Genomic DNA, 111,598 nt, shown 5'->3' with positions numbered 1-111,598 from the left:
GATGCGGTCCGCGAGGCTCTTCACCGCCGCGAGATCCTGCGTCGACATGGGGCGCCAGGGCATCAGCTCGCTTCGTCCTCCTCGTCGACCGTGCAGGAGACCGATTTGGCGGTTTCCTCCGCGCGCGGACGCAGGCTCGGCGTGGGGGCGGCCACGCGCACGACGACGAAGCCCTGCTCCTGCGGGGCGACGATGCGCACATCGCGGGACGGCTCGTTCTCGTCCTCGGCGGCGCTGGCCTCGTCCAGCTGGCGGGGCGTCATCACCACGAGTTCCAGCTCGCCGCGAATGGCAGCCCGGTCCGTCACGGCGAAGAAGACGCCGCGCGTCTTGGTATGGAAGGAGATGGACAGGAACTCCTGTCCGGTCTTGGCGGTGACGCGCACCGGCCCGTCGGCCAGATCGAAGGCGCAGGCCGCCACTGCCGTCGCCGGATCGGGCAGGGGCAGCCAGGTCTTCACGTCGCCCGGCAGGCTGATGAGCTGGGCCTGATCCTCCGTCAGCGTGTCCTGAAGGCGGCCGAAAGCGTCGTTCTCCGCAAAGTAGGGAGCGGCGAAAATGATAGCGACATGCACGCCCGCCGCGAGGACGAGGCCGCACAAGGTGGCGAGCATGAAGCGCGCGAAGCCCCTCATGCGCCGCATCCCAGGCGTTCGATGGTGGGGACATCCTCGGAACCGAGATTCATTCCGGCCGCTCCGGGTAGGTCATAGAGGCGCAGCACCACGCTGAAGGCGCCCGAAGCGGGCAGTTGCAGCCAATTGCCTGCGCTGAGGCTCCGCGACAGGTCGACGGAAAAACCGTTATCCGCATTACGGATGATTTCCGAGGAGGTGAAGCCGCTTCGTCCAAGCTCGGATGGCGGAAGCTGTCCGGCCTCGTCGTAAAGGGTCAGGGTCCACCAGCGTGCGGCCGGGGTGGCGGAGCCGATGCGATAGGAGCAGGCTGAATCGAGCTTGCGGCCCTCGCTGTCGGCCGTCGCCGTCAAGGCAAGCCCTTCGCCGATTCCCAGCGGGATCTCTCCGCGTCTGGCGGCAATGGCGCGCATATAGGGGTCGGCATCCGCAGATCCCAATTTCGGCCAAGTCACCCAGGGACCGAGATGGCGGCCACCGAATGGAGGCTTGCCCTTCAGCACCGCATAGGCCGAGCCGATGCCGAGCCCCAGCGCGAGCAGGAAGGCATAAAGGATCAGGACGAATGTCGGGATGGGTCTGGCGGTCACTGGCAGCAGCGGCGTTGAGGGGCGGGCATGGAAGCGGTCGTCATGATGGGCGTCAAGTCCGGCTCACCCTCCATCTAGAGCATCGTGGGAAGAAGTGGATCCCGATTCTCCGCAAAAAACGATGCGTCGGCAAGGGCAGGGCGCGATCGGTGGGAATGGAGTCCGGTTCTCCATCCGATACCGCTCGACTCATCGAAGTACCGGTTGATCTTCGGAACCGCGATCGCTTCTGCGGATCATGCGCTTAAGGCATTGCGATCCGCCGGCCAGCCGAGGGACTGCTTTCCCGCGAATCCGATGTGCGCAGTGGACCGACCTGCTTTTCCGCCGAGGCCGGACGTTCCGCGGATTGGAAGAGCGCGCCGATGCTGCCCAGGACATCGTAGGAACGGCGCGACAAGGTGCCGGCCAGATAGGCCTGCGAGGCGGCAAGTATCTCGTCCGTCGCATTGCGGCCGTTGGAGGCGACCTTTGCGCCGTTTTCCGGCTCGAGGCCCTGGAGCGGACGGATCTCCAGGTTCTGGTGAGCGAGGGTCATCACCTGCTGCCACGTCATGGCGGGCAGGGTGCCGCCGGTCATGTTGTTCATGGCGCTGTGGTCATCGTTGCCGTACCAGACGCCGGCTACGAGATTTCCCGTGTAACCGACGAACCAGGCGTCGCGATAGGCATTGGTGGTGCCGGTCTTGCCGGCGGCGCGGATGCCTTCGAGGGCGGCGCGCTTGCCGGTGCCCTGCTCGACGACCTTGTTCAGCATGAAATTCATGGCGCCGACGACGCGCTGCTCCAGAACCGGCTGCGGCGGCGTGTCGGTGGCGCGGCGATAGATGACGTCGCCCTGGGAGTTGTGCACTTCCCAGGCCGAATAGGGAGGCGCCTTGCGCCCGCCATTGGCGAAGACCGCATAGGACGAAGCCATGTCGATGACGGTGACTTCCGCCGCGCCGATGGGCAGCGAGCTCGAATCCGTCAGGGGATGGGTCAGGCCCATCTTGCCGGCCATCTCGATGATCTTCGCACGGCCCGCCTTGGCGTTGCCCTTGCCAATCTGCAAGGACATCCAGACCGGGATCGAGTTGATGGACCGCGCCAGCGCGGAGACCATGGGCATGCTGCCGGAGAACGACCGGCCGTAATTCTGCGGGCACCAATTGCCCAGGCAGATCGGCTTGTCGACCACCTGCGAGGAGGGGGTGAGTTTCGGGTCCTCCGTCAGCGCCGTGGCATAGACGAAGGGCTTGAAGGAAGAGCCCGGCTGGCGCAGGGCATCGGTGGCGCGGTTGAACTGGCTCTGGCCGTAATCCCGTCCGCCGACCATCGCGCGCACCGCTCCGTCCACGTCCATGACGACGATGGCGCCCTGGTTGGCCTTGTACTCGCGGCCATGCTGGCGAAGCATGTTTTCCAGCGTCGCCTCGGCATGCGCTTGAAGGGAGGTATCGAGCGGGGTCTTCACCGTCAGAACCCGGTCGTCGCCGAACTTCCTGGCGGCGGCCAGTTGCTTCACCTGCTCGAAGGCCCAGTCGAGATAGAAATCGGGCGTCGTTTCGCGGCTGCGGGTGACCGGCGTCGCAGGGTTGCGCAGGGCCGTTTGAATCTGCCCCTCCGTCAGGAAGCCGGACTCGACCATGTTGTGCAGCACGTCGTTGGCGCGGGCACGCGCCGCCGGCAGGTTGATGTGAGGCGCATATTTCGTCGGCGCCTTGAACAGACCTGCGAGCATGGCGGCCTCGGCGAGCGTCACGTCCTTGGCCGACTTGCCGAAATAGTAATCCGCCGCGGCCACGACGCCGTGAGCGCCGCCGCCCATATAGGCGCGATCGAGATAAAGCTTGAGGATCTGATCCTTCGTCAGGTGGAATTCCAGCCAGACGGCCAGAAAGGCTTCCTTGATCTTACGCTCGAGCGAGCGCTCGTTGGTGAGGAAGAGGTTCTTCGCAAGCTGCTGCGTGATGGAGGAGCCGCCCTGCACCACGCCGCCGCCTTTAGCGTTAACGACAAGGGCGCGGGTCGTGCCGATGGGATCGATGCCCCAATGCTCGTAAAAGCGGCGGTCCTCCGTCGAGAGCGCCGCCTTGATGAGATAGTCGGGGAAATCCTCAAGCTTGTAGGAATCGTCGAGCCGGAGGCCGCGCCGCCCTACCTCGTGCCCGTAACGGTCGAGGAAGGTGACGGCGAGGTCCTGGGTCTTGAGCCAGTCCTCCTCCGTTTCCCGGAAAGCTGGCAGCGCCAAGGCAAGCATCGCTACCCCGCCGACGAGGCCCAAGGTTGTCGCTTCGCTGGTCAGGTCGAGAAGAACCCGGGGTGCGCCACGAAACCGCAGGCACTTCACCTTGTCCGAATAGATTTCCCAGCCTCGCGCCAATCCGCGGCCCGTCTGGTAAAGGGTGGTGTTGAGCCAGGCATCGAAGGCGAGGGCCGCGCGCTTGATCCTTGTCGTCAGGGGGGTAGGGTTTTGCGGGCGCACGGGGAGTCCTTCGGGGCAGGTCAGGTGGACCTGTTGTGGCGTTTTGTTCCTCGAGATACCGGGGAGAGCTTTCGCCGTCCGGGCTCTTTCACTAACAACTCACGAAGAGGCTTGACGGTTCATCCGGTTTCGTCGCTTCACGGAGTAAAATCGTAGGCCGACATATCCCATCTCCTTCAAAGCGCCGTAAAGAAAGGATTGAGACCTTCCGTATGGATACCACAGCTCTCGTCACACCAAAGCCTGAAGATTTACCCTTTTGGCGAGTAAAATCTCTGGATGTCATGACCTCCGAGGAATGGGAGAGCCTGTGCGACGGGTGCGGGCGCTGTTGCCTCGTCAAGCTCGAGGACGAGGATACGGGCGAGGTTCTCTATACAGATGTGGGCTGTACCCTCCTCGACGATCAGACCTGCCGCTGCCGCGACTACCCGAACCGGCAGGCCAAGGTGCCCGATTGCGTGCGCCTGACCCCGAGTGCCGTGCGCACCCTGTCCTGGCTGCCGGAGACCTGCGCCTACCGGCTGATTGCCGAGGGTAAGGATCTCTACTGGTGGCATCACCTCGTTTCGGGAGATCCCGAGACCGTCCATGCCGCCGGGATCTCGGTGCGCGACCGGGTGGCAGGGCCGGAGGAGGATTTTACCCTTCGCGAACTTCTGGAGCGCATCACTGATTGGCCCTACGGCGAAGGGTCGGATCAGGAATAATTATCTATGAATTCTATCTTCGCACCTGCGTGAAAAGGTGTGTCTTCCGGCTTTTGTTCAAACAAATTGTCAAAGATGACAATGGTTTGTTCAAGTTGTTGCGCTGCACGATTGACTTCTGGAAGGGGATGGGCAAGGTTATGGGTCTGACCAAGGTAGTGGAGGCTACGACAATGACTCCGCCGAAGAAGTGTTAGTAAAGATCTACCTGAGCGCGATAGTGTATCTGCTATCGTTGGGTGGTAAAAAGTAAAACACAACTTGCATTATATTGCCGGATGATTCCGGAAACTTGTTGGCGCATGAGGATGCTGCCACTCAAGGGGTTTACTCGTGAGGGTAAACCCCTTTTGTCGTGCGCGGGTCGTTCTCTCCTGCCTAGAGGCTGCCGATTTGGAAATGTCTCCTCGGCGCTTCAGAACGTCTTCCGCGAGAGAGGGGCCGGCCCTTTCTAAAAATGCCGAAAAACAAGACTTTGAAAGAGTTCTATGCCCCGGTCGGCCGGCAATGCCTGAAGTATCGGCCCAAAGTGGACGCACTTTTCCGCATGATGCGCTAAGCCCTCACGTCTTTGGGCTTGGTTTCTCCCGGGATCGGCGTGCTCTCGCCCAAGGTTTCGCGCACGTAGAGTTTCTTGACCAGGACATAGGCCACGACCACCAGAGGGAAGCCCAGCATCAGGCCGATGGTGCCGAAAAGAATGCCGCCCACGACGATGCCGAACAGGGCGAGGGCAGGCGGAATGCTGACCATTCTCCTTTCCACCAGCGGGAAAATGACGTTGCCTTCGAGTTGCTGGATGATGAAGGCAGCAATTATTGTCCAGATCACCGTTTCGCCCCCTAAGGTGAAGGAAATCAGCACGGCTGGCAGAGCCCCGAGGATAGGGCCCAGGAACGGGATGAATTCCAGCAGGCTGGCGATCAGGCCGAGCGCATAGGGTGAAGGCAGGCCGATCAGCCAGAATGCGAAGGTCGAAAGAATACCGACGCAGATCATGGCGATGAGTTGCGAGATCAGCCACAGCTTCAGGGCCTCGCCCGATGCTACAAGGGTACTTTCGACACGCCGGTGTTGGCGGATGGGAAAGAGTTTGACGAAGCCGTCGAAATAGATGCGGGGCGACGCCGCGATATAAAGCCCGGCGATGATGACGAGAACGAAGTCGGTCAGTCCGCTCAGGATCGTTCCGCCGATGCCGGCAATGCGCAGCGCAAGGCCGCTGCTCGGCACCTCGCTCAGCATTTTGGACAGATCGTCGGAAATCGCTCCGATACCAAGCTTCTGGCCGAAGGCATCGATGGCCACGGGGAGCTGCTCGGCCACGTTGTTCAATTGCGTCCTGATATTGGCGCCGAAGAACACCGCCAATCCAATGAACAGCACGAGAATGGTCAGGCTGGCCGTGACGAGGCTCCATCGCGACGGAATGTTGAGATAGCGGACGAGAACGTCGGCGAAAGCATGCAGGATGATCGCGACGAGGATCGAGCCGAAGGCCAGGAGCAGCACGTCAGAAAGCTGCCACAGGAAGAGGATGAGAACGACCAGCCCGATCAGGATCAGGCTCTTGCGGAGAAATTCCGTGTCGCTGATCCGTTCCATGTCCGGAGATTGCTGGTCGCTCATCGCTTTTACCCTGTCACTCGCTCTGACAATCGAAACGGCGAAGCTCGGTTCCGTCCGGCACCTGTAAGGCGATTATGTCGCAAGGCCGCGGAAAGTTCTCTCGCCATTCGGTCTGGCAGGGGATGCCCATCGGCAAGTCATCTGGTGCAATGCAGCAGGAACTGAAATTTTTCTAAGGAGTTGTTAAGCACAGGAGGGATTTGAAATGACGTCCGGTATCGTCTGTTTCTTGCTCGGAACTGTCTTTCCACTTGCCCTGGTGGGGTGGCTTATTATTCAAAATTGAGTTTTTATGATCGATGTGCGGTTACTTTAAGTAATTCGCTGAAAATTTTTTGTGCCGGATCGACCCCTGAATGGATCGGAAGGGCCCGGGCGCCAATCCCAGGTCTAGCGCATCGTGCGGAAAAGTGGACCGGTTTTCCGGCCCGAACGATGCGCTAGCCTGCCGATTGCGGCATGCGCCGGAGCAATTCTTCGCGTAGTGCGCGGGGCAGTTCGATTCCGGTGAGGCGCCAGGTGGTGCCGCTCAGGCGCCAGGTCAGCCTGAACTGCTTGTCCTTCGATAGATCCGGCGGCAACGGCATGGAAATGCTTCTGAACCCCTGCGATTCTGAGAGGATGAAGAGTCTCCAGGCTTTGCGGAGCGTGTCGAGATCGAGCGACCCGAAGCCGTATGACAGGGGATTTGATGTCGCAGCATTGGCCGCTCCAGCCGCGGCCTGGGTCCAGCCGTCCTCCAGGAGATCGATCATCGCCTGCGGCGTGACGAGTTGTTCCACAAAGGGATCAAGGGCCACGGCTCCCGCATTGGCCGCCACATTGCTGTCGAGGCCGCCGAAGCTCTGCTCCCCAGACGAGGTCTTCAGGAAATCGCCGACGATCTGGCGCGAGAAAGAGGTGCGCAATGCGCGGAAATTCACGCGGCTCTCGATCCGCGCCATGTCTCGGGTCTGCACCGCCTTGGCAAGTTCGTAGAGGGCCACGAAGGGCGACACGAGGAAGATCAGCAAGGCCACGAAGAGCAGGAAGCTCACGCGAAGGGTCCAAACCATGATGTCGGAGTTTCCTTGATCGTGTCCTGATACCTGATACCTGACGAAATCCTGTGCAAGCTGAAGCGAAGGGCTGTTCGCGCTGATGATAGGGCTGCGTCGCCAATAAAAAAGGGCGGTCCGGAGACCGCCCTTTCTTCAGGGTTTCGCGAGACCTCAGCCGCGGGCGCGGGCGCGGATCATGAAAGTGTCGTAGGCGTATTCGGCCACTTGGAACCAGAGATATTCCTCGTTGCGGAAGCCGCGGACGCTCTCGTAGATCTTCTTGAAGTCCGGGTTCTTCGCCGACACTTCGTCATAGACCTCGTTGGAGGCCTTGTAGGCGGCTTCGAGGATTTCCTGCGAGAAGGGGCGCAGCTGCGTGCCGGCGCCGAGCAGGCGGCGCAGGGCGGCCGGGTTGCGGGCGTCGTACTTCGCCAGCATGTCCGAATTGGCGTAGCCGGCGGCGGCCGTCAGGATGGCCTGATAAGCCTTCGGCAGTTCCTTCCACTTCGCCTGATTGATGAAGAGATGGATGGAGGGGCCGCCTTCCCAGAAGCCGGGATAATAGTAATAGGGCGCGACCTTCGCGAAGCCGAGCTTCTCGTCGTCGTAGGGGCCGACCCACTCGGCGGCGTCGATGGTGCCGCGCTCGAGGGCCGGGTAGATGTCGCCGCCGGGGATCTGCTGCGGCACGGCGCCGAGTTTCGCCATGACCATGCCGGCCAGACCCGCAATGCGCATCTTGAGGCCCTTCAGGTCGTCGACGGTCTTGATCTCCTTGCGGAACCAGCCGCCCATCTGCACGCCGGTATTGCCGGCAGGCATGCCATACATGTTGTGCTTGGCGTAGAACTCGTTGAGCAGATCGTTGCCCGTGCCGTGATAGAGCCACGCATTCATCTGGCGGGCATTGAGGCCGAAGGGCAGGGCCGTGCCGATGGCGAAGGTCGGGTCCTTGCCGAAATAGTAGTAGGAGCAGGTATGGCCCATCTCGATGGTGCCGTTGCCGACCGCATCCGCCACCTGAGGCGTACCGACGATTTCGCCCGCCGCGAAAGGCTGGATCTGGAATTTGCCATCCGTCGCCTCATTCACGAACTTGGCGATGACTTCCGCCCCGCCATAGATCGTGTCGAGCGACTTCGGAAAGCCGGATTGCAGACGCCACTTCAATTCCGGCATCGACTGCGCAATGGCCGGTGCGGCAACCGCCGTCGAGGCGGCGCCGATCGTTGCGGCTTGCAAAAACTGACGACGTTTCATCGTTCTCATTCCTCCCTGGAATCGTGACTCTGTCACTTGGATGGTATTGACAACGAAACCCCACTTCGTCGCAAGTCGGATTCCGGGCCCTATCGACGAATGGCTGAGACGGGGCTTTATCCTTTTCCGGCATTAGGGCCATGGCTTTGTTCCCATGGCCCTATTCATGAGCATTCTGCCCGGAGCATTTTCAGCAAAAGTGGACACCGGTTTTGCGGCTGAAAATGCGCCTTTTCAAAAAAATAGAGCCTCTTTCAGGAACCGGAGTTCATGAAATAGGCTCTAGGAAAGCGGCACATCGATGGTGCAGACGACGCCAGCCGGCTCGTAGGCCAGCCGTACGGATCCGTTCAGCTCGCGGGACAACCCACCTTCGATGAGCCGGGAGCCGAAGCCTTTGCGCGTGGGCGGCTTGACGGGCGGGCCGCCGCGCTCCTCCCAGCGCATGGTAAGACGGTTCCCGGCACAGTCCTCTGCAACCGACCAGGCAATGCAGATGCATCCGCCGGCGACACTCAGGGCGCCGTACTTGAGCGCATTGGTGCAAAGCTCGTGCAAGGCCATCGACAGGCTCAGCGCCATGGAGGGCGCGATACGCAAATCAGGACCTTCGGTTTCGAGAATGTTGCCGTTGTCTTGTTCCCTGCGATAGGGCGCGAAGGCCTGGTCGACGATTTCGGCAAGGCGGGCGCCTTCCCAGTTTTCGCGCGTGAGCGCGTCATGGCCGCGCGCCAGGGCGAAGAGGCGGGCCTCGAAGGCATGGCGGGCTTTGGCCAGCGCGCCGTCCGCATCCGTGCCGGTTTTGGAAAAGCTTTGCGCCGCAAGGGACTGGACCGTGGCGAGCGTGTTCTTGACCCGGTGATTCAGCTCGTTGACGAGCAGGTGCAGATGCTCTTCCGCCCGCTTGTGGTCGGTAATGTCGATCTGGGTCCCGTCCCATACGCGGGTGCCGTTGGCCAGCCGGCGCGGCGTAACGACGATGCGATGCCAGCGGATTTCTCCGGTCCTGGCATGACGCATCTCGATTTCGAGATCGAAGGGCTTTTCCTCCCGATGGGCCTCGATTTCCTTCTCGAACATTTGCGCGCGATATTTTGGAAGCACAAGCTCGTAAAGCAGGCCCGGATTGACGCGCACATCCTCGGCTGGGACTCCGGTCAAGTGCTCGCAGGTTTGGGACATGTAGATGAGGCGCCGGATCTCATGATCTGCGTCGTCCGTCATCTGGTAGACCATGCCGAGTGGCATGTTGTCCGCAAGGGCCCTGAGGCGGGCCTGGCTCTCGCGCATCTCCTCCTCGGCGCGGCGGCGCTCCGTCCAGTCGCGAAAGCTCACGCCGAGACCGCCATTGTAGGGGAAGATATGAAACTCGAGGTAGTGGCCGGGCGCACTGACCGCTTCCGCCTCGAACGAGGCCGGTTCGCCGGACGCGAAGACTTGCTCATAACGCTGGCGCAGCTCGGTTCCGGCTGACCAGGGAAAGACGTCCCAGATCACCCGCCCAAGCATGTCCTGATGCGGAATGCCGTAATAAGCCTCGGCTGTCCGGTTGATATAGGTGAAGCGCCATTCCCTATCGAGCGCGTAAAAGGAATCGCCGATCCCTTCGAGAAGGACGGAAAGCCGCTCTTCGACTCCTGCATCGATGGCGCGTGCGACTTCGTTCTGCAAAGCAGCCCGTGCGGCTTCTCCCGCATTTTTGTCTGAAGCCGAATCCGTCAGACCGTTGATTAGCTGCTGTAGCTCAGAGGTTGGGACGCGGTCGAGCTGATGTACGTTCATGCATCATAATTTAATTACGTTGCATTTGGAACGCAATGCGGCCATACTGATTCAAGACGAGAGCGGTTTAGGCCGCGATCTCCCGAACGCAGGGCTGCTGTCGATGCCGAACGTGCGTAAGGAATGGGATCAGTTGAAGGCTTCGGCCGCGCAAACGAGCGCGAAGAGAGCGATCACGCCTCCGAGCTCCGCTACGCTGCGGAGTACAGCTGTAGGATCGCCTGAAAAATAGGCGAGAGCACCTACACCAAGCGCAACAACACTAGCCCAGGTAAGCATGGGCTGTCTCCCCAACGGTATCCTTGATCCGGCCGATAAACGACCAATACCAAAACAAGTTCCTAACGTCGAAAGTTTTTTTTGATGAAAAGGGTACATTCGTGCGGAGAAACGCCACTTTATCTGGGTGTGGCAAGCGCCCTTGCCGTTCTCCCCCGCAGGATACCATGCGCCCTTTGATCTCCATGCTGGTGCAGGATCTGCCAGCACCCGACAGCGCTACCCTCGCGGAGGCGCGACAGCCTCCTGCGACCCGAGAGCGGCATGACCGTTTTCTGCAGGACATCGGTGCATTTCACGGGATCGAATACCGGCCGCCATCGCATCCGCTCGCGTGGCCCGGCCGCCTGAGGCTTGCGGCGTTCAACGCGGAGCGGCTGAAATATCGCGAGGCCGCGCGGGCCTTGCTCGATCGGGCAGGCGCACATGTCGCCTTGTTCAGCGAGGTCGATCTGGGCATGGCGCGCTCCGGCAACGGACATCCCTTGCGCGAGCTGATCGGCGCTGCCGGAGAGGGCTATGTTTATGGCGTCGAATTCGTGGAACTCGATCTCGGAGATGCCCGCGAGATGCGCGAACATGCGGGCGAGCACAATGCACGCGGCTTCCACGGCAACGCCATCGTCACGAAACTCGCCCTGGCGGAGCCGCGCCTGATCCCGCTGGAGGAAAGCGGCTTCTGGTTTCCCGGCCGCGATGGCGCGCAGCGCCGGGTTGGCGGGCGCATGGCGCTGGCTGCGCGGGTCGCCGATGCACCGCGCCCTCTGTGGCTCGTAAGCGCCCATTTGGAAAGCAAGACCGACGCGGCCGACCGGCAGGCTCAGATCCAGACGCTCCTCCGCGCGCTCGACAAGCTGGCGCCGGATGCGGCCTGCATCATCGGCGGCGATTTCAACACCAAGGATCTGCCGCATGGCGGGGAGGAGCAGCAGGTCTGGCTCGAGGCGCCGGAGCGATACGAGCCGCTCTTCGACGATCTGCGCGGGGCCGGTTTCGAATGGGTGGCCGCAAATGTAGCGGCGCCCACCCAGCGCACGGGACCCTCGCACAAGCCGGAGCCACCCTTCGGCAAGCTCGACTGGATCGTGGTGCGCGGCATGAAGGCCGAGAGGCCTCAGGTCCTGGCTGCTCTGGACGGGCAGGGAAGACCGATTTCCGACCACGACATGATTACAGTCGATCTCAGTTTCTAAGGGCTGTTCTGCGGCGAGCGGAGCGTGGAAAAAGATCTGGAATGTAATTTTATTTGACACTACTTATTTATGTAGCTATATATTTATATAGTATCCTTTGAGGGATTATCCCTCTGAGGTATTTGTTCGTTTAATATTTGCGCTTCGTTCCCGATATGATCGCAATTACATGAAACTTTATCCAGAAGAGGAATGTTTTATGGAACATAAAGTGAACGTAAATCCATTCTTCCTTCGGCCGCTTTAACCTGTCCGGTTTGTCTTCCGACATCTGCAGGATTTTCCTGCCTTGGCGTCTCTAGAGCATCGTGCGCAAACGTGGCCCCGGTTTTGCGGCCACGCGATGCTCTCACCAAAAGAGAAAGCATCGGATGATTCTAAAAGTGGAAGCCACTTTCAGGTCCGAGGCTTTAACCGGGAAGGGGGCGCTGTCTGCTCCGTCCCACGATCCTGAGATGAAAGCCTCAGCCTATTCTGCCATGGCCTGTGCCTGCTCCGGGACAGGACGGTGGACTTGCCGCGCATACGCCCGATAGTCTCCCTCGCGAAGAGAGGAGATCTTCATGGGCCTGCTCGTCTGGCGATTCTTGGCGCTCGTCATCAGCGCGCTCAGCCTCGGACCGTCTTTCGCCCATGCGCTTGAGGCTCTGCCGCGCCTGACCGTGTGGTCGCCTGAGCTCTGGCGCGAGGCGACGGTCTTCAACGGACAATTCCAGCTTTTCGGTATCCTCGGCGGGCCACTCGATGGCGGAGCGATTCTCGTCGCGGGCATCCTGGCCTATTGGGTGCGCAAGGACCGTCCAGACTTTGGTTCGCGCTGATGGGCGCGCTTCTCTTTGCTACGAGCCTTTTCATCTGGCTGGGCGTGGTGGCCACTTGGCAGCCGGGGCCGATTCCGGAAGATTTCTTCGAACTCCGCAATCGCTGGGAATTCGGCCATATCATCATCGCGACTATCAAGCTGGCAGGCTATATGGCGATCGTTCTCTCCATCCTGCTGTCGCGTCTGCGTGCTCTGCGAAACCCGTAGCGACTCGCCGGTTTCCGGGTTCGAGCGAGTCATGCATTCGTGACGAAAGTGAAGCGCCGCAAGGCTTCGATGTGCTGCGGATGCACGCCTTATACATCCGGCTTGACAGCGGCGCGCTCTTAGGGTACAAAACAAGAACACTGACGAAGTGTGAGTGACGATGACCTCCCGTCGTCCCTGTCAGATGATCACCGCTCCGGCTTGCGCCTGGGCGGTTTTTTTTATTGGTTCTCGCATGACTCTGATGATTGAAATCCCCGCTGAAATGAAAGAGCGGGCCTATGATTACTACGTGCATCATCGGTCGATTTCGTTGAGCGCCATCGCCACCTTTCTTGGCGTGAGCCGCACCACGTTCGTTCGGCTGCGGCAGGCGTGGAACTGGCCGCCCCGAAAGGAGACCATTGCGAGCGCTGGGCCGGACGCGCAGGCGAAGGAGAAAAAATCGGCGGACGAATTCTCCGCTGCCTCCACGCGCTCCGTCCCAGGCCGCTCCAACCTGCGCGAGGCGGCGATGTCCCTGGTGCAGGTGACGCGCTCGCGCATCGATGCCCTCGTGAAGGAGCAGAATTCGAAGCGCCCGATGGATCACGACAAAGCGGCCCGCACGCTCGCGTCTTTCGCCAAGACGCTGACGACCGCGCAGGCGCTTTTGGAACAGGAAAGTACAAGGCTCGATGCAACCGAGCACGACGAAACCCCGCCTCGCTCCATCCATGAACTCCGCGACGAGCTTGCTCGTCACCTTGAGCGGATTGTGGCGGAGGAAGAGGCTCAAGGAAGCGACTGCCTCCTGGTCTGAGGCCGAATTCGAAAGGGCCCTGCGCCATTGGCCATTGCTCTGCCGCACCGAGCAGCGGCCGCCTGGCGTCGCCCGCAGCCGCGATCCCTGGACCACCTGGCTCATGTTGGGCGGACGCGGCGCGGGCAAGACCCGCTCGGGCGCTGAATGGGTGCGCGGCATCGCGCTCGGCGATCCCGACTTTTCCGATAAGCCCCTCGGCCGCATCGCGCTGATCGGCGAGACCTTTGCCGATGTGCGCAACGTGATGGTGGAAGGGCCTGCCGGAATTCTCGCCGTTCACGCGCGTTCCGAGCGCCCCACATGGTCGCCGTCCTTGCGCAAGCTCGAATGGCCGAATGGCGCGGTGGCGCAGGTCTTCTCGGCGGAAGATCCGGATTCCTTACGCGGCCCGCAATTCGAGGCCGCCTGGGCGGACGAACTCGCCAAGTGGCGGCACGTGGAGGAGACCTGGGACATGCTGCAATTCGGCCTGCGCCTCGGCGCGCATCCGCGCCAGATGGTAACGACGACGCCGCGCCCGATCCCGCTTCTGAAGCGCTTCCTCGCCGATCCGCTGGTGGCGGTGTCGCGGGCGAAGACCGCCGACAACGCGGCCAACCTCGCGCCTGTCTTTCTCGACACGGTGGTGGGGCGCTATGCCGGCACGCGGCTCGGGCGGCAGGAACTCGATGGTGAAATCATCGAGGACCGTCCCGACGCGCTGTGGACCCGCGACGTGATCGAGGCAAGCCGGATCGATGCGGCGCCGCCACTTGCTCGCATCGTCGTCGCCGTCGATCCGCCCGCCTCCTCGTCGAAACGCGCGGATGCCTGCGGGATCGTTGCCGCCGGGATCGACGATGGCGGCACGGCTTATGTGCTTGCGGACGAGACCGCCTCCGGCCTGAAGCCGCCCGCCTGGGCCGCAAAAGCCGTCGCGCTCTATCGCCGCCTGCAGGCGGATGCGCTCGTCGTCGAGACGAACCAGGGCGGCGAGATGGCGATGCAGGTCATCCGCGAGGTCGACGCTTCCGTGCCCGTCACGAGCGTGCGGGCGACGCGCGGAAAATACCTGCGCGCCGAGCCGGTCTCCGTGCTCTACACGCAGGGACGTGTGCGCCATGTGGGCGCGCTGCCCGAACTCGAGGACGAGCTCTGCGATTTCGGACCCGGCGGCCTGACCTCCGGCCGTTCCCCGGACCGCATGGATGCGCTGGTCTGGGCGCTCACGGAGCTGATGCTCCGCGAAAAGAAGGAGCCGCGGGTGCGGATGTTGTGATGCCCGCGGCCCGGATGCTCATCCCTGATCGAGCGACAATCGCCCCGGTCCGACGGCGGCGAGGATCAGGAAACCGCCGATCATGGACAGGTTCTTCATCGCCTGGATCTGGTTCAGGGCGCGTTCCTGATCGACCATGTTCCAGAAATCGTGGGCGAAGGGGATGGTGATGAGGGCGAAGAGCGCCAGAGCGAGGGCCGCCCAGCGCGTCCTGAAGCCGACGGCGACGACGAGGCCGAGCCCCAGCTCCACCACCGCGACGATCGGGGCGAGAAGCCATGACAAGGGCAGGCCCTTCGACGCGATATAGGCGGAGGTATCCCCGAGGGCGTAGAACTTGGTGGCACCGGAGATGATGAAAATCACGACCAGAAGAATGCGGCCGATCAACAGAAGTATGTCGCGCATGACATTCGATCTTTCTTTCGCGGGGCCCCACAGGAAGTTGTGATTTTATTTCCATGCTGAAATTGCAGCATCAATCGACGCTGCGCAAATCTTTCTTTGCCCGTCTGCCGACGGGCCGGAGCTTTCCATGTTGAATATGCTGACCCGATGGTTTCAGGCTCCGCCTGAGGCCAAGGCTTCGCGCGCGCATTCCTCCGTCGCGCTCTATGTCGCCGGACATGCCGTATGGACCCCGCGCGACTACGCGGCCTTGGCGCGCGAGGGTTTTCAGAAGAACGCCGTCGTGCACCGGGCCGTGCGGCTGGTGGCGGAGGCCTCCGCCTCTCTTCCCCTCGTGCTCAAGCAGAGGGGAGGGGAACTCGTCGAGCATCCCCTTCTCGCGCTCCTCGCCCGTCCCAATGCGCGGGAGGGCGGGCAGCGTTTCCTGGAGAGCGTCTATGGCCACCTCCTCGTCTCCGGCAACGCCTATGTGGAGGCGGTGAGCGTCGATGGCGCACCGCGCGAACTTTACGCCCTGCGTCCCGACCGGATGCGCGTGGTGCCGGGCGCGGATGGCTGGCCGATGGCTTACGATTACACAATCGGAACGCAAACCATCCGCTTCGCGCAAGGGGCGGAAGCGATGCCGCCCGTGCTGCACCTGACGCTGTTTCATCCGGCGGACGATTATTATGGTCTCTCGCCCATGGAAGCTGCGGCGACGGCCCTCGACATCCACAACGCGGCGGGCGCCTGGAACAAGTCGCTGCTCGACAATGCGGCGCGCCCCTCCGGCGCGCTGGTCGTCGGCGGCTCGGTGCTCACCGATGCGCAATTCGACCGCCTCAAGGGCGAACTGGAGACGAACTATCAGGGCGCGGGCAATGCCGGGAGGCCGCTCCTGCTCGAAGGCGGCCTCGACTGGAAGCCATTATCCCTTTCTCCGAAGGACATGGATTTCGTCGAGGCGAAGGCGGGAGCCGCGCGAGAGATCGCGCTCGCCTTCGGCGTGCCGCCGCTGCTGCTCGGCCTGCCAGGCGACAACACCCACGCCAACTACGCCGAAGCCAACCGCGCCTTCTACCGCCAGACGATCATCCCGCTGGTGAAGCGCACGGCGGAAGCCCTGGCGCAATGGCTCTCGCCCGCTTTCGGCGAATTGCTCCACCTCGAACCCGACCTCGACGCCATCGAGGCGCTGGCAACGGAACGCGAAAGCCTCTGGCGCCGCGTTTCGGCTGCGACGTTCCTGAGCGAAGAGGAGAAGCGGGAAGCGGTGGGGTATGGGCGCGCGCCGCGTTCGGCGGCAAACAGCAGGGGCCGGTCAGCCGCGTAAAGCTTTCGGCGCAAGCGGCGCCGAAGACGCGACCATCCTCTTCGCTTCATCATTCGAGAGGGGGGCGCATTCACCTCGAACCGACGTAGCGCCCGGTTGCGAAGCGTTCATCTCCTGGCGCATCGGACCCAAATGTGGATTCCACTTTCGGGATCATCCGATGCTCTCTCCCTTCACGAGCGCATCGTGCCGACCTCGCCATCGCATCCCGCTTTCAAGGGAGCACACTAGAAATCTAAACCCGAGGCAACGCCCCATCTCACCCATCCGCCGGGAATGTTGCTGGAACAAATCATGAACATATTCGACCGGATCGCCGAGGCTGTCATCAGCCGCGGCGATCTTGCTCATCTCGCCCTGTTCGTCTGGGCGAGCGGAGCCTCCGCGCTGCTTGCCATGACTCTTCGCGATCTTTTCGCGGCCAACCGCCGCTTCGACGAGTTCGTGCGCGAGCTGTCCCTCTTCAACCGCCGCCAATCGGGAGATCTTCCATGACTCGCTCTACCGCGCACACGGCGCGCAAGCCCAAAGCCGTGCGCGAGGCGCAGGGGCGTGCGACGCTCGTGTTCCGCGACTTCGTGCGCCAGCTCGAAAAACTCGACACCAGGCCCGCCAAACCTTCGCGCGGAGGAGCCCGATGATGTCCTGCGGCACGTCCATCGCCCGCGAGGTGAAGCTTCTCGCGGAGCCCGTCACCAGGATCGATGCCGACGGCATTTTCGAAGGCTATGCCAGCCTGTTCGGCATCGCCGATCTCGGCAAGGACGTGGTCATGTCCGGCGCCTTCGCCGATAGCCTCAGGAAACGCGGCGTGGGCGATATCCGTCTTCTCTGGCAGCACGATCCCGCCACACCCATCGGCCGCTGGCTCTCCATCGCGGAGGATCGTCGCGGCCTGAAAGTTCGCGGCAAGCTCAACCTTGCCGTGGAGCGCGCCCGGGACATCCACGCCCTCATGCGCGACGGCGCGGTCGACGGCCTCTCCATCGGCTTTCGCGTCGAGCGCGCGCGGGCCGAGCGACCTACCGGCCTGCGGCGGCTGGAAAAGCTCGACCTGTGGGAAATCTCCATCGTGACCTTCCCGATGCTGCCGGGCGCGCGGGTGGAGCGGGTGAAGCGGGTGAAGCATGCAAGGGAGGATCTGGCGGATAGGATCCGCGCGAGCGCCTCTCGACTATTTTCCTGAACTCCGTTCGCCGTAAGGCGTTAGCCAGAGGCCCGCATAGGAGCGGAGGCTGCGGGCGGCCGGCTTGCCGGTGAGGCCTCTCCGCTCTTTCGGGAGGTTTTCCATGAAGAAACTCGCTTTCACCGCTCTTCTTGTCCTCGCGGCCGCAGGCTGCACCACCACGCAGGAACGCGTCGGCGGTGCCGCCGTCGGTGCAGGTGTCGGCGCCGTCGCCGGGCCGGTCGGTGCCGTCGCGGGCGGTGCTGTCGGCGCTGTAAGCGGGCCGACGGTGACGCGGACCGTCAGGCGCGCAACGCGCTGACATTCTCGACCTTCTGGTCGAATCCCGAGCCCGCCTTCCGGCGGGCTTTTTCATTTCTTCCAACCAAACGATTCACATGATCCCTGTTGTTGAAACCAAATCCACTTCCGACGACGTCGCCTCGGCCTTCGAGGATTTCGCGCGTGCCTTCGAGGCGTTCAAGGACACCAACGATACGCGCCTCGGCGAAATCGAGACGCGGCTGACGAGCGATGTCGTGACCGACGAGAAGCTCGTCCGCATCGATACCGCCCTCGACGATGCCAAGCGCCGGCTCGACCGCCTGACGCTCGAGCGCTCGCGCCCGCCGCTTGGCGCAGGCGCGGAAGCCTTGCGCGATCCGGCGCAGGCCGAGCACAAGCAGGCCTTTAACGCCTATATGCGCAGCGGCGAGGCCTCCGGCCTCAAGCGCCTGGAGGAGAAGGCGCTTTCCTCAGGCTCCGGCCCGGATGGCGGCTATCTCGTGCCCGACAATGTCGAGCGCGAGGTGCTGCGCCGCCTGTCGGGCGTGTCGCCGATCCGCGCCATCTCGTCTGTGCGGGTCATTTCCGGCGGCCAGTACAAGCGCGCCTTCTCGACCTCGGGTCCCGCTTCCGGCTGGGTCGGCGAGACGGCGGCGCGGCCGCAGACGGCGGGTCCGACCCTCTCCGAGATGAGCTTTCCGGCCATGGAACTCTATGCCATGCCGGCGGCAACCCAGACCCTTCTCGACGATTCCGTGGTCGATATCGACCGCTGGATCGCGGAGGAGGTCGAGGCCGCCTTCGCCGAGCAGGAAAGCGCTGCCTTCGTCAACGGCGACGGCGTCAACAAGCCCAAGGGCTTTCTCGCTTCCGACATGGTCGAGGACGAGATCTGGGAATGGGGCCGCCTCGGCACCATCCAGTCCGGCGGCGCGGGCTTTCCGGCGGATGGTCCGTCCGATGTACTGATCGAGCTGATCTATGCCCTCAAGGCAGGCTATCGCCAGAATGCCTCCTTCGTCATGAACCGCAAGACGCAGAGCGCGATCCGCAAGTTCAAGGACGATAGCGGCCAGTATCTCTGGGCGCCGCCCGCAAGCCTCGGCCAGTCGGCGACGCTGATGGGCTTCCCCGTCGTAGAGGCCGAGGACATGCCCGACATCGCGGCCAATGCCTGCGCCATCGCCTTCGGCGATTTCAAGCGCGGTTATCTCGTGGTCGACCGAGCGGGCGTGCGCGTGCTGCGCGATCCTTATTCGGCCAAGCCCTACGTGCTGTTCTACACCACGAAGCGCGTCGGCGGCGGCGTTCAGGATTATGCGGCGATCAAGCTTTTGAGGTTTGCTGCGTAAGTCCCCGGCACATGGACGAGGTCAGCGCTTCGTCCATGTGCCTTCGATGCCATCGAGCTTGCTGGCGGCGTCCAGGATCCAGCTCAAATGTTCGGCAACAGGAGTCACAGCGGTCAACCCACCGCAGGCGCTCGGCGAGTTCGTGCGCAACGCGCCGCTCGACCAGCTGACGATGCCGAACAGCCGGTAGCCGCCCTGCGCCTCCGTCAGGACCGGCCCGCCGGAATCGCCCCGGCACGCCCCGGCCCCGGCGGTTTCTGCCAAGCGCTTATGATCGGCAACGATCATGACGCGGTTCGACACCTGCACCGTTCCGACCGCCAGAAGACGCACCTGGCGCAGGGTCCGCGCCGTCCGTTTGAGGTTCTCCGACAGGACGCCGAAGCCGGCGACGGTTACCGTCGCTCCTTCGTCGACCGTGCCCGCAAGGCGCAGGTCGAGCGGGTGGAAATCGGAACCGAGCGACCGCTCGAGCTTGAGCATGGCCAGATCCACGCCCGGCTGCGTACGGGGCGTCGTGCCCGCCACGAAAGCGGGATGAACCACGACCGCAACCACGTTCAGGCCCTGCGGCCGAAAGGCCCTGTTCACGGCCATGACGCGATAGGACGCCTTATCCATCAGGCAATGGGCGGCGGTGAGGACGAGATCCTGGGTGACGAGAACGCCTGAGCACAATTCGCCGTTGCTGTTCTCGATCGCGACGACGGACCGCCGGAGACCGTTCGGATCCCGGGTAACCGCGCCCTGCACGATGGCTTGAGCAGGAACGCTGAGAAGGGTGAGAGTCACAAGGCTGATGATTTGCAAAAAGCGCATGGGGTGATTTTGAGAGTTGGTCGATTCTTACGCAAGGGAAGTTTTGCGTTGCGGCAAAGGTTCTTCGTGGATGACCCCGATCGGCGCTATTCGTTCCATTGCGCTGCGCGATTCCAGCCTTCGAGCGTGCGGTCGATCCACGGGCGCTGGGGGCCGAGAAGGATGCCCTGGGTCATCCCCCCGCAGCCCCGGCCTTTCGCGGCCGAGGACCAGCTCGTGATGGCGACGACCGCGCCATCCGATGCCATTGGACCGCCTGAATCGCCCTGGCACGCGCCCATGGCCCCCGTGCCTTGGGACCACAGGAGAATCTGGCTCGGCCCGTATGGTTCGACGACTTTGAGATTGGCGATGCGGAAGGTGCCGGTCGTCTTCGCCTCGCCCTCGCGGGCAAGCCCGTACCCGCCGACCGTCACGGTTTCGTCCTTGCGCGGATGCGCCGTGCCGAGCAAGGCGCGCTCGAAACGGGCGGGCAACGCCTCGGGAATGCGCACAAGGGCTAAGTCGATCGAGCGCCTGCGGGTCTCGATGGCTTTGGCGTCGTAACCCGGATGCACCGCCTTCGCCGCCGGCGCGATCAGCATCGGCGAGCCTGCCTCGTCCCGGAAATGCACCCGGTGCTCGGCCGCCCCCGTCACGCAATGGGCGGCGGTGAGCACCACATCGCGCCCCACCACGACGGCGCTGCACACGCCGCCATTCGAACTCAAAACCATCACGGTCGTGCGGGAGAGGGGACCCCGGTCCTCCGCCCCGCCGACGATGGCGCATGCGCCCGTCGCTGACAGGACGGTGGCGAGGATGGTGGCGACGAGACGTTTCATAACCTGAAGGATTCCTGTTTCGATGTTTCCGATACTCGTCGACGGCCCCGCCGTCGAGCCGATAACCCTTGCCGAGATGAAAGCTCATCTCCGGGTCGATGACGATGCGGATGACGAACTCATCGGCGGTCTCGTCAAGGCGGCGCGGCTGATGGTGGAGGCCGTCTCACGGCGCATCCTCATCGAGCAACGCTGGCGCCTGATGCTGCATCGCTGGCCGCAGGGAGGCACGGTGCTGCTGCCGGTTTCGCCTCTCATCGCCATCGAGTCCATCCATGTCTTCGATGCTTCCGGCGCAGCGACCGAGGTCACGGCGGAAGCGTTCGAGAGCGACGCCTTGAGCGATCCGCCCCGCATCATGCTGCATGGCGCGCCGGAGCCGGGCAAGATCCGTAACGGCATCGCCATCGATCTGCGCGCCGGCTTTGGCGCGGCTCCGGATGCGGTGCCTGCAAGCCTGAGGCTCGCCGTCAAGATCCTCGTCGCGCACTGGTACGAGAACCGGGGCGATGTGGCAGGCGAGCAGGTTCTGCCGCCGGACGCTTTTGCCCTCCTCGCACCGTTTCAGCGGGCGCGGCTTTAGGGTCTCACCACACCGTCCGAGAAGAGTCTGGCGCCCCGCAGCCTCATCCCCTCCATAGCCTCATCCTGAGAAGGTCGCGCAGCGACCGTCGCGAAGGAGAGGCGTCTCCAGAGAGCACTGAATCCTCCTTCGAGACGCAGCCTGCGGCTGCTCCTCAGGATGAGGATGGAGGGTGAGAAAGTCGCTCCTCGGAATGAGGCTGTGGCTGGCAAGGCCATCTCAACTCAACGATTTACAAATCGCGAAGTCATTCATGAAAACCAAAGCCTTATCCATCGGCGCTCGCTCGCGCCGTTTCGTGCTCGAATTGCCTCTGGAGCGGCCGGATGGCTTCGGCGGGGTCATCCGCTCCTATGCGCCGGGGCCTCAGGTCTGGGGCGCGATGGAGATGCTCTCCGGCACTGAGCGCGTCCGCGCCGGCAGGCCCGAGCAGTCGCTCACCCATAGGATCACACTGCGCTACCGCGAGGGCGTGACTGGCGCCATGCGGCTCACCTCGGGCCTGCGCCGCTTTGCCATCCGCGCCGCCTCCGATCCGGACGGATCCCGGCAGGATCTCGTCTGCCTGGTCGAGGAGATCAGGGCATGACGAGTCCTGTCCTCGCCCTTCGCCGCGCCATTCTCGACATTGCCGAAACGGATGGAGAGCTGAAGGCGCTGATGGGGGGCGCGTTACGCCTTCATGATGAACCACCCCGCGCGGCCGCGCCGGTCTATGCTCTGTTCGGCGACGTGACGGCGGAGGATTGGTCGACCGATTTCGACCGCGGGCACGAGCAGAGTTTGAACCTCGTGGTCTGGGCCGAGCGCGGCAGCGCACGCACCGCGCTCGCCGTGGCCGAGCACTTCGCCGCGATCCTCGACGACGCGCCGCTCATGCTGGACGGCCATCGCCTCATCAATCTACGCGTGACGGAACTCGCATCCGCGCGCGACAAGGATACGCAACTCACCCGCGTGACCTTGCGGCTGCGCGCCGTCACGGAAGTGGAGTGAGAAAGCAGTCCATAGCCTTATTCTGAGGGCAAGGCTCCCCATGGCCTCATCCTGAGGAGGTCACGCAGTGACCGTCTCGAAGGAGAGGCGTCTTCAGCGCACCCTGGATCCTCCTTCGAGACGCAGCCTTCTGCTCCTCAGGATGAGGATCAGAGGACCAGGGCCAGGTTGGCTTGCACTCATCTCTCCCAACAAAAGGAACTTTTCATGCCTGCTCAAAAGGGCAAGGACCTGCTCATCAAGATCGGCGACGGCGGCTCCGGCTTCGTCACGGTGGCCGGGCTGCGCACGCGACAGGTCGCGTTCAACGCGGAAACCGTCGATGTGACGCATGCGGAATCCACCGGGCGCTGGCGCGAATTGCTCGCGGGCGTCGGCGTGCGCCGCGCCGGCATTACCGGCGCCGGCGTGTTCAAGGATGAGGCTTCCGATGCGCGGATGCGTCAGGTCTTCTTCGACGGCGACATCCTCACCTATCAGATCGTCATTCCGGATTTCGGCCGCATCGAAGGCCCATTCCAGATTACCAGTCTCGAATACCGCGGCGATCATGCGGGCGAAGTGACCTTCGAAATGGCCTTCGAGTCGGCCGGCGCGCTCACCTTCGTGGCGTTATAGACGGAGGCGCTCCATGCCCAACAGACGAAGAGGAGAGGTAGCGCTGCGGCTCGGCGACAGGTGCTACACGCTCTGCCTTACACTCGGCGCGCTTGCGGAACTCGAAGATGCCTTCGGCGTCGAGGATCTGATGGCGCTCGGAGAACGCTTCGGCACGGGTCGCCTGTCGAGCCGCGATCTCGTGACGATCCTTGCCGTCTCCCTGCGCGGCGGCGGTCATGACCTGAGCGATGCGGAAGTGGCGAACCTGTCGTTGAGCGACGGCATCGAACCTGTCGCGACGGCCATCGCCGACCTGCTGCTTGCTACCTTCGGCAGCGAGGCATCCCCATCAAACCCTCCGATGCCGCAGGACGCGCAGGCGAGGCGCAGCCCTTCCCCTGGGATGAGGTCATGACGCTGGGCCTGAGCATTCTGCGGTGGAGTCCGTCAGAGTTCTGGCGCGCGACGCCGCGCGAAGTGATGGCGGCGTTCGAGGGATTGAAGGGCGGACGAAAAGCGGAGCCCGCGAGGAAAAGCGATCTCAGACGATTGATGGAAGCTTTCCCGGATGGGTAAATATTGTACCGTATAGAATGAGTCTTGGCCGCTATCTTATTCAACAGGGAGCGGCCAATGATTCTCAGTCACAGGGCTAATACGATTGCTGGAATACTGCTCCGTTTCGTTTGAGGCATTCGGTTTCGAGATCTTCTTTCAATAAGTCTCGGCTGCGTGAGGCAGGCCGACCAGCGATAGCGGTCATTGCCTCTTCCTTGCAAAGCGCCGAGATTCGCTGCCATTGCTCCTCAGGCATTGTGACTCTGCCAACGAATGTTGCGCCCTTCAATTCGGCGCACATGACGAAAAGCCGCCGCCAAGTATAGGAAACAGCAGTTCTGGGGTCGGCCGCCGCCGTGGCCTTTTCGGCCTCGTACGAGCATTCGTCGTTAATCCGATTCCATTGAACAGCACTTATTCCAGGCGTTTTGAAGACGCTCCTAGTCGGGGGAATGCTCACGCAGCCTACCAACAGGCCTAGCGTAGAGGCGACGAGAACCAACCTGGTTTCTGGAGAAAGAAGATTGACCCAAGATTTAAAATCAAACGGAAATACAGGCGACAAAGTCAATGAGGATCGGCAGCGCCAGCTCAACACACTCATCGGCCTCTCCGACAAATTCGGTGACTCTCTTTCCAATGCCTTCGCCAAGAATATTGCCGGAGGCAAGAAGTTCGACGATGTTTTGAAGTCGGTGCGCCAGTCTCTTGTGGAAACAGGGTTACGTCTGGCCCTTGCGCCCCTGCAGATGGCGCTGAGCCAGAGTATGAAATCGATCACGACCGGGGGAATGGAGGGCGCTTCGCCTCTCGACCTCGGGGGCATGCTCGGTGGTCTGATGAAAGGGCTCGGTTCGCTTTTCGGCTCCGGTGCCACACCCGCCTTTGCCAAGGGCGGCGTGTTCTCGCGCGGTATGGTGATGCCGTTCGCGCAAGGGGGAGTGATCGGCGCGCCGTCGTATTTCCCGCTTGGTCGCGGGTTGGGCGTCATGGGCGAGAAGGGCGCGGAGGCGGTTATGCCGCTCGCGCGCGGGCCCGACGGACGGCTTGGCGTGCGTGCAGGCGGCGGAGGCGGGCAGCCCCTGTCGGTGACGGTGAACGTCTCGACGCCGGATGCGGACAGTTTCCGCCGCTCCGAGGCGCAGGTATCCGCCGCGCTCGCCCGCGCCGTCGCGCGCGGCCAGCGCGGGATGTGAGGCCATCTGGTTTCTTAAGTTAAGAATTCTGATCGCTCAGCATCGCCGCGATCTCGTCCTTGATCTGCAGGCGGCGGCGCTTCAGCTCTTCTTCCACATCCTCCGTTGTCGGCTCTACGCGGCTCTCCACCCGCTGAATGGTGCGGGAGAGTTCGTTGTACTCGTCATAGAGCCGCGCGAAATGGTTGTTGCTCGTCTTGAGCTGATGAATCCGGTCGGCTTTGCCGGGAAAATCTTCGGCGAGGTTCGCTGAATTGTTCATCGGGTATCGTCTCCTCGATCGGCAAAGCTTCGTGACGACAACGCCACCCGTCGTTTTCCGTTTCATTGCATTCAAGGATGGACCATGGCGTCCGATTTTCACGAGGTTCTCTTTCCTCTCGATGTCAGTCTCGGCAGCCGGGGAGGGCCGGTGCGGCGCACCGATATCGTCTCCCTCGCCTCGGGCCGCGAGCACCGCAACAGCCGCTGGGCGCAGTCCCGCCGCCGCTACGATGCGGGGCTCGGCGTGCGCAGCATCGATGCGCTGCATGCCGTCATCGCCTTTTTCGAGGAACGGCGCGGACGCCTCGTCGGCTTCCGCTTCCGCGACCGCACCGATTGGCGCTCGGGCCTGCCCTCCAAGGAGCCGACGCCCCTCGACCAGCGCATCGGGACCGGCGATGGCGTGACGCGCCAGTTCCCACTGATCAAGTCCTATGGCTCGTCCTATGCACCCTACCAGCGGAGCATCGCAAAGCCTGTCGGCACCAGCGTGCGCGTTGCGCTCAACGGCGTCGAGAAGGCGGTGGGCCCGGACTTCTCCTGCGATCCGACGACCGGGCTCGTGGCCTTCACCGCAGCGCCTCCGGCAGGGGCTGTCGTCACCGCAGGCTACGCCTTCGACGTGCCCGTGCGTTTCGATACGGATGAGCTGGATATCGACCTGTCCGCTTTCGAGGCGGGCGCCATTCCACAGATCCCTCTGATCGAGATCGTGCCGTAGCAACTCCTGTCATCCTCAGGCCGAACCGAAGGCGAGGGAAGGGGATCCATCTTCCAGCTTGGCACTGATGGATTCACTCCTCCTCCGCTTCGCTCCGGCCGGGAATGACCCTGCAAACTTTGAGCTTGAGACATGCGCACCATACCCTCCGGCCTCGCCGCTCATCTCGCGGACGGGGCGACGAACCTTTGTCACTGCTGGAAACTCGTCCGGCGCGACGGCACGCCTTTCGGCTTCACCGATCACGACCGCGATCTGTCCTTCGGCGGCATTGTCTATGCGGCCCGTTCCGGCCTGGAGGCGGCGGAGGCGACGTCTGAACTCGGCTTCGCCGTCGGCGGCGGGGAGGTGTCTGGCGCGCTCGTCTCCGCTGGCCTCACCGAGGACGAGATCTCCTCCGGCCTCTACGACGATGCGAGCGTCGAAACCTGGCTCGTCAACTGGAGCAATGTGAGCGACCGGCTGCTGCTCGATATCGGGACCATCGGCGAGATTCGCCGCGCCGATGGCGGCTTCGTCGCGGAGGTGAGGGGGCTCATGCACCGGTTCGACGAAGAGCGCGGACGGCTGTTCCGCGCCACCTGCTCGGCCGATCTGGGCGATGCGAAATGTGGGGTGAGCCTGGCATCATCGGCCTATTCCGATACAGGCACCGTTACCCGCACGGACGGCGCGCTCGGCATCGCCGCATCCGGCATCGGCTTCGCCGACGGCTGGTGCACGGGCGGCCAGCTGAGCTGGACGAACGGAGCCAACAAGGGTGTCTCGGTGGAGGTTAAGGTTCATCGTGCCATCGGCGGCACCGATGAATTCGACCTCTGGCAGCGCGCGCCGCAACCCATCGCTGTCGGCGACACGTTTCTGGTCAAGGCGGGTTGCGACAAGAACCACGCCACCTGCCGGGACAAGTTCAAGAACGTCCTGAACTTCCGCGGCTTCCCGCACATGCCCGGCAACGATTTCATCATCCGCATCCCGCGCCAAGGCGAACCGGGCCTCGATGGCGGCAGCTTTTTTAAATGAGATTCCTTCACTCGCCACTATCAACCATGCCTCAACCCTCTATCATCATCGCCGAGGCGCGCTCCTGGATCGGCACGCCCTATCGCCATCAGGCATCGCTCAAAGGCATCGGCTGCGACTGCCTCGGCTTGCTGCGCGGCGTGTGGCGCGAGGTCATGGGAGCGGAGCCGGAATTGCCACCGCCTTACTCGCCCGATTGGGCGGAGGCAGGAGGCGAGACCCTGCTAGCGGCGGCACGAAGGCATCTCGTCGAGATCGAATCCCTGGCCGTCGCGCCGGGGGATGTGCTGCTCTTCCGCTGGCGAGCCAATTGTCCCGCCAAGCACTGCGCCATCGCCACATCGGCGGACACGATGGTCCACGCACATGACGGCGCATCCGTCGCCGAAGTGGCGTTCCGCCCCTGGTGGCGTCGGCATCTCGCTCACGTGTTTCGTTTTTCCGAATAATCATCTCCTGAGAGTCGATCATGGCCACAATCGTTCTTCAAACCGTCGGCTCCGTCGTCGGCGGCATGGTCGCGGGTCCGTTGGGTGCCATGGCGGGACGGGTCCTCGGCGGCCTGGCGGGCGCGGCCATCGACAATGCCCTGCTCGGCTCGTCCGAAAGCGGGAAGGTGGTGGAGGGGCCGCGTCTCAAGGAGATCGACGGCCTCACCTCAATGGAAGGCGCGCCGATCCCGCGCATCTATGGCCGCGCACGGATCGGCGGACAGCTCATCTGGGCGACGCGACTGGAGGAGGTCGCGAATACCAAGGCCGAACGCTCTGGCAGCCAGGGCGGCAAAGGCATTGGCGGCAAGGGCTCCGAGACCAAGACCGTCACCTATTCCTATTTCGCCAATCTGGCGATCGGCCTGTGCGAAGGCCCCATCGCCTATATCCGCAGGGTCTGGGCGGATGGACGCGAGATCGATCTCAATACCGTCGTCATGCGCCTTCATCGTGGCAGCGACAGCCAGGCCGCCGATCCGCTGATCGTCGCGAAGGAGGGCGCGGCCAATGCGCCGGCCTATCGCGGGCTCGCCTATGTGGTGTTCGAACGGTTGCCGCTCGCCGAATACGGCAACCGCGTGCCGCAATTCTCCTTCGAGATCGTGCGTCCCGCCGATGGATTGAACCGCATGGTGCGCGCGGTCTGCCTGATCCCGGGCGCCTCCGAGTTCGGCTATGACGATAACCCCGTGTCGCAGGTGCTCGGCCTCGGCGCGACGAGGCCCGAGAACCGCCATCAGTTGCAGCGCCTCACCGACGTGGATTCCTCCCTCGATGCGCTGCAATCCTTGTGCCCCAATCTCAAGCGCGTATCCCTGGTGGTGAGCTGGTTCGGCAATGATCTGCGCGCGGGCTCCTGCGCCATCGAGCCGTGCGTGGACGTGACCGAGAAAGAAACCGACGGCGCCACGTGGTCGGTGGCGGGCGTCACGCGGGAGAAGGCCAAACCCGTATCGCTGGTGAACGGCACCCCCGCCTATGGCGGCACGCCCTCGGACGACTCCGTCATACGGTTGATCAAGGCGCTCAAGAAGCGCGGGATGCAGGTGGTGCTCTATCCTTTCGTGATGATGGATGTCGCCACCGATAATGCCCTGCCGAATCCTTACGGCGGCACGGGACAGCCACCCTATCCCTGGCGCGGGCGCATCACTTGCCACCCCGCTCCCGGAATATCGGGATCGCCGGACGGAACGAACACGGCCGCGACCCAGGTGACGCAGTGGTTCAATCGCGAATGGGGTTTTCGCCGCATGGTGTTGCACTATGCGAACCTCGCCGAGGAGGCCGGCGGCGTCGATGGATTCATTCTTGGAAGCGAACTCGTCGGCCTTACCCGCGTGCGCTCGGCTTCCGGCGTTTACCCGGCCGTGAATGCGTTGCAGGTGCTTGCCGCCGATGTCCGGACCGTCGTCGGCGAGAAGACGAAGATCGTCTATGCGGCGGACTGGACGGAGTATGGCGCGCATGTGCTCGATGGCGGCGATGAAGTGCGCTTTCCCCTCGATCCGCTCTTCGCCGATTCCGCCATCGATGCGGTCGGCATCGATTATTATCCGCCCATTTCCGATTGGCGCGACGGGCCCGACCATGCCGATCTGAGCGCGGGTCGCAGCGTCTACGACGTGGATTATCTGCGCCGGAGACTCGGCGGCGGCGAAGCGTTCGATTGGTATTATGCCAGTACGGGCGACCGGAACGCGCAGAAACGCACGCCCATCACAGACGGCGCTTATGACAAGCCGTGGGTCTACCGCGCGAAGGATCTCGTGTCCTGGTGGTCGAACCCGCATGTGGAGCGCGTCGGAGGCGTGGAGGTTCGCACCACCGCGTGGAGGGCGAAGTCGAAGCCGATCTGGCTGACGGAGGTCGGCATTCCCGCCGTGGACAAGGGGCCGAACGGACCCAATGTCTTTCCTGACCCGAAATCCTCGGAATCGGCCTATCCGCCCTTCTCGCGCGCCGTGCGGGACGATCTCGTCCAGGCGCGCGGGCTGGAGGCTATTCTCTCCCGCTTCGATCCCACGCTCGATGGATTTTCATCCGAGTTCAATCCGGTTTCGCCGACCTATGGCGGGCGCATGGTCGATCCGGCCAATGTGTTCATCTGGGCCTGGGACGCGCGGCCCTTTCCCGCCTTTCCGGATTTCACCTCCGTCTGGGCCGATGGCGGCAATTGGGAGACCGGACATTGGATCACCGGCCGGATCGAAGGCGCGACGCTCGACCGGCTGATCCTCGCCATCCTCAAGGATTTCGGCCTCGACACGCCCGGCCCCCTTCCGGTGGATGGTTTCGTCGACGGCTATGTGATCGACCGCCCCATGTCGGTGCGCGGCGCGCTCGAACCGCTGATGCGGCTGTTCGGAGTCGATACGGTGGCGAGCGGCGGCAGGACCATCTGGCGCGGGCGCGGCGGGCGGGCCGTCATCGCACTGGAAAAGGGCGATCTCGTCATGGGCGAGCGCGAGCCCTCCCTCAAGCTCACCCGCGCCCAGGAAACCGATCTGCCGCAGCAGGTGGAGATCGGGTACACGGACGGAGAGAGCGATTACCGCCGCGCGACGGTGGCCTCGCGCCGCCTGTCCGGAGCGAGCAAGCGGGAGGCGAGAGCGGATTCCGCCCTCGTCACCCGTCGCGGCGAGGCGCAGCGCCTGGCCGATGCCTGGCTGCAGGATCTCTGGGCTGGACGTGAGAGTGCGGAATTTGAAATTTCCCCGCGTCGTATCGATCTGGAGCCCGGCGATGTGATCGCGCTTCCCACCGATGCGGGGTCGAAACTGCATCGGATCGTGCGCATCGCCGACGGGCCGACGCGCAAGGTCATGGCGCGCGCGGTGGAGCCCGCCGTCTTCGAGGGGCCTGGCTCTTCCATCGCAAGGCCCGTGCGGCGTCCGCCACCAATGCCGGGCAAGCCGCAGGTGGTGATCCTCGATCTGCCGGCGAGCCTCTCCGATCCGACGCCGCTGCAATATATCGCCGTCGCCGCCGATCCCTGGCCGAGCGCGGTCACGATCTGGCGCTCCGGCAATGGGGCGAGCTTCACGCCGTATCGGTTCATCGATCTGCCCGCGATCATCGGCACCACGACATCCGAGCTCGTTCCCGGTCCCCTCTGGCGCTGGGATCCGCGCGCCTCGCTCGATATTACCATTTCCGCCGGTGCGCTGAGCGCCGTCGATGATGAGGAGGCTCTTGCAGGCGGCAATCTCTTCGCCGTGCGCGGAACGGACGGGCGCTGGGAAATCCTCTCGGCCGCCCGTATCGAGATGACCGGCGAGCGCCGCTATCGTCTCTCACGCTTCCTTCGCGGCCTTGGCGGCAGCGAGGCCGAGGCGGGCCGCACGGTTCCGCCCGGCGCCCTCATCGTGCGCCTCGACGAGGCCGTCGTCCCGCTGACCACCGACCTGCCCGATCTCGGGCGGGACTGGCGCTATAGGATAGGCCCTTCCGGCCGCGATCATGCGGATCCGGCCGTCGTGGAGATCGCTGCGACGGCCGGGCGGGATGCGCTCAAGCCCTTCAGTCCGGTTCACGTGACGGCGCGGCGGGAGGCGGCGGGCATCCGCCTGTCCTGGCAGCGCCGTACCCGTCGGGACGGGGATTCGTGGGAGACGGCCGATGTGCCGCTCAGCGAGGATTTCGAGCGATATGAAATCGATATCCTCGGCGGCTCGACCGTGCTGCGCACGCTGGCAAGCGCGGAGCCTTCCATTCTTTACAGCGCTGCGCAGGAGACCTCCGATTTCGGCGCGCCGCAGACGAGCCTCAGCCTTCGCGTGGCGCAGGTGAGTGCCGTCGCCGGACGCGGCTTCGAGCGGATCGTGACAATTCCCATCCTGTAAGGCGGACGCATTCCCCGCTCGCCTCCTCTAGACTTTCAACAACAGGCCATTTCATGTCGACAACGCCCCATCTGGCGCTGCCGCTGCTCGCTGCAGCGCAGGCGCAGAAACATGTCACCCATAATGAAGCCATCGCCTCCCTCGATGCCCTCGTCCACCTGTCGGTGAAGGAGCGAGGCCGCATGAGTCCGCCTGCATCGCCTACGGAAGGAGACCGCTATCTCGTCGGCGAAGGCGGCTCCGGTTCCTTCGTTGGCCACGCGGGCGACATCGCGCTCTTCGATCTCGGCGTCTGGCGCTTCTTCACGCCGCGCGCAGGCTGGTGCGCCCATATCGAAGCGGAGGATTGCATCGTCGTGTTCGATGGCGCCGCATGGCACGACATCGGTCATTACATGCGCAGCCTCGACCGACTTGACCGCTTCGGCATCGGCACGGCAGCCGACGATCTCAACCGTCTCGCGGCAAAGCTCAATGCGGCACTGTTCACGGCAAGCACGGTGGAGGAGGGCGGGACGGGAGACTTGCGCTTCGTCCTCAACAAGAGCGAGGCAGACGACGTTCTCTCCCAGCTCTATCAGCGCGGCTACAGCGGGCGGGCGGAAACAGGACTGATCGGGAGCGACGATTTCAGCATCCGCGTCTCGCCGGATGGAAGCCAATGGCGCGATGCCATGGTCGTCGATAGCAAGACGGGGATCGCATCCTTTCCAGGCGGGGTCGCCAACGCGCCTGGCATGAACTTGCTCATGAATTCCGCCTTTCTCGTCAATCAGCGTGCTTTCGAAGGAGGAATCCTTCTCGGGGGCAATTACGGGTTCGACCGCTGGAGAGCGGGGCCGGACGGATGCAGTGTAAAGCGCGCGCTGGACGGAACGATCACGCTGCTCGGATCCCTCGAGCAGGTCGTCGATGTGGCCCAAGCCAATGCACTGCTTGGCGCGGCGAGCTTTGCCGGCTGCACGCTCACCCTGTCCGTCGAGGATCCTTCGTTCCCACTTGCCGTGACCATCGGCGCAAAAGCGGCGACGCTTCCTGTCGGAACCGGACGACGCTCCGTCACCGTCACGCTGGGCCCGACGGAGACCGGCCACATCACCGTGCGGATGACGAATTGGAATGACTGTACATTCAAGCGTATCAAGCTCGAACTCGGGCCGAACGGGACGCCCTGGGTCGGCGAAACGCTGGCGCACGAGGAACTTCGCTGCCGCCGTTATTATCAGAGGCTCCCGGCAAGTGGTGGTCCCCCTGCCATTGTGCCGGCATTCGGTCAGCGCAGGGCCGGCAATATCATCGACATTCCCTGCATGCTGCCGGTGCCCATGCGGGCCAATCCCACGCTCGTGACCAGCGGATTCACCTGGGTTAGCGGCTCTCCCACAAACAACCAGGTTGGATTCCTCGACAATATGTCCGGTGCGTGGATCATCCAGTCCGGCGGCATCACCGTTACTACGGCGACGTCAGGTCCGTCCTCCGTGATTCTGCGCTTCCAGGCCGCAAGCTCATTCACCAGCGCGGCCGGGGCGATGGGCTATCTCCATCTCGGCGCCAGCGCCTTCATCGGCCTGCAGGCGGAGATCTGAATGTCTTCCCCGATCTCTCGCACGGCACCTTTCGAGACAGCGCTGGTGCAGGTTCTAGCCCATGAAGGCGGTTTCGTAAGGCATCCCCTCGATCCGGGCGGCGCGACGAATTTCGGCATCACGCGACAGACCCTGTCCCAGGCCCGCGGGCGACCGGTTTCCGTGGACGATGTCCGCCTTCTCTCGAAAGCGGAGGCGGCTACGATCTATCGCCGTTGCTACTGGGACAAGATCCGCGCCGCGGAACTCCCTCCGGGACTCGATCTCGCTATCTTCGACATCGCTGTGAATTCCGGCCCCGCGCGGGCCGCCCGCATGCTGCAGGAGGCGCTGGGAATCGAGGCGGACGGCCTCATCGGCCCTCGCACGCTCGAGGCGGCCCGGAATGCGGAGGCGGCGGATGTGATCCGCCGCCTGACTCGCGTCCGCCTCGGCTTTCTCTCCCGCCTCGCCACATGGCCCGTCTTCGGGCGTGGATGGCGCAGGCGGGTCCTTTCCGTCGAGCAGGAAGCGCTTCGGCTCGCCGGTTCCCTGTCCCTTAACTCAAACGGATGATTGATATGATCGATAGTAAGACAATCCTTGCCAGCCGGACGATCTGGGCCAATCTGATCGGATTGGCGGCGCTTCTCCTCGGCATCCTCGGCTTCGACGCTTCGGCTCTGAGCACGGATTCTTTCGCGGAGGCCATCGTCCAATTAATCGCCGCCGCCAGCTTTATCGCTTCGACGGTGTTCCGTATCTTGGCTACGAAACAAATCCTGAATTAATGTTACATTCAGGCTTCGTTCAGAGCAGCTGGGGCATAGTCTTTCCATGCGTCTGGTTTGGTCGATCATAGTCCTGTGGGTATTGATGGGTGCGTCGCACGCGCAAAGCGCGGCGTCCGCGCTCCAGAACTGCCTGCCACCCCGCGAAATGCAGGAGGCGGTCGCCTCCAAAACCATCGTCGCGCCGGCCTCCGCCGTGATCACCGCCCGCCGCCAGGTGCCGAATGCCGATGTGGTTCGAGCGAATCTTTGCCGCAGTAACGACGCTCTTGTTTATATCATCATGGCCTTGCAGAAGGACGGGCGTATCGTGCAAGTGACGATCGACGGCTCGTCCGGCCGTGTAAAATCGGTCCACTAAAGGAAACTTGAAGCGTGCGCCTTCTCGTTGTCGAGGATGACAAAACCCTTAACCAGCAGATCGTGACGGCCCTTGAACACGCCGGCTACGCGGTCGATGCCGCCTTCGATGGTGAGGAGGGGCAATTCCTGGGCGAGACGGAACCCTACGACGCCGCGATCCTCGATCTCGGCCTGCCCAAGGTGGATGGGGTCTCCGTTCTGAACGCCTGGCGGCGCGAGGGGCGCAAGATGCCCGTCATCATCCTCACCGCCCGGGACCGCTGGAGCGACAAGGTCCAGGGCTTCGATGCGGGCGCGGACGATTACGTAACCAAACCCTTCCATATCGAGGAGCTTCTGGCGCGCGTCCGTGCATTGCTGCGTCGCGCCACCGGCCATGCCACAAGCGAGATCAGCTGCGGACCGGTCAAGCTCGATACGCGTTCCGGCCGTGTGGCCGTGGACGGTAATCCGATCAGGCTCACCTCGCATGAATATCGGCTGCTCTCCTACCTGATGCACCATACCGGCCGCATCGTGTCGCGCGGGGAGCTGACCGAGCACCTCTACGATCAGGATTTCGACCGCGATTCCAATACGATCGAAGTGTTCATCGGCCGGCTGCGCAAGAAGCTCGGCGTCGATATCATCCAGACGGTGCGCGGGCTCGGCTATCTTCTCGACACGGGCCAGACCAAGACGTGAGCGGCCCGCGTCGGATCCTCAAGCGGCTTGCGAGCCGCTCGATCGCCGTCCGTCTCGCGGTATCCGCCGTCTTCTGGAGCTTCGTGATCCTGCTGATCTCGGGACTGATCCTCTCGACGCTCTATCGTGACAACGCGGAACGGTCCTTCGACCAGCGCCTTCTCGTCTACGCCAACACGCTGGCATCCAACCTCGTGGCGCCGGGCGATCCCGACAGGGATCTCGGTCCCGTGGGCGATCCGCGTTTCGAGTTGCCCCTGTCCGGCTGGTACTGGCAGGTCGGGCGGCCCGATGCTCCGCCGCGCGACATGAAGTCCTCGAAATCACTCTTCGGCGGCCAGCTGCCGGCCCTCGCACCTGTCGGCGACGACAGCTTCGGCCAGATCCGGCGCGGTTACGGCAAGGCTCCCGACGAGAGGGAGTTGCGCCTGATCGAGCGGGATATCGATCTCGGCGAGGACGGCCGCTTCATCATCCGTGTCGCGGGCCCCGCGGACGAGATCGTCTCGGGCGTGCGTCGCTTTCTGTTCGCGCTCACGGTCACGTTCACGCTTCTCGGTCTGGCGCTCGGATTCACGACGCTCTTACAGATCCGCTTCGGTCTGCGGCCCCTGGCCAATCTCCGCAACGCGCTCGGCGCGATCCGGCAAGGGGAGGCGGAGAGGGTGGCAGGCGAATATCCCCGGGATATCGCGCCGCTGGCGAGCGACCTGAACCTGCTGCTCGATACCAACCGCGAAATTCTCGAACGGGCGCGGACCCAGGTCGGCAACCTCGCCCATGCCCTCAAGACGCCCTTGAGCATCATCGTCAACGAGGCGGAGAACGCCCCCGGAGACGTGGCCGCGAAAATTCGCGAGCAGGCTGCTTTGATGCGCGATCAGGTGAACTATTACCTCGATCGGGCCCGCGCCGCGGCGCTTGCCGGAACGCTCGGCACGCTGACCGATGTCGAGCCGGTGATCGCCGGTCTCGTCAGGACCTTCGCGAAGATCTACGGGGACAAGGAACTCGCCATCGAGGTGACGATCCCGCAGGGCCTGCGTTTCCGGGGCGAGCGGCAGGACATCGAGGAGATGGCCGGAAACCTGATCGACAATGCGGCCAAATGGGCCGCGAGCCGGGTGACGGTGACAGCCGAGATCCTGCGCGACGACGACGAGAGATCGCGCCTCCGTCTTCTCATCGACGATGACGGCCCCGGCCTGCCAGAGGCCGCGCGGGCCGAGATGCTCAAGCGCGGTCGTCGTCTCGACGAGACCAAGCCGGGCTCGGGTCTCGGGCTCTCCATCGTGAGCGATCTTGCCGCTCTTTACCGCGGCTTCCTCAAGCTTGACGCTTCGCCTCTCGGTGGGTTGCGGGCCATTCTCGAGCTGCCTGGGGACAGAAATTGACGGTGGATATCATTTCCGCGTGACACCGTGCCACCGTCGTGCTTGACGAAAGCCCGCGTTAAGTAGGCATCTATGGTGATCTGGGTAATCCTCATGGCAATGACGGCTCTGGCCGTGATGGCGGTCCTGTGGCCGCTATCGCGCCATTATGCCGTAAGCGGCCAGACCGACCCCAATACCCAGTTCTATCGCGAGCAGATTGCCGAAATCGAACGCGACCGGGAGCGCGGCGCGCTTCTGCCGAACGAGGCCGAGGCCGCCAAGGCGGAAGCCGGGCGCCGGTTGCTGCGCGCCAACAGCATGAAGGATGTGGAAACATTTGCCGTCGGGGAACCGGCGCTGCGCCGCCGTCGCGCTGTCTCGACGCTCGCTCTTTCCGTTCTGCCGATCGTGGCCCTTGCGGTCTACGGCGCTTACGGGTCCCCGCATCTGTTGAGCGAGCCCCCGGGAGCACAGTTGCAACGGCAGGCGGACAAGACCGACTTCGGATCTGCCATCACGCAGATCGAGACCCATCTGGCGAAGAATCCGCAGGACGGGCGCGGCTGGGATGTGCTCGCTCCCGTTTATCTGCGGATGGGGCGCACGGACGACGCCATCAAGGCCTACGAATCGGCCCTGCGCTATCTCGGCCGCGATGCCGTCCGGCTGGCGAATTATGGGGAAGCCCTCGTGATCGCCAGGGACGGGATGGTCTCGGCGGAAGCGCAGGCCGCCTTCCAGGAGGCGCTGGACCTCGACAAATCCTCCGCCAAGGCGCGCCTGTATCTCGCCCGCGCCGCCGAGCAGGACGGGCAGATCGAGAAAGCGAAATCGGAATATCAGGCAATTCTGTCGGCCTCGCCGCCCGATGCGCCATGGGTCTCTCTCGTGAGAGAGCAGATCGCCCGGCTCGATGGAAAACAACCTGCTACAGCTGAAGCGGCGGAGCCGCAGCCGAGCACCGATGCCATCGCCCGCATGGTTTCCGGTCTGGCCGCGCGGCTGGAGACGCAGGGCGGCAGCGCCGAGGAATGGGCGCGTCTGATGCGCTCCTATACCGTGCTCGGGCAGCGTGATAAGGCTGTGGCTGCGGCGAAACGCGCCCGTGCGGCGCTGACGCAGGATGAAGCCGGGTTGAGGACCATCGATGCGATGGCGCAGGAACTGAGACTGACCGACGCCACACCATGACACGAAAGACCCGCCGCCTGACCCTGATCGCCGTTGCCGGTGGTGTTCTCGCCGTCGCGCTCGGGCTCGTGCTCTATGCGATGAACGACACCATCGTGTTCTTCAATTCGCCTGCCGACGTGCAGGCGAAGAACGTGCAGCCGGGCACGCGCTTCCGGCTCGGCGGCCTCGTCAAGGAGGGTTCGTTGCAGCGCGGCGACAAGCAGCAGGTGGCATTCGAGGTCATGGACGCGAAAGGTTCGATCCTCGTCCATTACCAGGGATTGCTGCCCGATCTCTTCCGCGAGGGGCAGGGTATCGTGGCCGAAGGTCACCTCGAATCTCCGGGCGTTTTCCGGGCCGATACGGTGCTTGCCAAGCACGACGAGAACTATATGCCCCGTGAGGTGGCGGACGCCCTGCGGCGTCAAGGCCACTGGCAGGGTGAAGGAAAAGCCTCACAACAGGCAGAGTAGAACTAGGGAGTTGCCTTCGTGTTGGTCGAGGCCGGACATTTCGCGCTTGCGCTTGCACTGGGCTTATCCCTGATCCAGTTCGTGGTTCCGCTCTGGGGGACGCGGGCGAATGATCCCGTGCTGATGTCGGTGGCGCCGTCCTCGGCGCTGGCCGTGCTGGGCTGCATCGCCTTCGCCTTCCTGGCCCTGACCTTCGCCTATGTCACGTCCGATTTCTCGGTCCTCAACGTGGTCGAGAACTCCCATTCGACGAAGCCCCTGATCTACAAGATCTCGGGCGTGTGGGGGAACCACGAGGGGTCGATGCTCCTCTGGGTCCTGATCCTCTGCCTGTTCGGGGCCGTGGTCGCGCTTGCCAAGGACAGCATTCCCATGCGGCTGCAGGCTAATACCCTGGCCGTGCAGGCCGCCATCACCGTGGCCTTCCTCCTCTTCATCTTGATGACCTCGAACCCCTTCCGGCGGCTTGCTCCCGCGCCAGCCGAGGGACAGGATCTCAATCCTTTGCTGCAGGATCCCGGCCTTGCGATCCATCCGCCGCTTCTCTACGTCGGCTATGTCGGTTTCTCGATCTCCTTCGCCTTCGCCTGCGCCGCCCTGATCGACGGACGCATCGATGCGGTCTGGGCGCGGATCGTCCGCCCCTGGACCCTGGCCGCCTGGTGCTTCCTGACCCTCGGCATCGCCATGGGGTCCTACTGGGCCTATTACGAGCTCGGGTGGGGCGGCTGGTGGTTCTGGGATCCGGTGGAGAACGCCTCCCTCATGCCGTGGCTCGCGGGCACGGCTCTGGTCCATTCCACCGTCGTCATGGAGAAGCGCGATGCGCTGAAGGTCTGGACGATCCTGCTCGCCATCCTGACCTTCTCCCTGTCGCTGCTCGGCACCTTCCTCGTCCGCTCCGGCGTTCTTACCTCGGTCCATTCCTTCGCGGTGGATCCCGAACGCGGCACCTTCATTCTCGGCATCCTCGTCATCTTCATCGGCGGGTCGCTCGCCCTCTTCGCCTGGCGCGCACCGCTGCTGCAGCAGGGCGGCCTGTTCGCGCCTGTCTCGCGCGAGGGGGCGCTCGTCCTCAACAACCTTTTCTTGGCGAGCGCCTGCGCCACCGTCTTTATCGGCACGCTCTATCCGCTTGCCCTTGAGGTTCTGACGGACGACAAGATTTCCGTCGGCGCGCCCTTCTTCAATTTCACCTTCCTTCCTCTCATCCTGCCGCTTCTTCTGCTGCTGCCCTTCGGCCAGACGCTGGCCTGGAAGCGTGGCAATTTTCTCGGCACGGCCCAGCGGCTCTACGCGGTCCTCGGCCTCTCCCTGCTCACGGCGTTCGCGGTATTGGCCTTCACGCATGGTGGACCGATCGGCGCGCCCTTCGGCATCGGGCTCGGCGTCTTCCTCATCCTCGGCTCCCTCAACGAGATCGTGACGCGCTCATGGCGCAAAGGCAGCCCTTGGTCCGTCACATGGCGCAAGGCCGCCGGACTGCCGCGTTCCACCTGGGGCACGGTCATCGCTCATGCGGGCGTCGGCCTCCTGGTGATCGGAATTTCCGCGACTGCCTGGGATGTGGAAAGTCTCGGCACGCTCAAGCTCGGCGAGCGCCTCAAGGCCGGTCCCTATGAGATCCGCCTGGAGCGCCTGATGCCCCGTCAGGAAGCCAATTACCGCGAGGATGTGGCGAGCCTGACGGTATACCGGAACGGGAGCGAGCTCGGCACCATCGAAACCATGAAGCGCCTCTACATTACGCGCGGCATGCCGACGACCGAGGCCGGGATCATGACGGTGGGCCTCAGCCAGGTCTATGCCAGCCTCGGCGAGATGCAGCCGAACGGCTCCATCGGCATGCGACTCTACTACAAGCCCCTGGTGCTGCTGATCTGGCTCGGCGCGGTGGTGATGGCGGCGGGCGGTGCCCTGTCCCTGACGGATCGCCGCCTGCGGATCGGGGCGCCTGCCCGGATGAAGTTGCCCTCCGCCCCGGTACCGGCGGAGTAGAGAATGCGCTTCGTTCTCGCCCTTGCAGCGATCCTCTTTGTCGGCAGCGCGGCCTATGCCGTGCAGCCCGACGAGGTGATGAAGGACCCCGTCCTCGAGCACCGCGCCCGCGACATCTCGGCAGGCCTACGCTGCATGGTCTGCCAGAACCAGTCCATCGACGATTCCGACGCCCAGCTCGCCCGCGATCTGCGCCTGCTCGTGCGCGAGCGCCTGTCCGCCGGCGATTCAGATCAGCAGGTGCGGGATTATCTCGTCCAGCGCTATGGGGAATTCGTCCTGCTCAAGCCGACCTTCCGCGCCCATACGCTCCTGCTCTGGCTGACGCCGCTCCTGGTTCTGGTCCTCGGCGGCATCGGGGCCTTCGTTGCCCTGAAGCGCCGCCCTAAAGTCAGCACAGCCCTCGACGAGAACGAGCGCAAGGCTGTCGAGGCCTTGCTGAAGCGCGACTGAAGCGCCGGCAAACCTTACGAAGATTTCATCTTAAGGTGAGGGCGCCGTAAGGAGGGAAGCACCATGTTTGGTCTCATCACGAACCCATAGAGGTTCCTCGAGGAGAGACAGAACATGTTGGATAAAGCTTCCACGCCAGCTCGCAAGCGCATGACCAAATGGCTCGGAGCTGCGGCTGTCGCCGCTCTGATCGCCGGCGGAGCCGTCGAGAGTGGCCTCGTTGCTCCCGCCCCCGCCCATGCCGAGTTGCGCTCCATGGCTCAGCCGGTCCAGGGTATGCCGTCCTTCGCGGATGTCATCGACCGTGTGAAGCCGGCCGTCATCTCCGTCAAGGTCAAGGTGCAGAATGTCGCGAGCCGGGACAACGGCGATGACAGCGACCAGTTTGATACCCCCGACCTGCCTCCCAACATCCAGAAGTTCTTCCGCCAGTTCCGGGATCAGCAGCAGCAGGGCCAGCGCAGCCAGCGTCAGCAACCGCGCCAGTTCGGCCAGGCTCTCGGCTCGGGCTTCTTCATCTCCGCTGACGGCTATGCGGTGACCAACAACCACGTGGTCGAGAATGCCTCCGACGTCACGGTGACCATGGATGACGGCAAGGAGCTGAGCGCCAAGGTGATCGGCACCGACCCGAAGACCGATCTCGCCCTAATCAAGGTCGATGGCGGCAACGACTTCCCCTATGTCCGCCTCGCGTCGCAGAAGGCCCGCATCGGCGATTGGGTGCTCGCGGTCGGCAACCCGTTCGGCCTCGGCGGCACGGTCACGGCGGGCATCGTCTCGGCGCAGCATCGCGATATCGGCGCCGGTCCCTATGACGACTTCATCCAGATCGACGCGCCCGTGAACAAGGGCAATTCGGGCGGCCCGACTTTCAACCTCGCAGGTGAGGTCGTAGGCGTGAATACGGCGATCTTCTCGCCGTCCGGCGGCAGCGTCGGCATCGCCTTCGCCATCCCGGCGGGCACCGTCGATCAGGTCGTGGCGTCCCTCAAGGACAAGGGATCCGTGACCCGCGGCTTCATCGGCGTGCAGATGCAGCCCGTGACGAAGGAAATCGCGGAAGCGATCGGCCTCAAGGAGCCGAAGGGTGCCCTCGTCGCCGACACGGTCAAGGACAGCCCGGCCGCGAAGGCGGGCGTCAAGACCGGCGATACCATCGTGGCCGTCGACGGTGAGACCATCAAGGAGGCCAAGGATCTCTCGCGCAAGGTGGCCCAGGTCGCTCCCGGCAAGACCCTGTCGCTCACGCTCTATCGCGACGGCAGGGAGCGGAACGTGACCGTCGAGGTCGGAAGTCAGCCGAAGGGCGCCTGAAGCCCTTCGGAATTGAGTTGGATACCGGGCTTCCCCCTGTCGCCTGACCCCTCGCGTAGGCCCGGTATTTCCCGCCCGCGGCAGACTGGCCTCAACCCCTCCAAGGCCAGTCTGCCGCTGGGCTCATTTTTTGCTATAACCATGGCCATGCGGATTCTCATCATCGAGGACGACCGTGAGGCGGCCTCCTATCTCGTCAAGGCTTTCAGCGAAGCGGGCCACGTCGCGGACCATTCTGCGGACGGCCTGGACGGCTATGCCATGGCCGAGGCGGGCGATTACGACGTGCTCGTCGTCGACCGCATGCTGCCCAAGCTCGACGGGCTTTCCCTGATTCGATCCTTGCGCGAGCAGAAGGTCGAAGCGCCGGTTCTCATTCTCTCGGCTCTCGGCCAGGTCGATGATCGTGTGAAGGGTCTTCGCGCCGGCGGGGACGATTACCTCCCCAAGCCCTATGCCTTCTCCGAGCTTCTCGCCCGCGTCGAGGTTCTCGCCCGTCGCCGCGCCGCCGCGCCGAGCGCAGAGCCGACACTCTACCGCATCGCCGATCTGGAGCTCGACCGCTTGTCCCACCGCGTTACGCGCTCCGGCCACGAGATCGTCCTGCAGCCGCGGGAATTCAGGCTGCTCGAATATCTCATGAAGAACGCCAATCAGGTGGTCACGCGCACCATGCTTCTGGAGCATGTGTGGGATTATCACTTCGATCCTCAGACCAACGTGATCGACGTGCATGTGTCCCGCCTGCGGGCCAAGATCGACAAGGGGTTCGACAAGCCGCTCATCCACACCATCCGCGGCGCGGGCTACATGGTGCGCGTGGGCAGTGCCGAGGGTGAGGAATGAAGACGGCCGCATCGGCGATGTCGGCCCTCGGCAAGCTTTTCCGCACTACCGCGTTCAAGCTGTCCTTCGCCTATCTCGTCATCTTCGCCCTCTTCGCCTTCGTCGCGCTGGGCTATGTGGCGTGGAACGCCCAGCGGCTTTTGTCCGACCAGTTCGCGTCGACGATCGATGCCGAGATCAACGGGCTGTCCGACCAATACCGGATCGGCGGCCTGCGCCGTCTCGTCAACATCGTCGAGCGGCGCTCCCGCACGCCGGGCGCCTCGCTCTATCTCGTGACGACGAATACGGGCGAGCGGGTTGCCGGAAATGTCGGGGCCTTGCCGGCGGGCGTCATCGACAATCCCGGTCAGTTCGAGACCGATTATGCCCGTACCGAGGAGCCGGATGCACCGGCCAGTCACGCGCTCGTTCGCGTCTATCGCCTGCCGGGGGGATTTCGCCTCCTCGTCGGGCGCGACATGGAGGAAAGCGCGCGCCTGCGCGACGTCATCCGCCGCGCCTTTGGCTATTCGCTTCTCTTCATCAGCGTGCTCGGCTGCGCTGGCGCATGGTTCATCACCCGTCGCGTGCTCAAGCGCATCGACGACATGACCGCGACCACCCGCATCATCATGGCGGGCGACCTCAGCGGGCGCGTGAAGGTTGCCGGAACCGGCGATGAGCTCGATCGTCTGGCCAACAATCTCAACGACATGCTGGAGCGTATCGGCGAATTGATGCACGGCATGCGCGAGGTCTCGGACAACATCGCCCACGATCTCAAGACGCCGCTCACGCGCCTGCGCAACAAGGCCGACGAGGCGCTTCGCCTCGCAAAGACGCCGGAAGAACTGAAGGCGGCGCTGGAGGCGAATATCGAGGAGAGCGACAACCTCATCCGCATCTTCAACGCGCTCCTGATGATCGCGCGCCTCGAGGCCGGCGGGACTCATGAGGAGCTGTCGGATTTCTACGCCGCCGAAGTCGTGAGCGGGATAGCGGAACTCTACGAGGCCCTGGCCGAGGAAGCGGGAGTTCCGCTGGAGGTCTGCGTGGAAGACGACCTGCCGATCCATGGCAGCCGCGAGCTTCTGGGGCAGGCGGTTGCCAATCTTCTCGACAATGCGCTCAAATACGGCGCCTCCACCGGGACTGACGGGGCGCGCCCAATTACCGTCACGGCCAAGCGTGCCGACGGCACGGTCGAGATCGCGGTGGCGGATCGGGGGCCCGGCATTCCGGAGGCCGAGCGCGACCATGTTCTGGAACGGTTCGTCCGCCTGGAGACCGCCCGCTCACGCCCCGGCTTCGGCCTTGGCCTCAGCCTTGCCGCCGCCGTGGCAAGGCTCCATGGGGGTGTGCTTCGGCTCGAGGATAACGGGCCCGGCCTGCGCGCCGTTCTGCTGCTGCCCCCGAAGGATACCGAAAGGCCGCAGTTGCCTCCTCCGAATGCGGCTGCCTGAATCAGGCGAGCATAACGGCGATATTTCGGTTGCCTCGGGCATGGGGGCATGGACACTCGACGGAGCCGCAGGATTCGTTGGCAGAATTTTTGGGATCGCCCGTGCCGGATCAGAACCTTTCCCTCCTCAGCCGCCTGAAGCAGGCTCCGCCCGTCTCGGACCTCAGGAAGGCCAAGGCGCAACTGGCGGATTTCGTCGACCGGGCCCGCGACGAGGCCGAGGCCGCGCCGCTGCTGCCGCAGGTCAAATCCGGCCTTTTTCGCGACCTTCTCCTGTCCGTCGCCGATCATTCCCCCTTCCTCTGGCAGCTCATCCTCAACAATCCCGCTCGTATGGCGAGGCTTGCCGCGCAAGCGCCGGAGGAGAGCCATCGCGCCGTCATCGAAAGCCAGGCCAATCTCTTCCGCGAGCTCAAATCGGGCGCGCTGACCCGCGACGACGTGGTGCGTGCCTTCCGCCGCAACCGCAACACCCACGCGCTTCTCGTGGCCTTGGTCGATATCGGCGGGATCTGGAGCGTGGAAGAGGTGACGCGCGCTCTATCCGAATTCGCGGATGCCTCCGTCAGCGGCGGCGTCAATCTCGTGCTGACGGAGACGGCGGATCTCGGCCGCATCGTGCTCCCGAACCCCGACTCCCCCGGCGAAGGCTCCGGCTTTACGGTGCTGGCTTTGGGCAAGCACGGGGCAGGGGAACTCAATTATTCGAGCGATATCGACCTTGTCATCTTCTTCGACCCGGCGGCGGAGTCCCTGCCCGAAGGTGCCGAGGCCGCGACCCTCTATACCCGCATCGCCCAGCAGCTTGCCCGACTGCTTCAGGAGCGGACTCCGGATGGCTATGTGCACCGGGTCGATTATCGCCTGAGGCCTGATCCCGGCTCCACGCCGACCGCGGTCTCGCTTCCTTCCGCCTATACCTATTACGAAACCGTCGGTCAGAATTGGGAGCGCGCGGCACTCATCAAGGCACGGCCCGTGGCTGGCGATCTCGCTTTAGGCGAGCGCTTTCTCAATGATCTGCGCCCCTTCATCTGGCGCAAGTATTTCGACTTCGCCTCGATCCAGGATGTGCATGCCATGAAGCGGCAGATCCATGCGGTGCGCGGGCATGACGAGATCGCGGTCGCAGGCCACGACATCAAGCTCGGACGCGGCGGTATCCGCGAGATCGAGTTCTTCGTGCAGACACAACAGCTCGTCTTCGGCGGCAGGCGCCCGGGCCTGAGGGGGCGGCGCACCCTCGACATGCTGGCGGCCCTGCACGACGAAGGCTGGATCACGGAAAAGGCGCGGGACGAACTCTCCGACGCCTATCGTTTCCTGCGCACCATCGAGCACCGCCTGCAGATGGTGGCGGACGAGCAGACGCAGCGCCTGCCCTCCGACGAGGAGGAACTCAAGCGTTTTGCCAAGTTCTGCGGCTATCCCAATCTCAAGGCTTTCTCCAAGGCTCTCACGCATCAGGCAAGCATCGTCCAAGGCCATTACGCGCTGCTTTTCGAGGAAGCGCCGGAGCTGGCCTCCGATGTGGGCAACCTCGTCTTCACCGGCACGACCGACGATCCTGAAACCCTGGCGACCCTCCAGCGTCTCGGATTTCACGAACCCGAGAGAGCGGCGGAGACCGTGCGCGGCTGGCATTTCGGCCGCCGCTCCGCTATCACGAGCCAGCGCGCCCGCGAAGTGCTCACGGAGCTCACGCCGGCCTTGCTGTCGGCTCTTGGCGGCACGGCGGACCCTGACGGTGCCTTGGCCGCACTTGATCGCGCCTTCGGGCGTATGCCGGCCGCCGTCGAACTCCTCACCATCCTGCAATCGCATGATCGCTTGCGCCTGCGCTTCGCCGATCTTCTCGGCACTGCGCCGCGCCTTGCCGACACGGTGGCGCAGTCGCCGCATGTGCTCGATGTTTTGATCGATCCTGCCTTCGGCGTGCCGCTCGTCAACGAGGATGCCATTGAGGAGCAGGTGCGGCAGATCATCGGGCGGCCCAGCGATTACGAGGATTTCCTCGACCGCGCCCGCGACGCCGCAAGACAGATGCGGTTCATCACCGGCGCGCGGCTTCTTTCCGACATCATCTCCCCGGCGCAGGCGGGTGAGGCTTATGCGGCCATCGCAGGCGCGATCATTCGGGTCTCCTTCGAGAAGGTGCGCAAGGAATTCGAAGCAGAACACGGTGTCGTACCGGGCGCGGAGATCGCCGTTCTCGGCCTTGGCCGTCTCGGCACGAAGGAGCTCACGGCAGGATCGGATCTCGATCTCGTCGTTGTCTACGATTTCGATGAGGAGAGGCGCGAAAGCTCGGGGCCGCGCCCGCTTGACGTGGTGGTCTATCACACACGCCTGACCCAGCGTCTCGTGGCGGCGCTGACGGTGCCGACCCGGCGCGGAATGCTCTACGAGGTCGACTTGCGCCTGCGTCCGCAGGGAGGGAAGGGGCCCGTGGCCTCTCAATTCAAGGGTTTCGTCAGCTATCAGCAGAGCGAAGCGGACCTGTGGGAACATATGGCGCTCACGCGTGCACGTGTGCTGGTGGGCGATGCCGACTTTGCAAAGCGGGCCGAAATTGCCGTTAGGGAGATTGTTGGCGCCAAACGCGACCGTGTGCATGTTTGCAGGGAAGTCCGCGCTATGAGAGAACTCATCGCGCAGGAGAAAGGCGACAACAATCTGTGGGATCTCAAGCTCGCCCGCGGCGGACTGACGGATCTCGACTTTATCGCGCAGGCGCTTGTACTGGCCCATGGCGCGGAGCATCCGATCCTGATCGGTCTTCAGCCTGAGGCGACTTTTCAGGAGGCCTGTAAGGCAGGTCTTCTACCTGAAGACGATGCAAGAAAGCTCACTGAGGCTCACTGCCTGTTCAATGCCATTTTCCAATGGCAGCGCCTGACGATCGAGGGAGCATTCGATGCTGCCAATGTGCCACCTGCCATTCTCAAGCGCCTTGCCACGGCCGCCGGGCTGCCGGACGCGAAGATTCTGCTGACGCATTTGAACGAGATCCGGGGGCAGGTCAGGGGAATATTCGACCGAGTGCTGCGCTGACTGTGCGTGTTTCTATTTTTCGTCGATTTTTGCCCCATGGGATTGCGGTTCAGGGGCCAGAGAACTTGCTGAGGCGAGCCGTTACGCCCCAACCATAAAGCCCGTCGGATCAGAGACCGATCTCACGATAACTTGAGCGCGCTCTCCTCAGGCCGCCGCGTCCGCCAGCGCGATGTCGGCGCTGGTCGCTTCCGTCAGCGGCAGGTGGACCAGCACGATGGTGCCGACGCCTTCCTGGCTTCTGATGCGTAAGGTGCCCCCGTGCAGCTCAGTCAGCGAGCGGGCGATGGCGAGGCCCAGTCCCGAGCCCTTGTAGCTCTTCGAAAACTCGGTTTCGACCTGCTCGAAGGGCTGTCCGAGCTTCTGCAGGGCGTGTTCCGGGATGCCGATGCCGTTGTCCTCGACGTAGATGTTGATGGCATCGCCTGCCTGACGGGTGCGCACGGTGATGCAGCCGCCGTCGCTGGTGAACTTGGTGGCGTTCTGCAGCAGGTTCACGAGGATCTGGTGCATGGCGCGCTCGTCGGCCGGAACGATGATGTCCTCGGGGATCACGTCGACGGTGATCGACAAATTCTTCGCCTTGATCTGCTCGTTGACGAGGCGCAGCGCCCGCTGGATCGAAGCATTCACCTCAATCGGCTGCTTGGTCAGGCTCGTGCGACCCGCCTCGATGCGCGACATGTCGAGAATGTCGTTGATCACCGAAAGGAGATATTCGCCGCTCGAGCGGATATCATGGCAGTATTCTTCATATTTGTCCGAGCCGAGCGATCCGAAGATGCCGCTCTGCATCACTTCCGCGAAGCCGATAATGGCGTTGAGCGGCGTGCGCAGCTCGTGGCTCATATTGGCCAGGAACTCCGACTTTGCCCGGTTGGCGCTTTCGGCCTGCGCCTTCTGGTCGAGATAGCGCTCGGCGAGATCGGCGAGCTGCTGCGTCTGCGCCTGCAGCTTCTGGCGCGACTGCTTGAGGTCGAGAACCGTCGCGATAAGTTCCTTTTCCGATTCGACGAGACGCTGCTCGTGGCGCTTGAGCGCCGTGATGTCGGTGCCGACCGAGACGTAGCCGCCGTCTTTGGTGCGGCGCTCGTTGATCTGAAGCCAGCGACCGTCCTGCAAGCGCGCTTCGTAGCTGCGTGCGCCCACATCCTGCTTCTGCGCGCGCATGAACTGATGCTGGATTTCCGGCGGACGGCCTTCGGCCATCACTTCCGCATAAGTCTTGCCCTGGATCTCGGCATCCGGCGACAGCTCGTGCAGCTTCTGGAATTTCGAGTTGCAGAGGACGAGGCGGTTATTCGCATCCCACAGCACGAAGGCCTCGGAGATCGCTTCGATGGCGTCGTGCAGGCGCGCGTCGGCCTTGGCGGTCTTTTCTTCCAGCCCGCGCTGCTCCGTGACGTCGACCGCGATGCCCACGAGATGGCTTGCCGCGTCGTCGGGATCGTTCATCAGCTCCGCGCGGGCGCGCAGCCACACCCAGTCGCCGCTCGAGGCGCGGATGCGAAACTCGTAATCGACGAGGGAGGTGCTGGCGGAGGCAAGCTGTTCGGCCAGCGTATACAGGTCCTGGTCCTCGGGATGAATCATGGCGTTGACTTCGCCGAAGGACAGAAACTCGTCCTGCCGCTCGTAGCCGAGAAGCTCGTACATGGAATCGGACCAGTAGAGACGTCCGCGCCCGATATCCCAATCCCACAACCCGCAGCGCCCGCGATTGAGCGCGGAGTCGATCCGGTCGCGAACCTTTTCGCAGACCTCGTCGGCGGCGCGGGCGCGGTTAGCCTGCATCACATAGGCGATGCCGATGCCGAGGAGCACGACGATGGTCGCGCCGAGCAGCGAAACATGCCCGATGGTGTGCGTCCACCAGCCGGAGAGAACATGGGGGACGGGCTGCACCACGGCGATCTGGCCGGAAGAGGCGGGAAGCGAGCGCACGGTCGCGATGCCCTGCTCGCCGGAAGCAAGTCTGATCGTCATCACGCCCGCCCGGTCGGCGAAGGTCGTGAGGGGCTGTGCATCGCCCAGGAAGTCATTCAAGGCCTGCGGCGCATTCTTGGATGCGGGATAAATTGCGAGCACCAGTCCCGACTGGTCGGCAAGCAGCAGGGTGCGGTTCTGCGACAAGGCGCTGACCGGCATTCCCTTCGCCAATTCGCTCAGCTGCGCCGCGGCGGCGGCAGCATTCGGCGGCGCCTTATGGTTGCCGAGCTTCGCGGCGGAGAGCGAAGCGATGACGTCGATATCGCTGATGGCGTCGAGAAGCGTTTCCTCGCGGCCGTTGCGCACCTGAACCCACGCGCTTGCAGCGAGCGTGACGAGAAAGAGCGCAAGAAGGGCGGGAACTGCTAGCCGAAGCAGAGGCTCATATTGTTCGAGTCTACGATAGGTCGGGTTCGCGTCCGATCGCGTTACCCCCAGAATCGTACCCGCACGCGCGGGTACGCACGCGGTCGCCGCCCCCGCCATGCAATGCTCCCTTCGGAATCCTAGTTGTCCTTATTCGGAAGGACGTGCCGCATCTCTCCGAATCACCAACAATAGAATCATGAGCGAGTGATTTGTCTAGCTAGGCGAAGGCCTAATTACACAAAAAATTAATTCTTTTTTAGGGAAGATGGCGGCAGGGGATTGCGCCGAAAAGGTTATTTTTTTCAAGCTATTGCTTAGCCTGTGTTTCTTCGAGCGAGCGTTGCACGATGTCACCTACGTCGCGGGAAAGGCTAGGATTTTCTGCAATGTGAAGCAAAGCCTTCTTCGCATGCCCGCGACGTTTTTCCTCCATCATCCGCCACATGCTGAAGGCCGTCAGGAGTCGTGCCGCGAGTTGCGGATTCAACTCATCCACGCGGAGCACCATTTCGGCCAGGAAGTCGTAACCTTGTCCGTCGACGCGATTGAACTGGGTCTGGTTCATCATGGCGAAACTGCCGATCAGGGAGCGCGCACGATTGGGGTTGCCGATCGAAAAGGCGCGATGGTTCATCAGCTGCTTCACGCGGTCGAGCGTGCCGTCTTCCTGGATCGCGGCTTGTAGTGTGAACCACTTGTCGAGCACGAGCGGCTCGTCGCGGTAACGTTCGCCGAATTGCACGATGGCGTTTTCACGCGCATCGCCCGGCAGAGTCGCAAGGACGCCGAGTGACGCAAGGCGGTCGGTCATGTTGCTCGCGGTTTCGAACTGCCTGCCCGCAAGCTCCACGCCGAGATCGGGATTAGCGCCAGCGAGAAGATCGAGACTGACATTGCGCAAGGAACGCCGCCCGGCGCTTGCCGCATCCGGATTGTAGGAATCCGTATCGGCGAGGGAATCATAGAAATGTTGCAACTGGCTTGCGCAGGCCCGTCCGATCAACTGGCGCAGCTCCAGGCGGGCGCGGTGAATGGCATCCGGATCGACGTCCGTTGCAATCTCCTGCGCAATATCCGTTTCGCCGGGCAGGGTTAGAACCAGTGCCGTGAAGGCCGGATCGCGCATGGCATCCGCCTCCATGAAGGCGCGTAGCGCAAAAGCAAATTCGTCGAAGTATCCATTGGGAATCATCGTGCCGGTTGCCAAGCCGACCAGCAGGCGCATCGCAACCGTCTGGGCCGCCTGCCAGCGGTTGAACGGGTCCGTATCGTGCCGCAAAAGGATGAGCAGTTCCTCATTCGACAGGGCAAGCGACGTCTTCACCGGCGCCGAGAACCCGCGGAAGAGGGAGGGGACGGGACGGGAGGTCACATTCGAGAAGATCAGGCTGTCCTGCGCTTTGTCGAGCAGGAAGACGCCCTGAGGGCTTATGCGCTCGCTGACCGTCTCGAGCACGCCGCCGTCACGGGCGACGAGGCCGAGGGCAACGGGAATCGCCATCGGCTCCTTCCTGGGCTGTTCCGACGTGGCCGCCGTTGCCTGTGTGAAGTCGAGCCGATAGGTCTGCGCCGTTTCGTCATAGGTTCCCTTGACCGTGACGCGCGGCGTGCCAGCCTGCTCGTACCACCGGGCGAAATGGGACAGGTCGCGGCCGGTCACATCGGCGAAGGCCCGGAGGAAATCCTCCACCGTCGCGGCGGTGCCGTCGCAGCGTTCGAAATAGAGATCCATGCCGCGCCGAAAATCGTCAGCGCCGATCATCGTCTTGAGCATGCGGACGATCTCCGCGCCCTTCTCGTAGACCGTCGCGGTGTAGAAGTTGTTGATCTCGCGGTATTGCTGCGGGCGCACCGGATGGGCGAGGGGGCCCGCATCCTCGGAAAACTGCCGGGCGCGAAGGGTCTTCACCTCGGAGATGCGGTGTACGGGACGGGAGCGCTCATCGGATGAGAATTCCTGATCACGGAAGACCGTCAGGCCCTCCTTCAGGCAGAGCTGGAACCAGTCGCGGCAGGTGACGCGATTGCCCGACCAGTTGTGGAAATATTCATGCGCGATGATGGCTTCGATATTGGCGTAATCCGCATCCGTCGCGGTCTCGGGGCTCGCCAGCACATACTTGTCGTTGAAGATGTTGAGGCCCTTGTTCTCCATCGCGCCCATGTTGAAATCGGACACGGCGACGATGTTGAATTCGTCGAGATCGTATTCCCGCCCGAAGACGCGCTCGTCCCAGCGCATGGATCGCTCGAGAGCATCGAGCGCGTAGCCGGCCCGGACTTCCTTGCCGGGCTCTACATAGACAGCAAGCTTCACCTTGCGCCCGTTCATGGTGGTGAAGTCCGTGCCGACCTTGCCGAGGCGGCCGCCGACCAGGGCGAAGAGATAGGCGGGTTTCGGGTGCGGGTCGTGCCAGACCGCGTAATGGCGATTGGTGCCCTCGATGATGCCGCTTTCGACAGGGTTGCCGTTGCCGAGAAGGACCGGCGCTTCGTCCCGGTCCGCCTCGATCCTGGTCGTGTAGACGGAGAGCACGTCGGGGCGGTCAAGAAAGTAGGTAATGCGGCGGAAGCCATCGGCCTCGCATTGCGTGCAGTAATTGCCGCTGGACCGGTAGAGCCCCATGAGCTTGGTATTGGCGGTCGGGTCGATCTCGGTCTCGATGGTGAGCGTGAAAGGCCGCCGGGGCGGCTGGCTGATCACGAGAGATTGGGGCGCGGCTTCGAATTCGCCGCCCGGCAGGGCGCGGCCATCGAGGCTTACAGCCTTCAGATTCACATCGTCGCCATCGAGCACGAGCGGCGCGTCGGCGCGCCCTTCCGGATTGGGGCGAATGGCCAGGGTTGCTGTGACACGCGTCGCCGTCGGATGAAGCTGGAAGTCCAATTCAACGCGATCGATCAGGAAATCACTGGGCCGGTAATCCTCCAGACGAACGACATGAGGCGTCTCAGTACGCATCCCGAAACCTTTTTGAAATGTAATTTCGTTTTAAACTAGGGTCGATGCAGCTCGGTACAAGGGGCTTTAGAAGAGACAGGTTAAAGATCAATTCCCTTGCGTAAATGATGCCTCGTCAACGGGTTCGTAAGAGGCGACACTTGATCTCTGCTGGAAATGCGCCATCACCTTCCGCATTCCACAAGGAGAGGTTTATGGAATATCTGCACACGATGGTTCGCGTCTCGAACCTCGAACAATCGCTCGATTTTTTCGTCAATAAGTTCGGCTTGGTCGAAGTCCGCCGGATCGATAACGAGAAGGGGCGCTTTACCCTGGTTTTCCTCGCTGCTGCCGATGACATAGAGAAGTCTAAGACCACCAGGGCCCCGCTTCTGGAACTGACCTATAACTGGGACGAGCACGAATATTCGGGCGGACGCAATTTCGGCCATCTCGCCTATCGGGTCGACGACATCTACGCGACCTGCCAGAAGCTGATGGATGCTGGCGTGACCATCAACCGCCCGCCTCGTGACGGCCACATGGCCTTCATCCGGACGCCCGACAATATTTCCATCGAGCTGCTCCAGCGCGGCGAACCGAAGCCCCCGCAGGAGCCGTGGGCGTCGATGCCGAATACGGGCTCCTGGTAGGCCGGGCCCCAGCCTCGAGGCCCCGGGGGCTTTGTCTTCTAAAGGCATATCGCCCGGCACTGACATTCTTGGTGAAAAGGCCTTGCTCCCTCCTTCGACCCGGCTCACCATGACGAGCCGGGTTCACCGGCGGAGGATTATCGTGACAAGAGAAGCGATCCGCTTTTGGCGACAGGGACGGCCCGTCGAAGTGGCCGGCTTTCACCCACGCACCACGCTTCTGGATTACCTGAGACTTCAGCGGCGCCAGTTCGGCACCAAGGAAGGTTGCGCCGAGGGTGATTGCGGCGCCTGCACCGTCGCTCTCGGACGGGTGCGCGGAGGGCGCGTGCATTACGAGCCCATCAATGCCTGCATCCTGCTGCTGGGGCAGCTCGATGGGGCGGAGCTCGTCACCGTCGAGGATCTGGCGATGGAGGGCTGGCTGCATCCGGTGCAGGCCGCCATGGCGGAAAGCCACGGGTCGCAATGCGGTTTCTGCACCCCCGGCATCGTCATGAGCCTGTTCTCCCTCTATCACACGGGCGACAGGCCCCTGAGCCGCGAGGCCGTCAACGATGCGCTGGCGGGCAATCTCTGCCGCTGCACCGGCTACCGGCCCATCGTCGACGCGGCCTTGAAGGCATGTGCCGACGGGCCCGCCGATTCCTTCACTGCGAACGACGCGCAGACGGTCCAAAACCTCAATGCTCTGGCCGACGGCCAGGATGTTTTCGTCGGCGATGCGACCCGTTTCTTCGCGTCGCCCGCCAGCGAAGCGTCCCTTGCCGCACTCTATGCGCAGCATCCCGATGCAACCCTCGTGGCAGGCAGCACCGATGTGGGGCTGTGGGTGACGAAGGGCATGGCCGAACTCGACAAGGTGATCTGGCTCGGCCGCGTGGCGGGGCTGGACCTCATCGACGACAGCGCCGGCACGCTCGCCATCGGCGCGACCGCGACGCATGCGGAAGCCTATGCGAGCCTTGCCCGCATCGATCCCGATCTCGGCGAGATCATGCGGCGCTTCGGCTCAGCCCAGGTCCGCGCGTCGGGAACGGTGGGCGGCAACATCGCCAACGGATCGCCCATCGGCGATCTCGCGCCATGCCTGATCGCGCTCGGCGCGGAGCTTGAGCTGCGCCAGGGCGAGACCATCCGCACCATCCCGCTCGAAAACTTCTTCATCGCCTATCGGCGGCAGGATCGCGCGCCCGGCGAATATGTGCGCCGCATCGTCGTGCCGAAGCTGAAGGTCGATGAGGCCTTCCGCGCCTATAAGGTCACCAAGCGCTTCGACGAGGATATCTCGGCTGCGCTGGGCGCTTTCATGCTGACCCTCGATGGCCGCCGCATCGCCTCCGCCCGCATCGCCTTCGGCGGCATGGCGGGCATTCCGAAACGGGCGAGCGAAACGGAGGCGGCGCTTGCCGGAGTTTCCCTCGACGAGCCCGCCACCTGGGGCGAGGCCATGGCCGCCATCGGGCGCGATTATCAGCCCATGGACGATCATCGCGCGTCTGCCGCCTATCGTTCGACTTTGGCCCGCAATCTTCTCTTCAAGGCTCTGAGCGAAATCGCCTCCGGCGAGACCCGCGCCACGCGGATCGTCGGCCAGCGCGAAACGCTTCAGGCGGCGGAGTAGGGGTATGAACGAGAGATTGAAGATGGATGCGCCCACCTCTTCCTCCGGCTTTGAGGGTAAGGAGGAAGCAGGAGGAGAGCAGGGCGAGTCCCTCCGTCATATCCGCCAGCCTTTGCCGCACGATTCCGGCATCAAGCATGTGCAGGGCATCGCGCAATATATCGACGATATCCGCGAGCCGGACGGCACGCTGCACGTGGCCATCGGCCAATCGCCCAAGGCCCGTGGGCGGCTTCTGTCTCTCGATGTTTCGGCCGTCCACGCGCAGCCCGGCGTGGTCGCCGTGCTGACGGCGAGGGACATTCCCGGCAGGAACGACGTGTCGCCCGCTTTCGGCGACGACCCGCTTTTCGCCGATGGGGAAATCAGCTTCCAGGGCCAGGCGATATTCGCTGTCGTCGCCACGAGCCGCGACATTGCGCGCCGCGCCGTCAAGCGCGCGGTGATGGAGATCGAGGCGGAGAAGCCGAGCATCACGGTCGAAGATGCGCTGGAGCGCGGCGAGACGGTGCTGCCGGATTACGCCTTCGGACGCGGCGATGCGAATGCCGCCATCGCGCAATCGCCTTACCGTCTCGAAGGCCATTTCCGCGTCGGAGGGCAGGAGCACTTCTATCTCGAGGGACAGGTGGCGCTCGCGATTCCGGGCGAGGACGGCGACATCCATGTCTATTCCTCCACGCAGCATCCCACCGAGGTGCAGCATGTGGTGGCGCGCGTGCTCGATACTCCCGATGCCTATGTGGTGTGCGAGACCCGCCGCATGGGCGGCGGCTTCGGCGGCAAGGAAAGTCAGGCGACGCAATGGGCCGTCACGGCCGCGCTCGCCGCGCGCATCACGGGACGCGCCTGCAAGCTGCGGCTCGATCGCGACGACGATTTCATCCTCACCGGCAAGCGCCACGATTTCCGCTGCGACTGGAATGTAGGCTTCGACGACGAGGGCCGCATCCAGGGCTATGCGGTCGAGCATCTGGCGCGTTGCGGCTATTCGGCGGATCTCTCGGGCGGCGTCGTCGACCGCGCCATGTTCCATTCCGACAATGCCTATTGGATGCCCGCCGTGCATGTGGGCTCGAAGCGATTGAAGACGAACACCGTGTCGAACACCGCCTTTCGCGGTTTCGGCGGGCCGCAGGGCATGCTCGCCATCGAGCACGTGATGGACCGGATCGCCTGGGCGACGGGGCGCGATCCGCTCGATGTGCGCTACGCCAATTTCTACACGCCGGGTCAGAACCTCACGCCCTTCGGCATGGAGGTGGAGGAGACCGACACGCTGCATGGACTCGTGCGGACGCTGGAGCGCACATCGGATTATCGCGCGCGGCGCGAGGAGATCGCGGCCTTCAACGCGTCCTCGCCGATCATGAAGCGCGGATTGTCGCTGACGCCTGTGAAGTTCGGCATCAGTTTCACGCTCACCCATCTCAATCAGGCGGGCGCGCTGGTGCATGTCTATCAGGATGGGTCGGTGCATCTGAACCATGGCGGCACCGAGATGGGGCAGGGGCTCTACATCAAGGTGGCTCAGGTGGTGGCCGAGGAATTCGGCATCGCGATGGAGCGGGTGCGCATCACTGCGACGACCACCGCGAAGGTGCCCAACACCTCGCCGACCGCAGCCTCCTCCGGTTCCGATCTCAACGGCATGGCGGCGCAGATCGCTGCCGGCGCCATCAAGCGCCGCATGGCGGCTTACGCTGCCGAGGCCTATGGCGTGCCGGAGGATCAGATCGAATTCCGCGATGACCGGGTCTTCATCGGCAACGAGAGCCTGACCTTCACCGAGCTTGCGAAGAAATGCGTGCTTGGGCGTGTGCAGCTCTCGGAGGCGGGCTATTACAGGACGCCGAAGGTCACCTGGGACCGGGAGAAGGCCACTGGCCGGCCGTTCTTCTATTTCGCCTATGGCGCGGCCTGCTCGGAGGTAATCGTCGATACGCTCACCGGCGAGAACCGGCTGCTGCGCGCGGATATCCTCCACGATGTCGGCAGATCCCTGAACCCGGCCATCGATATCGGCCAGATCGAGGGCGGGTTCGTGCAGGGCATGGGCTGGCTCACCACGGAGGAACTGGTGTTCGACAGTGAGGGGCGGCTGCTGACGCACGCGCCCTCCACCTACAAGATCCCCGTCGCTTCCGACGTGCCCGCCGATTTCCGCGTGGCGCTCTATCCCAATGCCAACCGGGAGGAGACGGTCTATCGCTCCAAGGCGGTGGGCGAGCCGCCGATCATGCTGGCGAACAGCGTCTTCTGCGCGCTTGCCGATGCGGTCCACGCGCTCGATCCGTCGAAACCCGTGCCGCTAGACGCGCCCGCGACGCCGGAGGCGATCCTGCGTGCCTGCGAGGCGCTGCGGGGGAGGCCGATGGGGTGAGGATCTGGCGGCATCTCGCCGATCTCTTGAGGGCGCACGGCGCCGCGGCCCTTGTCAGCGTGCACGACGTCAAGGGCTCCGCGCCGCGCGAGACGGATGCGCGCATGGTCGTGCGGCCCGACGGCGCCTTTTACGGCACCATCGGCGGCGGGCAGCTCGAAATGAAGATGCTGGCTATTGCGGGGGACATGCTGAAGGAAGGGCGACAGCCCGCGCGCATCGTCGATCAGGCGCTGGGCCCCGATCTCGGCCAGTGCTGCGGCGGGCGGGTGAAGATCCTCATCGAGACCTTCGACCGGCAGGATCTGGAGGATCTCGAACCGCTGGTGGCCGCGGAAGCCGGGGGCGGATTGTTCGAAGTCGAGTGCCGCCTGGACGAGGGCCGCGTCAGGCGTGAATTCTCGTCCTCCGTCGGCGACGATTCCTGGACGCAGTGGCGCGAGATTCATGGCGAGGCCCGCACGCCCGTTCTGCTTTTCGGAGCGGGCCATGTGGGGCGCGCCCTGGTGCTGGCGCTCGCTCCCTTGCCCTTCTCCGTCCGCTGGCTCGACCCGCGGGAGGATGCCTTCCCCTCCCATATTCCGGCCAATGCCAAGCCGGTGCTCCTGAAGGATCCCGAGGCGGAAATCGCCGGGGCGCCGCCGGATGCCTTCATCCTGGTGATGACCCACGACCATCCCCTCGACATGGCGATTACCGCCGCCGCCTTGAGCCGGGGTTTTCCCTATGTGGGCCTCATCGGCAGCGCCACGAAGCGGGCGCGGTTCGAAAAGCGCTTCCGGGAGCTGGGGCTGGGGGAGGAGCGCCTGGGTTCGCTCGCCTGCCCCATCGGGCTTCCCGGGATCGCGGGCAAGGAACCTGCCGTGATCGCAGCCTCCGTCACCGCCCAGCTTCTGCAGGTGCGCGATTCCCAATGTCATCCTCGGCGCCTCGCTCTTCAGGATGATCCGAAAAGTCTCGCTTCCGGTCCCGCCAGACGATAAAAACGCCTCATGAGCGATATCAAAACCGAAGATCAGCGCTACCTTTCCCGCGCTATCGCCCTTTCGCGTGAGCATATGAGCGACGGGGCCGGCGGCCCGTTCGGGGCCGTGATCGTGCGCGACGGCAAGGTTCTGGCCGAGGGTTGGAACCGGGTGACCTCCGCCAACGACCCGACGGCGCATGCGGAAGTCACGGCGATCCGCCGCGCCTGCGAAGCGGTGAGTGATTTCGCGCTCCATGGGGCGACCCTCTATACGAGCTGCGAGCCGTGCCCCATGTGCCTGGCCTCCGCCTATTGGGCCCGCATTTCCCGCATCGTCTATGCCAATACCCGCGAGGACGCGGCACGGATCGGCTTTGACGACAGCCTGATCTACGAGGAGATTCCCAAGCCGGCCTCCGAGCGCATCATTCCCATGGATCATGTCCCGAGCCTGGAAGCCAAGGCGGTGTTTGACGCCTGGGCCGAAAAGCCGGACAAGGTGAGCTATTAGCAAGCCCGCCTCCGCTCCCTATCTACCAAGCCCGAACATTTCTTCTTTTGAGACAGCCCATGCCCCGCGTCACCACCATCGTCCGAAAAGCCGCCGTGAAGCCCGATCGGATCGTCGATACGATCACGCTCGATCATGCGGCGCGCGGCCGTCGTCACGCTCATCTCAAGGGTGAGGCCGGCACCGAGATTCATCTCGATCTCGACATGGAAACCACCATCAATGACGGCGATGCCCTGCGGCTCGAGGATGGCCGGCTGGTGCAGGTGAAGGCGGCGGCGGAGCCTCTGCTGGAGGTCCGGGCCGAGAACCCCTTGCGCCTCATGCGCCTGGCCTGGCATCTCGGCAGCCAGCACGGCCTCGCCGAATTCACCGGTGACGCCCTCTATATCGAGGCCAATCCCGCCCTGGCCGAACTGGCCCGCGGGCAGGGCTGCACGGCAACGCCCGTGAACCGGCCCTTCAAGCCGGAGCAGAGCGCCCATCACTGCGACCACGACCACTATCATCATGGCCATGACCATGGACATGCGCATCATGATCACGCTCACCATGACCACAAGCACGCCCATGATCACAACCACGATCATCACGACCATGGTCCAGGCTGCGGATGCGGCCATCACCACGGGCACAAGCACGATCACTGATCGACCCGCCCGCTTTTTCTTTTAAGCCACCATGTCCAAGACCACCCGCGCCACGCTCGCTCTCCAGCAGGCGGGTATCTCCTTCACGGTTCACACCTACGATTACGACCCGCAGGCCGAGCGTATCGGCCTCCAGGCGGCGGAGGCGATCGGGGCCGATCCCAGCACGGTCCTCAAGACCCTCATGGTCACGGTGGACGGCAAACCTGCCTGTGTGATCGTGCCCTCCGACAAGGAAGTGAATTTGAAGAAGCTGGCGACGGCGCTTGGCGGCAAGGCGGCCCAGATGATGAAGCCCGCCGATGCGGAGCGCATGACGGGCTATCACGTGGGCGGCATCAGCCCTTTCGGACAGAAGAAGCGGGTGCCGACCCTGATCGAGGAATCCGCCTTCGCCCATGCCAGCGTCTTCATCAATGGCGGCCAGCGCGACCTTCAGGTGAAGCTCGCTCCCCGCGACGCCGCCAAATTTCTGGATGCGAAAATCGCTGCGCTGATCTGATCCGCAGGCCAATCATCCCTCGCCAATCATCCCTCAAAAGGGGCTGGGTGACATTGCCGCCCTTACGGAACCATCGCCATAGCCTGGACTTGGCGGAAGAGGGGCAAGGGTCATTGCGATGCGTGCTGATCCTGATTCCGACAGTCACGATTTCTTTGATGGAGACGGGGAGACCGCTGCGCTGATGCGCGCGCATCGCTGGGCGTCATCGCCCCTCGGGCCGCCGGATAGCTGGCCGCAGACTTTGCGGACGGTCGTTGCACTCATTCTCGACTCAAACCTTCCGATGTTCGTGGCCTGGGGGCCGGAACTCATCTGCCTCTACAACGACAGCTGCATCCCGTTGCTCGGCGCGAAGCATCCGTCCGCCATCGGCATGCCTCTTCGCGAGGTCTGGTCCGAGATCTGGAGCGAGATCGATCCGTTGGTCTGCGCCGCGCTTGGCGGCCGGGGGATGCTTCGCGAAAATCTGCCTCTCCAGATCTCGCGCAAAACTCATCCCGAGCAGGCCCGTTTCACCTTTTCGCTCAGCCCCTTGCGGGGTGAGGCGAATTCCGTTTCCGGCCTTATTGGCGTCGGGATGGAAACGACTCCGATCGTCGACGACAATGTCGCTTTGAGAGGGGAAATCGAACGGCTCGCCGAGCTGTTTCGCCAGGCACCGGGCTTCATCGCCGTCATGCGGGGACCCAATTTGGTTTTCGAGATCGTCAACGCCGCTTACGAGCAGGTCGTCGGCTATCGCGACCTCATCGGAAGGCCGGTGCGCGAGGCCATGCCCGAGCTTGAGGGACAAGGCTTCTTCGAGTTGCTCGACGAAGTCTACCAGTCCGGCCAGCCCTTCGTCGGCCGCCAGATGCCCATGCGGCTTCAGAAACAACGGGGAGGTCCCATAGAGGAAGCGTTCTTCGATTTCGTCTATCAGCCCATCCGGGACCGGGGCGGGAAGGTCACGGGCATCTTCCTCGAAGGAAGTGACGTCACGGATCAGGTCTGGGCCGAGGAATATCAGCAGCTTCTCATCAACGAGCTGAACCACCGGGTGAAAAACACCCTGGCGACCGTTCAATCCATCGTCTCGCAGACCTTGAGGCACGCAACCAGCCAGGCGGAAGCACGCAATGCCATCGAGCAACGGCTGATGGCATTGTCCCGTACCCACGACATGCTGATCCGCGAGAACTGGAAGGGAGCCGAGATCCGCGAGCTGGTCGCTCAAACGCTCGAGCCGTTTCAGAGTGCGGCGCACGAGCGATTCAGCGTCGCGGGACCGGAACTCAAGCTGTCCTCCCGCATGGCGCTCGATCTGTCTCTCGCCTTGCATGAACTCGCGACGAATGCCGTCAAATACGGAGCGTTGTCCAACGACGCCGGCCGGATCGAGGTGGTCTGGTCGGTCGATGCATCGACCGATCCGCCTCACCTCCGGTTGCGTTGGGAGGAGGAGGGCGGCCCGCCAGCCCACCCACCCAACCGAAAGGGTTTCGGCTTCCGCCTCATCGAGCGCAGCCTGGCGCGTGATCTGGAGGGCGAAGTCGCCATCGAATTCATGCCGCGCGGTGTCGTCTGTACGATTGAAGCGCCGATCACCGCCTGAGACGAATGGCATGCTTGCCGGCGCGTTGCATTTTTTGGTGCAAAACCGGCGCTTTCGCCTTACATCGGCGCTATAGCCAACCCTTTATTTGGACATCCGAACCTGCACTGCCTCTGGGCGGAAGAGGAAAAGTTGTTGTCGTTGAATGACATAACCTTGAGTGTGGCCCCCATGATGGATTGGACGGACCGGCATTGCCGCGTCTTCCATCGCACCATGTCGCGCCGGGCGCGACTCTATACCGAGATGGTGACCACGGGCGCGGTCATCCACGGTCCACGCGAGCGGCTTCTGGGCTTCGACGATGCCGAGCATCCGGTGGCGGTGCAGCTTGGCGGGTCCGATCCGGCGGAGCTGGCGCAGGCCGCCCGGATCTGCGCCGATTTCGGTTATGATGAGATCAACCTCAATGTGGGCTGCCCCTCCGACCGGGTGCAGAACGGCCGCTTCGGCGCCTGCCTGATGCAGGAGCCGGCGCTGGTGGGCGAGTGCGTCGCCGCCATGAAGGGGGCCGTGTCACTGCCCGTGACGGTGAAATGCCGGATCGGCGTGGACGATCAGGATACGGAAGAGGCCCTGAACCGGCTGACCGACGCCGTGGTCGCTGCCGGCTGCGACGAACTGACGGTCCATGCCCGCAAGGCCTGGCTTCAGGGCCTGTCGCCCAAGGAAAACCGGGATATCCCGCCGCTCGACTATGGCCGCGTCTACCGGCTGAAGCAGGCCCGCCCGAGCCTTCCCGTCGCCATCAATGGCGGCATTCGGACCATGGCGGAGGTGCACGAGCACCTGAAGCATGTGGACGGCGTCATGCTGGGCCGCGTGGCCTATCAGGAGCCGGAAATCCTGCTCTCGGTCGACCGCGAACTTTACGGCGAAGAGCCGCCGGTGGCGGATGCCTTCGAGGCCGTCGAGGTTTACGAGCCCTATGTTGCCGCCCGCCTCGCCGAGGGACAGCGCCTCCACACCATGACCCGCCACATGCTCGGCCTCTTCACGAGCCGTCCCGGCGCCCGGGCCTATCGCCGTCATCTGGCGACCGAGGCGATCAAGCCCGGCGCTGGATTGGAGACCCTGCGCGAGGCCGTGGCCCATGTATCGCGGGCGACGGCACGTCTGGAGAACGTAGCTTGAGCAAGTTCTCGTGAGGGGCCGCTAGGCGCCCGTGACGCTCCAATCCTGCCGAGCCGGCCTTCGACAATCTGTACAGTCTGAAGTGGGTTGAGTGCCAGCAAGTGCTATTTGTTACAATTGGTTGCGGAATTTTATCACATTATTCTTTACTGATATAACGTTTGTGTTATTTTCTTATGTGGCGCGGCGAGGCTACCGCGAGGCCGTGCCTCACATAAAGGAGGACCACCATGCGTATTCGCTCCTATGCCATCATCCTTGCCACCGCCATCGGCCTGTCCGCCGCGTCGGGAGCGGGAGCCTTGGAACTGGCAAACGGTCTGGCCTTCAACGGTTTGGCCTTCAACGGTCTGGCCTTCAACGGTCTGGCCTTCAATGGTCTGGCCTTCAATGGCCGCGCCGCGAATGGCGCTGAGACCGATGCCGCTCAGCTCAAGGCCGCCGTTCTGCAGGACGGCACTGTGGTCACGCTGTACTAAGCCTCAATTCTCAAGGATGGGCCCCCTTGTTGAGTGGGGGCCCGCTCCATGTCTATGCATTTCCTCTTCCGTGCGGTTTGCTGCTGCTTCGTGCTCTGTGGCGCTGCCCTGACCGGCGCGGCGTTCGGGCTCGGGGGAAGGTTGCAGGCCGAAGGTCCCGAATTCGTGCTTCGGCTCGACGACGGTCGTGTCCTGCGCCGGGAAATGCTGGTCGGCCTGCGTCTGATGCTCGCGACAAGCACGGGAGACAGGCAGGTCCGGATCGATGGCTTGGAGGAGGATGCCTCGGCCGCAGGCGGGCCGCTGCTGCTCTATCGCCTCTCCATTCAATCGCCCGGTCATGCGTCGGAGGATTTCTGCAGGCCCGACATCAAAGGGCGCCGTGCAGGCTTTCCCGTGCCGGATGGTGCGGGCGGTTTCAATCTCACCTGTACCAGCGGCGCCGAGGGCAAGTGCATCCTCATGGGCTATCGGCCGTGGGAGGCGAGGGATGGCGTGCCCATGCGCGACCTGTTCCGCGCCTGCATCCACATGATCCGGGCCGATTACGGAGGCGACGACCGGCCGACCACGAGGGACGGCATGTCCATCGACGTCTATGATCGCTTCGGCATCCAGGCACCTGCCTCGATGTCCGACACCATGGCCTTCGAGGCAGGCTGGAGTCCGGCCGGCGCGGTCTGCGTCGCCCATCCCCGCATCCCCGATCACATTACCCTTGCGCAACTCGCCGAGCGCTATCCGCAGCTCTCCGGCCATCTGGGGCCGCAAGCCTGTTCGGACGAAACCGCGCGCGCCGACCCGCAGGCTCTTCTGTTCAACCGTTCGGCCGCGACGAAGCCCTGACGCCTGCACCTTTCGCCCTACTTGCCCTATGATGCGATCTCCGCCACATATCCGCAGCCTCTGACCCAAAGAGATTCCCCGATATGTTTGGCATTTCCCTTTTCGACCTGTCCTGGCTTGTTGTCGCGCTTCTCGGCGCCGGGGCGATTACAGGGCTTCTGGCGGGGGTATTCGGGGTCGGCGGCGGCGCTGTGGCGGTGCCGATTCTCTATGAGCTTTTCCGCTTCGTCGGCGTGCCGGAGGAAGTCCGGATGCCGCTTTGCGTCGGGACCTCGCTCGCCATCATCATTCCCACCTCGATCCGCTCCTTCAGGGCCCATAAGGCGAAAGGCGCGGTCGACATGTCGATCCTGCGCGTCTGGGCGGTTCCGGTCGTGGTCGGCGTCATCATGGGCAGCGTCGTCGCCCGGTATGCGCCTGCGGATCTTTTCAAGACGGTCTTCGTCGTGGTGGCGGGCATCTCCGCGATCCGGTTGCTCTTCGGCAAGGATACCTGGCGCTTCGGGCTCGACATGCCGGCAAAGCCCATCATGATCGTCTATGGCTGGATCATCGGCGTGCTCTCGGCCCTCATGGGCATCGGCGGCGGGCAGCTCTCCAACCTGTTCATGACCTTTTATAACCGGCCCATCCATCAGGCTGTGGCGACCTCATCGGGACTCGGCATCCTGATCTCGATCCCCGGCGCGATCGGCTACATCTATGCCGGCTGGCCGCGCATGGCGGAATATCCGGACGTCATCGCCCTCCAGCCGCCGCTCGCCATCGGCTATATCTCGCTGCTCGGCTTCCTGCTTTTCATCCCGACCAGCACGTGGCTCGCCCCCGTCGGCGCGCGGCTGGCGCATAGACTCTCCAAGCGCAAGCTCGAAATCGCCTTCGGCATCTTCCTGCTGACGGTCTGCGCCCGGTTCTTCATCAGCCTGATCGCCTAGAGCATCGTGCGCAAAAGTGGACCCGGTTTTGCGCTTAGAACGATGCTCTCATCAGGGGAAAAAGCATCGGATGATCCTAAAAGTGGAATCCACTTTTAGAGCATCGGATTGATCCCAAAAGTGGACTCCACTTTTGGGATCAATCCGATGCTCATTTCCTTAAGCGGCGCATCGTTGTATGCGGAAACCGGGTCCACTTTTCCGCACGATGCGCTAGGTCCGATGCTTTAGAGCAGGATCCGGAACCGGAGGTCCGCGTCAGCGAAAAGTGGGAACCGGTTTTCCGAAAAGATCATGCGAAATAGAAAACTAGAACATGATCATGTTCTAGTTTCTTTTCCACGCAGGATCAGCCGGTTGCCGCGTACCTCGTAGGAGCCGAGGCGTTCAAGGAAGCTCATGCCGAGAAGATTGGCGTGCAGCACGCCGGAGCGGGTGACGAGCGCATGCACGTTGCGCTCCGTGATGGACCCCACAGTGAGCGAGTCGATGACGACCGGGGCGGCAAGCGCCGTGCCATTCGCCGTCGCGACCGGAATCGAGAAATCCAGATCCGCTTCCTTGAAGCCGAGATCCGCCGCGCGTTCGGCGCGCAACACCACCGTGCTGGCGCCCGTATCGAAGATGAAGCGGGTATCACGCCCGTTGACGCGGCCGGTCAGGATGAAGCTCCCATCGGTCCTGCGCGCCGCGACCACCTCGCCGTTTTCCGACACCACGGTGCGGCCGTCGGCAATGTCGCCGATGGCACGGTCAAGGACCATCTGCAATTCGCCGCGGGCGGCATAGGTCACGACAAGCGCGGTCAGCAACCCGCAGCTGACCGCGATGGCCTGAACGCCGTGGGTCCAATGCTTCGTGAAACCCTCGACGATCGAGCCGGCCAGAAACATGGCAAGGCCGAACAGGCCGAGAATGCCGGCCGCCTCGCCGGGCGAAAGGCCCGCCAGAGGCGCCTCGGCCAGGAGGCCGGTCAGGAGGGCGGCCAGGAAGAGAAGAGCGCCGATGCTGCGAATGCCGGGCATCGTCACTCCGGCTTCTCGCCTTCCAGCGCGAAAGCCTCGCGCATGCGCTCCGGCAGCTCGGCCATGATGCGCAGGCGCTCTTCCTCGCTGAGGCGGTACCATTGGCCGATTTCCTCGCGCGTGCGGCCGCAGCCCTCGCAGAGACCGGTTTCGGAATCGAGGGTACAGACGCGAATGCAGGGGCTTGAAGCGCGGCTCATGGCGTTCCCCATCATGTCGTTACGGTTCGATGGCGATCAAGAGGCCGATCAGCGCGGCAATCTCGGCGACCTGTTGCGCCGCACCCGCGACATCCCCCGTCTGCCCCTGGATATGACGCGCCGCCAGGCGCATCAGGGCCCATCCGGAAAGAGCGGAGAACATCAGCATCAGGCCGATGCCGGAGGAGGGCAGCCGCACCGCCATGCCCATGAGGAGCGCCATTCCGGCAGCAAATCCCGCTGCAAGCCAGAAGCTCTCCCGCGCCGGTCGGCCGACCGCCTGGGAGGCTCCGTCGGGCCGGGCGGGGGGGAGGAAAACGAGAGGCACGAGGCCCGCCATGCGGGAGAGCGCCGCCGCGACGAGAATGGCAGCAAAGACCGCAGAGGAATCGACGCGGGAGGCAAGTGTCGCCAGCGCCCCGATCCGCAAGGCGAAGGACAGGATGAGGGCCGATGAGCCGTAAGAGCCGATCAGGCTGTCCTTCATGATCGCCAGACGCCGCTCCCGCGTCGTCCCGCCGAAGCTGTCGGCGGTGTCGGCGAGCCCGTCCTCATGAAACGCCCCGGTCGTCAGGGTGGCCGTCGCGACCGACAGGATCGCCGCAAGCCAGGGGCCGAGATCGAGGGCGAGGGCCAATACCAGGACGAAGGCAGGCAGGAGTCCGAGAACGATTCCCGCCAGAGGCAGAACGCGGACGAGCTGGCGGAAATCGGGCAGGGCGTGAGGGTCCTGCTCCCAGGGCAGGCGTGGAACGGGAAGGCGGGAATAGAAGCGCAAGGCGCGCGCAAGATCGATCAGGATCCCGATGAGGATCCTCTGCCATGCGTTTTGCGAAAGGGTCTGCGCCTTTTCGGATTGGTCGGACATGCTTCACCCCGGATGGATCGACCGCTATAGGTCACGCCTCTTCCTCTTCCGCAATGCCCGATTGGGCCGGAGCCCCCGATGAACGCACCTGCAACCTCGCCCTTTGACGATATTCGTCGCCTGATCACGACGATGCCGGGACCGGACGAGGCCGCCGTCGAGGCCGTGCGGCTGCGAGAGGCGCAATTGACGAAGCCTGCGGGCAGCCTCGGCCGCCTGGAATGGCTGAACGAATGGGTCGCCGCCTGGCAAGGCAAGGGCAAGCCCTCGGCGGACCGCCCGCTCGTCTGCGTCTTCGCGGGCAGCCACGGCGTCACCGCGCGGGGCGTCTCGGCCTATCCGTCCGAGGTCAACCGGCAGATGCTGGAGAACTTTTCCGCCGGCGGGGCCGCGATCAACCAGATCTGCGCCAGCCTCGGCCTCGGCTTCAAGGTGTTCGACCTCGCCATCGACATGCCGACCGCCGATATCGTCGAGGACGCCGCCATGGACGAGAAGTCCTGCGTCGCCACCATGGCCTTCGGCATGGAGGCGATTGCCGGAGGCACCGATCTTCTCGCCATCGGCGAACTCGGCATCGGCAACACCACGATCGCGGCCGCGATCTACGCTGCCCTTTACGATGGCTCTGCGGCCCATTGGGTGGGGCGGGGCAGCGGCGTCGACGATGAGGGCCTGAAGCGCAAGATCGCCGCCGTGGAAGGCGCGCTCGAGCGGCATCGCGACCATTTAAAGGACCCGCTCGAAGTGCTGCGGCGCCTGGGCGGGCGCGAGGTCGCTGCCATGACGGGCGCGATCCTGGCGGCGCGCCTGCAACGCATTCCCGTGATTCTCGACGGTTACGTCGCCACATCGGCGGCCGCGATCCTCCACGCCATCCATCCCGCCACCATCGATCATTGCATCGCCGGTCATCTCTCGGCCGAGGGCGCGCACCAGGATGTGCTGGAGCGCCTTGGCAAGATTCCGCTCCTGGCGCTGGGCATGCGCCTCGGTGAAGGAACCGGTGCAGCGCTCGCAATGGGTATTGTCAAAACTGCCGTTACGGTACATCGTGACATGGCAACTTTCGGCCAGGCCGGAGTGTCCGAGCGATTGCCCTGAATGAAGCGACTTATCTTACGCCAAACCCGGTCTGCCCTGGGCCAGCGCCATGCAGGGTTGATTTCGCTCTTGCTGGCTCTGGCTCTCGCGGGTTTCGCCAGCGTCTTCCTGCAGCCGAGCGAGCGGGTGATCGAGGGCAAGGCCTATGTCGTCGATGGCGATACGATTCGCATCGGCGAGAACAAGATCCGTCTCAAGGGTATCGACGCGCCTGAACTGAGCCAGCCCTGCATGCGGGCCGGCCGGCCTTATCTCTGTGGCGAGAAGACGCGCGACGCGCTGATCGGCATGATCATCAGCCAGAAGGTCGAATGCCGCCTGTTCGGCCGCGACCGGTATCAGCGCCAGCTTGCTCGCTGTTTCGTCAATGGGGAGGATATCGGCGCGAAGATGGTCGCGGAGGGACATGCCGTGGCCTATGGCGACTACCGGCTCCTGGAAGCGCAGGCCCGACTTCGCTCCGCGGGCATCTGGGCCAGTGAATTCGAGCGCCCGCATGAGTGGCGGCGGCGAAACGCGTTCTGAAGTCGTCGAACGGAAAGCGCGACCACATGTCTTGCCCGTGCGCCTCGATATGGATGGTTTCAATTCCCATCTCCCGGGGATGAAGCCGCCGCATGATTTCGACGATCTTTCCCGCCGCCTGAAGGCCTGCCGCATCTGCCGGGACACGCCGCGCTACGGTTCTCTGCTGCCCCATGAGCCACGCCCGATCCTTCAGGGCAGCGCCTCGGCACGGCTTTGCATCGCGAGCCAGGCGCCGGGAACGCGGGCCCATGCCAGCGGCATCCCTTTCTCCGACCGTTCCGGAGCCCGTCTGCGGGAATGGCTCGGGCTCGACGAGCCGACCTTCTATGACGCCGCGCAGGTGGCGATCGTGCCCATGGGCGCCTGCTTTCCGGGGCAGGATTCCAAAGGCGGAGATCTGCCTCCGCGACGGGAATGCGCGGAGACCTGGCGCGTGCCGATCTTTGCCGCCCTGCCCAATCTCGAACTCATCCTGCTCATCGGCCAATATGCTCAGGCCTGGCATCTCGAGGACGGTTTCCGGGATGGGCTGACACAGACCGTCAAGAGGTGGCGGGAAATTCTCGCAAGTCCTCATCATCCGCACATCCTGCCGCTTCCTCACCCCTCCTGGCGCAACAACGGCTGGCTCAAGACGAACCCCTGGTTCGAGACTGAGCTTTTGCCCGTGCTTCGCGCACAGGTCCGCTCTATGCTCAAGGTCGACGGAAAGGAGCCAACGGCATGAGTCCGACGACCCTGCGCTGCACCACCGATGGTCCCGTGGCAACCATCGCTCTCGCACGGCCCGACAAGCTGAACGCCCTCAACGCCACCATGCATGCGGAACTGCGGCAGGCGCTCGACCGCCATGCTCAGGACGATGCCATCAAGGTCGTCGTGCTGACGGGGGAGGGACGCGCCTTCTCCTCGGGCCAGGATCTCACCGAGGATCTGCCGCGCGACGACGAGGGCCGTATCGATCTCGGGCCGCCGCTCGCCCGTGACTACAACCCCCTTGTCCTCAGGCTCGCCCAATATCCCAAGGTGACGATCGCGGCCTTGAACGGCCCGGCGGTCGGCGCCTCCATGAACATCGCGCTCGCCTGCGATGTGGTCGTCGCTGCCCATTCGGCCTATCTCCAGGAGGCTTTCGCGAAGATCGCCCTCATCCCGGATGCGGGCGGCACGTGGATACTGCCACGCCTCGTCGGCCCGAAGCAGGCGCTGGCCCTGATGCTTTCGGCCGAGCCGGTTTCCGCCGAAGAGGCGCAGCGCATGGGCCTCGTCTCCAAGGTGTTCGAGGATGCGTCCTTCGCCGATGACGTCTCAGCCCTTGCCGCCGCTCTCGCGAGGGGGCCGGGACTGGCCTATCGCCTGATGAAGCAAGCCGTGGCGCAAAGCCTGTCGAACGATCTCGAGACGCAACTCGCCCTTGAGGCCGCATTGCAGCGCGAAGCCGGATTCAGCCGCGATTTCATCGAGGGCGTCACGGCCTTCCGCGAAAAGCGCGCGCCTCGGTTCGAAGGCCGCTGAGGAGACACGCGACATGCGCCCCACCTACTGGATCCTGATCCTTCTCACCTTGAGCGCCGTCGTCGGGCTTTTCGTCTCGCGCGATCCGGAGCGTTCGGCGGCCCTGTCGAAGATGTATCGCGATGCGGCCTTCACCGGCGAAGCGCGCCAGATCGTGCTGGCGCTGCTCGCGGTCGGGATCGGCGGGTTTATCGTCTATCTGACCATGACCCGCCGCTAAAGCATCGGACCCAAAAGTGGATTCCACTTTTGGGATCAATCCGATGCTCTCTTTTATCGAGAGCGCATCGTTGTGGGCGAACCGAAGGTCCGCGTCAGCGAAAAACCGGGTCCACTTTTCCGCACGATGCGCTGACGCGACGTTCTTCACTTGGACTGCAGCGACGATGTGGTTTCCTCCTTCACCACGGGAGGCGGATTCCACTGGCCGGTGAGGGCTTCCATCTTCGGGCTGTAGAGACGCATGGTCAGGTTGAACGGTCCCTTCGGCGCAGGCAGCCAGTTGGCATCCTTGTCCTTGCCGGGGTTTTCGTTCTGGAAATAGAGGTCGAGCGATCCGTCCGCATTCTGCTTGAACGGCATCCAGCTGCTGAGCGCGAAACGGTTTTGATCGTTCGGGACCTGGTAGCCTTGCTGGTCGTAGAGCGTGATCGACCAGAAAGCACCGGCAGGCGGCGTGCCCCCCTTGTCGAAATGGATCGTGTAATTGTTCGTGCCGTCGAGAGGGCGGCCCGTGTCGTCGGCGAGGTTGAAGGGATAGATCGCATCCTGCGGCAGGTTCGCGCCGAGCCCGACCTGAGCGACCACGGCGCGCTTGAGATAATCATTGCCGTAGACGCCCATCGTGTCCGTATTCATGGACCAGCCGTTCGCGACGCGGCCGAGGTTCTTCTGCTTCCAGGCCATCAGCCGCTGTGCGTCTTCCGGCACGCTCGCAAGCGCCGTCCTGACCGCCGGGTCCATCTTGGCAAGGTCGAAGCTCTCGCCGGGTATGAGCCCGATCTTCTTCATATTGGCGATGATCGGCTGATCGGTGATGTGAGGCGGCTGCAGTTTCATGACCTCGGCCGCGTCGGCAAAGAACTTGTCCGCAGGCATGGCATCCACCTGCTCCTTCGGCGGTGTCTTCATATCCACCGATGGGTCGACCTTGACGGTGACGGGAGTTGCCGCCTTGCCCCATTGCGACAAGGGCGTGATCGTGTATCCGTCCTGAATCTTGTGCACGGCGGCGTAATCCGCAGGGCCGTCGGTCTTCGTGCGGCCGATGACCCAGACATAGGGCGTCGGCGCGTCGATGCGGGTGACATTGGCCGGCAGCGTTCCGGTCCAGCCGGGCGGCGTGACGGCCCAACTGGCGGCTTCCGTGCCGGTGGTACGCCAGCCCGGCGAGGCGAATACGTCGCTCCACATGTCGAGCATCGGCAGCAGATAGTAGCGCCCATTGGTGTTCGGGGCGGAGACGACCATCGGCTCCTTGGTGAGATCGAGCCAGCCGGTCGAATAGAGCGTGTCGAAATTCGGCCGGACGACGACCCTCAAATCGGCCGTCGGGAATTCCGCAATGTTCGAGAAAGTGTTCATCGGGCCGCGGCCGATTTCCTTGCCGGCCTCGATATTGGTCAATTGCCTGCGGGTCACGTCCATCGTGACCAGAGGGTAGAGATAGACGTAACTATTGACGCCGATGGCATGGGCATCCTGCTCGGAGATCGACTCGGCGGCCAATGCCGCCGTCGCGAGGCCGGTGGCGAAGAAGCTTGCAAGAACAGTGGTGCTGGAGAGGATCGCGCTACGCGGGACAGGTCTCATGACGTCGAACTCCCGGATGCGTTGCGAGGCAGAGCTGATTCAGCGAACGGTCATGCTGGCGTGCAAGCGTCGCCATCTTCTTTGTTGGATTTAAGACGGCAGATCATTCGCGTGCGGAGCAAGGGCTCATCTGCATAGCAGGAAGCTGTACTTGAAAGCTGGACTTGGGCCTGCAATTGCCGGCCGCCACCACCGGAAGGGCGGATGACATTGTAATAGACCGCATGAAAAATGGCCGGCTGAGAAGCCGGCCACTATGCATTGCTGAAACGTCTGGATCAGGAACGGGGTGTTGCGCGCACCATGGCCGGAAGGCCACTGAAATAGCCGACCGCTCCGCGTTCATCCACCATGCGCCGCAACCGGTCCTTCACCTCCGGCGGGTACTTGCCGAGGTCCTCAGTGGCGCCCGGATGCTGGATGTTGCCCGTGATGTAGGCGGCGCCGTTCACGTTGTCGTACACGCTGAGGCCCGTGTTCTCTCCGCCGGCGGGACCGCTGAAGATGCGGGCGAGCTTGCCCGTGTCGACATTGAAGGCCCAGACGAAGTTGTTGAGGTGGTTGCCCGAGTCCTCGCCGATGAAGAGCGTGCGCATGGCCTCCGAGAAACGGACATTGTCCGGGTTGGCCACCTTCTCGGTATCGCACTTGTCGTATTTGCCGGATTTCGCATCCTTCGGCTGGCTCGCGCCGTAAACGAGGGCGTTCATGTCGGCGGCCACCCAGTCGCTCGAAATCGGCTTGCCATCCGCGTCCTTCTGGCCGCCGATCAGCGTGCTCTCGTAAACCGCGCCGCAGGTGAGGTCCTTCTCGTCGCCGGTGAGCTTGATGTCGTCCTGCGGACGCGCCTCGTTCTGGCCGTCGATCATGCTTTTGCGGATGTAGGAGATGACCGTGTAGAGCTTCTTGTCGGCCGCGTTATGTGCCTGGCCTTCCATCTTGGTGAACTCGGTCGTCGCCCCGCGCAGGGCCGCATAGCGGCGGCTCTCGAGGAAGGCCGCGGCCTTTTCCATGCCGGGCTTCACCTTCAGATACTCGGTCGTGGTCTTGCCGCCCGTGCCGGCATAGACGTAGATCGCCTTGAAGCCGGCATGTTTCGCCGGATCGGCCTTGACGGCTTCCGCGGTCGCCGTCTCGAAGATGTCGCTGAACTTCGTGCCCTTGTCGATGATCGCCTTGATCTCGTCATTGGTGGCGTGGCCGAGATTGATCCATTGCAGCTTCGCCTTGCCGAAGCCGGAGGCCTGCTCCTGCACCCACTTGGCGGCATAGAGCGTGCCGGCGGAGAGATCGCCCGGCTTGTCCGCCACGAACATGGCGCGGATCACATCGTCGCCGTCATCGCCGTAATAGACCGTCTTCTGGTCGGCCATCACGTCGCCGAGTTCGAAGGCCAAGCGGCCCATGGCGTAGTGCTTGGCGACCTTCGTCGAACCGTCGGGCTGGACCGTGACTTCGACGAGATGGCCATACTGATAGGGCTTCGCGCCACCCTCGGCCGCGGTCTTGCCCACGGTGCCGAGATAGAGGTTCATGGCCTCGAGCGGCTTATTTTCGTAGAAGCGCGCATCGGGCTCGTATTCCTCGCTGCCGAGATGGGTCATCCAGGGCGTCGTCGAACCGTTGCAGGGGATCCAGAGCCCATCGACGCTGGAGAAGTCCACGTTCGTGAGCTTGATGGGCGTGAGGATTCCGGTCTTGGGATCCTGGTCCAGGACCGTCAGGTTCATGGCCATGGGCAATTGGCCATAGAGATCGACCGGCGGCTTCGACGGATCGGCATTCTTGCCTTCCGTGTCGTATTCCAGATGGTTGATGAGGAAAACCGTATGGCCCTTCACGCCATCCACCTTGGCGTTGGGGATCACCAGCATCGAGGAAGCGTCCGCGCCCGCCGCCGCGAAGGGGCCGACCGCCACGTTGCCTTTGCTGTCGGGAGCCGTGCGCATGATGGGCTCGCCCTTCTTGTCGACGACGAGGCCGGCATACCAGCCTTTCATGTAGTCGCCGGAACGGTGCAGAACCCGATAGCTCAGCGGAAAGGTTTTCTTCGTGCCGTCTTCGAGAGTCACGATCGCTTCGGAGCGGGTATAGCCGGTCGCCATCTCCATTTCAGTCGCGGGAGCTGGCGTCGATGTGAACTCCACCGCTTTGACTTTGAGCGGGGCAGGGGATTCCTGGGCAAGAGCCGGCAGGGCACAGACAAGGCTCAGCGCGGCGGTCGTGGTGGCGAGAAGGTGTTTGCGTAGCATCGGGGCTCTCCTACAGCGGGCCCTCCGCGATTAAATCCCACCCATGACAGACTGACGTCCGATGGATGACGGCAAGGTGACAGGGGCCTGCCTTCGGGATCCGCCCGGTTCGCCGCCACGATCACGGCCATGCGCGACTTCCTGGATCAGAAGCGCCGATCCTCAACGCAGCCGCATGCCGCGCGGATGCGAGGATAACGATTCCGGATCGAACTCAGGGCGCATCGTCCTGACATACATCGACCCATTCCGCGCCAACCAGTTCGGCCATGCGCATCGGTTCGATCCGCACGGCGCTATGGATGGAGCCCGCGGCCGGCACGACTTCATCGTAGGCGCGGAGCGACACGTCGCAATAGACCGGCAGGGGGGTCGCCAGCCCGAACGGGCAGACTCCTCCGACCGGATGGCCGGTCAGCTCCTGGACCGTATCAGCATCCAGCATCCGGGGCTTGCCGCCGAATGCCGCTTTGGCCTTGCGGTTGTCCAATCGCGCATCGCCCCGGGTCACGAGCAGGACGATGCGCTCGCCGGCCCGCAACGACAACGTCTTGGCAATCCGCCCGGGCTCGACCCCATAAGCCTCGGCAGCAAGGGCGACGGTGGCTGTGCTCGTCTCAAGTTCGATGATCGAGAGGTCCGGAGCCTTTTCGGCAAAAAAGGCACGAACGGATTCGAGGCTCATGATCTGATCCTGTCGATTTCCTTCGCACGATATTTTAGCGCTCGAGCCGGGAGATCAGGCTCGACGTATCCCAGCGGTTGCCGCCTTTCGCCTGCACGTCCGCGTAGAACTGGTCGACGAGGGCGGTCACGGGAAGGCTGGCGCCGTTCTTGCGCGCTTCTGCGAGGCAGATCGCAAGGTCCTTGCGCATCCAGTCGACCGCGAAACCGAAATCGAATTTTCCCTGGTTCATGGTCTTGCCCCGGTTTTCCATCTGCCAGGATCCGGCGGCCCCCTTGGAAATCACGTCGAGCACCGCCTCGATGTCGAGCCCGGCTCTCTTGCCGAAATGGATGCCTTCCGAGAGCGCCTGGACGAGACCTGCGATGCAGATCTGGTTGATCATCTTCGTCAGCTGCCCGGCGCCGGCGGGGCCCATGAGGCGGCAGGCGCGGGCGAAGCTCATGATCACCGGCTCGGCCTTGGCGTAGGCGTCAGCATCGCCGCCGCACATCACCGTGAGCACGCCGTTCTCGGCGCCGGCCTGCCCGCCGGAAACCGGCGCGTCGATGAAGGATGCGCCCTTCTTCTTCGCCTCCTCGTAAAGCTCACGCGCCACCTCGGCGGAAGCGGTGGTGTGATCGACGAAGATCGTGCCCGGCCGCAGGCCGTTGAAAGCGCCGTCCGGACCGAGCGTGATCTGGCGCAGATCGTCGTCGTTGCCGACGCAGGCGAAGACGAAATCCTGGCCCTCGGCCGCTTCGCGGGGTGTCCTCGCGGCGCGGCCGCCATTCTCGGAAACCCATTGGTCCGCCTTCGAGGCCGTGCGGTTATACACCGTCACCTCATGGCCCTTCGCCTTGAGATGTCTCGCCATGGGATAGCCCATGACACCCAGACCGATGAAACTGACCTTCGTCATCGATTGCTCCCTGAACCGTCATTTCCGGTTCTATGGAGAGAGCGCGCGGGGGTCAAACCTCTCCGGGCGTTTTCCGATCCAGGGAAAGCGAAAATGATTTATTTAATGTTCTATTTGATGTCGAACGGGAAATACTTGGCGCGGATGCGGTCATAGGTGCCGTCGGCGATGACCTGATCGATGGCGCTGTCGAACCGGTTTTTCAGATCCTGGTCTTCCTTGCGTAAGCCGATCCCGTAGAACTGGCGCTTATAGGCCGGCGTGGCAGGCGAGCCGCCAACAATGCGGCAGCAATCGCCTTCCCGGGTTCCGAGAAAGGCGGTGAGCGAGCGCTTGTCGCCGAACACAGCGTCGATGCGGCCGACCAGGAGGTCGAGATTGGCCTCGACGGGGGAGCTGTAGGGAATGATTTCGGAAAATTTGTAGAACTGCCTGAGGTAGTCAGCGTGGTCGCTGCGATCCGCTGCACCGATCTTCTTGCCCGCCAGCGTCGCCGGCGTTGCGGTCCCGATGGCGTTGTCCTTGCGTGCGATGAAGATGGCGGGAATGCGATAATAGGGCTTGGAGAAGGCAATCCGCTTCTGCCGCCGGTCGGTGATTTCGAGAGACGACATGATCGCATCGTAGTCGCGGTTGATAAGGCCGCGAATGATCCTGTCCCATTCGTGCTGAACGAGCACGCAATCCGCCTTCATGGCCTCGCACAGCGCCTTGCTGAGATCGACCTCGAAACCCTGAAGTTCGTTGTTCTCGATGTAATTGAACGGCGGATAGGCGCCCTCGACGGCGATGCGGATCTGCGGCTTGTCCTGGGCCATGGCGGAAAACGCCGATCCAAGCCACAGGAAAAGGCCTGCCAGTACTGCCAGTCGTCGTCCAAAACTCGATACGATCACGATGCCGCGGCCTTGAATGTCGCCCGGGATATTCCTTGAACCGCTTGAATAGTCAACGATTGTCTCGCGCCAATACTATTCCGGGATAGTATTCTTACAGTCTCAACCACCGGTTAAGCTCATATGGCGGCTGACGGCCGGGCGCGCGTGGCGACGGTCGATGATGAAGTCGTGTCCCTTGGGCTTGCGGGATATGGCCTCGATAATGGCCTGCTGAAGCGCTTCGTTTCCGCTCGACGCCCGGACCGGTGCGCGCAGATCGGCGGCGTCTTCTTGTCCTAGGCACATGAAAAGCTGTCCCGTGCAGGTCAGCCGCACGCGATTGCAGCTTTCGCAGAAATTATGCGTCATCGGCGTGATGAAGCCGAGCCTGCCGCCGGTTTCGCCGACGCGCGCGTAGCGGGCTGGGCCGCCGGTGCGATCGTCGAGTTCATTCAGCGTATAGCGCTCGGCGAGCCGTGCGCGAACCATCGAGAGGGGGAGGAACTGGTCGATGCGCTGCCCGTCGATTTCGCCCAGCGGCATCACCTCGATCAGGGTGAGATCCATGCCGCGCCCATGGGCCCATTCCATCAGCGTTTCGATCTCATCCTCGTTCACGCCTTTCAGCGCGACGGTGTTGATCTTGATCTTCAGGCCCGCTCCTTGGGCGGCGTCGAGACCGGCCATGACCTTCGTCAGATCGCCCCAGCGGGTGATGCTGTGAAATTTGGCGGCATCGAGGGTGTCGATCGATACGTTGATGCGTTTCACGCCGCAGGCGGCCAGTTCCGCCGCGTGGCGGGCGAGCTGCGAACCGTTCGTGGTGACGGTGAGTTCGTCGAGCGCGCCGGAATCGAGATGCCGCGAGAGAGAGCGGAACAGGGTCATGATGTCCCGCCGCACAAGCGGCTCGCCGCCGGTGATGCGCAGCTTGCGCACGCCGTTCTCGACGAAGACGGAACAGATCCGGTCAAGCTCTTCGAGGGACAGAAGATCGCGCTTGGGCAGGAAGGCCATGTCTTCCGACATGCAATAGACGCAGCGGAAATCGCACCTATCCGTCACCGACACGCGCAGATAGGTAATGCCGCGGCCGAACGGGTCCACCAGAGGGCGGTTGGACTCAGGCAGTGTTGGCAGGGTCTTCTCTCCCCACATGATGGAGACGTTCCTTTGTCGGCGTCACGGCGATAAGCTTGCCTTCAAGGTAATTATCAAGCAGCAAGCGTCAAATCACAAACCATGGAAATGAGGCCGAACATGGCGTCTGAACGCTGGCCGACCGAGCTTCGCCTTGCCAAGGACAAGCGAAACCTGCGCATCGTCTTCGACGACGGCGCGGCCTTCGACCTTCCCGCCGAATACTTAAGGGTGACGAGCCCTTCGGCCGAGGTTCAGGGGCACAGCCCAGCCGAGCGCAAGACCGTGCCCGGCAAGCGCAATGTGGAGATCATCGGCGTCGAGCCCATCGGCAACTATGCCGTGAAGCTCATTTTCGACGACATGCACGATACCGGAATCTACGGCTGGGATTATCTGCACAAGCTCGGTACCGAGCAGCGGGAGCGGTTTCAGGCCTATCTCGACGAGCTTGCCGCCAAGGGCCTGTCGCGCGAGCGATGAGATCGACTATCATACCGGAGTGCGCCCCCGTCATTCCGGGGCCGCGCGAGCGGAGCCCCGGAATGACAAGAGCGTGGCCTCAGAGCGGCAATGAACGTTACCGCTGAACGACGACGCGAGCACCGACCTTCGCACGGGCATAGAGATCCATCACGTCTTCGTTCGTCATGCGGATGCAGCCCGAGGACACGGCCTCGCCGATGGTCTCCGGCTCGTTGGAGCCATGGATGCGGTAGATGGTGCTGCCGATATAGAGCGCACGGGCGCCGAGGGGATTGTCCGGGCCGCCGGCCATATAGCGCGGCAGATCGGGACGGCGCCTCAGCATTTCGGCCGGTGGGCGCCAATCCGGCCATTCGCGCTTCATGGTGACGGAATGGGCGCCGCCCCATTGGAAGCCGGGACGGCCGACGCCGACGCCGTATTGGATCGCCCTGCCGTCGCCGAGCACGAAATAGAGGCGGCGCTCGCTGGTCGAGACGACGATCGTGCCGGGTGCATAACGGCTATCGAAGGCGACAATCTGGCGCGGAACCGGGGACGCCTGGGCGTTGAGCGATTCCTCAGGGCTATAAAGCGGCTGACGGGTGAGAGGGTCGATAGCGGTGAAAGCTGCGGCCGGCGTCGCAAGAGCGGCGAAGGCACAAGCAAGCCCGAGCAGGGCGGCGCGGGTGCGTCCCATGTTTGCCTCAGAATAACCAGGATTGATACGGGTTTTGTGTTTGTTAAACGCAATAGCCGCGTTTCGGATCCGCTCAATAACAGCGCTTTCTCGCAAAATCCTAGGGCTGCGCTGCCGTCTTTTCGCCTTGTCGTAAGCAAGGGGTTAAGGTCACGGTGACACATTTGGCGAATGCCAAAACTTCTGCGTCTTGTGCCGGTATGGCTTGACGCCGGGGGATCAAGGACTTTAGAAGGCGCTGGTCAGGGCGCGTAGCTCAGCGGGAGAGCATTCGCTTCACACGCGAAGGGTCACAGGTTCAATCCCTGTCGCGCCCACCATTTCTTCCTGGCAGTCATCATCACATTTGCGTGTTCGGCATCGTCGATGCCGGGCGCCTTCATGCCGCGGCAAGTCGCAGGAGATGGCCGACGGTGTCGAACAGCTCGTCGAAATGGTCGATGACCACATCCGGGTTGAGCTTGTGGACCGGAATCTCCGTATAGCCGAACGGCACCGCGACGGACGGGATGCGCGCCGCCTGCGCGGTGGCGATGTCGGTCCGCGAATCCCCGACCATGACCGCCCGGCGGGGATTGCCGCCGGCCCGATCAATGGTGAGCGTCAGGTGACGCGGGTCCGGCTTGAAACAGGGAAAGGTATCACGGCCGCAATTGGCCGCGAAACGGTGGCCGATGCCGAGCGCGTCGAGCAGCCTGACGGAATGCTCCTCGAATTTGTTGGTGCAGACCGCGAGGATGAAGCCCGCCGCCTCCAGCCGGTCGAGCGCCGCCTCGACGCCCGGGTAGAGCCGGGTCCTGACGCAGATATTCTCCCCGTAATGGACCATGAACTGCCGGAAGAGGTCGTCGAGATAGGCCGGGGCGAGCTCTCTTCCTGCCGCCTCGAAGCCCCGCTCGATGAGGGCGCGTGCACCCGCGCCGATCATGTCGCGGGCTTTCTCGACCGGTAGGGGCGCCAGGCCTTCGCCTTCCAGGATCACGTTCAGGGTTCCGACGAGATCGCCGGCGGTATCGGCCAGTGTTCCATCGAGATCGAACACGACGATGGGCGGGGCAATGCGCGGAGCGCGGGACGGGCTATGAATGGCCATTGAGGTCGGCTACCTGCACAGGACAAGGGAATCAAGCATGAGGGATGATATGGTCCTATGGTTGATTCGTTCTTACCGAATGGAGTGATGAATGCGGCTTGCTGGTTCTCTGGCGTATCTATCGTCGGTTCTCGTCTTGGGAAGCCTGACGGTTTCCGCCTTTGCCGCTCCCTATGATTTCGTGCCCGCGCCGCAGACCGACCTGAACCGGATCTACCGGATCGATCGTATCACCGGGGAGGTCAGCTCCTGCCAGTATGGCCTCCAGGAGGGGACGATCGGCGTGACCCTGTGCTTCGGCTATGGCGAGGGCGCCGGACCGCAAACCCCGGGCGAGTATGGGCTTGTCGCCTCCCGCCACGAGCGGGAAGGCGGCGTTTTCCGGGTCAATTATCGCACCGGCGACATGAGCATTTGCTACGTTTTCGACGAAAAGGTGGTGTGCACGCCGCAGACCAACCCCTCGTCCCAGGCTGCGCAGCCCGCAGCTCCCGGACCCACGCCGAGCGTCAGGCCGGGAACGGGAGCCTCGCCGCAGCGTCCGTGAACCATTCCGTAACGGGATTTTTCGACGCGCCTGAAGGCTATGAAACAATCTTTCTTATCAGGGCGATCACGTGCTAGAGGCCAGCGGGACCGATTTCGCCATGAGGACGTCAATCGTTAGGAAACATCAGTGAGCGACAATCTGAAGCGTGCCGCAGCGGAGAGGGCTGCGGCTCTCGTCACCGACGGAATGAGGCTCGGGCTCGGCACCGGCTCGACGGCGGCGCACTTCGTCGCCGCGCTCGGCGAGCGCGTGCGCGGTGGCCTGTCCGTCGTCGGGGTGCCCACGTCCGAGGCGACCCGCGAGCAGGCGCAGCGCGAGGGCATTCCCTTGACGACTCTCGACGAGACGCCCGAACTCGACCTGACCGTCGATGGGGCGGACGAGCTCGACGACGACCTGCGCCTGATCAAGGGCGGCGGCGGCGCGCTCCTGCGGGAAAAGATCGTGGCGTCGGCGAGCCGCCGCATGATCGTGATTGCCGACGGGTCGAAGCGCGTGATCAAGCTCGGGCGCTTCCCGCTGCCGATCGAAGTCGTGCCTTTCGGCCTCCATGCCACGCAGATCGCCATCGAGAAGCTCCTGGAAAGCCTCGAGATGCAGGGCGAGCTGCGCCTCAGAAGAACCGCGAACGGCACGCCCTACATCACCGATGGCGGACATTTCATCCTCGATGCGCATCTCGAGCGCATCGACAAGCCGAACGTGCTCGCCTCGACGCTCAACAACATTCCCGGCGTCGTCGAGCACGGTCTTTTTCTCGGCCTTGCCACCGGAGCGATCCTCGCGACCGGGGAGGGGCTTGTCGAACTCGGTCAGGTCTGACCATAAGCCTTCATGATTGGAGCCTATTCTATGATCCGTTCCACTTCTCGCCTGGCTGCGACCGCTGTCGCGCTCTTGATGCTCGCAAGTCCGGTTCTCGCCCAGACGCAGCCGAGCGCCAGCCACCTGGCCGTCGCCCGTGAAGTCGCGGTCACATCCGGCATGACGCGTTCGATCGACGCGATGACCGAGCCGTTCTTCGCGCAACTGCAGCAGATGAACGTGACCCGTCCGGAGATCAAAAAGGATCTCGACGAGGTCGTCGTGATGCTGCGGCCCGAGGTCGAGCAGTTGAAGCAGAAGATGGTCGACAGCGCGGCGGTCGCCTTCGCCTCTCGCCTGTCCGAGCCGGAGCTCAAGACGATCGCCGATTTCTACAAGACCCCGGCCGGCAAGAAATACGTCGAGATACAGCCCGGCCTCCTCGACGACATCGTCAAGGATCTGGCTGCCTGGACGCAGAACCTGTCGGAATACGTCATGACCCGCGCCCGCGCCGAGATGGGCAAGCGCGGTCACCAGCTGCAGTAACGGCGGCATTCGTCAACGGAATACGGAACAGGCCCGGTCTCCCGGGCCTTTTCTTTTGCGGAAAACTCGTTCTCCTGCTGCCGGTCCGGCATTCGAGCGGGGTCGCAAACCGCTCCAGAAAGTCTTGGGTACAAAGTCTTGGGTACCGCCTTTTCTCGCGCGAAATCGGTGTCCACTTTTGCGGAGAATGCTCCAGATCCGTTCCTGCAGGTCACGCTCATCCGCAAATCTTCGGAGCTCTGCTCGGGAGGACGGCGCGGATGTTCTGGCTCTCGCCATCCCGCCTGCCGATAAGGCGGTTAACCGATCCATCTGCGCTCGCCGCCTCGGGCTTTGCGCATTGATAAGGAGAAGGTCATGGCCGAAGACTGGGCTGCCGACGTCAGGAAATACGCTCCGGATGCCGACGAGAAGGCAATCGCCGGAATTGTGCGCCATTGCGGAATTGCGCTGCAGAAGCGGGATTCGTCCCTGGTCGCGTTCTCGGACAAGGAGGAGCTGGGCCGCGTGCGCGAGAGCTTCCTCAAGAAGAAACTCGGCCTGACCAATTCGGATGCGGATCTCGACAAGGCCATCCACTCGATCGGCGACAGGCTAAAAGGGGATCGCACCAAGAACCGGGTGACGGTCTATTATCTGCTCGCCGATCATTTCGGAAAGCTGTCCGCTTTCTCGTGACCGATGCAGGCCCTCGACTCCAGGGCGTATCCGGCAGTTTAGAGACTGGAGCGGTTGCGATCCAGGGATCGCAACCGCTCCAGAACGTGATTAGAGCATTTTCAGGCGAAGTGGATCCGGTTCGCCGTCGAAAATGCGTCCGAGCAAAAGAAGAGAGCGATTCCACGCAAGTGGAAACGACTCTAGTCCTCGTTGGCCTTGAAACGCCCCATGCCCTTGAGCGCGAAGGGCAGGACAAGGGCGATGAAGGCGATGCCGAGAAGGGTTGCCGAAATCGGGCTCTGCAGCAGCGCCATCGGGTCGCCGAGGCTGATCGAGAGGGCGCGGCGCAGCTGCGCTTCCGCGATGGGGCCAAGAATGAGGCCCACGACCACCGGTGCGATCGGATAATCGAACCGCCGCATCAGGAAGCCGAGAACGCCGAAGACACCAAGCATCGTCAATTCCACGACCGAGGGCTTTGCTGCGATGGTGCCCATGGTCGCGAAGACCAGGATGCCCGCATAGAGCCAGGGCTGCGGGATCGCGAGAAGCTTCACCCATAGGCCGACGAGGGGAAGGTTCAGCACCAGCAGCATGGCATTGGCGATGAAAAGGCTGGCGATCAGGCCCCAGACCAGTTCAGGACGCTCGGCGAAGAGCAGGGGGCCCGGATTGAGGCCGTATTGCTGGAAGCCCGCCAGCATCATCGCCGCGGTCGCCGAGGTCGGCAGGCCCAGCGCGAGCAGCGGGACGAGGGTACCCGCGGCCGAGGCGTTGTTGGCGGCTTCGGGACCGGCCACGCCCTCGATGGCGCCCTTGCCGAATTCCTCCGGATATTTCGTCAGACGCTTCTCGGCGGAATAGGACAGGAAGGTCGGGATCTCCGCGCCGCCTGCGGGCAGAGCGCCGATGGGGAAGCCGAACAGCGTGCCGCGCAGCCACGGCTTCCAGGAGCGCTTCCAGTCCTCCTTGGTCATCCAGAGCGAGCCGCGAACCGGCTCCAGGACTTCTTCCTGAATATGACGCCGCGAGGCGACATAAAGCGCTTCGCCTACCGCGAAGAGGCCGACCGCCAGGGTCGTCACCTCGACGCCGTCCAGAAGTTCCGGCACGCCGAAAGTCAGGCGAGCCTGGCCGGTGAGCTTGTCGATGCCGACGAGGCCGAGCGCCAGGCCGATGAAGAGGCTGGTGAGACCCCGGATCGGTGAATCGCCGAAGGTCGCCGACACCGTGACGAAGGCCACGCACATGAGGGCGAAATAATCCTCCGGCCCAAACCTCACGGCGAGTTCGACGAGGGTGGGGGCGAGGAAGGCGAGGCCCAGGGTGGCGATGGTGCCGGCAACGAATGAACCGATGGCCGAGGTGGCGAGCGCAGGGCCACCGCGGCCGGCCTTGGCCATCTTGTTGCCTTCAAGCGCCGTCGCCATGGAGGCGCTTTCGCCGGGTGTGTTGATAAGGATCGCGGTGGTCGAGCCGCCATACATGCCGCCGTAATAGATGCCGGCGAACATGATGATCGACCCGCCCGGATCGAGCTTGAAGGTGATCGGCAGCAGAAGCGCCACGGTCAGCGCGGGGCCAATGCCGGGGAGAACGCCGACGGCGGTGCCGAGCAGCACGCCGACGAGCGCGAAAAGCAGATTCATCGGCTGGAGAGCGACGGTCAGGCCGTGGGAGAGAGCGAAGAAAGCATCCATGGCCAACCTCAGATCAGACGCTCGATGGGACCCATCGGAAGCGTCAGGGTCAGGAGCTTGGAGAAGAGCAGGTAGATCACCAGACCGGCCACGAAGCCGATGATAAGGTCGGTCACGAAGGCGCGCCGCCCGAAGGCGGCCGAGGTGGCGGCGAAGAGCACGGCGGTCGCCGGGATGAAGCCGATGTCGAATTGGATGAAGGCTATCAGGACCGCGAGCCCGCCGACGATCAGGATAATCGGCTTCCAGTCGAGGCTTTCACGCTCCGGCAGCCCGCCCCGAAAGGCCGTGACGGCATTGCCGATCGCCAGAACGGTGAGCCCGATCGCAACGACCATGGGCATCGCCTTCGGCCCCAGACCGTAGACGGATGAGAGCTGGAGGCTGTTCAGATCCTGCCAGATGAGGCAGGCGAGGAGAAGGAGCACGAGGGCGATGAGAAGCCCTGCCTTGTCGACACGCCTGATTGTTCGCGTAGCCATGATATTTTCCTAAAAAGAAGCGCCGCAGAGCGGCGCTTCCAAAGCATCGTTTCGAACCGTCTTGTTTTAAGACTTCACGAGGCCGACCGAGGTCAAGACCTCTTTCGTACGGTTCTGGTCTTCGGCCAGGAACTTGGCGAAGGCATCGCCCGGGAGATAAGCGTCGTCCCAGCCCTTCTGCTTCAGGATTTCGGCCCATTCCTTCGACTTCACGAGCTTGTCGATGGTCTCGGAGAGAGCCTTCTTCTGGTCGGCGGAGAGGCCGGGAGGAGCGACGACCGCGCGCCAGTTGGCGATCTCGAGGTCGACGCCCTGGTCCTTCAGGGACGGCATTTCGGCCGTTCCCTTGCCGGCCGGGGTGGTCAGGCCGATGAGGCGCAGCTTGCCTGCCTTGATCTGGCTCTCGAACTCGCCATAGCCGGCGATGCCCGCCGTGACCTTGCCGCCGAGGATGGCCGCAAGCGATTCACCGCCGCCCGAGAACGGGATGTAGTTGATCTTGGTCGGGTCGGCGCCGACGGCCTTGGCGAACAGGGCTGCGGCAATGTGATCCACGCCGCCGGCCGAGCCGCCGGCCCAGGTGACCTTGGCCGGATCGGCCTTCACGGCGGCCGCGAGGTCCTTGGCGTTCTTGATCGGGGAATCGGCCGGGACGACGATCGCCTCGTATTCGCCGGTCAGGCGGGCAATGGGGGTCGTCTGGTCGAGGGTGACGGGCGACTTGTTGGTGAGAAGCGCGCCTACCATCACGTAGCCCATGACCATGAGCTGGCTGCCGTCGCCCTTCGCGCCGTTGACGAACTGGGCGATGCCGATGGAGCCGCCGGCGCCCGGAACGTTGGTGACCTGCACGCTCTTGGCGATGCCGGACTGGGTCAGGGCCTGCTGCATGGAGCGGGCGGTCTGGTCCCAGCCACCGCCCGGTGCTGCCGGAGCCATGATCTTGAGTTCCGACTGGGCCATGGCCGAGGTGGCGATTCCCGCCACAGCGGCTGCGGCGAGCACACCGCGCCAAAGACCCTTGCGATATTGGCTCATTCTATTTCCTCCGACGATGAGATTTGGCGCCTTTCGCTCGGCGAGCGTGCGTCCTGCGACGAACGGTAAAGGTCGAAACTCGACGGGGCAAGCGCTTGCTGCTTTATCGGCGTTGAACCTTCGCGTAAGAGCCTCGCCATGAGAATGTTCGACCCGGCTTCCGCCAGCCCGCCCCGGAACGGTTTTCGCGCGCACCTTGCCGAGGCGATGTGGCGCGCCGCCATAATTGTCCTGGTGCTCATGCCCGTCGGCATGGCCATCGCCCATCGCTCGAGCCCTGCCTTCCTGACGGTGGCAGCGCTCTGCGCTTTGGGGGCCATCGCGGCGGAAGGGCAGGGGCGTCGCTTCGGCCAGGATGTGTGGACGGCCCTCGCTTCGCCCCTGGGGCTGGCCGTGCTCGCCTTTCTGGCATGGTGCGTCGTCTCGATAGGATGGAGCGAGTTCAAGCGCGTCTCCATTGAGGGGTTCGGCGAGTTCTGGCTTGCCGTGGCGGGCGCCTTCATTCTCGGCCTCACCCTTCCGCAGCGCATGACACGCTCGGCCTTCTGGCTGCTGATCGGGGCTTCCATCGCAGCCTGTTGCATGATGATCTTCGAGCTGCGCACGGGGCTCGCCCTGCGCAAATCGCTGGGCATGCGCTGGCAAAGCTTCATCTTCAACCGCTCGGTCCTGACGCTTCTCTGCCTGACGCCGCCCCTTGTCGCCTGGCTCCTGCGGAATGTCCGTTTCGGGTGGGTTTTCAGCATGGGTTTTGCCGCCCTCGTCTTCACCACGATCGCCCATTCCGAAAGTGGCGCGTCGGTGCTCGGTTTCATGGCCTTCTGCGTCACTTTTCTTGTCGCATATGCCGCGCCGCGCCTCGTTGCCATCGTTGCCGCCGTCGCCTTCGTCCTGCTGACGGCTTCGGCGCCTTTTCTGGGCAAGATCGCCGATTGGGCGATCCCGGCAAGCGTCCATGAAAGGCTGGCCAACGACCATTCCCGCGACCGGGTCGATATCTGGCTCAGCTTCGGCGAGGCCATACGGCAGCAGCCTCTGCTCGGGGCAGGCTTCGGCATCAGCCCGCGCATGCGCGACACCTCGGTGGCCGAGCGCGTGCCGACCGAAGACGAGACGCTGCTCGCTGTCGGCCATCCCCACAACGCCATAATCCAGATCTGGGTCGAGCTCGGCGCCGTGGGGGCGGTCCTGGCGCTGGCGACAATTCTTTTGCTTTTGCGCGCCATTGCCCGCCAGAGCCGCCTCATCGCCGGCGTATCGCTTGCCCTCATGGCGGGAGTGACGGGCGTGGCGCTGGTCGGCCACGGGGCCTGGCAGGGTTGGTGGGCGGCGTCGCTTGGAGCCGCTATCGTATGGATGCTGGCCGTGCGCCGGAAAGGGTTGGAGACGAAACCATGAGCAATTTCGACGTCGACCTGTTCGTCATCGGAGCCGGATCCGGCGGCGTGCGCGCTTCGCGGATCGCGGCAGGCTATGGTGCCAGGGTCATGGTCGCGGAGGAATACCGGGTCGGCGGCACCTGCGTCATCCGGGGCTGCGTGCCCAAGAAGCTGATGGTCTATGCCAGCCGCTACGCCGAGGATTTCAAGGATGCGGCCGGTTTCGGCTGGGACGTGCCGGAGCCCCGCTTCGACTGGACGGCCTTCACCCGCAACATGCACAAGGAGGTCGACCGGCTGGAAGGGATCTACCGGACCAATCTCGACAAGGCAGGCGTCGAGATCGTCGACAGCCGGGCGGTGATCGAAGATCCGCACACGGTGCGCATTCTCAAGACAGGGGAGCGGATCCGGGCGCGCTATATCCTGGTCGCTGTGGGAGCTCATCCGACCCTGGAGCCGATCATTCCCGGGGGAGACCTCGGCATCACCTCGAATGAGGTCTTCCACCTGAAGGAATTGCCGGAACGCATCCTCGTCATCGGCGGCGGGTATATCGCGGTCGAGTTCGCGGGCGTCTTCGCGGGCCTCGGAAGCAGGGTCACCCTTCTGCATCGCGGCGACAAGCTCCTGCGCGGCTTCGACGAGGATGTGCGCGATGCCCTGGGCGCGGCCTATGCCCATCGCGGGATCGACCTCGCCCTCAGCAGGACCGTGCATCGCCTCGACAAGGTGCCGGACGGCATCGCCGCCACCCTCAGCGACGGCACCGTCCTGACCGTCGATCAGGTTCTCGTCGCCACCGGGCGGCGTCCGAACACGGCCAATCTCGGCCTGGAGGATGTAGGCGTCAGCCTCGACGAGGTCGGGGCGGTCATCGTCGACGGCTATTCGCAGACCATCATTCCTTCGATCTACGCGGTCGGCGACGTGACCAACCGGGCCAATCTCACCCCGATCGCCATCCGCGAGGGCCATGCCTTCGCCGACACGGTTTTCGGGGACGGGCCCACCATGGTCGATCACGAGTTGATTCCGACGGCCGTGTTCTCGACCCCCGAGATCGGCGTCATCGGCTGCAGCGAGGGGGCGGCGCGGGAGCGTTACGGCGAGATCGACGTCTACAAGACCTCGTTCCGCCCCATGAAGGGAACCCTGTCCGGCAATCACGAGCGGGTCCTGATGAAGCTGATCGTCGAGAAGGCCACAGACAAGGTCGTCGGCGTCCATATCATCTCCCCCGATGCGGGGGAGATGATCCAGCTCGCGGGCGTCGCCGTCACCATGGGGGCCACCAAGGCCGATTTCGACCGCACCGTCGCCGTCCATCCGACCGCGGCGGAAGAACTCGTGACCATGCGCACGCCGTTCGTGGTGAAGAAGCCGGTCGATGTGGGATAGGCCTCCAGAGTTGGCTTTTGGCCGGGTTCATCCCACATTCCAGGGCTCATAGCGCAGCCCGTTCTGAGAATTTGGAGCCGTGAGCATCCCGGTCATTGCCGTTGCGATGGGCTTGGATGCCTTATGGCTATTCCGCCGCGAGAGCCGCCAACCTCACATCCGGTGAGGAGATATCTGTCGTCCGGCGCGATCTGGAAGGGCGCTCGACGCAAGGTCGTATCGGACGCACTCGCCTTTTCCATTATGTCGTGTATAGGTGCCCTTTCGTGTCGCTTATTGCGGTGAACGACGAGAATTCCTAAGACACGAGGAGTGTGTCATGACTGAGCGGTGGACGCCCGACAGCTGGAGAAACAAGCCAATCCAGCAGGTTCCGGCCTATCCGGACCTTGAGGCGCTTGGAAACGTCGAGCAGCAGCTCGCCGGCTTTCCCCCGCTCGTTTTTGCAGGTGAGGCCCGCAAGCTGAAGCGTACCTTGGCCAAGGTCGCCAAGGGCGAGGCCTTCCTTCTTCAGGGCGGCGATTGCGCCGAAAGCTTCGCCGAGCATTCTGCCGACAACATCCGCGATTTCTTCCGCCTGTTCCTGCAGATGGCGGTGGTGCTGACCTTTGCCGGCAGCTCGCCGGTGGTGAAGGTGGGCCGCTCCGCCGGCCAGTTCGCCAAGCCGCGCTCGTCCGACATCGAGACCGTCGATGGCGTGGACCTGCCGAGCTACCGGGGCGATATCATCAACGACATCGAGTTCACGCCGGAATCGCGCATTCCCGATCCGCGCCGCCAACTCATGGCCTATCGCCAGTCGGCGGCGACGCTCAATCTGATCCGCGCCTTCGCGACCGGCGGCTATGCCAATCTCGAGAACGCGCATCGCTGGATGCTGGGTTTCGTGAAGGACTCGCCGCAATCGTCCCGATACCGTGAGCTGGCGGAGCGCATTTCCGAGAGCATGGACTTCATGCGGGCCATCGGCGTCGATCCGGAGACGCATCCCGAGATGCGCACGACGGATTTCTACACCAGCCATGAAGCCCTGCTCCTCGGCTATGAAGAGGCCATGACCCGCGTTGATTCCACGACGGGCGACTGGTACGCCACTTCCGGCCACATGCTATGGATCGGCGACCGCACCCGGCAGCTCGACCACGCCCATGTAGAATACATGCGCGGCATCAAGAACCCGATCGGCCTCAAATGCGGCCCGTCGCTGACACCGGACGGGCTGATCAAGCTCATCGACCAGCTCAACCCCGAGGACGAGCCCGGCCGTCTCACGCTCATTTGCCGCTTCGGCTCCGACAAGGTGTTCGACAACCTGCCGGCCCTTGTGCGCGCGGTGAAGCGGGAAGGCCGCACGGTCGTGTGGTCCTGCGACCCGATGCACGGCAACACGATCAAGGCGGCCTCTGGTTACAAGACCCGGCCCTTCGAGCGTGTCATGGGCGAGGTTCGCGACTTCTTCGCAGTCCATCAGGCGGAGGGCACCTATGCGGGCGGCATCCACCTGGAGATGACGGGCAAGAATGTCACGGAATGCACCGGCGGCGCACGCGCGTTGACGGATGCGGACCTGAGCGACCGCTACCACACCTATTGCGACCCGCGCCTCAACGCGGAGCAGGCCCTGGAAATCGCGTTCCTGACCTCGGAACTCGTCAAGCAGGAGCGCCAGGGCCGCGAGCGGCCGGAAACCCTCGCTGCCGAGTAAGATCCGGCGAAGCAATACATAAAAAGGGGCGCCAAGAGCGCCCCTTTTTGTCGAGGTTAGTTTTCGCGAGAGCAGTATTCTTCCTCAGTGCAAATAGCCCAGGAAGAAGAGGATAAGAATAATCGGCAGAGGAATGCCGATAAGCCAGAGAAGGCCACCCTTCAACATCGCTACCTCCCTTCAATTCGTGCGAGGACAACGAACTAAGCTGTTACAGGTTCCGTCTAAACTGGAATTTGGGTTGAATTCCTTTCGGGGCTCGCCTCTGGCTACCACAACCCCGGCTCAGTTCCGGAGCATCGGCTAAGGAAAGCTCGTCCAACGCATTGCTGCGCACCAAACGGCGCGCTAAATCCAGGCCATGGCTCAGAACACACTCAAGATCGCCCTCGCGCAGCTCAATCCCATCGTCGGCGACGTGGCCGGCAACGAGGAGAAGGCCCGTTCCGCCCGTGCGGAAGCGGCCCGCCTCGGTGCCGATATCGTCATGTTCACCGAGTTGTTCCTGGCCGGTTATCCGGCCGAGGACCTCGTTCTGAAGCCCGCCTTCCAGGATGCCTGCCGGGCCGCCGTCGAGCGGCTCGCCCGCGAGACATCGGATGGCGGGCCAGCCATTCTGATCGGGCTGCCGTGGCGGGAGAAGGATCATCTCCACAACGCCTATGCGCTGCTCGATAACGGCGCGATCACGGTGCGCTTCAAGGTCGATCTGCCCAATTACGGCGTGTTCGACGAGAAGCGCAATTTCGAGCCCGGCCCGCTGCCGGGCCCGGTCAATTTCCGGGGCATCCGGCTCGGCCTGCCGATCTGCGAGGATATCTGGACCGGCGACGTGGTGGAGTGCCTTGCCGAAACGGGAGCGGAGATGCTTCTGGTCCCGAACGGCTCGCCCTATTGGCGAGGCAAGACCGAGGAGCGCTTCAACATCGCCGCTTCCCGCGTCACGGAGAGCGGCCTGCCGCTGGTCTATCTCAACGAGATCGGCGGACAGGACGAGCTGGTCTTCGACGGCGCGTCCTTCGTGCTCAACGCCGACTGCTCGCTCGCCTGCCAGTTGCCCGCCTATGAGGAAACCCTTGCCCTGACCACGTGGGAGAAGGGGGACGAAGGCTGGGTGTGCCGCGCGGGGCCTCCGGCAACGGTCGAGGAGGGCGAGCAGGCGGATTATGCCGCCTGCGTGCTCGGCCTGCGCGATTATGTGGAGAAGAACCGTTTTCCCGGCGTGGTGATCGGCCTCTCGGGCGGCATCGATTCCGCCCTGTGCGCCGCCATGGCAGTCGATGCGCTCGGGGCCGAGCGCGTCCATTGCGTGATGCTGCCTTACCGCTACACTTCGGGCGAGTCTTTCCAGGATGCCGAGGATTGCGCCAAGGCACTTGGCGTCCGCTACGACACGCTGCCCATCGCCCCCGCCGTCGAAGGATTCGAGGCACTGCTGCAACCGCTTTTTGCCGGAAAGCCGCGAGACATCACGGAGGAAAACCTCCAGAGCCGCGCCCGCGGCACGATCCTCATGTCGATCTCGAACAAGTTCGGGCCGATGGTCGTGACCACCGGCAACAAGTCGGAAATGTCGGTTGGCTATGCCACTCTCTACGGCGACATGAATGGCGGCTTCAACCCGATCAAGGATCTCTACAAGATGGAGGTCTACCGCCTGTCGGCCCTGCGCAATGAGTGGAAGCCGAAGGGCGCGCTGGGGCCGGACGGAGTCGTCATCCCCGAGAACATCCTGTCCAAGGCCCCAAGCGCCGAGCTGCGTGAGAATCAGAAGGACCAGGATTCGCTGCCGCCCTACGACATCCTCGACGACATCCTGCGCGGTCTCGTGGAAGAGGAACTGCGCGTCTCGGAAATCGTCGCCAAGGGGCACGATCTGGAAACTGTGAAGAAGGTTGAGCGCCTGCTCTATCTCGCCGAGTACAAGCGCCGCCAATCGGCGCCCGGCGTGAAGGTGACGCGTAAGAATTTCGGCCGCGACCGGCGCTATCCCATCGTCAATCGCTTCCGCGACCAGGGCGCGGTCGCCTATCGGCCCGACGAGGCCATGGAGCGTACGACGGCCAAGCCGCAACGCGCGGCGATGGATGTCTGAAGGCACGCGCAGGCGAAGTGGTAGGGGAGGGCACCCACTGTCATCCCCGGCGCGCCGCAGGCGCGGAAAGAGATCCATGGGAAACGCCGAGGGTCGTTATGGATTTCCTTCCCCTCCGCTGCGCTCCGGCCGGGAATGACGGGAGAACCGAACCTGCCTCTTGCGCGGGCGCTTTCCCTTCGCCATAGGGGTTTCATGTCCAAGCCAATCGTTCGCTTTGCCCCGTCTCCGACCGGGCGCATCCATATCGGAAACGCCCGCCAGGCCCTGATGAACGCCCTGTTCGCACGGCGCGAGAAGGGCGTCTTCGTGCTGCGTTTCGACGACACCGATCTCGAACGCTCCAGGCGTGAATATGCCGATTCCATCGAGGTCGATCTCGCCTGGCTCGGAATTCCCCCGGATGTGGTGGTGCGCCAGTCCGAGCGCATCGAGTTCTACGATGCTGCCGCCGAGAGACTGCGGGACGTCGGCCGTCTCTATCCCTGCTACGAGACCGCGGAAGAGCTGGAATTCCGGCGCAAGCGGCAACTCGCTCGCGGCCAGCCGCCGATCTATGACCGTGCCGCGCTCAAGCTCACGCAGGAAGATCGGGAAAAGCTCGAAGCCGAAGGACGCAGACCCCATTGGCGCTTCCGTCTCGATCATCGCGTTGTCGGCTGGACCGATATGGTACGCGGCGAAAGTCAGGTGGATTGCAGTTCGCTGTCCGATCCGGTTCTGGTGCGCGAGGACGGCACCTATCTCTACACGCTGCCCTCCATCGTCGACGATGTGGAGCTCAAGATCAGCCACGTGATCCGGGGCGAGGATCACGTCACCAATACGGCGGTGCAGATCCAGATTTTCGAGGCGTTGGGCGCGCATATCCCGCTTTTCGGGCATATCAACCTTCTGACGACAGCGAGCGGGGAGGGGCTGTCCAAGCGCCTCGGGCATCTGTCCCTCACGAGCCTGCGCGAGGCGGGACTTGAGCCGCAGGCGGTGGCGTCCTTGGCGGTTCTGGTCGGAACCGCGGAATCGGTGCGGCCCGTGGCCGATCTCGATGAGCTGGCGCGCCTGATCGACTTCAATCACATCTCCCGTGCGCCCGCCAAGTTCGACGAGCATGAGCTGGAACAGCTCAATGCCCGCCTCGTCCATGAAATGCCTTACGAGGCCGTGCGGAGCCGCCTTGCCGCTCTCGACGCCGATGGCGGCGAGGCGTTCTGGCTCGCCATTCGCGGCAACCTGACCAAGGTGGTGGATGCGGCCGAGTGGTGGGTGATCGTGCATGGACCGATCGTCCCCATCATCACGGAGCGGGCCTTCATCGACGATGCCAGGAAACTCCTGCCGCCCGCACCGTGGGATGCCGGCACCTGGAAGACCTGGACGGATGCCGTGAAGGCCGCAACCGGCGTGAAGGGCAAGGCCCTGTTCATGCCTCTCCGCCAAGCTCTGACCGGGCTCGACCATGGCCCGGAACTGGGAGCGCTCCTGCCTCTCATCGGGCCGGAACGGGCGAAAGCACGGCTCTCGGGCGAGGCGGCGTAAGCTGTTATTCGTCATTCCGGGGCACCGCAGGCGAGCCCGGAGTTTATGAGAACACGGCGAAAGCAAGAAAGGCGCTACGATCACCGTAGCGCCTTTTCTATTGCGATTGCGGTTATGGGTTTCCCCGCTTCGCGTGGCCCTTCGGGTCGGGCTCCGCTAACGCGGCCCCGGAATGACGGCGATGTCCCGATCAGTTCGCGTTCGGAACCGGAATCACGTCGGGTGCGATCACGCGGACGGTGTGCTTCTTGCCGTCGCTCGTGACGACCTCACGCTTCGCCCCCTCCGCCTGATTCACGATGCGGCCGGTCTCGATGGATTTCGGCCCGATGCCTGAGGATTCCTTGCTCGCTGTCGGCGCGGCGGCTGCCGTCTCGGCTGCGGCCTTGGCTTCCTCGTCGGTCTTCTTCTCGACCGCCTTGCGAGCCTGCACCGCTTTCGGGCGGGACATTTCCTCCGCCTTTTCGGCGGTCACGATGATGTCGCCCTTGCGCTGCTCAAGCATGCTCTCGGCCCGGCGCAGGATGACGGCCCAGCTCTCGTTGTCCTTCTTGCAGACCACGCTCGGGTCATAGGCCTTGCGGAACTTGAAGGCATTCGTAAGGGACGTATAGGGCCTGCTGCCGGAGACGGAGACGGCCCGGTTCAGCCCGTCGTCGCCGCCGGGATAGGCGAACGCCAATGTCTCGGTTTCGGGGCAGAGGGCCTGGCACATCTCATCGGCGCTCTCACGGCCGCCCGGCGCCATGCTCAACGGGAAAAAGGAGCCGTCGCCCGTCCGCACGCAGACCAGCCTGCGGCCGCCGAGGGACTGCTGCTCCTCGGTGATGATCGGCTGGCCCTCGGGCATGATGTCCGAAGGCTGCGGCTGAGGCTGGCCGCGCGGCGGGCCGAAGAGCGATTCGAAGAAGCCTCGCGGCTGCTCTACGGCGCATGTCTGCTGGACGGCCGCCATGAGCTGGCGTCGACGCAGTTCGACATCGCCCGAATCGTAGGACTGCGCGGAAAGCCGGGCGAAATTCGCTTCCATCTGCCGGATTCGCTGGGCGATGGCGCCACATTCGGCCGGCGGGGGGCCTGCGAGAAAGCCGAGCGGGCCGCGCTCGCAGCCGATGGAGCGGTAATAGCCGACAAGCCGGCCGATCTCGACGCGCATGGCTTCCGCCTCGCCGGACATGGTGCGCCCGCCACCCCGCTCCAGCGCCGCCAATTCCGCGCGAAAGCGCTGGCATTCGGCGGATTGGGCGAGGGCGGCGTCGCCGGCGACGAGAAAAGCCGTCACGGCGACCAGGGAGCGTAGAAAAGATGTCTTTGCCATAATGCGTGTCGCGAAACCGATGTCCTTCAAGCCGTTGCCTGCCCCTCCAGTTGCCTGGTTCGGTGGTCATTTGACGTCGTGAAATTGACCCTAATGTGATTAGCGCCTTGCCTGCTCCGATGGAAGCCAAGTAGCGTCCAATCGGGCCGGTAAAAGCCGCAGCCAGAGGAATTTAGGGGGAAGCATGTACTCTCATACGACTGTCGGGGCAAATGACGTGAGCCGCGCCAAGGCGTTTTACGATGCTGTTCTCGCACCGCTGGGCATCGAGGCGAGACTCGTTTTCGATACGGCTATCGGCTACGGTCTGGCGGGCGGTCCCGCTCAATTCTGGGTCACACAACCCTTTGACGGAAAAAGCCAATCGGTCGGAAACGGCACCATGATCGCCTTCGCGGCCTCGAAGAGGGCTGCCGTCGATGCTTGCCATGCTGTCGCGATGGCGAGGGGTGGGAAGGACGAAGGCGCGCCGGGTCTGCGGCCGCAGTATCATTCCAATTATTACGGCGCCTATTTCCGGGATCTCGACGGCAACAAGATCTGCGTGTGCAGCCAGCATGCGGAATGACCCTTGAGCTGACTCTCGTCAAAGGCCGCGGACATCCCCACATAGGAGCTTAACCGTGGGAGATTGATGTGATGCTTGCTCGCCTTGCCCTAGCTGCTGCTCTGATTTTCGGCGCCGTCTCGGGCGCCGTCGCGCAGGAGCCGGATGTCATTTTCAAGAAATCCACCGTCTGGCGCGCGCTCACCCCTAACGACAAGCTGGCCGTCTATGGAATCGACGATCCCGACGTGGAAGGGGTGGCCTGTCATTATACGACGCCAGAGCGGGGCGGCATCTCAGGTACCTTCGGAGTGGCCGAGGAGGTCTCGGACATCTCCCTGTCCTGCCGCCAGGTCGGCCCGGTGCGGTTCAAGAAGAAGTTCGGGCAGGGCGACGATATGTTCAGCGAGCGACGCTCGTTGATCTTCAAGCGCATGCATATCGTCCGGGGCTGCGACTCCAAGCGTAATACGCTGGTCTACATGGTCTATTCGGACCGGCCCATCGAAGGCTCGCCCAAGAACTCGACCTCAAGCGTGCCGCTCATGCCTTGGGGCAACGAGCAGCCGCCGAAATGCGGGGAATGGGTGACGGGTTAGAGACTTCGCCGTCGTTCCGAACCTGCTCCACTGTCATTTCGGAGCGAGCGAAGCGAGAGCCCGGAGCCCATAAGCGCCAACGGTTTCGGAAAAGGTTTTGCGGGATCCGCTTTATCCTGAAACGTCAGCGGCTCTGGGTTTTCCCGCTTCGCGTGGCCCTTCGGGTCGGGCCCGGCCCGATGGGCCATCCCGGAATGACGGGACGCTTCAGTTCGTGCAGGTGATAGTGACGGGAAGGTCCTTGGCCGCCAGGGAAGCCTTCTGGACCGCGCCGGTGATTTCCTCGGCCGCCGTCTGGCGGTAGGAGACGGCCCGGGCGTAACCCTGCGCTTCACACCAGGTATTAGCTACCGTCTGGCCGCAGGCATGGCTGGAAATCAGGCATTCCTCGATCCCGTAGCCGTCGGCGGCCGGGATCACGAAGGTCGCCTCGGTGGACGAGGCCTGGGTGCCGTTGGGGAGCAATGTCAGCGACGTCGTCGCTGCGACAAACATAGCAGTACCCAACCCGAGCATGGCATATGCGCGGCGCATGTAGACCTCACTGATTTGAACTCGTGATCTATTGTCACGAAAGGGCATGAATAAACCGCTAACGCTTCTTCCGAAGACACGGTTCCTACTTTTCCGCAAATTAATCATGTTCCACCGCAGGGAACCTTGACGAAACAAGGCGAAACAGGCATGGATTTCGGCATGACAACGGCAACGATCCTCATTTCCGGGATTATTTGCGGCTAGCGCACAACGCTGGCTGGAGCCGTCTCGTTCTCATTTGACAGATCGAAACCATTCTCCGGCCTGCGGCCTGAAGGGATATGGTTTCATGGCGTCGAAGCTTAGGCTCTACAACACGCTGACCCGGTCGAAGGACGATTTTGTCCCGATCGACGAGAAGAACGTGCGCCTCTACGTGTGCGGCCCGACCGTCTACGACTACGCCCATATCGGGAATGCGCGACCGATCATCGTTTTCGACCTCCTGTTCCGCTTGTTGAGGCATATTTACGGTACGGAAGCCGTCACGTATGTGCGCAACATCACGGATGTGGACGACAAGATCAACGCGCGCGCCGCGCGGGATTATCCGGACCTGCCTCATAACGAGGCGATCCGCGTCGTCACGCGGAAGACCGAGCAGCAGTTCCACGCAGATATCCGCGCCCTCGGCGTGCTGATGCCCGACGATGTGAACGAGCCGGGTAAGCCGCCGCGCTTCGTCGAGCCTCGCGCCACCGAGCATATCGAAGAGATGAAGATGATCATCGAGCGGCTGATCGCTCGCGGCGCGGCCTATGTGGCCGAGGATCATGTGCTCTTCAGCGTGTCCGGCATGCAGAAACTGCCGAACGTGCCGAAATACGGAGCGTTCTCCAAGCGCTCGCTCGACGAGCTTCTGTCCGGTGCGCGCGTCGATGTGGCACCCTACAAGCGCGACCCGATGGATTTCGTGCTGTGGAAGCCCTCAGGCCCGCAGGACCCGGCATGGCCGTCGCCCGCGGGCATCGCGGCGCCGGGCCGTCCCGGCTGGCATATCGAGTGCTCCGCCATGGCGTGGAAGCATCTGGTCCAGGCCTTCGAGACTCGGCTGACGTGCAAGGATCCGGCGGAGCGCGAGACCTTCGACATCCATGGCGGCGGCATCGACCTCGTCTTTCCGCACCACGAAAACGAGATTGCCCAATCCTGCTGCGCCTTCGATATGCCGCGCATGGCCAATGTGTGGATGCATAACGGTTTCCTGCAGGTGGAAAGCGAGAAGATGTCGAAGTCGCTCGGCAACTTCTTCACCATCCACGACCTGCTCAAGGACTGGCCGGGCGAGGTGCTGCGTTTCAACATGCTGCGCACCCATTACCGCCAGCCCATCGACTGGACTTTGCGCGGCCTGGAGGAAAGCGAGAAGACGCTCGACCGCTGGTATGGCTTGGCGGGAGAGAGGCAGTCTGCTGCCTTCTCCGCTCCGGTTGACGAAGCGCTGGCGGACGATCTCAACACGCCGAAAATGCTGACTGAATTGCACGCCCTCGATGGGCAGGGTGCGCATGAGGAGCTTGGCGCCAACCTGCGCGCGCTCGGCTTCCTGTCGGAAGGCGCCGAGGCGTGGAAAGCTCGCCGGCAGGCATCTCTCGATGTGGATCCCTCCACCGTCGAGGCACTGATTGCCGCCCGCAAGGAGGCCCGCTCCTCGAAGAACTGGGCTGAATCCGACCGCATCCGCGACGAACTCGCCAATCTCGGCGTCGTGGTGAAGGACGGCAAGGACGGCGTCACGATCTGGGAGGTCGCACGCTGATGGGACAGTCATTGCCGAAACCCGGCCTGCGGCCGTTTCTTCCCGCCGATGTGCCGATGCTGGCCGAGATCTTTCAGGCGAGCGTCGAGGAACTGACGGGCGAGGATTACAGCGAGGGACAGCAGGAAGCCTGGGCAGCCATGGCGGAGGATGAATCCTTCGCCCGGCTTCTCGCCCAAGGTCTGACATTGATCGCGACCATCGAAGGTTCGCCCGTCGGCTTCATCGCGCTCAAGGACAACGAGCAGATCGAGCTGCTCTACGTGCATCCCGCCGTGGCGGGGCAGGGGATCGGATCGATGCTCTACGACGCCGTGGAAAAGCTCGCGATGGCGCGCGGCGCTAAGCGTCTCTCTGCTGATGCGAGCGACAATGCGCGACCCTTTTTCGAGAAGCACGGCTTCCAGCCCCAGCGCCGCAACACAGTGACGCTCGGCGACGAGTGGCTCGGCAACACGACCATGGAAAAGCGCTTCGCGCAGCCTGAGGAGAGGACCCTTTCGTCATGACCCGCGAGCGCGTCTATCTGTTCGACACGACCCTGCGCGACGGAGCCCAGACAACTGGCGTCGATTTCTCCCTTGAAGACAAGCGCGCCATCGCGGCCCTGCTCGACAGGATCGGCGTCGATTACGTGGAAGGCGGCTATCCCGGCGCGAACCCGCTCGATACCTCGTTCTTCGCCGAGAAGCGCACGAAGAGCGCCAAGTTCACCGCCTTCGGCATGACGAAGCGGCCGGGGCGCTCGGTCTCGAACGATCCCGGCGTCGCGGCGCTTCTCGAGGCTCAGGCCGACGCCATCTGTTTCGTCACGAAGGCCTGGGACTACCATGTCCATGTCGCTCTCGAGACGACGCTGGAAGAAAACCTCGGCGGCATCCGCGACAGTGTCGCGGCTGCGCGCGAGAAGGGCCGCGAGGTCATCGTCGATTGCGAGCATTTCTTCGACGGCTACAAGGCCAATCCCGCCTATGCGCTCGATTGCGCGAAGACCGCCTACGAGGCCGGTGCGCGCTGGGTCGTGCTGTGCGACACCAATGGCGGCACGCTTCCGCACGAAGTCCTGGCCATCGTTTCCGACGTGACGAAGGCCGTGCCCGGCGCGCATATCGGCATCCATGCCCATGACGATTGCGGCTGCGCGGTGGCCAATTCGCTGGCGGCCGTGGAAGCGGGCGCGCGCCACATCCAGGGCACGCTCAACGGCCTCGGCGAGCGCTGCGGCAACGCCAATCTCATCACTCTGATTGCCGCATTGAAACTGAAGGATGGATACTCATCCCGCTTCGATCTCGGCGTGTCGGACGAGTCCCTGAGCCAGCTCACTCACGTGTCGCGGCAGGTGGATGAGATCCTCAACCGCCAGCCGAACCGCCACGCGCCCTTCGTGGGTGCGAGCGCGTTTGCCACGAAGGCCGGCATCCATGCTTCCGCCGTGCTGAAGGATCCGCGCACCTACGAGCATGTGGAACCGGAAATCGTCGGAAATGCGCGTAAGGTTCTGGTGTCCGATCAGGGCGGCCAGTCGAACATCCTGGCCGAACTGAAGCGTCTCGGTTTCGCGTTCGAAAAGGGCGACCCGCGCGTCGCGCGTCTTCTCGACGAGGTGAAGCGCAAGGAAGCGGAAGGCTTCGCCTTCGAGGGGGCGGATGCGTCCTTCTACGTGCTCGTCAAGCGCATGATGGGTGAGGTGCCCGCCTTCTTCCAGGTGGAGCGCTTCTCCGTGAACGTGGAGCGCCGGTTCAATGCGGTCGGGGAAATGGTCACCGCCTCGGAAGCCATCGTGAAAGTGCGCGTCGGCGACGAGATCGTGATCTCGGCAGCGGAAGGCAATGGCCCGGTCAACGCCCTCGACGTGGCGTTGCGAAAGGATCTCGGCAAGTACCAGGATCTGATCCAGGATCTGGAGCTGATCGACTATAAGGTGCGCATCTATCAAGGCGGCTCCGACGCCGTGACGCGCGTGCTGATCGAGTTCGCCGACGGCGAAGGCGACAGCTGGACGACCATCGGCGTCTCGCCGAACATCATCGACGCCTCGTTCCAGGCGCTGACGGATTCGATGGTGTACAAGCTTCTGAAAAGCGGGGCGGGGCTCTAGAGCATTTTCAGGCGAAGTGGATCCGGTTCGCCGTTGGAAATGCGTCCGAGCAAAAGAAAAGAGCGATTCCACGCAAGTGGAAACGACTCTAAAGCATCGGACGAGAGCATCGTGTGGCCGCAAAACCGGGTCCACTTTTGCGCACGATTCTCTAAGGCCCCGCGACCGTCGTCCCGGACGCCGCAGGTGATCGGGGATCGCGGGAGGAGTATGGCGCCTTATCCGGAGAGCGATCCCGGGCTCCGCTCATGCGGCCCCGGATGACGCAATGTCGTTCTCAAAAGTGCTGTTCGATCACGTCCTCGTTGCCCACGAGACCGATCCGCCGAGCCGAGGCTTCGAGCATCGGGATGACGTCCTCGACCTGCTCCGCCACGAGATAATTGAGTTCCAGGCCGGGACGGATGAAGCCCTCGTTGCGCATATGGGCGAGGAGGTTGAGAAGCGGCTTCCAGAAACCCTTGGTACTCAGCATCAGGATCGGCTTCGTGTGCCGCCCGAGCTGCGCCCATGTCATCTGTTCCACGAGTTCCTCAAGCGTTCCGATGCCGCCCGGCAGGGCGACGAAGGCATCGGCCTTTTCGAACATCAGACGCTTACGCGTATGCATGTCGGGAACGATGAGGGTTTCCTGCACGTCCTCGAGCAGCTTCTCGCGCGACTTGAGAAATTCCGGAATGATGCCGGTGACGAAGCCGCCATGGTCGAGCACCGCTTTGGCAACGGTGCCCATCAGGCCCACATTGCCGCCGCCATAAACCAGACTGATACTTTGTTCGGCCATCGCACGGCCTAATGCCGCCGCATTTTCAGCGAAAACGGAGTCGTCTCCGAAACCGGAGCCGCAATAGACGCAAATGGATCTGATGGCTGGCATTTGATCTTTGGGAAATAGGGGGATCTCCCCCGTTGAATCGTGAAGCATTATTATAGTCCTTATGGCCGTAGCCTTTTGAAAGATAAACAGCTTAAATGCATGAAAGTGCCAGGATTGAGAAAAGGCGTCATGGCTGACGAAAGACAGGGCAGGGGGACAATCGCCATTCTCGGCGCGGCGGCTGTTGCCGTCGTTGTGGTGCTTGTCGGCGTTTTGATCTGGGAGAACGAGGAGGCGCCCTGGGATACAGGCCGGACGCCTCAGGCCAGGCAGGGGCAAGAAAAGGCTCCTCCCGGCTCTCCCGAAGCACCGGCGAAGCCCCAGGCGCAGACTGCGCAGAATGGTTCGCCGCAGGCGCCGACCCAGGCATCTCCGGCGCCCAAGCCTGCCGCCGAGACGAAAGCGGCCGGAGAGCCGATCGCGCCGTCCTTCGATATCGTCCGCGTCGAGCCCAACGGGGAGAGCGTGATCGCCGGACGCGCCGCGCCCGGCGCCACCATCGAGCTTCTGCGCGACGATCAGGTCCATGCCCGCGGCGTTGCCGACGCTTCCGGCCTGTTCGCGATCACGCCGCCGCCGTTGCCCGTAGGCTCCCATCAGATCGCCCTGCAATCCATTGCGCCGGATGGCAAGCGTCAGCGTTCCCGCGAGAGCGTGACGGTTGCGATCAACGGCAACGCACGGCCGCTTGTCGCTCTGACGGCTCCCGACAAACCTACGGTTCTTCTCTCAAACCCCGAACCGCCCACACCGAAAGCCGCGGAGGCTGCCCCTTCGCAACCCAGGCCGCAGGAGCAGGCCGATGCCACGTCCCCGGCCACGCCTTCTCCTGCGTCGCCGCCGCCCGCCCAGCCTGCGCCACGGGCTGAGATCAAGATCATGAGCGTCGAGGCAGAGCAGGGGAAGCTCTACGTATCCGGCCAGGCCGCGCCCGGCGCCACTGTTCGGCTCTATCTCAACGAGACCTTCGTCGCTCCCGGCGGAGCCGGGGGGGACGGCAAGCTCTCCTTCGCCATCGGCAGCGGGGTGAAGCCCGGCGATTACCGGGTGCGGCTTGACGATGTCGATCCGGTCTCCGGTCAGGTGAAATCCCGTGCCGAGGTCGCCTTCAATGTTCCCGCCGACGCGGGCACGGCCCAGATGGCGCAGAACCCGAGCCAGCCGGCGACGCCCGGCCCGGAGACTGCCACGAAGCCCCCCGTGCCTGCCGGTTCGGAGGCGCCCGCTACCGGCAGCCGCATGGCGTCGGCCCTTCCGGAGGGGCAATCGCTGCCGAGCACGGTGGTGGTGCCCAATATCAACACGGCCATCGTCTCCCGGGGCGACAGCCTCTGGCGGATCAGCCAGCGCATTTACGGTCACGGTGTCCGCTACACCGTGATCTATGGTGCGAACCAGGAGCAGATCCGCAATCCCAACCTGATCTATCCCGGACAAGTCTTCGTCCTCCCGGGGGACCAGGCCAAAACGACCCACTGAGACGATCATCCGAGCTTTGAGCCTGCAAAGTCGGCCCCTTGAAAAAGCGGGGTGAATTCACTCCGCCGATCCCTTATATCCAGGTCCGACAGCTTCATCGGATTCCAAATTATGCCCCGCCCATCCGCGCCCTCGCCTCAAGGGGCCGCAAAAAGCACGCCCGGCTTCGCCACGACCGTCACCAAGCTCTGGCCCTATCTCTGGCCCCATGGTCGGCGCGATCTCCAGATGCGCGTTTTCCTGGCTTTCGGACTGCTCCTGGTCGCCAAGGGTGTCACCATGGTGACGCCCTTCGCCTTCAAATGGGCGACGGATGCGCTCGTGGCCGTGACCATGGGGGCCGGCAACCAGGCCAGCGAGGCGACCGCCGGATCCTGGCTCTGGCGCGCGCCGGTCCTGCTGACCGTTCTCTATGGCCTCTCCCGCATCCTCATGGCCGTGCTGACCCAGGTCCGCGACGGCCTCTTCGCCAAGGTTGCCATGCACGCGGTGCGCAAGCTCGCCATGCAGACCTTCGAGCATATGCATCGCCTGTCCCTGCGCTTCCATCTCGAGCGCAAGACCGGCGGGTTGACCCGCGTTCTCGAGAGGGGCCGCTCCGGTATCGAGGAATTGTCGCGGCTCGCGGTGCTGACCCTGATCCCGACCATCGTCGAATTCGCCCTGGTGCTCGGCATCCTGGCGTGGGAATTCGACTGGCTCTACTCGGTCGTCGTCTTAGTGATGGTGGTGGTCTATCTCGCCTATACCTATCAGGCGACCCAGTGGCGGATTTCCATCCGCAAGCGGATGAACGAGTCCGACACGGACGCCAACACCAAGGCGGTCGATTCGCTCCTGAACTACGAGACGGTGAAGTATTTCGGCGCCGAGGCGCGGGAGGCGATCCGCTACGACCATTCCATGGAACGCTACGAGAAGGCCTCCACGCAGACCTATACCTCGCTGGCGGTCCTCAATGCGGGGCAGGCCGTCATCTTCACCATCGGCATGACCATCGTGATGGTGCTCGCCGCCCGTGACATCATGGCGGGCCGCGTCTCCATCGGCAGCTTCGTCCTCGTCAACGCCATGCTGGTGCAGCTCTATATTCCGCTTAACTTCATGGGAATGCTCTATCGGGAGATCAAGCAGGCCCTCATCGATATCGACGACATGTTCCGGATCCTCGACAGCAATCCGGAAATCGAGGACAAGCCCGACGCCAAGCCGCTCCATATCGCGAAAGGCGTGGTGCGCTTCGAGGACGTGCACTTCTCCTACAATCCGGAGCGGGCGATCCTGAAGGGCGTGAGCTTTGAAGTGCCTGCCGGTCATACGGTCGCCATCGTCGGCCCCTCGGGCGCCGGCAAGTCGACGATCTCGCGCCTGATGTTCCGCTTCTATGAGCCGACGAGCGGCCGGATCCTCATCGACGGCCAGAACATCGCGGACGTGCAGCAGGCGACCCTGCGCAAGGCCATCGGCATGGTCCCGCAGGATACGGTGCTGTTCAACGACACCATCGGCTACAACGTCCAGTACGGCCGCTGGGACGCCGCGGCGGAAGAGGTGAGTGAGGCGGCCCGCCTCGCCCAGATCGACCGCTTCATCGGCCATCTGCCGGAAGGCTACGAGACCCCGGTCGGCGAACGCGGCCTGAAGCTCTCCGGCGGCGAGAAGCAGCGCGTGGCGATTGCCCGCACCATCCTGAAAGGCCCGCCGATCCTCGTGCTGGACGAGGCGACCTCGGCCCTCGATTCCTTCACCGAGAAGGAAATCCAGGACGCCCTCGACCGGGTCAGCCGGGGGCGCACCACGCTCGTCATCGCCCACCGGCTGTCCACCATCATCGGCGCGGATGAGATCATCGTGCTCGATCATGGGCGCATCGTCGAGCGGGGCACTCATGCAAGCCTTCTCTCCCAGGGCGGCGTCTATGCCGCCATGTGGAACCGCCAGCGCGAGGCGGATCAGGCCCGCGAGACCCTCAAGCGGGCGGAAGAGGAAGAGCGCAGCGAAGAGAGCGTGGCGGGTTGACGGGACCCGCCGCCCCTGCCATGCCCCCTTTGTCACAGAGGCTTAAGGAAGAATGTCCGACATTTTGGATTCGATGCGCCGCATCATCGTCCCGATCCACAAGGAGGGGTATCCCTTCATCCTGATTGCGCTTATCGCGACGATCTTGCTGGCAATGCTTTGGTCGCCTCTGGGCTGGATCGGCGCGATCCTCACGGTGTGGGTGTGCTTCTTCTTCCGCGATCCGCCGCGCGTGACTCCCATCCGCGAAGGCCTCGTCGTGTCGCCCGCCGATGGGCGCGTGAGCCTCATCACCACCGCCGTGCCTCCCGCCGAGCTCGACCTGCCTTCCGAGCCGATGACGCGGATTTCCGTCTTCATGAACGTGTTCGACTGCCATGTGAACCGTTCGCCGGTGGCTGGGCGCATCGCGCAGATCCTCTATACCCCGGGCCTCTTCCTCAATGCCGAGCTCGACAAGGCGAGCGAGGACAATGAGCGCAGCGCCCTCGTCATCGAGACGTCGGGCACCAGGATCGGCGTCGTCCAGATCGCCGGCCTGGTCGCCCGCCGCATCGTCTCCTTCGTCAAGTCCGGTGACTCCTTGAGCCCGGGCGAGCGTTTTGGCCTGATCCGCTTCGGCTCGCGGGTCGATGTCTATGTGCCGCTCTCCACCCAGGTACTCGTGGGCCTCGGTCAGACCGCGATTGCCGGAGAGACCGTGCTTGCGGATCTCTCGGCGAACGAGCCGGCACGGCAATACAGGGTCGGCTAGCGCAGCTCCTTTAGGGCGGCTCCTTGCCGCTCGGGTCGGCAGCCCCTAGAGTTCTCCCTCATGAGCGACCTTTTCCCCCCCTTCGCGCCCGATCCGGACGAGCCGCGCAAGCGTCTCTTCAAGCCGGTGCCGTTTCGCGTCATCGTTCCGAACATCATCACGCTGATCGCTCTGTGCCTCGGGCTCACGGCGATCAGGCTGGGCTTCGAGGGGCGCTATGAGCCGGCGGTCATCGCGATCGTCGTGGCGGCCTTTCTCGACGGGGTCGACGGCAGGGTCGCGCGCCTTCTGAAAGGCACGTCCCGTTTCGGCGCGGAACTCGACTCCCTCGCGGATTTCGTCAATTTCGGCGTGACGCCCGCGCTTATCCTCTACAGCTTCATCCTTCATGAGCTGAAAGCGCTCGGCTGGATCGCGGTTCTGGTCTTCGCCATCGCCATGGCTCTGCGTCTTGCGCGCTTCAATGTGATGCTCGACGATCCCAACCGCCCGGAATGGCAGAAGAACTTCTTCACCGGCATGCCCGCGCCCGCGGGGGCTCTCACCTCGCTGCTCCCGCTCTACCTGTCTTTTCTGGGTGTTCCGGTCGGGGCCGCGTCCGCGCCCATCGCGCTGATCTACCTGCTCGGCCTCGCCTTCCTGATGGTGTCGACCATCCCGGTCTATTCCGGAAAGACGCTGGGCAAGAACGTCCCGCGGCATTGGGTTCTGCCGATCTTCGTGCTGTCCGTGGCGGCGTTCGGCCTTCTCGTGAGCTTTCCGTTCGAAATGCTCACCGTCATCACGATCCTCTTCCTGCTGACGATTCCGCTGAGCGCAGCCCGCTACCGCAGGCTCGAGCGCGCCGATATTCGCCGGCCCGTCGCGCAGGAAACGGAGCCACCTCCCGCGGCTTGATTCGGGAGGGCGCGGTTCCATCTTGTGACCGGGCGCGGGCAGGTCTCTGCTGCTCGCGTCGGTTTCGTGAATTCCTTTGGGCGTATCGGGCTCATTCCCGGGCCCGCAAGAGCGTGGAGAATATCGTGGCGTCTTCCTCCGAGAAGTCGAGTGCCGACTGGCGTCCGAAGCTCGTCCTGGCTTCCGCTTCGCCCCGTCGGCTGGCCCTTCTGCAGCAGGCCGGCATCGAGCCCGACGCTCTTCTGCCCGCGGATGTGGACGAGACGCCCCTGAAATCGGAAAGCCCGCGCGAACTCGCGAAACGCCTCGCGCGCGAGAAGGCCGAGGTCGCCCGCAGGGCGGCCCGCAACAGCGAGGATCTGAAGGGAGCCTTCATCCTGTCCGCCGACACGGTCGTCGTCGCAGGCGGGCGGATCCTGCCCAAGGCAGAGGTGATGGAGGAGGCCGCGGCCTGCCTGCGGCTGCTCTCGGGCCGCGCCCACCGCGTCTACACATCGATCTGCCTCATGACTCCGAAAGATTCGATTCGCGAGCGCATGGTCGAGACCCGGGTGCGCTTCAAGCGCCTGTCGCGGGACGAGTTCGAGCGCTATCTCGCCTCCGGCGAATGGCGCGGCAAGGCGGGCGGCTACGCCATCCAGGGACTCGCCGGCACTTTCGTGATCAAGCTGGTCGGCTCCTATTCCAATGTGGTGGGCCTGCCCCTCTACGAGACCGTCGCGCTTCTGGACGGGGAGGGCTATCCCGTCCGGTTCAGCTGGCTCAACGCGGCCTGACGCAGGAAGCGGGAGGGTATCGATGACCCCGGCCAACGAAAACAAACCGAAAGCCTTGAGCGCCAAATGTCCGATCTGCGGCAAGCCGGCCCAGCTCGAATTCAAGCCGTTCTGTTCCAAGCGCTGCGCCGATGTGGACCTCCAGCGCTGGCTTTCCGGCCGCTACGCGATTCCCGCCGTCGAGGATGACGAGGACCGGGACGAAGGCGACCGCGAAGCGTGATGTGAGATTTTCCTCAAACTTGACGACAAGACCGCTGGACATGCGGCGCAGGTCTGACTATACAACCGGCCTCCGACGCAAACGGCTCACCGCCGATGTTGGACGCCCAGGTAGCTCAGTTGGTAGAGCATGCGACTGAAAATCGCAGTGTCGGTGGTTCGATTCCGCCCCTGGGCACCACTCTTTTCCCTTTCCTTGAAAGATAAAGAGATTTTCGCGACCCTCAGATTGGGGCGCCTCGTGTTTATGAGGTGGCCGTATACGATTTGAGGAAGGTCGCAGACCAGCTCTGGGGCGAGTCGTGTCGATTGCCAGCCGAAGCTCAGAATAGGTCACACCCACACATTCCGCCTTCTCTTTCCCGCAACAAGCTCGATAGCGTCGGCACTCCCGCCTTGAACTCAACATCAGCTTTACGCTGTCCGGTATGGAGAGCGAATAGACCGGCGGGTATAGATTGATACGACCGAACTCAAAACAGTTCGAAGGTCCATCGAGCCAAGCTTATAGAGCTGCTTTTCGTAGTTGATATTCTCTCTCTGCTCCACAGGGTCTGTCACCTAGGCCCTCATCAGTGCTATTGTTACTTGGTGACGTTGCGTCAAGGAATCCAATCGGATAGGCAATCGCTATATACTTGGAGGCCTGCCGTGAAAAATTGGAAACTGGCATTGCTCGGAGCAGCGGTGCTTGCTGCGGTTGTGTTTGCGATTGGAGCATCGTCAACCGCTTCCAAACGGTACCGGATGGTTGTGAACTCGATCATCAGGATAGAGGAGCGTTCCGCCCAGCTCGACACACGATCCATCCAGGCTGAGAGGGCTATGGGCGATCTTGCTCGACAGCTCAACGACGTTATTGAGGAAACCCAGAATCAAAGCCGAGAACTAGACCTACGCTTACGCACGATCCATTCAACGACGCGGGAGCCGGATCTTAGAGGGAGCGCTGAGTTCGTCTCTATGCAGCGTATCCCTGATGAGCCCTTCCTTCCGGTATCGATGACCAGAATCGGGCCTGATGAATTCCTTGTTGTGAATTATCGTGACGTCTACCTGTTCAATATTTCTCGCCGGGAGGCGACACTTATCCAATTGGACATGCCAGTGCCCGTTTGGAGCCCTACGGCCGTTCATTATTCTGCGTTCTATGATCGAGTTTTCATTGCTAATTACACCGGCAAGGACGTCCTTATCGCGGAGATTCTTCGTGATGCTGGAAAGGTCACTCTGAAACTGACTGAACGCTTGACCCACGACGAGGGCATCGAAGGCCCTGAGGGCATCCAAGTTTCGCGGGGCGGGCGGTTCATGGCGGTTGCTGATTACGACGGCGGGGCACTGTCAGTTTTCGAGCGCATCAACGACGCCTGGGTCTACCGCTGGAAAAAGCCTGTTGAATCGTCTCATGGCGTGGCGATAATTGGTGATCATGTTTATGGCAGTGGAAAAACCATAGCAAAATTCCATATTGACACTGGCGAAGAAGTAGCCCGCGTTTCAAAGATTGGGGAACAACCCATCCTCTTTGCATCATGCATCAGCGAAGACATGAAAACTGGTGAGTTGATCGGCTCAGATACTATGGCGGGCCGCGTCTTTACACTGACAAAAGACCTTGAGCTGAAGGAATCATTCGGAGTCAATGGCCCAACCCACGTGAACCTCTCGATGCCTTATTGCGCCTATCGTGATGGCGATGACATCTACGTTCTATCCACTTATCAAGATCGGATCATCAAGATCGGCCGGGAGGGAACTCATTCTTTTGAATTCGGCGGACCTCGGTGGGAATACGTATCCGTGCCCTCCGCATACCGTAACAACACTGATATGTGGCGCGGCACGCTCATTACCGACAGCCCAGGCTATAGTATGTTCGGACTGACCGTTCGGCCTAGTTACGGCTCCCTGCAGGCATCCGACGGAACGGCGTTGCTTATGCCTGTACGTCGAGAACTGCCTGAAAACAGATGGTTGTTCTACGTCACGACCATAGCCAGCTATGGCGATTGGATCGCTGTTGCCGCAAACTCCGCTCCAGTCGTGCTCGTCTACAATCGGAAGACCGGAGCTCTCGGATCGGTCGAAACCGGTGAGTGGGACTGCTGGGCGTCGGCATCGTCCATTCTCTGCCCTTCTCGGCACTATTCGGTCGAGGAGCTCGCGGCTAAGACAAAGATGATTGAGGCAGAACCGCCACCTAGCGATGTGCAAGCCTATTTGGCGCAGGCCGTAAAGAGGGACGTTTCGCTTATCGATTACTGGCGGGCATGGAGGGAAACGATTGACTAACCCGTCTCTTACTATCGACAGATGAATCAAGGCTCGCTCCGGCGGGCCTTTTTCACTTCCAGATCATGAGGACGCCCATGTCTGTCGAAAACTTTGGCGTGACTCCACAGGATCTGAATCGCGAAGCGTACGTTCTATGGCGCTGACATAACTTGAACCGGGCGACGCAGGCATGGCGATAAGTCGACTAGCGCATTGTGCGGAAAAGTGGATTCCACTTTTGGGATCAATCCGATGTTCTAGGTTAGAAGGTTCGCCATAGCGCTCAACAAGGGAGGTTGCTGCAGTACCCTACCGGGATATGTGAGTGAAGGCGTATCGCAGTATCGACGAATCGGCGGTCCTTGGTGAGAGTTCCGAGAATCTGAAGGGCAGACCAGACGATCCAACGGTAGCCTTCCGGCAACTGATCGCCATAAGCAGCAAAATAGAGCTGCCCGTCAGCCTTGGTGAAGTAGTCCAATTGCATCGATAGGCTGAATGCCTGTCGGGTGAATATGTCGAGGAGCGAGCGGTCACCCAGCAATCTGGCGGCGTTGTATAGGTTGATAAGGGCGATCATCTCGCCATCCAGAACCCGAACGTTCAGGTTGTGAGGAATGTCGTAGACATACTCTGCCGGGAGTCGGAACCCAGAGACTTCGTATTCCGCTCCGCCTTGCGTAATGGGCATCCCTACGTATCGACCGGCGGCAAGGCTAAGGTCTCGGTACTGCTGTTCGCCCGTCAGCCGATAGAGAATCGCTCCAGCATTGGCGAAAACGGCGCTAGCATAGGAACTATACCAGGGATCTTTGAGGGATACGCCCCAGTTCATGACAAAGGGGAAGTGGTAGGCCCAAGCGAGCCCACCGCCACGGTGCTCGCCGGATGGAATGACGTAGTTAGCAAAGAACGTGCGGGCCGCATCAATGATGCGCGCCTTTTGCTCTGCCGTTGTATCATTACGGAGGGCGTGGCCAAGAAGCGCATTGACCATATTCCCGGCAAAGACCGGGTGCACAGAGCCGAACCCGGCACTGAGGGTTTCTGCATAGCGGCTCGGATCGGACAGGGTTGCTATGTTCTGCTCAATTGCTTTTACATCGGATGGCAGTTGCGGGGCGTAGACCTGAATGCCGTCTAGAATAACCGTCGTCTCGGCCCGATAGGCGGCCTTGTTCTGAGCAAGCCACAGGCCATCGTCCGCAGGGCGGCTTTCACCGAGAATAACCGAGAGAGGAATATAGCCTTCTAGCCCGTTGTCCTCTCGCCGGATACGGACCATGAGGGAGCCGACCCCTAGGTCATGCAAATCATTATCGAGCAACGTTAGGCGAGCGCCTGGGGACAAGCCGTACAGACCTGGAGAGCCGTCAACGCTCGTCCGCCATGGGAGGCGGACTGCACCGTCCAGCGTCTCGGGTGAGAACGTCATGTCGGAGATCAGATCTTTAAACAGGTCGCCTTCGTAGACGACCGTGAGTCCCGCGCGATCCGCTTGGTATGGACGAAGAAGGGCGTTGTTGGGCCGATGCACGACAGCGGGAATGCCCAACGCAGGGTGAACATCGGTTGTGACAGTCGGAAGGTGTTCGGCACCACCCGCGCGTGGGACTGCCGAGCGAACAGCCACTCCACCAACCACTGCGCCGACGACGGCGAGGACCACAAAACTCGAGACAATAATCTTCATCAGCTCAATCTCACAACCTGCTGCAGGTGACAGACCACAATGTGTCCCGTCAAGTAGCACCCAGGCAGCTTGATCTTCCCGTTCGCATGGACGCGGGTTTAGGCCACATTCCGCTCAGCCTGTTCGAGAGCGAGATGACCCCAGGGCAGAATGGAGTTGCCCGATCATCGAGGCCTCCACTGTCTCGGCTCGAGGCCCATACCCGAAACGATTCCGCCGCGGGCTGCGCAGCTAGCATTTGCCGGCGCAGCGCATTATATGAATCGTGTCGGGGTGACCCGACTATGATCGTAGAGGCAGAGTGGAATAGGCGTTTAGGACGCGGGTTCAATTCCCGCCGCCTCCACCACAAGCACACCGGCCGTCAGGCACTGCGGGCCGGTCTCGAGAGCGACAGGCTTTCGTTGGGCCGGGCGCTGTTCCGGTGTG

108 protein-coding genes, 2 tRNA genes and 1 other RNA gene (1 of these 111 cut by a window edge) are annotated in these 111,598 nt (G+C 63.2%); 79 read left to right on the top strand and 32 right to left on the bottom strand.

Annotation, left to right across the window (positions count from 1 at the left end):
• The 4 genes from AB4Y97_RS12900 to AB4Y97_RS12885 form a co-directional block, all read right to left on the bottom strand.
• Positions 1–63, bottom strand: partial view of a GNAT family N-acetyltransferase gene (locus AB4Y97_RS12900; protein WP_441999442.1) — the 5' end (the start) only. It extends 432 nt beyond the left edge of the window; only the first 63 of its 495 coding nucleotides appear in the window; it begins with the start codon at positions 61–63; the stop codon falls past the left edge of the window.
• Entirely contained in the window at positions 63–635 is a 573-nt protein-coding gene (locus tag AB4Y97_RS12895; protein ID WP_441999441.1) for a DUF1254 domain-containing protein, read from the bottom strand. Before AB4Y97_RS12895 ends, AB4Y97_RS12900 begins: the two co-directional genes overlap by 1 nt.
• Positions 632–1,225, bottom strand: a complete 594-nt coding sequence (locus tag AB4Y97_RS12890; RefSeq protein WP_441999440.1) for a DUF1214 domain-containing protein — start codon at positions 1,223–1,225, stop codon at positions 632–634. The genes AB4Y97_RS12895 and AB4Y97_RS12890 overlap by 4 nt, the downstream gene beginning before the upstream one ends.
• 244 nt (positions 1,226–1,469) lie before the next feature.
• Positions 1,470–3,692, bottom strand: a complete 2,223-nt coding sequence (locus tag AB4Y97_RS12885; protein WP_441999439.1) for a transglycosylase domain-containing protein — start codon at positions 3,690–3,692, stop codon at positions 1,470–1,472.
• A 212-nt stretch (positions 3,693–3,904) separates the two neighbouring features.
• Between AB4Y97_RS12885 and AB4Y97_RS12880 the strand changes: the two genes are divergently transcribed.
• On the top strand, positions 3,905–4,402 hold the full coding sequence (locus AB4Y97_RS12880; RefSeq protein WP_441999438.1) for a YcgN family cysteine cluster protein: 498 nt from the start codon (positions 3,905–3,907) through the stop codon (positions 4,400–4,402).
• A gap of 555 nt (positions 4,403–4,957) precedes the next feature.
• On the opposite strand, the gene AB4Y97_RS12875 is transcribed toward AB4Y97_RS12880, so the two are convergent.
• The 4 genes from AB4Y97_RS12875 to AB4Y97_RS12860 all read right to left on the bottom strand — a co-directional run bounded on the left by AB4Y97_RS12875 (position 4,958) and on the right by AB4Y97_RS12860 (position 10,002).
• Positions 4,958–6,031, bottom strand: a complete 1,074-nt coding sequence (locus tag AB4Y97_RS12875; protein ID WP_441999437.1) for an AI-2E family transporter — start codon at positions 6,029–6,031, stop codon at positions 4,958–4,960.
• Between the two features lie 440 nt (positions 6,032–6,471).
• Complete coding sequence (locus tag AB4Y97_RS12870) at positions 6,472–7,086, bottom strand: DUF2939 domain-containing protein (protein WP_441999436.1); 615 nt, start codon at positions 7,084–7,086, stop codon at positions 6,472–6,474.
• A gap of 156 nt (positions 7,087–7,242) precedes the next feature.
• Positions 7,243–8,331, bottom strand: a complete 1,089-nt coding sequence (locus AB4Y97_RS12865) for a TRAP transporter substrate-binding protein (RefSeq protein WP_441999435.1) — start codon at positions 8,329–8,331, stop codon at positions 7,243–7,245.
• Positions 8,332–8,613: 282 nt separating this feature from the next.
• Positions 8,614–10,002: a sensor histidine kinase gene (locus AB4Y97_RS12860; RefSeq protein ID WP_441999434.1), complete on the bottom strand. Its 1,389-nt coding sequence runs from the start codon at positions 10,000–10,002 to the stop codon at positions 8,614–8,616.
• A gap of 557 nt (positions 10,003–10,559) precedes the next feature.
• On the opposite strand from AB4Y97_RS12860, the gene AB4Y97_RS12855 reads away from it, so the two are divergent.
• The 5 genes from AB4Y97_RS12855 (at position 10,560) to AB4Y97_RS12835 (ending at position 14,678) form a co-directional block, all read left to right on the top strand.
• Positions 10,560–11,585, top strand: a complete 1,026-nt coding sequence (locus tag AB4Y97_RS12855) for an endonuclease/exonuclease/phosphatase family protein (RefSeq protein ID WP_441999433.1) — start codon at positions 10,560–10,562, stop codon at positions 11,583–11,585.
• A 563-nt stretch (positions 11,586–12,148) separates the two neighbouring features.
• Positions 12,149–12,406 carry a hypothetical protein gene (locus AB4Y97_RS12850; protein ID WP_441999432.1) on the top strand — a complete coding sequence of 86 codons (258 nt, stop codon included), beginning with the start codon at positions 12,149–12,151 and terminating at the stop codon, positions 12,404–12,406.
• The gene (locus AB4Y97_RS12845) at positions 12,406–12,615 is read left to right on the top strand and encodes a hypothetical protein (RefSeq protein ID WP_441999431.1); all 210 of its coding nucleotides are present in this window, start codon (positions 12,406–12,408) and stop codon (positions 12,613–12,615) included. The genes AB4Y97_RS12850 and AB4Y97_RS12845 overlap by 1 nt, the downstream gene beginning before the upstream one ends.
• Positions 12,616–12,799: 184 nt before the next feature.
• The gene (locus AB4Y97_RS12840; protein WP_441999430.1) at positions 12,800–13,417 is read left to right on the top strand and encodes a hypothetical protein; all 618 of its coding nucleotides are present in this window, start codon (positions 12,800–12,802) and stop codon (positions 13,415–13,417) included.
• Positions 13,332–14,678: a DNA-packaging protein gene (locus AB4Y97_RS12835; protein ID WP_441999429.1), complete on the top strand. Its 1,347-nt coding sequence runs from the start codon at positions 13,332–13,334 to the stop codon at positions 14,676–14,678. Before AB4Y97_RS12840 ends, AB4Y97_RS12835 begins: the two co-directional genes overlap by 86 nt.
• A gap of 18 nt (positions 14,679–14,696) precedes the next feature.
• Here AB4Y97_RS12835 and AB4Y97_RS12830 read toward each other — a convergent pair whose 3' ends face one another.
• Complete coding sequence (locus AB4Y97_RS12830) at positions 14,697–15,119, bottom strand: DoxX family protein (RefSeq protein ID WP_441999483.1); 423 nt, start codon at positions 15,117–15,119, stop codon at positions 14,697–14,699.
• Positions 15,120–15,213: 94 nt separating this feature from the next.
• Between AB4Y97_RS12830 and AB4Y97_RS12825 the strand changes: the two genes are divergently transcribed.
• The 6 genes from AB4Y97_RS12825 (at position 15,214) to AB4Y97_RS12800 (ending at position 19,203) form a co-directional block, all read left to right on the top strand.
• Complete coding sequence (locus AB4Y97_RS12825; protein ID WP_441999428.1) at positions 15,214–16,401, top strand: phage portal protein; 1,188 nt, start codon at positions 15,214–15,216, stop codon at positions 16,399–16,401.
• A gap of 294 nt (positions 16,402–16,695) precedes the next feature.
• Positions 16,696–16,896 carry a hypothetical protein gene (locus tag AB4Y97_RS12820; protein WP_441999427.1) on the top strand — a complete coding sequence of 67 codons (201 nt, stop codon included), beginning with the start codon at positions 16,696–16,698 and terminating at the stop codon, positions 16,894–16,896.
• On the top strand, positions 16,893–17,042 hold the full coding sequence (locus AB4Y97_RS12815) for a hypothetical protein (RefSeq protein WP_441999426.1): 150 nt from the start codon (positions 16,893–16,895) through the stop codon (positions 17,040–17,042). The genes AB4Y97_RS12820 and AB4Y97_RS12815 overlap by 4 nt, the downstream gene beginning before the upstream one ends.
• Complete coding sequence (locus tag AB4Y97_RS12810; protein WP_441999482.1) at positions 17,042–17,587, top strand: HK97 family phage prohead protease; 546 nt, start codon at positions 17,042–17,044, stop codon at positions 17,585–17,587. The genes AB4Y97_RS12815 and AB4Y97_RS12810 overlap by 1 nt, the downstream gene beginning before the upstream one ends.
• Positions 17,588–17,690: 103 nt before the next feature.
• Complete coding sequence (locus tag AB4Y97_RS12805) at positions 17,691–17,888, top strand: hypothetical protein (RefSeq protein WP_441999425.1); 198 nt, start codon at positions 17,691–17,693, stop codon at positions 17,886–17,888.
• 76 nt (positions 17,889–17,964) lie between these two features.
• Positions 17,965–19,203, top strand: coding sequence for a phage major capsid protein (locus AB4Y97_RS12800; RefSeq protein WP_441999424.1), 1,239 nt, complete (start codon positions 17,965–17,967; stop codon positions 19,201–19,203).
• Positions 19,204–19,224: 21 nt separating this feature from the next.
• Here the strand turns inward: AB4Y97_RS12800 and AB4Y97_RS12795 are convergent, their stop codons facing one another.
• The gene (locus AB4Y97_RS12795) at positions 19,225–20,022 is read right to left on the bottom strand and encodes a S1 family peptidase (RefSeq protein WP_441999423.1); all 798 of its coding nucleotides are present in this window, start codon (positions 20,020–20,022) and stop codon (positions 19,225–19,227) included.
• Between the two features lie 86 nt (positions 20,023–20,108).
• Positions 20,109–20,846 carry a S1 family peptidase gene (locus AB4Y97_RS12790; RefSeq protein WP_441999422.1) on the bottom strand — a complete coding sequence of 246 codons (738 nt, stop codon included), beginning with the start codon at positions 20,844–20,846 and terminating at the stop codon, positions 20,109–20,111.
• A 22-nt stretch (positions 20,847–20,868) separates the two neighbouring features.
• On the opposite strand from AB4Y97_RS12790, the gene AB4Y97_RS12785 reads away from it, so the two are divergent.
• From AB4Y97_RS12785 to AB4Y97_RS12755, 7 genes are all read left to right on the top strand, one after another.
• Entirely contained in the window at positions 20,869–21,429 is a 561-nt protein-coding gene (locus AB4Y97_RS12785) for a head-tail connector protein (RefSeq protein ID WP_441999421.1), read from the top strand.
• A gap of 253 nt (positions 21,430–21,682) precedes the next feature.
• Positions 21,683–22,018 carry a phage head closure protein gene (locus AB4Y97_RS12780; RefSeq protein WP_441999420.1) on the top strand — a complete coding sequence of 112 codons (336 nt, stop codon included), beginning with the start codon at positions 21,683–21,685 and terminating at the stop codon, positions 22,016–22,018.
• Entirely contained in the window at positions 22,015–22,425 is a 411-nt protein-coding gene (locus AB4Y97_RS12775) for a DUF3168 domain-containing protein (protein WP_441999419.1), read from the top strand. The genes AB4Y97_RS12780 and AB4Y97_RS12775 overlap by 4 nt, the downstream gene beginning before the upstream one ends.
• Before the next feature lie 207 nt (positions 22,426–22,632).
• Positions 22,633–23,043: a phage major tail protein, TP901-1 family gene (locus tag AB4Y97_RS12770; RefSeq protein ID WP_441999418.1), complete on the top strand. Its 411-nt coding sequence runs from the start codon at positions 22,633–22,635 to the stop codon at positions 23,041–23,043.
• Positions 23,044–23,056: 13 nt separating this feature from the next.
• The gene (locus AB4Y97_RS12765) at positions 23,057–23,440 is read left to right on the top strand and encodes a gene transfer agent family protein (RefSeq protein ID WP_441999417.1); all 384 of its coding nucleotides are present in this window, start codon (positions 23,057–23,059) and stop codon (positions 23,438–23,440) included.
• Positions 23,437–23,601 (top strand): phage tail assembly chaperone, encoded by a 165-nt coding sequence (locus AB4Y97_RS12760; RefSeq protein WP_441999416.1) that lies wholly within the window; start codon positions 23,437–23,439, stop codon positions 23,599–23,601. The genes AB4Y97_RS12765 and AB4Y97_RS12760 overlap by 4 nt, the downstream gene beginning before the upstream one ends.
• Before the next feature lie 506 nt (positions 23,602–24,107).
• The gene (locus AB4Y97_RS12755; RefSeq protein ID WP_441999415.1) at positions 24,108–24,779 is read left to right on the top strand and encodes a phage tail tape measure protein; all 672 of its coding nucleotides are present in this window, start codon (positions 24,108–24,110) and stop codon (positions 24,777–24,779) included.
• Positions 24,780–24,798: 19 nt separating this feature from the next.
• On the opposite strand, the gene AB4Y97_RS12750 is transcribed toward AB4Y97_RS12755, so the two are convergent.
• Positions 24,799–25,041: a YdcH family protein gene (locus AB4Y97_RS12750; protein WP_441999414.1), complete on the bottom strand. Its 243-nt coding sequence runs from the start codon at positions 25,039–25,041 to the stop codon at positions 24,799–24,801.
• An 84-nt stretch (positions 25,042–25,125) separates the two neighbouring features.
• Between AB4Y97_RS12750 and AB4Y97_RS12745 the strand changes: the two genes are divergently transcribed.
• The 18 genes from AB4Y97_RS12745 (at position 25,126) to AB4Y97_RS12660 (ending at position 46,666) form a co-directional block, all read left to right on the top strand.
• Positions 25,126–25,764, top strand: a complete 639-nt coding sequence (locus AB4Y97_RS12745) for a phage distal tail protein, Rcc01695 family (RefSeq protein WP_441999413.1) — start codon at positions 25,126–25,128, stop codon at positions 25,762–25,764.
• A gap of 132 nt (positions 25,765–25,896) precedes the next feature.
• Positions 25,897–26,787: a DUF2163 domain-containing protein gene (locus AB4Y97_RS12740; RefSeq protein WP_441999412.1), complete on the top strand. Its 891-nt coding sequence runs from the start codon at positions 25,897–25,899 to the stop codon at positions 26,785–26,787.
• Between the two features lie 26 nt (positions 26,788–26,813).
• Entirely contained in the window at positions 26,814–27,236 is a 423-nt protein-coding gene (locus tag AB4Y97_RS12735; protein ID WP_441999411.1) for an NlpC/P60 family protein, read from the top strand.
• 20 nt (positions 27,237–27,256) lie between these two features.
• Positions 27,257–31,126 carry a baseplate multidomain protein megatron gene (locus tag AB4Y97_RS12730; RefSeq protein ID WP_441999410.1) on the top strand — a complete coding sequence of 1,290 codons (3,870 nt, stop codon included), beginning with the start codon at positions 27,257–27,259 and terminating at the stop codon, positions 31,124–31,126.
• 53 nt (positions 31,127–31,179) lie between these two features.
• On the top strand, positions 31,180–32,715 hold the full coding sequence (locus tag AB4Y97_RS12725) for a DUF2793 domain-containing protein (RefSeq protein WP_441999409.1): 1,536 nt from the start codon (positions 31,180–31,182) through the stop codon (positions 32,713–32,715).
• Positions 32,716–33,270: a glycoside hydrolase family 108 protein gene (locus AB4Y97_RS12720; protein ID WP_441999408.1), complete on the top strand. Its 555-nt coding sequence runs from the start codon at positions 32,716–32,718 to the stop codon at positions 33,268–33,270.
• 5 nt (positions 33,271–33,275) lie between these two features.
• On the top strand, positions 33,276–33,485 hold the full coding sequence (locus AB4Y97_RS12715) for a hypothetical protein (RefSeq protein WP_441999407.1): 210 nt from the start codon (positions 33,276–33,278) through the stop codon (positions 33,483–33,485).
• A gap of 46 nt (positions 33,486–33,531) precedes the next feature.
• Positions 33,532–33,846 (top strand): PepSY domain-containing protein, encoded by a 315-nt coding sequence (locus AB4Y97_RS12710; RefSeq protein ID WP_441999406.1) that lies wholly within the window; start codon positions 33,532–33,534, stop codon positions 33,844–33,846.
• 14 nt (positions 33,847–33,860) lie between these two features.
• Positions 33,861–34,532, top strand: coding sequence for a response regulator transcription factor (locus AB4Y97_RS12705; RefSeq protein ID WP_441999405.1), 672 nt, complete (start codon positions 33,861–33,863; stop codon positions 34,530–34,532).
• Positions 34,529–35,926: a sensor histidine kinase gene (locus tag AB4Y97_RS12700; RefSeq protein WP_441999404.1), complete on the top strand. Its 1,398-nt coding sequence runs from the start codon at positions 34,529–34,531 to the stop codon at positions 35,924–35,926. Before AB4Y97_RS12705 ends, AB4Y97_RS12700 begins: the two co-directional genes overlap by 4 nt.
• 72 nt (positions 35,927–35,998) lie before the next feature.
• Complete coding sequence (ccmI, locus tag AB4Y97_RS12695; RefSeq protein WP_441999403.1) at positions 35,999–37,099, top strand: c-type cytochrome biogenesis protein CcmI; 1,101 nt, start codon at positions 35,999–36,001, stop codon at positions 37,097–37,099.
• On the top strand, positions 37,096–37,554 hold the full coding sequence (gene ccmE, locus AB4Y97_RS12690) for a cytochrome c maturation protein CcmE (protein ID WP_441999402.1): 459 nt from the start codon (positions 37,096–37,098) through the stop codon (positions 37,552–37,554). The genes ccmI and ccmE overlap by 4 nt, the downstream gene beginning before the upstream one ends.
• An 18-nt stretch (positions 37,555–37,572) precedes the next feature.
• Positions 37,573–39,552: a heme lyase CcmF/NrfE family subunit gene (locus tag AB4Y97_RS12685; RefSeq protein ID WP_441999401.1), complete on the top strand. Its 1,980-nt coding sequence runs from the start codon at positions 37,573–37,575 to the stop codon at positions 39,550–39,552.
• A 3-nt stretch (positions 39,553–39,555) separates the two neighbouring features.
• Complete coding sequence (locus AB4Y97_RS12680) at positions 39,556–40,005, top strand: cytochrome c-type biogenesis protein (protein WP_441999400.1); 450 nt, start codon at positions 39,556–39,558, stop codon at positions 40,003–40,005.
• 114 nt (positions 40,006–40,119) lie between these two features.
• Positions 40,120–41,322: a S1C family serine protease gene (locus tag AB4Y97_RS12675; protein WP_441999399.1), complete on the top strand. Its 1,203-nt coding sequence runs from the start codon at positions 40,120–40,122 to the stop codon at positions 41,320–41,322.
• Between the two features lie 147 nt (positions 41,323–41,469).
• Positions 41,470–42,168: a winged helix-turn-helix domain-containing protein gene (locus tag AB4Y97_RS12670; RefSeq protein WP_441999481.1), complete on the top strand. Its 699-nt coding sequence runs from the start codon at positions 41,470–41,472 to the stop codon at positions 42,166–42,168.
• A complete protein-coding gene (locus tag AB4Y97_RS12665) occupies positions 42,165–43,613 on the top strand; it encodes an ATP-binding protein (RefSeq protein WP_441999398.1) in 1,449 nt (482 codons plus the stop codon). Before AB4Y97_RS12670 ends, AB4Y97_RS12665 begins: the two co-directional genes overlap by 4 nt.
• A gap of 77 nt (positions 43,614–43,690) precedes the next feature.
• A complete protein-coding gene (locus AB4Y97_RS12660) occupies positions 43,691–46,666 on the top strand; it encodes a bifunctional [glutamine synthetase] adenylyltransferase/[glutamine synthetase]-adenylyl-L-tyrosine phosphorylase (RefSeq protein WP_441999397.1) in 2,976 nt (991 codons plus the stop codon).
• A 147-nt stretch (positions 46,667–46,813) separates the two neighbouring features.
• Here AB4Y97_RS12660 and AB4Y97_RS12655 read toward each other — a convergent pair whose 3' ends face one another.
• Together AB4Y97_RS12655 and pepN are read right to left on the bottom strand one after the other, a co-directional pair.
• Complete coding sequence (locus AB4Y97_RS12655) at positions 46,814–49,141, bottom strand: PAS domain-containing sensor histidine kinase (RefSeq protein WP_441999396.1); 2,328 nt, start codon at positions 49,139–49,141, stop codon at positions 46,814–46,816.
• Between the two features lie 190 nt (positions 49,142–49,331).
• Positions 49,332–51,986, bottom strand: a complete 2,655-nt coding sequence (gene pepN / locus AB4Y97_RS12650) for an aminopeptidase N (protein WP_441999395.1) — start codon at positions 51,984–51,986, stop codon at positions 49,332–49,334.
• Positions 51,987–52,180: 194 nt separating this feature from the next.
• Here pepN and AB4Y97_RS12645 point away from each other — a divergent pair, with 194 nt between their 5' ends.
• The 12 genes from AB4Y97_RS12645 (at position 52,181) to AB4Y97_RS12590 (ending at position 64,249) form a co-directional block, all read left to right on the top strand.
• Positions 52,181–52,621 (top strand): VOC family protein, encoded by a 441-nt coding sequence (locus AB4Y97_RS12645; RefSeq protein ID WP_441999394.1) that lies wholly within the window; start codon positions 52,181–52,183, stop codon positions 52,619–52,621.
• A 142-nt stretch (positions 52,622–52,763) separates the two neighbouring features.
• Positions 52,764–54,245: a xanthine dehydrogenase small subunit gene (gene xdhA, locus AB4Y97_RS12640; RefSeq protein WP_441999393.1), complete on the top strand. Its 1,482-nt coding sequence runs from the start codon at positions 52,764–52,766 to the stop codon at positions 54,243–54,245.
• Positions 54,246–54,249: 4 nt separating this feature from the next.
• Positions 54,250–56,628, top strand: coding sequence for a xanthine dehydrogenase molybdopterin binding subunit (gene xdhB / locus AB4Y97_RS12635; RefSeq protein ID WP_441999392.1), 2,379 nt, complete (start codon positions 54,250–54,252; stop codon positions 56,626–56,628).
• Positions 56,625–57,611 (top strand): xanthine dehydrogenase accessory protein XdhC, encoded by a 987-nt coding sequence (gene xdhC, locus AB4Y97_RS12630; protein WP_441999391.1) that lies wholly within the window; start codon positions 56,625–56,627, stop codon positions 57,609–57,611. The genes xdhB and xdhC overlap by 4 nt, the downstream gene beginning before the upstream one ends.
• Before the next feature lie 9 nt (positions 57,612–57,620).
• Entirely contained in the window at positions 57,621–58,106 is a 486-nt protein-coding gene (locus tag AB4Y97_RS12625) for a nucleoside deaminase (protein WP_441999390.1), read from the top strand.
• A gap of 59 nt (positions 58,107–58,165) precedes the next feature.
• Complete coding sequence (locus AB4Y97_RS12620; RefSeq protein WP_441999389.1) at positions 58,166–58,756, top strand: urease accessory protein UreE; 591 nt, start codon at positions 58,166–58,168, stop codon at positions 58,754–58,756.
• Positions 58,757–58,787: 31 nt separating this feature from the next.
• Positions 58,788–59,258 (top strand): Cys-tRNA(Pro) deacylase, encoded by a 471-nt coding sequence (gene ybaK, locus AB4Y97_RS12615; RefSeq protein WP_441999388.1) that lies wholly within the window; start codon positions 58,788–58,790, stop codon positions 59,256–59,258.
• A gap of 118 nt (positions 59,259–59,376) precedes the next feature.
• A complete protein-coding gene (locus AB4Y97_RS12610; RefSeq protein WP_441999387.1) occupies positions 59,377–60,855 on the top strand; it encodes a sensor histidine kinase in 1,479 nt (492 codons plus the stop codon).
• A gap of 141 nt (positions 60,856–60,996) precedes the next feature.
• Positions 60,997–61,989: a tRNA dihydrouridine(20/20a) synthase DusA gene (dusA, locus tag AB4Y97_RS12605; protein WP_441999480.1), complete on the top strand. Its 993-nt coding sequence runs from the start codon at positions 60,997–60,999 to the stop codon at positions 61,987–61,989.
• A 230-nt stretch (positions 61,990–62,219) separates the two neighbouring features.
• Positions 62,220–62,468 carry a hypothetical protein gene (locus AB4Y97_RS12600; RefSeq protein ID WP_441999386.1) on the top strand — a complete coding sequence of 83 codons (249 nt, stop codon included), beginning with the start codon at positions 62,220–62,222 and terminating at the stop codon, positions 62,466–62,468.
• Positions 62,469–62,516: 48 nt separating this feature from the next.
• On the top strand, positions 62,517–63,314 hold the full coding sequence (locus AB4Y97_RS12595; protein ID WP_441999385.1) for an ADYC domain-containing protein: 798 nt from the start codon (positions 62,517–62,519) through the stop codon (positions 63,312–63,314).
• An 83-nt stretch (positions 63,315–63,397) separates the two neighbouring features.
• On the top strand, positions 63,398–64,249 hold the full coding sequence (locus AB4Y97_RS12590) for a sulfite exporter TauE/SafE family protein (protein WP_441999384.1): 852 nt from the start codon (positions 63,398–63,400) through the stop codon (positions 64,247–64,249).
• A gap of 320 nt (positions 64,250–64,569) precedes the next feature.
• Here AB4Y97_RS12590 and AB4Y97_RS12585 read toward each other — a convergent pair whose 3' ends face one another.
• Genes AB4Y97_RS12585 through cobS form a run of 3 tightly spaced genes read right to left on the bottom strand, consistent with a single transcriptional unit; the run spans position 64,570 to position 66,342 of the window.
• Positions 64,570–65,274, bottom strand: coding sequence for a retropepsin-like aspartic protease family protein (locus AB4Y97_RS12585; protein WP_441999383.1), 705 nt, complete (start codon positions 65,272–65,274; stop codon positions 64,570–64,572).
• Between the two features lie 2 nt (positions 65,275–65,276).
• The gene (locus tag AB4Y97_RS12580; protein WP_441999382.1) at positions 65,277–65,474 is read right to left on the bottom strand and encodes a DUF1289 domain-containing protein; all 198 of its coding nucleotides are present in this window, start codon (positions 65,472–65,474) and stop codon (positions 65,277–65,279) included.
• A gap of 19 nt (positions 65,475–65,493) precedes the next feature.
• Positions 65,494–66,342, bottom strand: coding sequence for an adenosylcobinamide-GDP ribazoletransferase (gene cobS / locus AB4Y97_RS12575; RefSeq protein WP_441999381.1), 849 nt, complete (start codon positions 66,340–66,342; stop codon positions 65,494–65,496).
• A 78-nt stretch (positions 66,343–66,420) separates the two neighbouring features.
• Here cobS and cobT point away from each other — a divergent pair, with 78 nt between their 5' ends.
• The 5 genes from cobT to AB4Y97_RS12550 all read left to right on the top strand — a co-directional run bounded on the left by cobT (position 66,421) and on the right by AB4Y97_RS12550 (position 69,709).
• Entirely contained in the window at positions 66,421–67,446 is a 1,026-nt protein-coding gene (gene cobT, locus AB4Y97_RS12570; protein ID WP_441999380.1) for a nicotinate-nucleotide--dimethylbenzimidazole phosphoribosyltransferase, read from the top strand.
• On the top strand, positions 67,447–67,971 hold the full coding sequence (locus tag AB4Y97_RS12565; protein ID WP_441999379.1) for a thermonuclease family protein: 525 nt from the start codon (positions 67,447–67,449) through the stop codon (positions 67,969–67,971).
• A 79-nt stretch (positions 67,972–68,050) separates the two neighbouring features.
• A complete protein-coding gene (locus AB4Y97_RS12560) occupies positions 68,051–68,701 on the top strand; it encodes a uracil-DNA glycosylase family protein (protein ID WP_441999479.1) in 651 nt (216 codons plus the stop codon).
• The gene (locus tag AB4Y97_RS12555; protein WP_441999378.1) at positions 68,698–69,489 is read left to right on the top strand and encodes an enoyl-CoA hydratase-related protein; all 792 of its coding nucleotides are present in this window, start codon (positions 68,698–68,700) and stop codon (positions 69,487–69,489) included. Before AB4Y97_RS12560 ends, AB4Y97_RS12555 begins: the two co-directional genes overlap by 4 nt.
• 13 nt (positions 69,490–69,502) lie before the next feature.
• Complete coding sequence (locus AB4Y97_RS12550) at positions 69,503–69,709, top strand: hypothetical protein (RefSeq protein WP_441999377.1); 207 nt, start codon at positions 69,503–69,505, stop codon at positions 69,707–69,709.
• Positions 69,710–69,855: 146 nt separating this feature from the next.
• On the opposite strand, the gene AB4Y97_RS12545 is transcribed toward AB4Y97_RS12550, so the two are convergent.
• The 6 genes from AB4Y97_RS12545 to moaA all read right to left on the bottom strand — a co-directional run bounded on the left by AB4Y97_RS12545 (position 69,856) and on the right by moaA (position 77,175).
• A complete protein-coding gene (locus tag AB4Y97_RS12545) occupies positions 69,856–71,301 on the bottom strand; it encodes a DUF1254 domain-containing protein (protein WP_441999376.1) in 1,446 nt (481 codons plus the stop codon).
• A 278-nt stretch (positions 71,302–71,579) separates the two neighbouring features.
• A complete protein-coding gene (locus AB4Y97_RS12540) occupies positions 71,580–73,553 on the bottom strand; it encodes a PhoX family protein (protein WP_441999375.1) in 1,974 nt (657 codons plus the stop codon).
• A 214-nt stretch (positions 73,554–73,767) separates the two neighbouring features.
• Entirely contained in the window at positions 73,768–74,238 is a 471-nt protein-coding gene (locus tag AB4Y97_RS12535; protein WP_441999374.1) for a YbaK/EbsC family protein, read from the bottom strand.
• Between the two features lie 34 nt (positions 74,239–74,272).
• Complete coding sequence (locus tag AB4Y97_RS12530; RefSeq protein WP_441999373.1) at positions 74,273–75,139, bottom strand: NAD(P)-dependent oxidoreductase; 867 nt, start codon at positions 75,137–75,139, stop codon at positions 74,273–74,275.
• Positions 75,140–75,249: 110 nt separating this feature from the next.
• Positions 75,250–75,957 carry a transporter substrate-binding domain-containing protein gene (locus AB4Y97_RS12525; RefSeq protein WP_441999372.1) on the bottom strand — a complete coding sequence of 236 codons (708 nt, stop codon included), beginning with the start codon at positions 75,955–75,957 and terminating at the stop codon, positions 75,250–75,252.
• 180 nt (positions 75,958–76,137) lie between these two features.
• Entirely contained in the window at positions 76,138–77,175 is a 1,038-nt protein-coding gene (gene moaA, locus AB4Y97_RS12520) for a GTP 3',8-cyclase MoaA (RefSeq protein WP_441999371.1), read from the bottom strand.
• Between the two features lie 102 nt (positions 77,176–77,277).
• Here moaA and AB4Y97_RS12515 point away from each other — a divergent pair, with 102 nt between their 5' ends.
• Positions 77,278–77,640, top strand: coding sequence for a gamma-butyrobetaine hydroxylase-like domain-containing protein (locus AB4Y97_RS12515; protein WP_441999370.1), 363 nt, complete (start codon positions 77,278–77,280; stop codon positions 77,638–77,640).
• Positions 77,641–77,737: 97 nt separating this feature from the next.
• On the opposite strand, the gene AB4Y97_RS12510 is transcribed toward AB4Y97_RS12515, so the two are convergent.
• Entirely contained in the window at positions 77,738–78,322 is a 585-nt protein-coding gene (locus AB4Y97_RS12510) for a L,D-transpeptidase (protein WP_441999369.1), read from the bottom strand.
• Positions 78,323–78,567: 245 nt separating this feature from the next.
• Here AB4Y97_RS12510 and AB4Y97_RS12505 point away from each other — a divergent pair.
• A tRNA-Val gene (locus tag AB4Y97_RS12505) sits at positions 78,568–78,642 on the top strand.
• Between the two features lie 59 nt (positions 78,643–78,701).
• On the opposite strand, the gene AB4Y97_RS12500 is transcribed toward AB4Y97_RS12505, so the two are convergent.
• Positions 78,702–79,415 (bottom strand): HAD family hydrolase, encoded by a 714-nt coding sequence (locus AB4Y97_RS12500; RefSeq protein WP_441999368.1) that lies wholly within the window; start codon positions 79,413–79,415, stop codon positions 78,702–78,704.
• Positions 79,416–79,506: 91 nt separating this feature from the next.
• Between AB4Y97_RS12500 and AB4Y97_RS12495 the strand changes: the two genes are divergently transcribed.
• The 4 genes from AB4Y97_RS12495 (at position 79,507) to AB4Y97_RS12480 (ending at position 81,996) form a co-directional block, all read left to right on the top strand.
• Positions 79,507–79,962: a hypothetical protein gene (locus AB4Y97_RS12495; RefSeq protein WP_441999367.1), complete on the top strand. Its 456-nt coding sequence runs from the start codon at positions 79,507–79,509 to the stop codon at positions 79,960–79,962.
• A gap of 129 nt (positions 79,963–80,091) precedes the next feature.
• Positions 80,092–80,787, top strand: a complete 696-nt coding sequence (gene rpiA / locus AB4Y97_RS12490) for a ribose-5-phosphate isomerase RpiA (protein WP_441999366.1) — start codon at positions 80,092–80,094, stop codon at positions 80,785–80,787.
• Positions 80,788–80,817: 30 nt separating this feature from the next.
• Positions 80,818–81,318, top strand: a complete 501-nt coding sequence (locus tag AB4Y97_RS12485) for a DUF2059 domain-containing protein (RefSeq protein WP_441999365.1) — start codon at positions 80,818–80,820, stop codon at positions 81,316–81,318.
• Positions 81,319–81,675: 357 nt separating this feature from the next.
• On the top strand, positions 81,676–81,996 hold the full coding sequence (locus tag AB4Y97_RS12480) for a DUF2853 family protein (protein ID WP_441999364.1): 321 nt from the start codon (positions 81,676–81,678) through the stop codon (positions 81,994–81,996).
• A 182-nt stretch (positions 81,997–82,178) separates the two neighbouring features.
• Here AB4Y97_RS12480 and AB4Y97_RS12475 read toward each other — a convergent pair whose 3' ends face one another.
• From AB4Y97_RS12475 to AB4Y97_RS12465, 3 genes are all read right to left on the bottom strand, one after another.
• Complete coding sequence (locus AB4Y97_RS12475) at positions 82,179–83,678, bottom strand: tripartite tricarboxylate transporter permease (protein WP_441999363.1); 1,500 nt, start codon at positions 83,676–83,678, stop codon at positions 82,179–82,181.
• Positions 83,679–83,686: 8 nt separating this feature from the next.
• Positions 83,687–84,160 (bottom strand): tripartite tricarboxylate transporter TctB family protein, encoded by a 474-nt coding sequence (locus tag AB4Y97_RS12470; protein WP_441999362.1) that lies wholly within the window; start codon positions 84,158–84,160, stop codon positions 83,687–83,689.
• A 66-nt stretch (positions 84,161–84,226) separates the two neighbouring features.
• A complete protein-coding gene (locus AB4Y97_RS12465; protein WP_441999361.1) occupies positions 84,227–85,198 on the bottom strand; it encodes a Bug family tripartite tricarboxylate transporter substrate binding protein in 972 nt (323 codons plus the stop codon).
• A gap of 138 nt (positions 85,199–85,336) precedes the next feature.
• Here AB4Y97_RS12465 and AB4Y97_RS12460 point away from each other — a divergent pair, with 138 nt between their 5' ends.
• The 5 genes from AB4Y97_RS12460 (at position 85,337) to gltX (ending at position 93,314) form a co-directional block, all read left to right on the top strand.
• The gene (locus AB4Y97_RS12460; protein ID WP_441999360.1) at positions 85,337–86,596 is read left to right on the top strand and encodes an O-antigen ligase family protein; all 1,260 of its coding nucleotides are present in this window, start codon (positions 85,337–85,339) and stop codon (positions 86,594–86,596) included.
• Positions 86,593–87,978: a glutathione-disulfide reductase gene (gene gor, locus AB4Y97_RS12455; protein WP_441999359.1), complete on the top strand. Its 1,386-nt coding sequence runs from the start codon at positions 86,593–86,595 to the stop codon at positions 87,976–87,978. Before AB4Y97_RS12460 ends, gor begins: the two co-directional genes overlap by 4 nt.
• Positions 87,979–88,297: 319 nt before the next feature.
• Entirely contained in the window at positions 88,298–89,683 is a 1,386-nt protein-coding gene (locus AB4Y97_RS12450) for a class II 3-deoxy-7-phosphoheptulonate synthase (RefSeq protein ID WP_441999358.1), read from the top strand.
• A gap of 361 nt (positions 89,684–90,044) precedes the next feature.
• A complete protein-coding gene (locus tag AB4Y97_RS12445; RefSeq protein ID WP_441999357.1) occupies positions 90,045–91,778 on the top strand; it encodes an NAD+ synthase in 1,734 nt (577 codons plus the stop codon).
• A gap of 195 nt (positions 91,779–91,973) precedes the next feature.
• Positions 91,974–93,314 carry a glutamate--tRNA ligase gene (gene gltX, locus AB4Y97_RS12440; protein WP_441999356.1) on the top strand — a complete coding sequence of 447 codons (1,341 nt, stop codon included), beginning with the start codon at positions 91,974–91,976 and terminating at the stop codon, positions 93,312–93,314.
• Positions 93,315–93,504: 190 nt separating this feature from the next.
• Here gltX and AB4Y97_RS12435 read toward each other — a convergent pair whose 3' ends face one another.
• A complete protein-coding gene (locus AB4Y97_RS12435) occupies positions 93,505–94,632 on the bottom strand; it encodes a DUF2865 domain-containing protein (protein WP_441999355.1) in 1,128 nt (375 codons plus the stop codon).
• 184 nt (positions 94,633–94,816) lie between these two features.
• Here AB4Y97_RS12435 and AB4Y97_RS12430 point away from each other — a divergent pair, with 184 nt between their 5' ends.
• Both AB4Y97_RS12430 and AB4Y97_RS12425 read left to right on the top strand, forming a co-directional pair.
• Positions 94,817–95,200, top strand: coding sequence for a VOC family protein (locus AB4Y97_RS12430; protein ID WP_441999354.1), 384 nt, complete (start codon positions 94,817–94,819; stop codon positions 95,198–95,200).
• 71 nt (positions 95,201–95,271) lie between these two features.
• Complete coding sequence (locus AB4Y97_RS12425; RefSeq protein WP_441999478.1) at positions 95,272–95,778, top strand: CreA family protein; 507 nt, start codon at positions 95,272–95,274, stop codon at positions 95,776–95,778.
• Between the two features lie 207 nt (positions 95,779–95,985).
• On the opposite strand, the gene AB4Y97_RS12420 is transcribed toward AB4Y97_RS12425, so the two are convergent.
• Entirely contained in the window at positions 95,986–96,312 is a 327-nt protein-coding gene (locus AB4Y97_RS12420) for a hypothetical protein (RefSeq protein WP_441999353.1), read from the bottom strand.
• Between the two features lie 292 nt (positions 96,313–96,604).
• On the opposite strand from AB4Y97_RS12420, the gene cysS reads away from it, so the two are divergent.
• From cysS to cimA, 3 genes are read left to right on the top strand one after another with little or no spacing between them, the layout of a single operon-like run.
• Positions 96,605–98,074, top strand: coding sequence for a cysteine--tRNA ligase (gene cysS, locus AB4Y97_RS12415; protein WP_441999352.1), 1,470 nt, complete (start codon positions 96,605–96,607; stop codon positions 98,072–98,074).
• Positions 98,074–98,583 (top strand): GNAT family N-acetyltransferase, encoded by a 510-nt coding sequence (locus AB4Y97_RS12410; protein WP_441999351.1) that lies wholly within the window; start codon positions 98,074–98,076, stop codon positions 98,581–98,583. Before cysS ends, AB4Y97_RS12410 begins: the two co-directional genes overlap by 1 nt.
• Positions 98,580–100,175: a citramalate synthase gene (gene cimA, locus AB4Y97_RS12405; protein WP_441999350.1), complete on the top strand. Its 1,596-nt coding sequence runs from the start codon at positions 98,580–98,582 to the stop codon at positions 100,173–100,175. The genes AB4Y97_RS12410 and cimA overlap by 4 nt, the downstream gene beginning before the upstream one ends.
• A gap of 277 nt (positions 100,176–100,452) precedes the next feature.
• Here the strand turns inward: cimA and AB4Y97_RS12400 are convergent, their stop codons facing one another.
• The gene (locus AB4Y97_RS12400; protein ID WP_441999349.1) at positions 100,453–101,052 is read right to left on the bottom strand and encodes a TIGR00730 family Rossman fold protein; all 600 of its coding nucleotides are present in this window, start codon (positions 101,050–101,052) and stop codon (positions 100,453–100,455) included.
• A gap of 129 nt (positions 101,053–101,181) precedes the next feature.
• Between AB4Y97_RS12400 and AB4Y97_RS12395 the strand changes: the two genes are divergently transcribed.
• The 8 genes from AB4Y97_RS12395 to AB4Y97_RS12360 all read left to right on the top strand — a co-directional run bounded on the left by AB4Y97_RS12395 (position 101,182) and on the right by AB4Y97_RS12360 (position 109,494).
• Positions 101,182–102,531 carry a LysM peptidoglycan-binding domain-containing protein gene (locus AB4Y97_RS12395; protein ID WP_441999348.1) on the top strand — a complete coding sequence of 450 codons (1,350 nt, stop codon included), beginning with the start codon at positions 101,182–101,184 and terminating at the stop codon, positions 102,529–102,531.
• Between the two features lie 111 nt (positions 102,532–102,642).
• Positions 102,643–104,550, top strand: coding sequence for an ABCB family ABC transporter ATP-binding protein/permease (locus AB4Y97_RS12390; RefSeq protein WP_441999347.1), 1,908 nt, complete (start codon positions 102,643–102,645; stop codon positions 104,548–104,550).
• Between the two features lie 52 nt (positions 104,551–104,602).
• A complete protein-coding gene (locus AB4Y97_RS12385) occupies positions 104,603–105,304 on the top strand; it encodes a phosphatidylserine decarboxylase (RefSeq protein ID WP_441999346.1) in 702 nt (233 codons plus the stop codon).
• 60 nt (positions 105,305–105,364) lie between these two features.
• Positions 105,365–106,201 (top strand): CDP-diacylglycerol--serine O-phosphatidyltransferase, encoded by an 837-nt coding sequence (pssA, locus tag AB4Y97_RS12380; protein WP_441999345.1) that lies wholly within the window; start codon positions 105,365–105,367, stop codon positions 106,199–106,201.
• 125 nt (positions 106,202–106,326) lie between these two features.
• Entirely contained in the window at positions 106,327–106,977 is a 651-nt protein-coding gene (locus AB4Y97_RS12375) for a Maf-like protein (protein WP_441999344.1), read from the top strand.
• Positions 106,978–106,999: 22 nt separating this feature from the next.
• Positions 107,000–107,200: a DNA gyrase inhibitor YacG gene (gene yacG / locus AB4Y97_RS12370; RefSeq protein WP_441999343.1), complete on the top strand. Its 201-nt coding sequence runs from the start codon at positions 107,000–107,002 to the stop codon at positions 107,198–107,200.
• Positions 107,201–107,304: 104 nt separating this feature from the next.
• Positions 107,305–107,380, top strand: a tRNA-Phe gene (locus tag AB4Y97_RS12365).
• 470 nt (positions 107,381–107,850) lie between these two features.
• Complete coding sequence (locus tag AB4Y97_RS12360) at positions 107,851–109,494, top strand: hypothetical protein (RefSeq protein ID WP_441999342.1); 1,644 nt, start codon at positions 107,851–107,853, stop codon at positions 109,492–109,494.
• A gap of 265 nt (positions 109,495–109,759) precedes the next feature.
• Here the strand turns inward: AB4Y97_RS12360 and AB4Y97_RS12355 are convergent, their stop codons facing one another.
• Positions 109,760–111,169 (bottom strand): D-glucuronyl C5-epimerase family protein, encoded by a 1,410-nt coding sequence (locus AB4Y97_RS12355; RefSeq protein ID WP_441999341.1) that lies wholly within the window; start codon positions 111,167–111,169, stop codon positions 109,760–109,762.
• Between the two features lie 228 nt (positions 111,170–111,397).
• On the opposite strand from AB4Y97_RS12355, the gene ssrA reads away from it, so the two are divergent.
• Positions 111,398–111,598: a transfer-messenger RNA gene (gene ssrA, locus AB4Y97_RS12350) on the top strand; the annotation flags it as partial.

It is taken from the genome of Microvirga sp. 2TAF3 (assembly GCF_052114965.1).
In the GTDB taxonomy this organism is placed as follows: Bacteria; Pseudomonadota; Alphaproteobacteria; order Rhizobiales; family Beijerinckiaceae; genus Microvirga.
The sequence above is the reverse complement of the archived record's forward strand: the minus strand, read 5'-3'. Positions and strand labels throughout refer to the sequence as shown.

Excerpts from the sequence above, each read along its gene's own strand:
- AB4Y97_RS12390 (WP_441999347.1), top strand. The coding sequence starts at position 102,643 with ATGCCCCGCCCATCCGCGCCCTCGCCTCAAGGGGCCGCAAAAAGCACG.
- moaA (WP_441999371.1), bottom strand. The coding sequence starts at position 77,175 with ATGTGGGGAGAGAAGACCCTGCCAACACTGCCTGAGTCCAACCGCCCT.
- gltX (WP_441999356.1), top strand. The coding sequence starts at position 91,974 with ATGTCCAAGCCAATCGTTCGCTTTGCCCCGTCTCCGACCGGGCGCATC.
- AB4Y97_RS12535 (WP_441999374.1), bottom strand. The coding sequence starts at position 74,238 with ATGAGCCTCGAATCCGTTCGTGCCTTTTTTGCCGAAAAGGCTCCGGAC.
- AB4Y97_RS12765 (WP_441999417.1), top strand. The coding sequence starts at position 23,057 with ATGCCCAACAGACGAAGAGGAGAGGTAGCGCTGCGGCTCGGCGACAGG.
- AB4Y97_RS12825 (WP_441999428.1), top strand. The coding sequence starts at position 15,214 with ATGTTGAATATGCTGACCCGATGGTTTCAGGCTCCGCCTGAGGCCAAG.
- AB4Y97_RS12355 (WP_441999341.1), bottom strand. The coding sequence starts at position 111,169 with ATGAAGATTATTGTCTCGAGTTTTGTGGTCCTCGCCGTCGTCGGCGCA.
- AB4Y97_RS12485 (WP_441999365.1), top strand. The coding sequence starts at position 80,818 with ATGATCCGTTCCACTTCTCGCCTGGCTGCGACCGCTGTCGCGCTCTTG.
- AB4Y97_RS12550 (WP_441999377.1), top strand. The coding sequence starts at position 69,503 with ATGCGCCCCACCTACTGGATCCTGATCCTTCTCACCTTGAGCGCCGTC.
- AB4Y97_RS12425 (WP_441999478.1), top strand. The coding sequence starts at position 95,272 with ATGCTTGCTCGCCTTGCCCTAGCTGCTGCTCTGATTTTCGGCGCCGTC.
- AB4Y97_RS12540 (WP_441999375.1), bottom strand. The coding sequence starts at position 73,553 with ATGCTACGCAAACACCTTCTCGCCACCACGACCGCCGCGCTGAGCCTT.
- ybaK (WP_441999388.1), top strand. The coding sequence starts at position 58,788 with ATGTCCAAGACCACCCGCGCCACGCTCGCTCTCCAGCAGGCGGGTATC.
- AB4Y97_RS12715 (WP_441999407.1), top strand. The coding sequence starts at position 33,276 with ATGATCGATAGTAAGACAATCCTTGCCAGCCGGACGATCTGGGCCAAT.
- AB4Y97_RS12445 (WP_441999357.1), top strand. The coding sequence starts at position 90,045 with ATGGCTCAGAACACACTCAAGATCGCCCTCGCGCAGCTCAATCCCATC.
- AB4Y97_RS12815 (WP_441999426.1), top strand. The coding sequence starts at position 16,893 with ATGACTCGCTCTACCGCGCACACGGCGCGCAAGCCCAAAGCCGTGCGC.
- ccmE (WP_441999402.1), top strand. The coding sequence starts at position 37,096 with ATGACACGAAAGACCCGCCGCCTGACCCTGATCGCCGTTGCCGGTGGT.
- AB4Y97_RS12460 (WP_441999360.1), top strand. The coding sequence starts at position 85,337 with ATGAGAATGTTCGACCCGGCTTCCGCCAGCCCGCCCCGGAACGGTTTT.
- AB4Y97_RS12680 (WP_441999400.1), top strand. The coding sequence starts at position 39,556 with ATGCGCTTCGTTCTCGCCCTTGCAGCGATCCTCTTTGTCGGCAGCGCG.
- AB4Y97_RS12850 (WP_441999432.1), top strand. The coding sequence starts at position 12,149 with ATGGGCCTGCTCGTCTGGCGATTCTTGGCGCTCGTCATCAGCGCGCTC.
- AB4Y97_RS12720 (WP_441999408.1), top strand. The coding sequence starts at position 32,716 with ATGTCTTCCCCGATCTCTCGCACGGCACCTTTCGAGACAGCGCTGGTG.
- AB4Y97_RS12500 (WP_441999368.1), bottom strand. The coding sequence starts at position 79,415 with ATGGCCATTCATAGCCCGTCCCGCGCTCCGCGCATTGCCCCGCCCATC.
- AB4Y97_RS12725 (WP_441999409.1), top strand. The coding sequence starts at position 31,180 with ATGTCGACAACGCCCCATCTGGCGCTGCCGCTGCTCGCTGCAGCGCAG.
- AB4Y97_RS12475 (WP_441999363.1), bottom strand. The coding sequence starts at position 83,678 with ATGGATGCTTTCTTCGCTCTCTCCCACGGCCTGACCGTCGCTCTCCAG.
- AB4Y97_RS12855 (WP_441999433.1), top strand. The coding sequence starts at position 10,560 with ATGCGCCCTTTGATCTCCATGCTGGTGCAGGATCTGCCAGCACCCGAC.
- AB4Y97_RS12510 (WP_441999369.1), bottom strand. The coding sequence starts at position 78,322 with ATGGGACGCACCCGCGCCGCCCTGCTCGGGCTTGCTTGTGCCTTCGCC.
- AB4Y97_RS12495 (WP_441999367.1), top strand. The coding sequence starts at position 79,507 with ATGCGGCTTGCTGGTTCTCTGGCGTATCTATCGTCGGTTCTCGTCTTG.
- AB4Y97_RS12895 (WP_441999441.1), bottom strand. The coding sequence starts at position 635 with ATGAGGGGCTTCGCGCGCTTCATGCTCGCCACCTTGTGCGGCCTCGTC.
- AB4Y97_RS12865 (WP_441999435.1), bottom strand. The coding sequence starts at position 8,331 with ATGAAACGTCGTCAGTTTTTGCAAGCCGCAACGATCGGCGCCGCCTCG.
- AB4Y97_RS12655 (WP_441999396.1), bottom strand. The coding sequence starts at position 49,141 with ATGGCGGGGGCGGCGACCGCGTGCGTACCCGCGCGTGCGGGTACGATT.
- AB4Y97_RS12740 (WP_441999412.1), top strand. The coding sequence starts at position 25,897 with ATGCGCACCATACCCTCCGGCCTCGCCGCTCATCTCGCGGACGGGGCG.
- AB4Y97_RS12780 (WP_441999420.1), top strand. The coding sequence starts at position 21,683 with ATGAAAACCAAAGCCTTATCCATCGGCGCTCGCTCGCGCCGTTTCGTG.
- AB4Y97_RS12530 (WP_441999373.1), bottom strand. The coding sequence starts at position 75,139 with ATGACGAAGGTCAGTTTCATCGGTCTGGGTGTCATGGGCTATCCCATG.
- AB4Y97_RS12875 (WP_441999437.1), bottom strand. The coding sequence starts at position 6,031 with ATGAGCGACCAGCAATCTCCGGACATGGAACGGATCAGCGACACGGAA.
- AB4Y97_RS12595 (WP_441999385.1), top strand. The coding sequence starts at position 62,517 with ATGTCTATGCATTTCCTCTTCCGTGCGGTTTGCTGCTGCTTCGTGCTC.
- AB4Y97_RS12745 (WP_441999413.1), top strand. The coding sequence starts at position 25,126 with ATGGCGTCCGATTTTCACGAGGTTCTCTTTCCTCTCGATGTCAGTCTC.
- gor (WP_441999359.1), top strand. The coding sequence starts at position 86,593 with ATGAGCAATTTCGACGTCGACCTGTTCGTCATCGGAGCCGGATCCGGC.
- ccmI (WP_441999403.1), top strand. The coding sequence starts at position 35,999 with ATGGTGATCTGGGTAATCCTCATGGCAATGACGGCTCTGGCCGTGATG.
- AB4Y97_RS12565 (WP_441999379.1), top strand. The coding sequence starts at position 67,447 with ATGAAGCGACTTATCTTACGCCAAACCCGGTCTGCCCTGGGCCAGCGC.
- cobS (WP_441999381.1), bottom strand. The coding sequence starts at position 66,342 with ATGTCCGACCAATCCGAAAAGGCGCAGACCCTTTCGCAAAACGCATGG.
- AB4Y97_RS12385 (WP_441999346.1), top strand. The coding sequence starts at position 104,603 with ATGTCCGACATTTTGGATTCGATGCGCCGCATCATCGTCCCGATCCAC.
- AB4Y97_RS12555 (WP_441999378.1), top strand. The coding sequence starts at position 68,698 with ATGAGTCCGACGACCCTGCGCTGCACCACCGATGGTCCCGTGGCAACC.
- AB4Y97_RS12835 (WP_441999429.1), top strand. The coding sequence starts at position 13,332 with ATGAACTCCGCGACGAGCTTGCTCGTCACCTTGAGCGGATTGTGGCGG.
- AB4Y97_RS12665 (WP_441999398.1), top strand. The coding sequence starts at position 42,165 with ATGAAGACGGCCGCATCGGCGATGTCGGCCCTCGGCAAGCTTTTCCGC.
- AB4Y97_RS12435 (WP_441999355.1), bottom strand. The coding sequence starts at position 94,632 with ATGGCAAAGACATCTTTTCTACGCTCCCTGGTCGCCGTGACGGCTTTT.
- AB4Y97_RS12845 (WP_441999431.1), top strand. The coding sequence starts at position 12,406 with ATGGGCGCGCTTCTCTTTGCTACGAGCCTTTTCATCTGGCTGGGCGTG.
- AB4Y97_RS12735 (WP_441999411.1), top strand. The coding sequence starts at position 26,814 with ATGCCTCAACCCTCTATCATCATCGCCGAGGCGCGCTCCTGGATCGGC.
- AB4Y97_RS12795 (WP_441999423.1), bottom strand. The coding sequence starts at position 20,022 with ATGCGCTTTTTGCAAATCATCAGCCTTGTGACTCTCACCCTTCTCAGC.
- pepN (WP_441999395.1), bottom strand. The coding sequence starts at position 51,986 with ATGCGTACTGAGACGCCTCATGTCGTTCGTCTGGAGGATTACCGGCCC.
- AB4Y97_RS12395 (WP_441999348.1), top strand. The coding sequence starts at position 101,182 with ATGGCTGACGAAAGACAGGGCAGGGGGACAATCGCCATTCTCGGCGCG.
- AB4Y97_RS12450 (WP_441999358.1), top strand. The coding sequence starts at position 88,298 with ATGACTGAGCGGTGGACGCCCGACAGCTGGAGAAACAAGCCAATCCAG.
- pssA (WP_441999345.1), top strand. The coding sequence starts at position 105,365 with ATGAGCGACCTTTTCCCCCCCTTCGCGCCCGATCCGGACGAGCCGCGC.
- AB4Y97_RS12820 (WP_441999427.1), top strand. The coding sequence starts at position 16,696 with ATGAACATATTCGACCGGATCGCCGAGGCTGTCATCAGCCGCGGCGAT.
- AB4Y97_RS12560 (WP_441999479.1), top strand. The coding sequence starts at position 68,051 with ATGAAGCCGCCGCATGATTTCGACGATCTTTCCCGCCGCCTGAAGGCC.
- AB4Y97_RS12465 (WP_441999361.1), bottom strand. The coding sequence starts at position 85,198 with ATGAGCCAATATCGCAAGGGTCTTTGGCGCGGTGTGCTCGCCGCAGCC.
- cimA (WP_441999350.1), top strand. The coding sequence starts at position 98,580 with ATGACCCGCGAGCGCGTCTATCTGTTCGACACGACCCTGCGCGACGGA.
- AB4Y97_RS12625 (WP_441999390.1), top strand. The coding sequence starts at position 57,621 with ATGAGCGATATCAAAACCGAAGATCAGCGCTACCTTTCCCGCGCTATC.
- AB4Y97_RS12410 (WP_441999351.1), top strand. The coding sequence starts at position 98,074 with ATGGGACAGTCATTGCCGAAACCCGGCCTGCGGCCGTTTCTTCCCGCC.
- AB4Y97_RS12710 (WP_441999406.1), top strand. The coding sequence starts at position 33,532 with ATGCGTCTGGTTTGGTCGATCATAGTCCTGTGGGTATTGATGGGTGCG.
- AB4Y97_RS12585 (WP_441999383.1), bottom strand. The coding sequence starts at position 65,274 with ATGCCCGGCATTCGCAGCATCGGCGCTCTTCTCTTCCTGGCCGCCCTC.
- AB4Y97_RS12730 (WP_441999410.1), top strand. The coding sequence starts at position 27,257 with ATGGCCACAATCGTTCTTCAAACCGTCGGCTCCGTCGTCGGCGGCATG.
- AB4Y97_RS12870 (WP_441999436.1), bottom strand. The coding sequence starts at position 7,086 with ATGGTTTGGACCCTTCGCGTGAGCTTCCTGCTCTTCGTGGCCTTGCTG.
- AB4Y97_RS12785 (WP_441999421.1), top strand. The coding sequence starts at position 20,869 with ATGTTTCCGATACTCGTCGACGGCCCCGCCGTCGAGCCGATAACCCTT.
- AB4Y97_RS12760 (WP_441999416.1), top strand. The coding sequence starts at position 23,437 with ATGACGCTGGGCCTGAGCATTCTGCGGTGGAGTCCGTCAGAGTTCTGG.
- AB4Y97_RS12880 (WP_441999438.1), top strand. The coding sequence starts at position 3,905 with ATGGATACCACAGCTCTCGTCACACCAAAGCCTGAAGATTTACCCTTT.
- AB4Y97_RS12645 (WP_441999394.1), top strand. The coding sequence starts at position 52,181 with ATGGAATATCTGCACACGATGGTTCGCGTCTCGAACCTCGAACAATCG.
- AB4Y97_RS12400 (WP_441999349.1), bottom strand. The coding sequence starts at position 101,052 with ATGCCAGCCATCAGATCCATTTGCGTCTATTGCGGCTCCGGTTTCGGA.
- AB4Y97_RS12620 (WP_441999389.1), top strand. The coding sequence starts at position 58,166 with ATGCCCCGCGTCACCACCATCGTCCGAAAAGCCGCCGTGAAGCCCGAT.
- yacG (WP_441999343.1), top strand. The coding sequence starts at position 107,000 with ATGACCCCGGCCAACGAAAACAAACCGAAAGCCTTGAGCGCCAAATGT.
- AB4Y97_RS12515 (WP_441999370.1), top strand. The coding sequence starts at position 77,278 with ATGGCGTCTGAACGCTGGCCGACCGAGCTTCGCCTTGCCAAGGACAAG.
- AB4Y97_RS12610 (WP_441999387.1), top strand. The coding sequence starts at position 59,377 with ATGCGTGCTGATCCTGATTCCGACAGTCACGATTTCTTTGATGGAGAC.
- AB4Y97_RS12590 (WP_441999384.1), top strand. The coding sequence starts at position 63,398 with ATGTTTGGCATTTCCCTTTTCGACCTGTCCTGGCTTGTTGTCGCGCTT.
- AB4Y97_RS12670 (WP_441999481.1), top strand. The coding sequence starts at position 41,470 with ATGCGGATTCTCATCATCGAGGACGACCGTGAGGCGGCCTCCTATCTC.
- AB4Y97_RS12750 (WP_441999414.1), bottom strand. The coding sequence starts at position 25,041 with ATGAACAATTCAGCGAACCTCGCCGAAGATTTTCCCGGCAAAGCCGAC.
- AB4Y97_RS12525 (WP_441999372.1), bottom strand. The coding sequence starts at position 75,957 with ATGGCCCAGGACAAGCCGCAGATCCGCATCGCCGTCGAGGGCGCCTAT.
- AB4Y97_RS12420 (WP_441999353.1), bottom strand. The coding sequence starts at position 96,312 with ATGCGCCGCGCATATGCCATGCTCGGGTTGGGTACTGCTATGTTTGTC.
- AB4Y97_RS12430 (WP_441999354.1), top strand. The coding sequence starts at position 94,817 with ATGTACTCTCATACGACTGTCGGGGCAAATGACGTGAGCCGCGCCAAG.
- xdhB (WP_441999392.1), top strand. The coding sequence starts at position 54,250 with ATGAACGAGAGATTGAAGATGGATGCGCCCACCTCTTCCTCCGGCTTT.
- AB4Y97_RS12770 (WP_441999418.1), top strand. The coding sequence starts at position 22,633 with ATGCCTGCTCAAAAGGGCAAGGACCTGCTCATCAAGATCGGCGACGGC.
- AB4Y97_RS12805 (WP_441999425.1), top strand. The coding sequence starts at position 17,691 with ATGAAGAAACTCGCTTTCACCGCTCTTCTTGTCCTCGCGGCCGCAGGC.
- AB4Y97_RS12600 (WP_441999386.1), top strand. The coding sequence starts at position 62,220 with ATGCGTATTCGCTCCTATGCCATCATCCTTGCCACCGCCATCGGCCTG.
- AB4Y97_RS12470 (WP_441999362.1), bottom strand. The coding sequence starts at position 84,160 with ATGGCTACGCGAACAATCAGGCGTGTCGACAAGGCAGGGCTTCTCATC.
- cobT (WP_441999380.1), top strand. The coding sequence starts at position 66,421 with ATGAACGCACCTGCAACCTCGCCCTTTGACGATATTCGTCGCCTGATC.
- cysS (WP_441999352.1), top strand. The coding sequence starts at position 96,605 with ATGGCGTCGAAGCTTAGGCTCTACAACACGCTGACCCGGTCGAAGGAC.
- AB4Y97_RS12810 (WP_441999482.1), top strand. The coding sequence starts at position 17,042 with ATGTCCTGCGGCACGTCCATCGCCCGCGAGGTGAAGCTTCTCGCGGAG.
- AB4Y97_RS12675 (WP_441999399.1), top strand. The coding sequence starts at position 40,120 with ATGTTGGATAAAGCTTCCACGCCAGCTCGCAAGCGCATGACCAAATGG.
- AB4Y97_RS12545 (WP_441999376.1), bottom strand. The coding sequence starts at position 71,301 with ATGAGACCTGTCCCGCGTAGCGCGATCCTCTCCAGCACCACTGTTCTT.
- AB4Y97_RS12790 (WP_441999422.1), bottom strand. The coding sequence starts at position 20,846 with ATGAAACGTCTCGTCGCCACCATCCTCGCCACCGTCCTGTCAGCGACG.
- AB4Y97_RS12800 (WP_441999424.1), top strand. The coding sequence starts at position 17,965 with ATGATCCCTGTTGTTGAAACCAAATCCACTTCCGACGACGTCGCCTCG.
- AB4Y97_RS12775 (WP_441999419.1), top strand. The coding sequence starts at position 22,015 with ATGACGAGTCCTGTCCTCGCCCTTCGCCGCGCCATTCTCGACATTGCC.
- AB4Y97_RS12480 (WP_441999364.1), top strand. The coding sequence starts at position 81,676 with ATGGCCGAAGACTGGGCTGCCGACGTCAGGAAATACGCTCCGGATGCC.
- AB4Y97_RS12840 (WP_441999430.1), top strand. The coding sequence starts at position 12,800 with ATGATCACCGCTCCGGCTTGCGCCTGGGCGGTTTTTTTTATTGGTTCT.
- AB4Y97_RS12580 (WP_441999382.1), bottom strand. The coding sequence starts at position 65,474 with ATGAGCCGCGCTTCAAGCCCCTGCATTCGCGTCTGTACCCTCGATTCC.